The sequence below is a fragment of the Streptomyces sp. NPDC126499 genome (assembly GCF_040302485.1).
Lineage (GTDB): Bacteria > Actinomycetota > Actinomycetes > Streptomycetales > Streptomycetaceae > Streptomyces.
Genome location: NZ_JBEOUO010000001.1, coordinates 334763 through 446102 on the forward strand (window position 1 = coordinate 334763; position 111340 = coordinate 446102).

The window sequence follows — 111340 nt, forward strand, 5'->3', positions numbered from 1 at the left end:
CGGGAGGTCATCGAGGTCCAGCGGGACCTGGTCCGGATCGGTCACCACCGCGGCCCGTCCCCCATGGACATCGTGATCGCGCTGACCGCCGAGCAGCACGGGATGGCCCTCGTCCACGTCGACGACTTCGGCGCCATCGCCAAGGTCCGCCCCGGCATCCCGATGCTCCGGCTCGACACCCTCTGAAGCCTCCCGCCGGCCGCGCTCGCGGCCCGGCGGGCGGCGGCCGGTCAGGCGCGGCAGCGGAGCATCTCCAGGGGCGGGTTGGCGTGGAAGTCGGCCCAGTGGTCGGGGCCGAACGCGCGCAGGCCCGCCTCGGAGACCGTCACCGGGACCCAGGTGAGGTCGCGGAAGCCGGCGGCGCGCAGGGCGTTCTCGTAGACCTCGCGGCGGGGGCGGTGGGCGACGAAGGAGACCGGCGGGTCGAGGAGGGCGGTGAGGCGGACCTTGGGGCCGGTCTCGATCCGCTCGCCGGTGAGCTCGACGCGGAAGCCGTACCGCTCAGGGGTCGGGCCGTCGAAGCGGTAGTCGGGCGACTGGTTGAGGATGAAGAACTCCCCGCCGGGCTTCAGGCTGCGGTGGATGTTGCGGCACATCCGCTCGGTGGTGGCGATGTCCGGCGCGTAGCTGAGCATCTGGACGCCGAGGGCGATGTCGAAGGGCCGCTCGAACGAGCGCAGTTCGGCGACGTCACCCACCTCGTAGGAGACGCCCAGCGGATCTGCTTCCTCCAACTTCCGTGCCACGGCGACCATTTCGCTGGAGATGTCGACGCCGAGCACCTCCGAGGCGCCCCGCCGCCGGAACTCGCGGCTGTAGAAGCCGGTGCCGGAGGCCAGGTCGAGGACCGACCTGCCGGTCACGTCCCCGACCAGGGCCAGGAAGCTCGGCACCACCGCGTACTGCTCCAGCGGCAGTGCCTTGAAGCCCTCGTACGCCTCGCCGATCTCGTCGTACTGCTGCCGTGCGCTGCTCATGTCTCGTCTCCCCGTGCACAGTTGGCGGTCCGGTCGCTTGGCAGTCTTGCCGGAAGCGGGCGCCTCGCCGTACTGGCGGAAGACACAGAGATACGGGACAGGGCTCGGCCTCCTCTACGGGCCTCCCCCCACCAGGCGCACCGCCAGGACCGTGATCAGGGTGCTCGACGCGAGCGCCGTCACGAGGCGGCCGCGCGGGCCGGCGAGGGCGCGGCCGAGGAGGCTGCCACCGGTGGTGAGCAGGAGCTGCCAGCTGGCGGAGGCCAGCAGCGCGGCGAGGACGAAGACCGTGCGCTCGGCGAGGGTCGCGGGGGCGTCGGGGCCGGTGGCGAGGATCAGGGCGGCGAAGTAGATCACCGTCATGGGGTTGAGGATCGTGATGCCCAGGAAGGTGACGTACGCGCGGCCCGGCGTCAGGCCCGTCGCCCCGTCGTCCCGCGAGGCCAGTGCCCCGGCGCGGTAGGTCCGTACGGCGAGCACGCCCGCCCGGACCGCGAGGGCCACCAGGACCACCGCGGACGCCCAGCGCAGCGGGGTCATCACGGGAGTGAGCAGCGGGACGAGGGCGGAGCCGCCCGCGACCGCGAGGAGGGCGTAGGCGCCGTCCGCGGTGGCGACGCCGAGGGCCGCGCCGGCGCCCGTGCGCCAGCCGGTCCTGGCCGTGACGGCCACCAGGTAGGCGCCGACCGCGCCGACCGGGATCGCGATGCCGTAGCCGGCGAGGAGGCCGGCCACCGCCGCGGCGATCACGCGACGGCGGGGGTCGCTCCTGCGGGGGCGCCGGGCTGCTGCTGTCGGTGGTAGGCCGAGCCGTCCTTCGTACGGGCGAGCTGCCCGCCGACGACCAGATAGCGGCGCAGGGCCGGGAAGTCGTCGTGCACGGTCTTCAGGGCCTCGTTGACCTCGCGCTCGGTGTAGGAGCGGGTCGGTTCGAAGAGCGTCGCGGCGAGATGGTCGAGCAGGGCGGCCCGGCGCGCGGGCTTCCGCGGGATCGCCTTGAGGCGCCCGTCGGCCGCGAACAGATCGGCGGTGGTGGTGTTCATGCGGTGAAGCGTGACGGTCCGGGCGGCCGGCCCGCAAAGCATTTACGGGACGGAAACCGGGCCCCCCGGCGGACGTCGGACGGGGGCGCGGGGCCGGAGCGGGTGTCGCCCCCCCGCGGCCGACGCGGGACGGGGGCGCGGGGCCCGCGCGGGTGTCGCCCCCCGTACCGGTGCCGCGCCCCCGCACGGGCCGGGCTAGCGCGTGATCACGTTCACCACTTCCTCGATCCTCGGCGCGATCTGCGGCGTGCCCTCCTCCTGGAAGATCGGCCTCGCCTTCTCCGCGAAGGCCATGAAGTCCGTCTCCGACTCCCAGAAGTCGACGACCCGCCATCCGCCCGACCCGTCGGGCCCCGCCGCGTGCGCGAGGAAGCCCTTCGCGGGCCACCAGTCCGCGCCGGTGATCCGCTCGGTGGTGCGCTCGTAGAGCTCCTGCGTTCCGCCGGGGATCGCGATGGTGACGATGACGGCCATGGTGCTGCTCCTCCACAGGGTGGGGACGGGGGTCCCGACCAGCACACAGCCGTCTCCCCCGCCCCGCACCACCAGGCCGCCCGAACGGGCGGCGACTACCGCCCCAGCCGGTAGCGGATCTTCTTCACCAGCTCCCGCAGGTCCGGCGCCCGCAGCAGGCTGTAGTGGTCGGCGTCGAGCTCCACCGCCGTCGGCGGGCGCTTCGACCAGCCGGTCGCCGTCTCCAGGAAGGAGTAGTCGTCGCCCCGCGCCTTGAAGATCGTGACCGGGCAGGAGACGGTCCGCTCGGTCAGCTCCCGGAAGGTGTAGGTGAACGCGAAGGTCTTCTCCACGATGGCGATGATCCGGGCGACCAGCTCCGGGTCGAGGGCGGGGAACCGTTCCGTCACGTACGCGGCGAAGCCCTCCGCGTCCTTCGCCGGTACGTCCTCCAGGGCGCCCGCGAAGACCGAGTACAGGATCCGGGTGAAGCCCGGGTTGTCGTACGAGGCGCCGCCCGCCGCCGACTCCTCCCGGACCTTCGGGGAGCCCGGCGCGATGAGGAACAGGTGCTCCACCTGTTCGCCCGCCGCCTCCAGGAGGTGCGCCGACTCGAAGGCGACGCGGGCGCCGAAGGAGTAGCCCCACAGGGTGTACGGGCCGGCGGGCTGGCGCCGGCGGATGGCGGCCACGTCGGCGGCGGCCATCTCGCGGATGGTGTCGTACGGGGTCTCGCCCCGGTTGATGCCGTGCGCCTGCACCCCGTAGAAGGGCCGGTCGATGCCGATCTCCTCGGCGAGGAAGCGCAGGTTCATGGTGTAGCCGCCGAGGCCCGGCCAGCAGTAGACCGGCGACCGGTCGCCCTCGGCGTGCAGCCGGACCAGGCGGGAGGCGGGGGTCGCGGCGGCGCCGTCCAGACGGTGGGCCAGCTTCTCGATGGTGGGGCACTCGAAGAGGATCTGGAGCGGAAGCCCCGCACCCCCGGACGCACCCCCCTGACCGGACCCGCCCCCGGACGCCCCGGACGCACCCCCGGAACCGGTCTCGCCCCCGGACCCGCTCCCCGACGCCCCGGACCCCGCGCCGAACTCCCGGTTGATCCTCGTGATCAGCGCGACCGCGATCAGCGAGTTGCCGCCCGACTCGAAGAAGTCGTCCTGCACGGAGACCGCCTCGACCTCCTCGTACTTGAGCGCCGCCGCCCAGATCTCCGCGAGCCGCTGCTCGGTGCGGGTGCGCGGCGGAACGTGCGGGCGGCCGTGCAGACCGGCGTTGACGACGGCGAGGTCGGCCAGCGCCTTGGTGTCGACCTTGCCGTTGGCGGACAGCGGCAGCCGGTCCAGGACCACCACCCGGTTGGGGATCATGTAGTCGGGCAGGTGGTGCGCCAGGTCGTCGCGGATCATCTCCGCGGGGCCCTTCATGTGGACGGTGTCCTCGTACATGCCCTCGCTCAGCCGCTGCTCCTCGCTGACCCGGCCGCCGACGAAGAAGTACGAGGGGCCGGTGGCCCGGCCCGCCGCCGCCAGGATCTCGTCCACGCGGCGGGCGGCCGGCAGCGGGTGGCCGGACATGGAGCTGTAGCCGGACGACATGAACCCGAGCCCGTGGTCGCCGAGCTGGAGCCGCTGGAGCGCCCGGCCCAGGTCGATGTACGCACGCCAGGGCTCCGCCGTCCTGCTGATGACGGTCACGCCGAGGCTCGCCCGCTCGTACACGGCCTGGTTGATCGCGATGACGTGCTTCTTCTCCACCAGGGCGTCCGCGACGCGGACCAACTCCCCGCCCTGGTAGGCGTACTGGCCGGCGGGCAGGTCGGCGATCCGGTCCGGGTGGGACTGCACGTACAGGTCCACCTCGGGACCGTCGGCCGTGTCCTCGTCGTACGGGACCAGCTCGAAGAGCCCCAGGTCCCGCGGTCCCTCCCCGCCGCGCACCGGGCGGATCGCGAGGCCGAGGCCCGGCAGGACCTCCTCGAGCAGGCCCACCATGTGGCCGGTCTCGATCTCCAGGACCTCGCGGATGTTGTTCTTGTAGACGGGTTCGACGGCCTCCCACTTGCCGCGGAAGCCGAAGCGGACCGAGGGCTCGCCGTCCGGCGTTCCCGGCTCCATCAGGTGCAGCCGGTGGTGCACCGGGTGGTAGTAGTACGTGCCGGGCTCCAGGCCCGCGATCCCCCGCACCTCCACGTACAGCTGCGTCGCGTACAGCGCGCCCGGCGACGCGTAGCCGTACTTCGGCAGCAGCCGCTCCTCGCTGAGGAACTGGCCGAACCAGCGCAGGATCTCGCCGAGGTCGGCGGCGGCCAGGGTGCCGATCGCGCGGGAGCCGATGCCCTCGGGGCGGCGGGCGAGCGCGGCGAGGACGTCGGCGCGGGTGACCGGCCCGCCCTCGTAGAAGCGGTAGGTCTTGCGGGCGAAGACGGTACGGCGCATCCGCGCGGAGGGCGTGCGGCCGGGCAGCTCGACGACCGGGCGGCCGGCCAGCTCGCGCGCGTCGAGGGTGCCCGCGTTGGACAGCTGCGCCTTGACCTGGAGCTTGGACTCCTTGGACTGGTGGTGGGCGCCGTGGTTGCCCTGGTCCATCAGGGCGGCTTCCTTCGGGGACAGCTCGACGCAGGCGACCAGGTTCTGGAAGCCGGTGCGGGGCTCGTTCTTGACGATGACGGCGGCCGACTTCACCCAGTCGTGGTTCTCGATGGCGAGCGCGATCTCGTCGAGCTCGACGCGGAAGCCGCGCAGCTTGATCTGGTTGTCGGCGCGGCCCGCGAACTGGACGGTGCCGTCCTCGTTCCAGGTGGCCAGGTCGCCGGTGCGGTAGAGGCGTTCCCCGGTGTCGGTGGTGAGGAAGCGTTCCGCCGTGAGCTCGGGCCGGTCCAGGTACCCCCGCGCGACCTGGACGCCTCCGATGCACAGCTCGCCGTCGCGTATGTGGAAGGTGGTCTCGTACGCCGGTCTGCCGATGGGGATCGCGGCGGGCCCGTCGGCGACGGTGGCGCGGTCCACGGTGTGCGAGGAGGCGTTGATGGTGCACTCGGTGGGGCCGTACAGGTTGACCAGTTCGGCCTCGGGCAGTTCGGCGAGGAGCTGGACGGCCAGGTTGCGGGAGAGGATCTCGCCGCCCGAGTAGACCCGGCGCAGGGTGATGCAGGAGCCGAACCGTTCGGTGTCCAGGAGGGCCTGGAGGAGGGTCGGCACGCACTGGAGCATGGTGGCCCCGTGCCGCCGTACGGTGTCGATCAGGCCCTCGGGGTCGCGGTACACCCCCGGCGGGCCCATGGCGACACGGGCGCCGACGGCCGGGGCGAGGATCTCCCACTGGGCGGCGTCGAAGCTCATCGGGGTCTTCTGGACGACGGTCTGACCGGGGCCGAGGTGGTGCTCGGCCGCCATCCAGCGCATCTGAGCGGCGATCGAGCGGTGCTCGACCATGACGCCCTTGGGTCTGCCGGTGGAGCCCGAGGTGTAGATCACGTACGCGAGCTGGGCGGGGCTCAGCTCGGGGTCGGCGAGGGGCCGTGCGTCGCCTTCGCCGCGCCAGGCGTGCTGCACGGCGTCCTTGAGGGTGACGACGGTGGTGCCGGGCGGGGCGAGCTCGGTGACCCGGGCGCGGAAACGTTCCTGGGTGAAGACGATCCGGGCGCCGCTGTCCTCGATCATGTAGCGGAGGCGCTCCTCCGGGTACTCCGGGGACAGCGGGACGTACGCGCCGCCGGAGAGCACCACCCCCCACGTGCCGATCATCAGTTCGAGTGACGGTTCGACGTGGACGCCGACGCGGTCGTCGGCCGCGACGCCGAGGGTGCGGAGGTAGCCGGCGAGGACGGCGGCGCCCTCGTGGAGTTCGCGGAAGGTGAGGGTGTCGTCCTCGAAGACGACGGCGGTGTCGTCCGGGCGCGCCTGTACCTGGGCGCGCAGCAGTCGGTCCAACGTACTGGGCATGAAGGTCCCCCCTGCGTGAAGTGATGCCTCGAATGAGAAGGGCGGGCCCCGGTCCTGCCAGGACCGGGGCCCGCCGCCGTCCTCAGCGGTAGATGAGGAGTTCCTGCTCCGTCGCACCCGTCAGCTCGTAGCGGGTGCGGACCAGCGGGCGGCCCGAGTAGATGCGGATCAGGGTGGCCGCGTCGCCGTGGAAGCGGGCCGGCGCCCGGCCCTCGATCGCGTTGCCGAGGTCGACCTTCCGGGCCCGGTCCGCGAGCACCCCCACCAGGCGCGGGGTCTCCCGCCTGCGGCTCGTGACCGACAGCAGCGGCAGGGCGAGGTCGAGTGCGTCGCCGCAGTAGGCGCCGGGCTCGCCGAAGGCCTCCCGTACGTCCCCCGCGTGCACCCACTCGCCGAGCGCGACCGCGTCGAGGCGGCCGTCCTCGTGCCCGGCGATGACCGTACCGGCCTCGGTGAGGCCCCGTTCCAGTTCGTCGAGGATCCGGCCGAGCGGCCAGTCCTCGCGTTCGGCCACGTCGGCGGCGTTCGCCTCGGGAAGGAACACGCCCTCCTCCAGGCGCCCCTCGACGATCCTGACGAGCGCCGCCGCGCAGTGGGCGAGCACCTGCCGGGCGGTCCAGCCGGGGCAGGCGGTGCGGAGCTCGTACGCCGCCTCGGGCGTACGGCGCAGCAGCGGCATCAGCAGGTCCCGCTCCGTCTTCAGCAGACGGTCCGGGAGCCACGGGTCGCGTACGTCGTCGTTGAGACAGTCGCTACACATGAGGCCTCAGTAGCGGTAGTGGTCCGGCTTGTACGGGCCTTCGACGGGGACGCCGATGTACTCGGCCTGCTCCGGGCGGAGGGTGGTGAGCTTGACGCCGAGCGCGTCGAGGTGGAGGCGGGCGACCTTCTCGTCGAGGTGCTTGGGGAGGGTGTGCACGCCGACGGGGTACTGGTCGGTCTTGGTGTAGAGCTCGATCTGGGCCAGGGTCTGGTCGGCGAACGAGTTCGACATGACGAAGGACGGGTGGCCGGTCGCGTTGCCGAGGTTGAGCAGGCGGCCCTCGGACAGGACGATGACGGTCTTGCCGTCGGGGAAGGTCCAGGTGTGGACCTGGGGCTTGACCTCGTCCTTGACGATGCCGGGGATGGCGGCGAGGCCGGCCATGTCGATCTCGTTGTCGAAGTGGCCGATGTTCCCGACGATGGCCTGGTGCTTCATCCTGGCGATGTCGGACGCCATGATGATGTCCTTGTTGCCGGTGGTGGTGATGAAGATGTCGGCGGTCTCGATCACCTCGTCGAGGGTGGTGACCTGGTAGCCGTCCATCGCCGCCTGGAGGGCGCAGATGGGGTCGATCTCGGTGACGATGACGCGGGCGCCCTGGCCGCGCAGCGATTCGGCGGAACCCTTGCCGACGTCGCCGTAGCCGCAGACGACGGCCGTCTTGCCGCCGATGAGGGTGTCGGTCGCGCGGTTGATGCCGTCGATGAGGGAGTGGCGGCAGCCGTACTTGTTGTCGAACTTCGACTTGGTGACCGCGTCGTTCACGTTGATGGCGGGGAAGAGGAGCGCGCCGTCGCGGTGCATCTCGTAGAGGCGGTGGACACCGGTGGTGGTCTCCTCGGTCACACCGCGGATGCCGGCGGCGATCGCCGTCCAGTCCAGGGTGGTGGTTTCGAGGAGGCTGCGGACGACGGCGAGTTCCTCGTTGGTGGCTTCGGGGAGGGTGCCGGTCTTCTGGTATTCGACGCCCTTGTGGACGAGGAGGGTGGCGTCACCGCCGTCGTCGAGGATCATGTTGGGTCCGTCGGCGTCGGGCCAGGTCAGGGCCTGCTCGGTGCACCACCAGTACTCCTCCAGCGTCTCGCCCTTCCAGGCGAAGACGGGGATGCCGGCGGCGGCGATGGCGGCGGCGGCGTGGTCCTGGGTGGAGTAGATGTTGCAGGACACCCACCGGACCTGCGCACCCAACGCGACGAGGGTCTCGATGAGGACGGCGGTCTGCACGGTCATGTGGAGGGAGCCGGTGATCCGGGCCCCGGCGAGGGGCTGGGTGGCGGCGTATTCGCGGCGGATCGCCATCAGGCCCGGCATCTCGTGCTCGGCCAGCGTGATCTCCTTGCGGCCGAACTCCGCCAGACCGATGTCGGCGACCTTGAAGTCGGTGAAGGCCGTGGCCGCGGCCGTGGTGTCAGGCATGAACGAAGCTCCTTGACGCTTGGATCGATCGGTGGATTTCGAGAGCCGCCGTGGACTTGTTGAGCGTGATGTAGTGCAGCCCCGGCGCACCCTCGTCGAGCAGCCGCAGCCCCATCGCCGTCGCGTGCTCGACCCCGATCCGGTAGGCGGCGGCCGGATCGTCCTTCGCCGCCTCCAGGCGGTGGGCCAGGTCCTCGGGGAAGGCCGCGTCCGACAGCTCGGCGAACCGGCGGATCTGCCGTACGTCGGTGGCGGGCATGATCTCGGGGATGATCGGGGTGTCGCAGCCCGCCGCGGCGACCCGGTCGCGGAGGCGCAGATAGTCCTCCGGGTCGAAGAACATCTGCGTGATCGCGTAGTCCGCGCCCGCCCGGCACTTGGCGACGAAGTGCCGGATGTCACTGGCCGCGTCCGGCGAACGCGGGTGCCCCTCAGGGAAGGCCGCCACACCGATCCGGAACTCCCCCAACGACCGTACGAGTTCGACCAGTTCGTACGCGTAGGTGAAACCGTCCGGGTGCGGCGACCAGGCTCCCCGGGGGTCGCCCGGCGGGTCGCCGCGCAGGACGAGGACGTCCCGCACGCCGGCGTCCGCGTAGGCGCCGATGATCGCCCGCAGTTCGGCGACCGAGTGGCCGACGGCGGTCAGGTGGGCGACGGGCCGGAGGGTCGTCTCGGTGACGATCCGCTGGGTGACGTCGATGGTGCGGTCCCGGGACGAGCCGCCCGCGCCGTACGTCACGGAGACGAAGTCCGGCGCGAGCGCCTCCACGCGCCGGATCGCGTCCCACAGCGTCTGCTCGCCCTTGTCGGTCTTCGGCGGGAAGAACTCGAAGGAGAAGGTGGGGGCCCCGGGGGCGGGGTGCACGGGCCTGTGGCTCATCGGCGGCCTCCCGCGTTGAAGTAGCTGGCCTCGGGGTGGTGGACGACGAAGGCGTCCGTGGACTGCTCGGGGTGCAGCTGGTACTCCTCCGAGAGCACGACTCCGATCCGCTCGGGCTTGAGGAGTGCGGCGATCTTGGCGCGGTCCTCCAGGTCGGGGCAGGCGGGATAGCCGAGGGAGTAGCGGCAGCCCTGGTACTCGGTCCGCAGCATGCCCTCGATGCCGGCCGGGTCGGATCCCGCGATGCCCCACTCGGCGCGGACCCGGCCGTGCCAGTACTCGGCGAGGGCTTCGGCGAGCTGCACGGACAGACCGTGCAGTTCGAGGTAGTCGCGATAGGCGTCGGCGGCGAACAGCTTCGCCGTCTCCTCCCCGATCCGCGAGCCCACCGTCACGACCTGGAGACCGATCACGTCCACCTCGCCGGAGTCCTCGGGGCGGAAGAAGTCGGCGAGGCAGAGGCGGCGGCCCCGCTGCTGGCGCGGGAAGGTGAAGCGGGTCCGCTCGCCTCCGTCCTCGTCCAGGACGATCAGGTCGTCGCCCTTGGACACGCAAGGGAAGTAGCCGTACACCACGGCCGCTTCCAGGAGGTGGTCCGTCTGCAACCGGTCCAGCCACATGCGCAGACGCGGCCGGCCCTCCGACTCGATGGTCTCCTTGTCCTTCAGACCCCACTGCCCCTTGAACAGGGCGCCCTCGTCCAGCCAGGACGCGTACTCCGCCAGCTGGATCCCCTTGACGACCCTTGTCCCGAGGAACGGCGGCTCCGGTACGGGGTTGTCCACCGCCACGTCGCTACGGCCTGCCGGCTCCCGCTCGCGCACCTCGTCCAACAACGGCGTCTCCCGCTTGGGCACCCGGCGCTGCTTCAGCTCCGGCAGCCTCGCCCCCGGCACCCCCCGCTTCACCGCCATCAACGCGTCCATCAGCCGCAGGCCCTCGAAGGCGTCGCGGGCGTAGCGGACCTCGCCCTGGTAGATCTCGTGGAGATCCTGCTCCACATACGCCCTGGTCAGAGCAGCGCCGCCGAGGATCACCGGATACTTGGCGGCAAGCCCCCGGCCGTTCAGCTCCTCCAGGTTCTCCTTCATGATCACAGTCGACTTGACCAGGAGACCGGACATGCCGATCACGTCGGCGGAGTGCTGTTCCGCTGCTTCCAGGATCGCGGAGACGGGCTGCTTGATCCCGATGTTGACCACGTTGTAGCCGTTGTTGGAGAGGATGATGTCGACGAGGTTCTTGCCGATGTCGTGGACATCGCCCCGGACGGTCGCCAGGACGATCGTTCCCTTGCCCTCGGCGTCCGATTTCTCCATGTGGGGTTCGAGATATGCCACCGCCGTCTTCATGACCTCCGCGGACTGGAGGACGAAGGGCAGCTGCATCTGGCCCGAGCCGAACAGCTCACCCACCGTCTTCATCCCGTCCAGCAGGATCTCGTTGACAATGTCCAGCGCCGGACGCTCCACGAGCGCCGCGTCCAGGTCCGCTTCCAGGCCGTTCTTCTCGCCGTCGATGATCCGCCGCTTCAGCCGCTCCTCCAGCGGCAGCGCGGCCAGCTCCTCCGCCTTGCCCGCCTTCAGCGACTTCGCCGTCGCACCCTCGAAGAGTTCGAGGAGCCGTTGCAGCGGGTCGTACCCCTCCCGCCGGCGGTCGTAGATCAGATCGAGGGCGACCTCGACCTGCTCCGGCTCCAGGCGCGCGATCGGCAGGATCTTCGACGCGTGCACGATCGCCGAATCCAGACCCGCCTTCACACACTCGTCCAGGAACACCGAGTTCAGGACGATCCGCGCGGCCGGGTTCAACCCGAAGGAGATGTTCGACAACCCCAGGGTCGTCTGCACGTCGGGGTGGCGCCGCTTCAGCTCACGGATCGCCTCGATCGTCGCGATACCGTCCTTCCGCGACTCCTCCTGACCCGTACAGATCGTGAAGGTCAGCGTGTCGATCAGGATGTCGGACTCGCGGATGCCCCAGTTCCCCGTCAGATCGGCGATCAGCCGCTCCGCGATCGCGACCTTCGCCTCGACCGTCCGCGCCTGGCCCTCCTCGTCGATCGTCAGGGCCATGAGCGCGGCCCCGTGCTCCTTGGCCAGCGCCGTGACCTTCGCGAACCGCGACTCCGGCCCGTCACCGTCCTCGTAGTTGACCGAGTTGATGACCGCCCGGCCACCCAGCTTCTCCAGACCGGCCCGGATGACCTCCACCTCGGTCGAGTCCAGCACGATCGGCAGCGTCGAGGCGGTCGCGAACCGGCCCGCGAGCTCCGCCATGTCCGCGACACCGTCACGGCCCACATAGTCCACGCACAGGTCCAGCATGTGCGCACCCTCGCGGATCTGGTCCCTCGCCATCTCCACACAGTCGTCCCAGCGGCCCTCCAGCATCGCCTCACGGAACTTCTTCGACCCGTTCGCGTTCGTCCGCTCACCGATCGCCAGGTACGCCGTGTCCTGCCGGAACGGCACATGGCTGTAGAGCGAGGACGCGCCCGGTTCCGCCACCGGCCGCCGGTCGGGGACCGCCGCGCCCCGCACCCGCTCCACGATCTCCCGCAGGTGCTCGGGAGTGGTGCCGCAGCACCCGCCGACGAGGGCGGGGCCGTAGTCGCGTACGAACGCCTCTTGGGCGTCGGCGAGTTCGGCCGGCGACAGCGGGTAGTGCGCGCCGTCGGAGGTGAGCACCGGCAGGCCCGCGTTCGGCATCACCGACAGCGGGATCCGGGCGTGCTTCGACAGATAGCGCAGGTGCTCGGCCATCTCCGCCGGCCCGGTCGCGCAGTTGAGGCCGATCATGTCGATGCCCAGCGGCTCAAGCGCCGTCAGCGCCGCACCGATCTCCGAACCGAGCAGCATCGTGCCCGTCGTCTCCACCGTGACCTGCACGATCAGCGGCAGGTCGTCGGCGCCGCACCAGTCCAGGGCGCGGCGGGCGCCGATGACGGCCGCCTTCGTCTGGAGGAGGTCCTGCGAGGTCTCGATGAGCAGGGCGTCGGCGCCGCCGCGGATCAGGCCCTCGGCGTTCTGCTGGTAGGCGTCACGCAGCGGCTCGTAGGTGACGTGCCCGAGGGTCGGGAGCTTGGTGCCGGGGCCCATGGAGCCCAGCACCCAGCGGGGGCGGCCGTCGGCGGCGGTGTGGGCGTCGGCGACACCGCGGGCGATGCGGGCGCCGGCTTCCGACAGCTCGTAGACGCGGTTCTCGATGCCGTACTCGGCGAGCGCGGCGAGGTTGGCGCCGAAGGTGTTCGTCTCCACGCAGTCCACGCCGACGGAGAAGTAGGCGTCGTGGACGGAGGCGACGATGTCCGGGCGGGTGAGGTTGAGGATCTCGTTGCAGCCCTCGAGGCCGGTGAAGTCGTCCATCGTCGGGTCGGCGGCCTGGAGCATGGTGCCCATCGCCCCGTCGGCCACCACGACCCGGGCGGCGAACTCGTCCCGTAGCGAGCGTCTGGCCTGGCTCACGTCAGCCCCCTCAGATGCGTCAGCAGTTCGGCGGTGCAGCCCATGCCGTAGGTGGTCCTGATCCGGTCCAGGAGCGGCTCCCGGTGCAGCCGGTACTCCTGCGTCCCCACGTAGTCGAGGACGGTCGCGGCGACCGCGCAGCCCAGCTGGGCGGCGCAGCGCTCGGGCACGCCCCACAGCGTCCCGGCGAGGAATCCGGCCCGGAAGGCGTCACCGACGCCGGTCGGGTCGACGACGCCCGCGACGGGGACGGCCGGCACGGCGAGCGGGGTCCGGCCCTCGCCGCGGATGCGGACGCCGGCCTCGCCGTGGGTGGTGATCCAGGTGCCGACGCGGCGCAGCACGTCCGCCTCGGACCAGCCGGTCTTGTCCAGGAGCAGGGCCGTCTCGTACTCGTTGGTGAACAGGAACCGGGCCCCGTCCACCAGGTCCCGCACCTGTCCGCCGTCGAGCCGCGCGAGCTGCTGCGAGGGGTCGGCGGCGAAGGGGATCTGGAGCTCGCGGCAGGTGCGGGTGTGCCGCAGCATGGCCTCGGGGTCGTCCGGGGAGACCAGGACGATGTCGAGGCGGCCGGTCCGGGCGGCGACCTCCCGCAGGTCGATCTCGCGGGCCTCGGTCATCGCACCGGCGTAGAAGGTGGCGATCTGGTTCTGTGCCCGGTCGGTGGTGCAGACGAACCGGGCGGTGTGGAGCGACTCGCTGACGCGCACCGAGTCGGTGTCCACACCGTGGTCCTTCAGCCAGATCCGGTACGGCTCGAAGTCGGCGCCGACCGCGCCCACGAGGACGGGACGCAGGCCGAGCACGCCGAGCCCGAAGGCGATGTTCGCTGCCACTCCGCCGCGCCTGACCTCCAGGTTGTCGGCGAGGAACGACAGGGAGACCCGGTCGAGGCGGTCGGCGATCAGCTGTTCGCTGAACCACCCCGGGAAGGTCATCAGATGGTCGGTCGCGATGGATCCGGTGACAGCGATACGCATGTCGACTCCCTCAGCTCCCTCTGCTTCCTCAGAGGCCCGCGGCCGTCTTCAGGGCCTCGACGCGGTCGGTGCGCTCCCAGGTGAAGTCGGGGAGCTCGCGGCCGAAGTGCCCGTAGGCGGCGGTGGCCGCGTAGATGGGGCGCTTCAGGTCGAGGTCACGGATGATCGCGGCCGGCCGCAGGTCGAAGACCTGGGACACCGCTTCCTGGATCTTCTCGTCCGGCAGGGCGCCCGTGCCGAAGGTCTCGACGAAGAGGCCGACCGGCTCGGCCTTGCCGATGGCGTACGCGACCTGCACCTCGCAGCGCCGGGCGAGCCCGGCCGCGACGACGTTCTTCGCGACCCAGCGCATGGCGTACGCGGCCGAGCGGTCCACCTTGGAGGGGTCCTTGCCGGAGAACGCACCGCCGCCGTGCCGGGCCATGCCGCCGTACGTGTCGATGATGATCTTCCGGCCGGTGAGGCCGGCGTCGCCCATGGGGCCGCCGACCTCGAAGCGGCCGGTCGGGTTGACCAGGAGCCGGTAGCCGTCGGACTCCAGGGTCACGCCCTCCTCGACGAGCTCCTTGAGGACGTGCTCGACGACGTACTCGCGGATGTCGGGCGTCAGCAGGCCCTCGACGGAGATGTCGGCGGCGTGCTGGCTGGAGACGACCACCGTGTCGAGCCGGACCGGCCTGTCGCCGTCGTACTCGATGGTGACCTGCGTCTTTCCGTCCGGGCGCAGGTACGGCACGGTGCCGTTCTTGCGGACCTCGGTGAGCCGGCGCGACAGCCGGTGGGCCAGCGCGATCGGCAGCGGCATCAGCTCGGCGGTGTCGTCACACGCGTAGCCGAACATCAGGCCCTGGTCGCCGGCGCCCTGCGCGGCCAGCTCGTCGCCGGCGCCCTCGACCCGGGACTCGTAGGCGGTGTCGACGCCCTGCGCGATGTCCGGCGACTGGGCGCCGATGGACACCGACACACCGCAGGAGGCGCCGTCGAAGCCCTTCGCGGAGGAGTCGTAGCCGATGTCGAGAACGGCGTCGCGCACCAGCTGGGCTATCGGCGCGTACGCGTTGGTGGTGACCTCGCCGGCGATGTGGACCTGGCCGGTGGTGATCAGCGTCTCGACCGCCACCCGGGAGTGCGGGTCCTGGCTGAGGAGCGCGTCCAGGATGGTGTCGCTGATCCGGTCGGCGATCTTGTCGGGATGGCCCTCGGTCACGGACTCCGAGGTGAACAGGCGGCGGCTCATGCCTGGACCTCCGCCGGGGCCTTGAAGAAGTGCTGCTCGATGGCGCCGAGGGTCCGGATGGAGTCGACCTCCAGGGTCTCCATCTGGATGGCGGTGCCGCTCTCCTGCTCCAGCAGGAAGACGAACTCGACGAAGGACAGCGAGTCGATGAGCCGGTTCTCGATCAGGTCGAGGTCGGGCGCGATGTCGTCACGCTCGGGGTGCCGCTCGAGGATCCAGTTCTTCACCGTCTGCAGGCCGTCGGCCATGATTGCTCTCCTTTTCGCTACTGCTCGATGGGGGTGCTGGATACGGGTGGGGCGGTGGATACGGGTGGGGTGGGGGCGATGATCGGCGCGGCGACCGCGACCGCGTAGTCCACGTCGTGGCTGATGGACACGGTGATCTCGGAGATGCCGGACTCCTGGGCCATCTCGGCCGCCGGTCCGCGCAGCTCGACCAGCGGCCAGCCGCCCTCGGAGCGCCGTACGACGATGTCGGGCCAGGGCAGGAACCTGCCGCGGACGCGTAACGTCTTGAAGGCCGCCTCCTTGGCCGCGATCCGGCCGCACAGGCTCATGACGTCGAGCCCGTCGGCGGTGCGGCAGTCGGCGAGTTCGCCGGGGGTGAGCATCCGCTCGAAGAACTTCTCCCCGTACTGGGCGAGAAGCCTGCGGACACGGTTGACGGACACGATGTCCATGCCGAGGTTCGCCCAGCCCAGGCCGCCCGCCGGCGGGGCGACGGGACGGGCCGGCACGTCAGATCACCGGCCCGGCCGCGCCGCTCGCTCCGGCCCGCAGGCGGGCGTTCGCGTCGAGGACCGCCTGGGTGGCGGCTTCCCACCCGCCGTGCCGGCGGGTGAGCGCCGACAGCCACCGCTCCAGGCCGAAGGCGACACAGCTGGTGAAGGCGGGGCCGCCGGTGGACGCGAGGGTGATGTCGCAGCGGTCGCCGAAGAAGTTCCGGTGCGTGTTGACCGAGGCGATCGCCAGGTCCTCGTACAGGAACTCGTGCTTCACCGGGGTGAGCCGCTGGAGCAGGGCCTTCGAGCCGCCCTTGTCGAAGAACGGGTCACAGGCGGCCTCCTTGCGCAGCGGCAGGTCGAGGGCCTCGGCGAAGGCGTGGATGCGGGCGGTGAAGGCCGCCAGGTGGTTCTCGGCGTGCTCGCGTCCGCCGATCGCGACGATCTCCCGCATGCGGAAGCCGAGCTGGCGCCGCATGCCCTCGTAGTGGGTCTCCTTGCGGAAGCACCAGGAGCAGATCGTGACGAGGGTGTCGTCGGCGACCTGGGTGCCCTGGTGGGTGAGGTAGACGGCGTAGCAGGACGCCGAGGGCAGTCCGAGCGCGGCGGGTTCGAGCGCGGCGGTCGGAAAGCGGCCGGTGTCGGTGTCGAAGGGCGTGGTCGCGCGGCGCTCCAAGTCGAGCGGGGCGGCGACGACGGCCTGGTGGGGGAAGTTGTCGTAGTAGTCGAGCTTGGCCAGGTCGGCGGCCGGGAGCAGCGGGGGCATGGTCATCGGGCGGGCGCCCGCGGCCACTCCCCAGCCCTCGAAGGTGTCGTCGAGGAGCCGCAGCAGGCGGGTCGCCTCCGGGCCGAGCGCGGGCAGGCCCCTGGCGCCGCCGCCGGTGGCGGCCTCGGGTTCCCCGACGCTCGCGGGGGTCGTCACGGTCATGGTCGGTGCACCTCTCGGTGGGAGGTTCCTGGGGACTCAGACGACGGGCAGCGTGTCGTCGGAGAAGATCCCGGTCTTCAGGAAGAAGGACAGCGGCTTGCGGATCGCCTTGCGCTCGTGCGGGCGGCGGCGCTCGTCCGCGACGAGGCTGTTGCGCAGCGCGAGCGGGTCGGGGATGCCGGCGTCGCGGTACACGTGGGGGTTGTAGAGCGAGTTGATGCTGTAGACGACGTACCGCTTGAGGTACGCCTCGACCTCACGGACCCGCTCGGCGCTGACCGCCTGGCACATGCGCTGGTACAGCAGGGAGACCAGCTCGCGCCCGAAGGCGATGTGGCGGGACTCGTCCTGGTGGTGGATGCGGTTGACCTCGCGGATGGTGTGGCACAGGGCGTCGTCCTTGGCCATCCGGGAGTTGTAGTGGTCGACCAGCTCCTCGAAGAACAGGATGCGGGTGAAGACCAGGAAGTTCTCGACCTCGGGCTCCCAGGCGGCGTCGGCGCGCATGGCGGTGGAGCCGTAGATCTTGTTGCCGTAGCGCCGGCAGAACTCCGAGAAGAACCACATGTGTTCGTTCTCCTCGCCGATGAAGTGGTGGAAGAAGTCCGAGGGGACCTCGAAGCCCGGCATGTGGATGCGGCCGACGACCTCGATCAGGAGCTCGCGGATGCCGTGCACGTTGAGGCTGTAGAAGTTGATGGACTCCCACTTCGACAGGCGCTGAAGCGTTTCCTCGCCGAGGGTGTCGTAGTGCTCGGTGCCGTAGACGGTGAGCAGCTCCGGGGTCATCCAGAAACGGTTCTCCTCCAGCGTCTCGGGCCACTGGAAGGTCTGGTACGGGTTGTAGTAGTCCTCGACGGAACGCTCGCTGAGCCGCTCCAGGACTTCCATGAACCGGTCGGTGACCGGCAGCGGGGCGGTGACGCCCATAACGTTGGCTCCTTCTTCTTTGTGGCTCGGTTCACCTCCGGGGCGCTTGAGCCGAGCTCACAGCACCGACCGTGCTCGACCCCTCGTTCCTCGGGGCCTGCGCGCGCTCGGCACCGTTCCCTCGGCGCGCCCCTTCGGCTCACTCGCCCTCAGGGTGGCCGGACAGGCCAGGCGGGCGTGTCAGGGCCGGACTTCGTAGACCGCGTTGACCGGGGTCTCGGTAGCGCGGCGCCAGCGGGTGAAGCCGGCCTCCTCGGCGATGGCGCGGAAGGCCTTCTCGCCGGAGTGGTTGCCGAGCGCGTGCGGGCCGCGCTGGGCGACGGCGACGGGCAGGCACATCACGGCGGACAGGGCCATGAACATGCGGGCGGCCGGGGTCTGGGTGTCGATGTCGGCCGGCGAGACGTTCGACTCGACGAGCATCCAGGTGCCGTCCGCGTCCAGCGACTTGTGGACGTGCTGGGCGGCGGCGACCGGGTCACCCATGTCGTGCAGGGCGTTGAAGAAGCAGACCAGGTCGTAGCCGGAGCCCGGGTAGTCGTCGGCGGAGGCGACGTCGAAGACGACCCGGTCGGACAGACCGGCCTCCTCGGCGAGCTGCCGGGCGAGGGAGATGGCCTCCTCGGAGTAGTCGAAGCCGTACACCGTCGCCTTCGGGAACGCCTTGGCGATCAGCAGCGTGGTGTGCCCGACGCCGCAGCCGACGTCGGCGACGGTGCCGCCGGCGGCCAGCTTGTCGGTGACCTCGTGCAGGGCGGGCAGCCAGTCGGGGACGAGCTTGTGCTCGTACGTCGGCTGGAAGAAGGAGCCCATGCCGGTGTCGAGGGCCGGGTCGTGCTCGGCCCAGCCGACGCCGTCGCCCGTCCGGTACGCCTCGACGAGCAGGTCCTCGGTGGCGTACAGCGCCTTCAGGGCCGTGAAGAAACCGGCGGCGAAGGTGACCGCGGTCGGGTCGGCGAGCACCTCGACGTGGTCGGCGGGCAGGGTGTACGTCAGCGAGCTCGGGTGCCGCTCCACGTACCCCGCGGAGAGCTGGGCGTGCAGCCACTCCTCGATGTACCGCTCGTTGGTGCCGGTCTTCGCGGCGAGCTCGGCGGCGGTGAGCGGGCCGTGCTCGGCGAGGGCCTTGTAGAGGCCGAGGCGCTCGCCGAGGGCGACGGTCAGGCCGCGGACGGCCGCGCCGGCGTCGGTGATGACCTTCTGGTGGAAGTCGTGGGCGCTCATGCGGCCTTCTCCTCCTGGTTGCCGTGGTAGCCGTTCGTGGTCGGGAGCTCGCACGTGAACAGGAAGGAGCGGGGCACGCGCGGGACGGAGCGCGCCGGGACCGGGTAGGGCCAGCGGCCGAAGTCGGCGCCGGGCTCACCGGGCTGCCTGACCTCGCGCACGGTCCAGCCGCACGCGTCGAGCAGCGCCTCGGGCTCCTCGGTGCCGAAGAGCCACGGGTTGCCGTCCTCCTTCAGCGCGTTCAGGAAGGTCCGGGCGAGCGGGTTCTCCAGGGCGGCCTTGGAGATGACGTCGCCGAGCAGCACGGAGCCGGGCGCCGCGTGCGCGGACAGCGTCGAGATGAGGGTCCGTACGGCCTCCTCCGGCAGGAAGAACAGCAGGCCCTCGACCACCCACAGGACGGGCTCGTCGCTCTTCCACCCCGCCTCCTTCAGGGGGCCGGTCCAGTCCTGGGTGAGGTCGACCGGCACGGTGATCCGGGTGCGGCCGGCCGGCTGCGGCTCGTTCGCCAGCATCTCGGCCTTCGCCTCCAGGAGGGCCGGGCGGTCGAGCTCGTAGACGGTGACGCCGTCGGGCCAGGGCAGCCGGAAGAACCGGGTGTCCATGCCGGCGGCGAGGAAGACGACCTGGCGGATGCCGCGCTCCTCCACCGCCTTGACGATGGCGCGGTCCAGGTAGGTGGTGCGGATGGCGAGGAACGGCACGGTGCCGCCGCCGGCGTAGCGCTCGAGCAGCTCGAAGCCGATCTGGTCGGCGACGGTGCGCGCGTAGGGATCGGCGAACAGCCGGTCCTCGCGCTCGGTCTCCAGGGCGCGCGCGGCGGCGGTCCACTGGGCGGTGCGGGATACGGCCTCCACAGGAGGTCCCCCTTCACTGGTGGTTGCGAGAGATTCGGACGGCCGTGCTCAGCGGCACTGGCGACGGGCGGTCGTCAGGCGCTCATGACCGGTTCGGCAGCGCTCTTCGCGGGGCGCGAGCAGCACCCGGCCGGATCCGCGGCCGCGGGCATCGACGACAGATGGCCGGCCTCGGCTCCGGCGGGACGGCGCCGGAAGATGCTGTGCAGGATCATGCTGAACACGGCCGTCCCGTCGGCGGCCACCAGCGTGCAGCGCGGCTTGACGGTGCCGCTGGTGGGGTTGAACGGAGACGGGGTGGCGCCAAGGATCTCCACCCGCGCCCGCAGGACGTCACCGGGGCGTACGGGCCGCAGGTAGCGGACCTCGTCGATGCCGGGCGAGCCCATGCAGGCGCTGTAGGCGAGCAGTCCGTCGACGTAGCGGCGCATGAACATCGCCTGGGTGTGGAAGCCGCTGGCGATCAGCCCGCCGAACTGCGAGTCCTTGGCGAGCTCGGGGTCCGTGTGGAAGGGCTGCGGGTCGAAGCGCTTTCCGAAGTCCAGCACCTCCTCCGTCGTGACGGTGACGGTGCCCAGCTCGTGGACGTCGCCGGGCCGGAAGTCCTCGAAGTAGCGCATCTCGCGCCCCCCTTGACCTAGGAGTGGTCGTTCCCTGGCATCACCCAATCTACGAATCAGTCATTTATTTTGTCAACCCAAAAGAAGGCTTCAGGCGCTTCGAGCGGGGGCTGTTCCTCACCCGAACGGGCCTCAGGCCAGGGCCTGTTCGATGTCGCTCCACAGGTCCTCGACCGCCTCGATCCCGACCGACATCCGCACGAGCCCCGGCGCGATCCCGGCGGCGGCCAGCGCGCCGGCGTCCAGTTCGCGGTGCGAGGTCGACGCCGGGTGGGTCACCAGGGACTCGACGCCGCCGAGCGACAGCGCGAGCCGGGCGACCCGTACGCGCTCGATGAAGGCCCTCCCCGCCTCCCGGCCGCCCGCAAGCTCGAAGGAGAGCAGGCCCCCGCCGCCCGCGAGCACCTTGCGGGCCATGCCGTACGAGGGGTGGCCGGGAAGCATCGGGTAGTGCACGGCCGTGACGTCGGGGCGCGCGGTGAGGCGTTCGGCGAGCACGGCGGCGTTCAGGCAGTGCTCGCGCATCCGCAGCGGCAGGGTGGGGATGCCGCGCAGGGTCAGCCAGGCGGCGAACGGGTCGGCGCAGGCGCCCAGTTCGACGGTGCGCGGCCAGACGGCCCGGCGCAGGTCGTCGTCGGCGAAGACGGCGGCCCCGCCGAGGACGTCGGAGTGGCCGGAGAGGTACTTGGTGGTGGAGTGGACGACGACGTCCGCGCCGAGCTCGATCGGCCGGCACAGCACGGGCGAGGCGAGCGAGTTGTCGACCAGGCTCGTCACCCCGATCCTGCGGGCGGCGGCGAGCAGTCCGGGCAGGTCGGGCACCTGCCCGGTGGGGTTGGCGACGGTCTCCAGGACCAGGAGCCGGGTGGCGGGATGCTGGGCCGCCGCCTCGAACTCGGCCGGGTCGTCGCCGGAGACGTAGGTGACCTGGATGCCGTAGCGGGCGGCGAGGTCGGACAGGACGGCGTAGGTCCCGCCGTACAGGCAGCGCTGGGCCACCACCCGGTCGCCGGGCTTGAGGAGCGCGAGCAGCACCCCGCTGATGGCGCCCATTCCTGAGGCGAAGGCGATGGCCCCGGCGCCGCCCTCCAGGCCGGCGAGGGTCCGCTCCAGGGCGCGGACGGTCGGGTTGCCGCGGCGGCTGTAGACGTACCGCCCGTCGGGCCCGGCCATCGCCTCGGCGAGCTCGTCGGCGGAGTCGAAGGCGAAGGCGGACGACTGCACGAGGGGCACGGACAGCGGCCGGCTGCCGGGGACGGGGGGCTCGTGGGAGACGTGGACGGCGCGGGTGTTCAGGTCCATGGAGGTTTCCTCTCCGAGCGGAAGTAATGGCGGGCGGCGGAAGAACCGCCGCATGAAAGGAGGCGTACGAAAAGGGGGCCGTACGCAGTGGGGGCCGTACGAGAAGGCGTACGGGAAGAGTCCGTACGCGAAGGCGGCCGTACGAGAAGGGGGCCGCCCGATGGCCGGTGAACGGACATCGGGCGGCCCCTGGGAACCGGGGTGACGGGGCCGGTCAGACGGTGACCTTGTCGCCCTGCTGCTCGGCGGCGGGGGCGGGGGCCCCGGCGGCGAGCGCCTTGTCGCTCTTCATGAGCAGGAGGGTGATCACACCGCCGACGGCGGCGATGATCGCGGCGCCGATGAAGGCGGAAGAGAAGCCCTCGGTGAGCTTCGGCAGGTTGCCGAGCTCGGCGGCACCCTGCGACATGGCGACCGCGGTGAGGGCGGCGAGGCCGAGCGCGGAGCCGACGTTGTACGTGGTGTTGACGATGCCGGAGGCCAGGCCGGCCTGCTCCTGCGGGGCACCGGACATCGCGGCGATCATGGCCGGGATGTAGGCGAGGGACATGCCGAGCGCGGCGACGAGCGAGGCCGGCAGGACGTCGACGACGAAGGAGCCGGTGGGCTCGACGGCGGCCAGCCAGACCAGACCGGCGGCGAGGACGAGCAGACCGACGCCGATGAGCGGCTTGGCGCCGACCTTCGCCATGAGCTTGGCGGTGATGGCCGTCATGAAGATCATCAGCAGGCCGGTCATGGGCAGCAGGGCGGCACCGGAGGCGAAGGCGCCGTAGCCGAGGACCTGCTGGAGGTAGAGGTTGAGGAAGTACCACATCGGGATCCAGGCGGCGCCGAGCAGCGTCATGGCCAGGTTGGCGGAGCCGAGGCGCGGGACCCGCCAGACGCTGAGCGGCATGAGGGGCTCGCGGACGGCCTTCTGGATCACGAAGAAGAGGATGATGAGGGCGGCGGCACCGGCCAGCTCCAGGACGGTGGCGGTGGAGCCCCAGCCGACCTCGGGGGCGCGGACGACCGCGAAGACACCGAGGGCGAGACCGGCGGTGACGGCGACGGCGCCGAGGACGTCGACGGAGCCGCGGCGGGACTCGACGTTCGGGAGGAGCTTGGTCGCGGCGAGGGTCGCGATGCCGATCGGGACGTAGATGATGAAGCACCACTGCCAGGCGGCCCACTCGGTGAAGACGCCGCCGAGGAACACGCCCGCGGTGCCGCCGGCCGGGGCCGCGGCGCCGTAGAGCGCCATCGCCTTGCCGAGCTCCTTCGGGTCGTGCATGAAGAGCATCATCAGCAGGGTCATGGCGGAGGGCGCGATGAGCGCACCGCCGACGCCCTGGACGGCGCGGCCGGCGATCTCGACCCAGGCGGTCTGCGCGGCCGCGGCGAGGATCGATCCGGCGATCATGATCGCCCAGCCGGAGACGAAGATCTTGCGGGCTCCGATGAGGTCGGAGAGGCGGCCGCCGAGGAGCAGCAGACCGCCGAAGACGATCACGTAGGCGTTGAAGACCCACTGGAGCTCGCCCTGGGAGAAGCCGAGCTCCTTCTGCATCTCGGGGAGCGCGACTCCGATGATGGAGGTGTCCATGATGACCATGAACTGCGCGGCGGCGAGCACGACAAGTGCCCACCAGCGCCGGGGATTGACGGTTGACATTGCCCTGACCCTTCGCTCGCGGTGACATACCCCTGGGGGGTACCTGCGTGGAGCACCGTAGCATACCCTTGGGGGGTATGTAAGAGTGAGATGAGGGCGCGCGGGAGGCGCGGAGGAAGCAGTGCTTCCGGCCCGCGCGCCGGGCCCGGGCCGGGCAGAATGCCCCTCATGACCGCCGAGCCGAGCACCGTCCGCGACCAGGAACTCCTGACCCGCTGGACCGCCACCCTCCTCGCGGCCCGCGCGGGCCGCGAGGGGCCGGATCCCCTGCCGTACGGCCGCGAGCTCCTGGCCCGCTGGTCGGAGCCGCAGCGCCGCTACCACACGGTCGACCACCTGCGGGCGGTCCTCGACCGCATCGACGAACTGACCGACCAGGGCGGCGAGGGCGGGGAGCTGGAACTGGTCCGGCTGGCCGCGTGGTTCCACGACGCGGTCTACCGGCCGGACCGCTCCGAGAACGAGGAACGCTCGGCCACCCTGGCCGAACGGGCCCTCACCGAGGCCGGCCTCACCCCGCGCGAGGTCACGGAGGTCGCCCGCCTGGTCCGCCTCACCATCACCCACGACCCGGCCCCGGGCGACCTCAACGGCGAGACCCTGTGCGACGCGGACCTGGCGATCCTGGCGAGCGACCCGGGTACCTACGAGGGGTATACGAAGGCGGTCCGCGAGGAGTACGCCTTCGTCCCGGACGACGCGTTCCGCGAGGGCCGGGCGGCCGTCCTCCGCCACCTCCTCGCACTGCCGAGGCTGTTCCGCACTCCGTACGGCGCGGCGGCGTGGGAGGAGAAGGCGCGGGGGAACGTGGAACGGGAGCTGGAGGGGCTGGCGGGATAGGGGGTACTCGGGGCGGGGGTCTGGGCCCTGTCGGGGTGACCGTTTCCGGTGAGCTTCTGGCTCGGCCGCCCTCTCTCCGAGTGTGGCCCCCTGCACCGGCCCCTCAAGGGCGCTCCCTTCGGTCGCGTCGCTGCGCGATGGCCTTCGGCCACCCTTGACCGGCCGGTTCCGGGGTCCTTTTCCCACTCGGAGGGCGGCCGGGGGGCGTGGCCACGCGGGGAGGCGGGATATCCGCTGGGCGCCGTAGGCGCCTGCGGCTGGGTGGGTGGGGGGCTTAGTTCATGGCCGGACTGGGGAATCCAGGCGCCCGCCGTGGGGGTGCGCGGGCGTGGAATGGGGTGCCCAATCCAGGTTCAGCGGCCGGCCGCCGCCGTTCGGCCGGGATTCAAGCCCCGCTGGTCACTCCCGGTGGGTGGGAGGGGCCGGTCGCGGTGCAAACTGCGTCCTCGCGGGCGGGAGTCCGCCTCTGAAGTCACACCAGACACACCCGTCACAGATCGGCCCGCGAGGACGGACTTAGCACCACCGGGACCGCAGACACCCACCCGAGATCACCCCCTGTGTCACAACAGTGCACTCACGTCACCCGACAGCCGGACATCGGCGGCTCCGCCCCACCGGGCGGTGCAAACCCCGCCGCCGAGACAGTCGAAGTGCCTCCGCTGTCACAGGAGTTCACTGCCGTCACACGGCAGCCCGCGAGGGACCACTTTGACCCACCGGGCCACACCGCTGAGCCCCTTCCACCCACCCACAGTGATCAGCGGGGCCTGAATCCCAGCGCAACGACGGCCGCTGGCCGCCGAACCAGGATTGGGCACCCCACTCAACAACCGCGCACCCCCCACCCGCCCCGCCGCAGGCGCCTACGGCGCCCAGCGGATATCCGGGCCCGCCCGCGTGGCCACGCCCCCCGGCCGCCCTCCGAGTGTGAAAAGGCCCCCGCAGCCACCGAGTCAAGGGTGGCCGAAGGCCATCGCGCAGCGACGCGACCGAAGGGAGCGCCCTTGACGCGGTGGCGAAGGGGGCCACACTCGGAGAGAGGGCGGCCGAACCCCACACCCACCAGAAACCCCCACCCCGACAGACCCCAGACCCGCACCCCACCACCCCGCACGCCCCAGGCGCCCGAGCCGAGGGCGCCCGGGCCCCGCCCAACGGCATCCGCGTGGTCGCCGAGTGCTCGCCGGATGATCATCTCGTATCCCGAGATGTTCGCTCCCGGAGGAATGACAGGGGTCACGGGCTGGTTGCCCATGTCATGCCGACGATCAACGCCGAAGCCGCGCCGCCCTCCCCCACCCGTATGCCCCTGGCCGTCTACATCCTCGGCCTGTCCGTCTTCGCGCTCGGCACGAGCGAGTTCATGCTGTCCGGGCTGCTGCCGCCCATCGCCGAGGACATGGGCGTCTCCATCCCCCGCGCGGGCCTGCTCATCTCGGCCTTCGCCATCGGCATGGTGATCGGCGCCCCGCTGCTCGCCGTCGCCACCCTCCGGCTGCCCCGCAAGACCACCCTCATCGCGCTGATCACCGTCTTCGGCCTCGGCCAGGTCGCCGGCGCGCTCGCGCCGAACTACGCCGTGCTCTTCGCCTCGCGCGTGGTGAGCGCCCTGGCCTGCGCCGGGTTCTGGGCCGTCGGCGCGGCCGTCGCCATCGCCATGGTGCCGGTCGGCTCCCGGGCGCGCGCCATGGCCGTCATGATCGGCGGCCTGTCCATCGCCAACGTGCTCGGCGTCCCCGCCGGCGCCTTCCTCGGCGAGCACCTCGGCTGGCGCTCCGCCTTCTGGGCCGTCGGCGTCGCCTCCGCGATCGCCCTCGTCGGCGTGATCACCCGCATCCCGCACATCCCGCTGCCGGAGACCCGGCCCCGCCTCAAGAACGAGCTGGTCATCTACCGCGACCGGCAGGTGCTGCTCTCCGTCCTGATCACCGCCCTCGCCGCCGGCGGCGTCTTCTGCGCCTTCTCCTACCTGGCCCCGCTGCTCACCGACGTCTCCGGCCTCGACGACGGCTGGGTGTCCGGCGTCCTCGCCCTCTTCGGCATCGGCGCCCTCATCGGTACGTACATCGGCGGCCGCGTCGCCGACGCCCACCTCTTCGGTGTCCTCCTCAGCGGCATCACCGCCTCCACCGTCTTCCTCGTGGCGCTCGCCCTGCTGGCCTCCAGCCCCGTCGCCACGATCGCGCTGGCCTTCCTCCTCGGCGTCTCGGCCTTCTACACCGCCCCCGCCCTCAACGCCCGCATGTTCAACGTCGCCGGCGCCGCCCCCACCCTCGCCGGCGCCACCACCACCGCCGCCTTCAACCTCGGCAACACCGGCGGCCCCTGGCTCGGCGGCACCGTCATCGACGCCGACTTCGGCTACGCCTCCCCCGCCTGGGCCGGTGCGGCCATGACCCTGCTCGCCCTCGGCACGGTCGCGGTCTCCCTGCGGTTGACCAGGTCGCGCTCGCGGATCGTGACCAGGTCCTCCGCCACGCAGCCGGAAGAGTCCCGCGTATCGTCTCGCTGACCCTCCGAGTGGAGGGGTACACGTCAACGAGAGAGCAGGGCCCGTGCAGCACCCCGTGCGCTTCCGAACCCTCCGTGCCGCCGCCGTGGCGGCCGGAGCATTCCTCCTCACCCTCGCGGGCGCGGTGACGACCGCCGCGCCCGCCCACGCCGCCTCCGGCGACTTCACGTACGAGGTGACCCGCAACGCCGACACGTACCTCGACGTGCCCGGCACCGCCATCACCTTCGACGCGGCGGCCGGGGAACGCTCGTACCTGTGGTCCCGCTTCTTCTCCACCGAGCCGGTCGACACCCTCTCGGCCGGGGACAACATCGGCAACACCTTCGCCGTCCGCTGCCGCAACGCCGACGGCACGGCCCTGCCCGCCGGCACCGAGGCCGGGGTGTACTGGGCCGCCAACCTGGTGCCCACGATCGAGAGCAGTCTGACCTCCGCCCTGCGCTGGGTGTTCGTCGCGCCCGCGGCCGGCAGCTACACCTGCCGGCTGTCGATCGTCTCGTACTCCTCCATCATCGTGAACGGCCGCACCGTCACCATGCGCGTCCCGGCCGGTGCCGAACTCGCTCGGCAGACCGAACCCGTCTACACCGACCTCTCCCGCTGGACCCTGCTCGCGGGCAGCGGCACGACGGTCGCCCGCGCCACCACCGCCACCACCCTCGGCTACACGGTCACTCCGACCGCCGGCAACCGGCTCTCCCTCTACCAGGACGCGGCCCTCTCGACCTGCGCCGCCGGCTCCTCGATCTGCTCCGGCGGCACCACCGCGTACGACGGCACCGTCGTCGAGACCTGGGTCGAGGCCCAGCCCCGCAACGCCGACGGCTCCCTGTGCGGCGGGCCGATCGCGGGCCCCGTCTCGCGCTGGAACATCACCAACGCCAAGCACCACCAGACCGCGGCGAACACCCTCACCCTGACCACCGCCCAGCTCGGCGGCTGCACCCAGGTCCGTACGACGCTGAAGGTGCGCAACGTCAGCGGCAACCCGGTCAAGATCCACGACGGCTACGCGTCGGGCACGATCGCGGCCACCCACGGCTCGGCGATCACCTACACCGTCTGACGGTCGGTCACCGCGTCCGGGAGGGAGGGCGGACGGTGTGCACGCGCCGACTCGCTCCCTACCGCTCGTGACGCGGCAGGTTCTCCCCCTGCGCCGGCCGGCCACCCGACCAGTCCCCGGACCAGTCCTGGGGCCGGCCCCCCGGCCGGCCCTCCGGCCAGTCCTGGGGCCCCTGGGGCCAGTCCTCGGGCCGGCCCTTCGGCCGGCGCAGGCCCGCCGCCGTCAGGAGGCGGACGATCTCCTTCGAGCCGACCTCGACGGCGCCGGCCGCCACCGCCGAGGCGTAGCGGTCGGACGGGATGTCGTAGTGGTCGCGCTCGAAGGCCCGCGGCGGGCAGCCGATGGCGGCGGCGAAGGCGTGCAGCTCCTCGAAGGAGACGTCGCTGACCAGGTGCGACCACATCCGGCCGTGACCGGGCCAGGTGGGCGGATCGATGTAGAGGGTCACGCCCCGGCCCCCGTCACGTCAGGCCGCCGATGGGCGCCACCCGCACGCCCTGTTTGCCGCAGACCCAGTGCGGGTCGGGGCCCATCTCCGGTTCGACGTCGAGGGCGTGCGGGTCGCCCGAGGAGCAGACCGGGCACAGCGGCCAGCGGCCGTACCGTTCGAGCAGCGCGTCCTGCACGTCCTGGGCAACCAGTCCGGCCACAAAGGCGCGCCCCTCGGGCCACTGCTCCACCCACCACCGGCGGTGGGCGACGGCGTCCTCCACCATCGAGACGACCTCGGCCATGCCGACCTCGCGGGCCGCCAGGTCGGCGAGGATCAGGGCGCGGGCGGCATGAAGGGCCTGCTCCAGAGGGTCGATGTCGTCCATGTTCACATTCTGCGCCCGGGGCCCGTCCGGGACCAGCGGCTCGGGTCTTGACGCCCCCGAGTGCCGAAAATATCTTTCAATCGTGACCAATGAAGTGAAGGAAAGTTTCATCGGCGGGCCGAGCAGACCCGGCGCCCCGGGCACCGCCGCGGCCGGCGGTACGGCGCCCCCCGGCACCGTCGCCGCCCCGACCGGCGGTACGGCGACCCCCGGCACCGGCGCCGCCCCGCCCGCCCCCGCCGCCCTCGCGGCCAAGGTGCGGACCCTCGCGCCCTCCATGACCCGCTCCATGCAGCGGGTCGCCGAGGCCGTCGCCGGAGACCCGGCCGGCTGCGCCGCCCTCACGGTCACCGGCCTCGCCGAACTCACCGGCACCAGCGAGGCGACCGTCGTCCGCACCGCCCGCCTTCTCGGCTACCCCGGCTACCGCGACCTGCGCCTCGCCCTCGCCGGCCTCGCCGCCCAGCAGCAGTCCGGCCGCGCGCCCTCCGTCACCGCCGACATCGCCGTCGACGACCCCGTCGCCGACGTCGTCGCCAAACTCGCCTACGACGAGCAGCAGACCCTCGCCGACACCGCCGCCGGACTCGACACCGTCCAGCTCGGCGCCGCCGTCGCCGCCCTCGCCGGCGCCCGCCGCATCGACATCTACGGCATCGGCGCCTCCGGCCTCGTCGCCCAGGACCTCGCCCAGAAACTGCTCCGCATCGGCCTGATCGCACACGCCCCCAGCGACCCGCACCTGGCCGTCACCAACGCCGTACAGCTCCGCTCCGGCGACGTCGCCATCGCCATCACCCACTCCGGCTCCACCGGCGACGTCATAGAACCGCTCCGCGTCGCCTTCGACCACGGAGCCACCACCGTCGCCGTCACCGGCCGCCCGGACGGCCCGGTGACCCAGTACGCCGACCACGTGCTGACCACCTCCACGGCCCGCGAGAGCGAACTGCGCCCCGCCGCCATGTCCTCCCGCACCAGCCAACTCCTGGTCGTGGACTGCCTGTTCACCTGCGTCACCCAGCGTACGTACGAGACGGCGGCCCCGGCCCTCGCAGCCTCGTACGAAGCCCTCGCGCACCGCCACGCCCCCCGCACCCGCTGAACCACCCAGGAAAGAGCAGCCGCCCGTGCCGACCACGTACTCCGAACTGCGCGCCCAGCTCGCCACGCTCACCACCGAGGCCTTCCGCCCCGAGCTCGCCGAGATCGACCGGCTGCCCACCGCCGAGATCGCCGCGCTCATGAACCAGGAGGACCAGACCGTCCCCACCGCCGTGGCCAAGCAGCTCCCGGCGATCGCCGCCGCCATCGACGCCACCGCCGAACGGATGGCGCGCGGCGGACGGCTCCTCTACCTCGGCGCCGGCACCGCCGGCCGGCTCGGCGTCCTCGACGCCAGCGAATGCCCGCCCACCTTCAACACCGACCCCTCCGAGGTCGTCGGCCTCATCGCGGGCGGCCCCACCGCCATGGTCAAGGCCGCCGAGGGCGCCGAGGACTCCAAGGAGCTCGCCGTGGCCGACCTCACCGCGCTCGGCCTCACCGCCGACGACACCGTCGTCGGCATCTCCGCCTCCGGCCGCACCCCGTACGCCGTCGGCGCCGTCGAACACGCCCGCGCCCTCGGCGCGCTCACCATCGGCCTGTCCTGCAACGCCGACAGCGCGCTCGCCGCGGCCGCCGAACACGGCATCGAGGTCGTGACGGGACCCGAACTGCTCACCGGCTCGACCCGGCTGAAGGCCGGCACGGCCCAGAAGCTCGTCCTCAACATGATCTCGACGATCACCATGATCCGGCTCGGCAAGACCTACGGAAACCTGATGGTCGACGTCCGCGCCTCCAACGACAAGCTCCAGGCCCGCTCCCGCCGGATCGTGGCCCTCGCCACCGGAGCGACGGACGAGCAGATCGAGACCGCGTTGCGCTCCGCCGGCGGAGAGGTGAAGACCGCCATCCTGATGATCCTGGCCGACCTCGACGCCAAGACCGCCGAGCGCCGGCTCCAGGACACCCGGGGCCACCTGCGCGCCGCGCTGCACGCGACCGGCCCCGCCATCCCGTAACCCCTTACGGGTCCCCTCACAGCAAGGCACCACGGCACCATGAGCACAGACGAAGAGAGCAGCACGGACGACAAGAGCAGCACCGCCGAGGACAAGCACCGCGCCGTCGCCGCCGCGATCCTCCCGCTCGTCGGCGGCGCGGGGAACATCGCCTCCGTGGCCCACTGCATGACCCGCCTCCGGCTCGGCCTGCGGGACCGCTCGCTCGTACGGGACGAGGCCCTGCGGGCACTGCCGCCCGTCCTCGGCGTGGTGGAGGACGACACGTACCAGATCGTCCTCGGTCCGGGCGCGGTCGCCCGCGTGACGCCCGAGTTCGAGGCCCTGGTTGCGGCCGCCGCCCCGACGCACACTGCCGAGGAGCTGGCCGCGCGGGGCGCGGCGATCAAGGCCGCCCAGAAGGCCCGGAACGCGACCCCCTTCAAACTCTTCCTGCGCCGGATCGCGAACATCTTCGTCCCGCTGATCCCCGCCCTCATCGGCTGCGGCATCATCGCCGGTCTCAACGGCCTGCTGATCAACCTCGGCCTGCTGCCCGCCGTCACCCCGGCGCTCGCCGCCGTCGCGAGCGGCTTCATGGCCCTGATCGCGGTCTTCGTCGGCTACAACACGGCCAAGGAGTTCGGCGGCACGCCGATCCTCGGCGGCGCCGTCGCCTCCGTCATCGTCTTCGCCGGGGTCGCGAAGGTCGAGGTCTTCGGCCGGCCCCTCTCCCCCGGCCAGGGCGGCGTCCTCGGCGCGCTCGGCGCCGCCGTCCTCGCCGTGTACGTGGAGAAGTGGTGCCGCCGCAAGGTGCCCGAGTCCCTGGACGTCCTGGTCACCCCCACCCTCACCGTGCTCGTCGCCGGCCTGGCCACCGTCTTCGGCCTGATGTACGTGGCCGGCGAGGTCTCCCGCGCCATCGGCGACTTCGCCGACTGGCTGCTCGCGCACGCGGGCGCCGGCGCCGGTCTCGTGCTCGGCGGGCTGTTCCTGCCGCTGGTGATGCTCGGCCTCCACCAGGCCCTCATCCCCCTCCACACCACCCTCATCGAGCAGCAGGACTACACGGTCCTGCTGCCGATCCTCGCGATGGCGGGCGCGGGCCAGGTCGGCGCGGCCATGGCCGTGTACGTGAGGCTGCCCCGCAACGGCTCCCTCCGCCGCACCATCCGCTCCGCCCTCCCGGCCGGCCTCCTCGGCGTCGGCGAACCCCTCATCTACGGCGTCTCCCTGCCCCTGGGCCGCCCCTTCGTCACCGCCTGCGTCGGCGGCGCCTTCGGCGGCGGCTTCGTCGGCCTCTTCAACATGCTGGGCGACAAGGTCGGCTCCACCGCCATCGGCCCCTCCGGCTGGGCCCTCTTCCCGCTCCTCGACGGCAACAAGGGCCTGGGCGAGACGATCGCGATCTACGCGGGCGGGCTGCTGGTCGGTTACGCGGCGGGTTTCCTGGCCACGTACTTCTTCGGCTTCAGCCGGGAGATGATCGAGGAGTTGGACGTGGAGACGGGCACGGAGACGGACGCGGAGACCGGCGCGGAGACGGTCGCGGCCCCGGCGGAGGCGACAGCGACCGGCACCCAGCCACCGCCCCCACACCCGCACCCGCACCCGCACCCGCACCCGCACCCGCACCCTGCCCCAGGTCCCGACCCCGACCCTGACCCCGACCCCGGACCCACCTCCCACCCCGCCAAGGTCTAGCAGCGGCGCGGCGCCCCCGTTTCAGCAGGTCACGTCAACCGCCGGGCGCTCCCCCGTCAGCAGGAAGCGGGTCACCGTCCGGTCGCCGCACGCGTTGCCGTTGCTCAGGTACATGCCGTGGCCGCCGCTGTCGACGGAGACCAGGCGGGCGCGCTCGCCGAGGGCCGCGCGCATCTTCAGGCCGCTGGAGTGCGGGGTGTTGGGGTCGCGGAGGCCCTGGATCATGAGGACATGGGACGGGCCGTCGTCGGTGAGCCGGACCGGCTTCTCGACCGGACCGCCCTTCCAGAAGGAGCAGGGGGTCATGTTCACCGGCATGCCCGCCGTCAGCGGGTGCGCGGCGCGGTCGGCGGCGACCGCCCGCTCGTGGTCGCGGACCGAGCCGCGCCACCTCACGTCGTTGCAGACGACGCCGATGATCACGGCCGCGTCGGGGCCGGGCATGGGGCCGGCCAGCGCCGCCGGCAGGACGGGCGTCGCGGTGGGCGTGCGGGCCTCCTGGACCAGGCGCGCGAAGCCCTCGAAGGAGGTGTCGGAGCCGAGCGCGTTCTGCAGGGCCTGGCGGAGCAGGTTGCCGGTGAGCGGCACGCCCGGCGTGGTCGAGGGCTTGGGCGTACGGTCCAGGCGGGCGGCCAGGCCGAGGACCAGCGGCCGGACGTCCTCGGGACGTTCGGCGAGCCGCAGCCCCGCCTGCGCCCGGTCGGGGTGCGCCGCCCAGGCCGCGAAGTCGGGGAAGCGGTCCTCGACGCCCCGCGCCATGTCCCGCAGCCAGCCCTGCGCCACGGACCGCGGGTCGGGGTCGGCGCTGCTGTCGAGGACGACACGGTCGGTCCGGTGCGGGAACTCCTGCGCGTACCGCGCGGTCACATACGTGCCGTACGAGTTGGCCCACGCCGACACCTTGTCCTCGCCGAGCGCCTGCCGCAGCCGGTCCATGTCCCGGACCTGGTTGGCGGTGGTGAGGCTGCGCAGCTCGGCGCCGCCGTTACGGGCGCAGGCCGCGGCGACCCGCCGGGAACGCTCGACGTTCTCGGTGATCGAGCCGTCGGCGGCCGGCCAGGCCCGCAGGTTCACCAGACGGCGGTCCTCGTCCGCGAGCCCGCAGTCCGCCTTCATGCTGCCGCCGACCCCGCGCGGGTCGAACGCCACCAGGTCGTACGCCCCGCCCAGCTCCCGCACCAGCGCCGCGCCCTTCCCGCTCAGCCTCTGCACGCCCGAACCGCCGGGACCGCCGGGCAGGACGAGGAGGGTGCCGCGCCGTGCGGCCGGGTCGCCGCTGCGGATCCGGGACACGGCCAGCTCGACCTGTCGGCCGCCGGGGTCCGCGTAGTCGAGGGGCACGGAGAGCGTGGCGCACTCCTGGCGGAGCCCGTCGGGGCCGCAGGGCGCCCAGCCCAGTGGGGAGGGGACGGCCGGGGCTGCGGAAGCGGCGGAAGCGGTCGGCGTGGTGGCGAGCCCGGCCGCGACGGCGGCGGAGGCGAGGCCGACCAGAAGGATGTTGCGCAGGTGAGAGGTCATGGGGAAACCTTCGTCGCTCCACGGCGCCTCACCCATCCCGCAGGCAGGCCACTCGGGAGTAGGGCCAACCCCCGCCCCGTACAAGGGAGATCACCACCGCATGACGACGGACACGACCACGGACACGATCAAGGACACGATCAAGGACACGACCCCGCACACGACCGTTGACGCCACAGTCCCCGCCGCCTCCGCCGGCACCTGGATGCTGGGCGACCTGACGGTGAACCGCATCGGCTTCGGCGCGATGCGCCTGCCCCAGACCGGGGAGGCACTGATCGAGAACGCCGTCCCGAGGGACCGGGACCAGGCGATCGCCGTCCTCCGCAAGGCCGTCGCGCTCGGCGTCAATCACATTGATACCGCCGCTTTCTACTTCTCCCCGCTCCGCTCCGCCAACGAGCTCATCAACAGCGCCCTCGCCCCATCCGGCCGCTACCCCGACGACCTCGTCATCGCCACCAAGGTCGGCCCGGCGCGCGACGCGTCCGGCGCCTGGGCCCCGCACGCCAGGACCCCGGAGGCCCTGCGCGGCCAGGTCGAGGAGAACCTGCGCCAGCTGGGCCGCGACCACCTCGACGTCGTCAACCTCCGGGTCCTCGGCACCGACTCGGTCGCCGAACGCTTCGGCGCCCTCGCCGCACTCCGCGAGGCCGGCCTGATCCGCCACCTCGGCCTGTCCAACGTCACGCCCGAGCAACTGGAGGAGGCCCGGCGGATCGCGCCTGTGGTGTGCGTGCAGAACATGTACGGGATCGGCGTACGCCCCGAGTACGCCGAGTTCGTCCGCCGCTGCGGCGAGCTGGGCATCGCGTTCGTGCCGTTCTACGCGATCGCGGCGGCCGGCCGGGAGAACGGCGCCGACGCCACCGCCGAGCCGGCGGAACTCCTCGCCGTCGCCCGCGCCCACGACGCGAGCCCGGCCCAGATCCGCCTCGCCTGGACCCTCCACCAGGGCCCGCACCTGCTGGCGATCCCGGGCACGGGCGACCCGGCCCACCTGGAGGCGAACGTCGCGGCGGGCACGCTGAGGCTGAGCGCGGAGGAGCTGGCGCTGTTGGAGGGAGTGCACCGGGCGGCGGGAGTGTAGGGGTCGGCCGAGGGCCCGGGTTGGTCGTCCGGGAGCTGGACGTCCGGGTGTCCGGGATCTCCGGGTGCCCACCCGTCCCGGTGTGGGGACCTCCGTCTGTCTAGACTCCGCCGCATGACGACCTCGAACCGGGCCCTCGCCGCCGACCTGGCCCCCACTGGGACCCTGCGCGCCTCGATCAACCTCGGTAACCCGGTCCTCGCCCAGGGCACCCCGGACGCCCCGGCCGGTGTCACCGTGGACCTCGCCCGGGAGATCGGGGCCCGCCTCGGCGTGCCCGTGGAGCTGCTGTGCTTCGACGCGGCCCGTAAGTCGTACGAGGCGATGGCGACCGGCCGGGCGGACCTCTGCTTCCTCGCGGTCGATCCGGCCCGCGAGGCGGAGGTCGCCTTCACGGCCCCGTACGTGGTCATCGAGGGCGTGTACGCCGTGCCGCGCGACTCCGCCCTCAGGACCCCGCAGGACGTGGACGCGCCGGGCGTCCGCATCGGCGTGAAGGCGGGCTCGGCGTACGACCTCCATCTCACCCGCACTCTGCGCCACGCGACCCTGGTGCGGGGCGCGGAGGGCGTCGACACCTTCGCCGAGCAGGGCCTGGAGGCGGGCGCGGGCATCCGCCAGCCGATGACGGCGTACGCCGCCGCTCACCCGGAGGTGCGGCTGCTCGACGAGCGGTTCATGGAGATCCGGCAGGCGGTGGGCACGACGGTGGGCCGGTCCGCGGAAACGGTCGCCTTCCTGCGCGCCACGGTGGAGGACCTGAAGGCGAACGGCTCCGTCACGGCGTCCCTCGCCCGCTCGGGCCAGGACCCGGACCTCCTGGCCCCGCCCGCCCCGGCCGGCTGACTGAAAGGCCCTCGCGGGAGCGTCCCGGACCGGCCCTGGCTCAGGGCAACCGGGCGTCCCGGTTGAGCGCGCGGACCCGCGCCCGCAGCACTTCGCCCGGCGGGGCGGGCCGCATGGCGTCGGGCGGACAGTCCCACTCCCTTCCGCCGCCGGGCGGCCGCAACTGCACGCAGGGCCCCTCGTGCCCCATGACCTGCCCGACCCGTCCGTCCCGGGTGTCGATGACGTACTCCCCCGCCTTCACGCCCGCGCCTCCGCGAGCACACTCACGAGCCGCCGGGCGGTGTCGAGGTTGCACCGCCCGAGCTCGACGAGCGGGTACGCGGGTGCCGTGGCCGCCATGGTCAGCGGGTCGACGCCGAGGGAGGGAAGGGTGACGCCGTGGGCGGCGAGTTCGGCCCGGAGTTGGGTGACGACGTCCTGGGCGGTGCGGAGACTGTCGAGCGCGCTCTGCGAGGTGGGCATTTTACCGGCCTTTCCACTCTGTGTATCGATTTCACTTACGGAGAGTGTCGGCGCGGTGCATGCTGGGGAACAGTGGGGCGACCGCAACAACGCGAGGTGTCCGAGCAGGAGTTGATATGGCCGATGCCAGGGAGAAGCCGGAACCGTCGACGTCCCCCAGGGCGATAATCGGCGCGGAACTCCGGCACGCGAGGGAACGCAAGGGCCTGAGCCAGGAGGCACTGGGCGAGCTGGTCTTCGTGAGCGGCTCGTACATCGGCCAGATGGAGGCGGGGACGAGACGCATCCGGCCCCAGATCGCGGTCCAACTGGACGAGGTGTTGGGGACGGACGGCTTCTTCGAGCGCAACTGCACGGCGGCGAACAAGTCGAAGTACCCGGACCACTTCGCGGAGGCGGCAGAGGCGGAAGCCGAGGCGACGACGATCAAGCAGTTCGAGCCGCACCTGATCCCGGGACTGCTCCAGACGCCGGCGTACGCGCGGGAACTGTTCCGGGCGTATCAGCCGACGGCACCGGACGAGGTGATCGATGAACTAGTCGGGGCGCGCCTGGCCCGCGGCCGATTGCTGGACGACCCAACAAAGCCGTTGTTGTGGGTCGTCCTGGGGGAGGCAGTCCTCCGCCACAAGGTGGGCGGACCGGCGGTTATGGCGGAGGCGCTACGACATGTGGTGAGCTTGGCGCACAGGCGCAGGGTGGTCGTGCAGGTGGTCCCGTTCTCAGCGGGAGCACACTCGTCGATGGGCGGCCCGCTCAAGCTCATGACCTTCGAGGACGCCCCTCCGTTGGCGTACTTGCAGGGCCACGGATCAGGCCGCCTGGAGGACGATCCGGCCACCGTGGCGCGCCACAGCCTCACCTACGATCTCCTTTCGGCAACCGCGTTGCCCCCACGCGAGTCCCTGGCTTTGATCGAGTCCGCCATGGAGGATTACGCCCATGAAGACGAACGCTCCTGAGTACGACCTGAGCACAGCCACCTGGTTCAAGTCGAGCTACAGCGCGGGTGATGGCAGCGACTGCGTCGAGGTGGCTACCTGGCGCAAGTCCTCGTACAGCGGCGGCGACGGGGGCAACTGCCTGGAGGTTTCGGACGAGCACCCCGGCATCGTCCCCGTCCGCGACTCGAAGGTCCCGGACGGTGCGAAGCTCGTGTTCCGTACTGCTCCCTGGTCCGTCTTCGTGGACGCCCTGAAGTAGGCGCCGTACGGCCGCCCTCTCTCCGAGAGTCGCACCTTCCGCCGCCGCGTCAAGGGCGCTCCTGCGTCGCGTCGCTGCGCGATTCCGCTTCGCTCCACCCTTGACCCGGCGGCTCCAGGCGCTCAAAAACTCTCGGAGGGCGGCCGGGGGGCGTGGCCACGCGGGGAGACCGGGGAGCGGTCGGGCGCCGTGGGCGCCTGCGGGTTGGTGGGTGGGGGCTTGGTTTGTGGCCGGGTCGGGGGATTCAGTTTCCGGCCGTGGGGGTGCGCGGTCGTTGAATGGGGTGCCCAATCCGGGTTCGGCGGCCGGCGGCCGTCGTGGGGCTGGGATTCAAGCCTCGCTGGTCGCTCCCGGTGGGTGGAAAGAAGCGGTCCGGTGCAAAGTGCGTCCTCGCGGGCGGGAGTTCGCCTCTGAAGTCACACCAGACACATCAGACACAGATCCGCTCGCGAGGACGGAGTTTGCACCACCGGGGACCACATACCCCGCCTGAGCGGGCGGTGGGCGTGCCTCCCACGTCCCAATAGTCCCCTCACGTCACACGGGCAACGACCGTCGGCGACTCCGCCCCGCCAGGCGGTGCAAACCCCGCTGCCGAGACAGTTGAAGTACCTCCACTGTCACAGGAGTTCACTGCCGTCACACCGCAGCCCGCGAGAGGCCACTTTGCACCACCAGGGCAAGCCGGACCATCCCATCCACCCACCCACAGTGACCAGCGGGGCTTGAATCCCGGCCCAAAGGCGGCGGCCGGCCGCTGAGCCGGGATTGGGCACCCCATTCAACGCCTGCGCACCCCACCCACCAACCCGCAGGCGCCTACGGCGCCCAGCGGATATCCGGTCTGCCTGCGTGGCCACGCCCCCGGCCGCCCTCCGAGTGTGTAAAGGACCCCGGAACCGGCCGGTCAAGGGTGGCCGAAGGCCATCGCGCAGCGACGCGACGAAGGAGCGCCCTTGAGGGGCCGGTGAAGGGGGCCACACTCGGAGAGAGGGCGGCCGAACCAGCAGCCCACCCCGAAACCCCCACCCCGAAAACCCAAGACCCCCACCCCCACCACCCCTACCCCAACGGACACCCCGCCCCCACCCGTTCCAACAGCTCGCCCCTCACAGCCGCCAGTTCCTCCATCCGCGCCTCCACGATCCGCAGCTTCTCCTCGAACAAAGCCGAAAGCCGCTCCGCGCTGTCGGGCGCGCCCCGCAGTTCCTCGCCGACCTGCCGGATCTCCGCGAGGGTGAAGCCCAGGGCCTGGGCGGTGCGCACGTACTGGAGCCAGGGGACGGTCTCGGGTGGGAAGTCGCGGTAGCCGTTGGGACGGCGCTCGCCCGTGATCAGGCCGCGTCGTTCGTAGAAGCGGAGGGTGTCGCGGGACATGCCGGTGGCGGCGGCGAGTTCACCGATGAGCATGCTGCTTCCTCTTCTTCTCCCGGGCTTGACCTTCGACCGTAGTCCACTGTTTAGCGTCGCCCACATGCTCACTTCTTCCCCTTCCTACATCCGTCTGGTCCGGGCCAGCGCCTGGTACGACCTCGTCGTCACCGCCGGCTTCATGACCCCGTGGACGTACCGACTGCTGCACGACGCCCTGTCGCTGGGCGACGGCCCCGCCGGTCCTCTGACGGTCCTCTATGCGAACCTCCTCGGCTCCGTCGTGATCGTCTGGGCCCTGCTGCGTGCCCTCCACCCCCTCCCCCTGCACGGCCTTCTCGACGGTGTCGCGCGCGCCCTGTTCGCGAGCTGGCAGGCGTACGCGCTGGCGCACGGCGGGCCGCGGATCCTCTGGGCGTTCCTCGCCGTCGAGGTGGCCTTGGGCGTGCTCCAACTCGCCCCGTGGGCCGGCCGGAAGACCCGGCGAAACCCGTCGGGAAACCTCCTCCACCCCCGCCCCGAAACGCCCTGAGACGGCCCTCGGCGCCCCCTCTCCGCGTCTCCGCCCCGGGGGCCGGAGGGGGGCGGTCGGGTACCCCGCGATCACCCGTCACACGCCCGCCCAGCACCGCCTCAAACCCCGCCTGACCTGGGCTTTCGCCCCCTCCTCCCGTAGCGTTTCCCCTACACGGAAGGGGATCCGCATGGACATCCGCACGGACCGTACGACCCGTACCACCGACGACGTTCTCCACCTCCTCGACGGCCTGTTCACCGCTGACACCGGCAAGTGGGAGAGCTTCTACGAGGACCGCGCCCGGCCCGTCCCCTTCTTCGTCCCGAAGCCCGACGAGAACCTGGCCGCCCACCTCGACCAGGGTCTGATCCCCACCGGCGGGCGCGCCCTGGACCTCGGCTGCGGCCCGGGCCGCAACGCCCTGCACCTCGCCGCGCGCGGCTTCCAGGTCGACGCGGTGGATCTGTCATCGGGCGCGCTGGCGTGGGCGCGGGAGCGGGCCGAGGAGGCACGCCTGGACATCCGGTTCCTCCACGGCGACGTCTTCGCGCTCGACCGGGTGGGGCGACTCGGCGGCGGGAGCGGCCCGTACGACCTGATCTACGACTCCGGCTGCTTCCACCATCTCCCGCCGCACCGCCGCGCCACCTATCTCGCCCTGCTTGCCCGCCATCTCGCTCCCGGCGGCCACTTCGCCCTCACCTGCTTCGCCGCCGGTCCCGACGGCATGGGCTCCGAACTCCCCGACCCGGCCTTCTACCGCGACGCCTCCCTCCACGGCGGCCTCGCCTACTCCGCCGACTCCCTGCGCGTGCTCTTCTCCGACCTGACAGAGGTCGAACTCCGCCGCATGCACGACGAACCGTCCGACTCCCCGCACTTCGGCGAACCGTTCCTCTGGACGGGCCTGTTCCGCCGGCCCCTCGGCTGAGCCGCAGGTCGGCCCCGAGGCTCAAGCGGCGAGATTCGGGCGCTGTTTCTGAGGATGGGGTCGGGGCCTGGGATTCAACCCGCCCGCCCACCCGGCGATTTGACCCTCGGCGACTGACTTGCCACGCAGAGTCATATGCCTCTAGCGTCTCCGGTAAACGAACGACCCCCAGCAGGTGCGCCAACACCTGAAGGGGGTCTGACCACGGTCGAACAGAACTTCGGCCCGTGGCTACCACCGACCGAACTAGAGGCTTCGATCCATGGCTTACGACGAGTCTAGTAACGCTCCCCACCCCCTCGCCAACCCGGGCTACGGAAAGCGCTCGACGCCGTACGAACGTCCGTCCCGTCGTGACGACTTCGTGCACCTCCCGCCCCGCGAGGCCGCCATCGCCGCGTACATCGACCGGCTGCCCGACGGCAGCGACATCTCGGTGAAGACGCTGGCCAAGCACCTGCCGTACGGGCAGTGCGCCCTCCGTACCGCCCTCAACCGCATCCAGCGCGTCGGGCACCTGCGGCGCGGACGCGAGTGCCTCGGCGGAAAATGGATCACCCGAACGTGGTTCTCCCGTACGGCACGTGACGACGCGTGGTGGGCCGCCTTCGAGCGCGGTGACGTGCCCAGGGAGAAGCCACCGCCGACCCGGTCACGCGCCTACATCCTGCTCGCCGCGCTGGGGCGGGAGAACGCCGCGATGTCGCTGTCCCACGCGGACTGCCGCGCCCTGACGCCGCTGGTCGAGGAGTGGTTCGCGCGGGGCGCCGAGGAGCGTGACGTGCTGCGCGCCCTGACCGCCGGGCTGCCGCATCCCGTCCACCACCCGGCCGCGCTCGCCAGGCGCCGGCTGACCGACAAACTGCCCCCGCCGCCCCTCCGTCGCGATCCCCCGCCCCTCCGGCTGCTCGAATGCGCGAAGTGCGGCGCGCCGGGGTACGCGGACCGGCTGCGCGACGGCGAGTGCGGCCCGTGCCGCGGCGATCGCGGCGGGTCCGCCGCCTCGGCCTCGGCCTCCGCCCCGTCCTCGGGCCGCCTCCCCGCGCCGCGCATCCACTTACGCGCGGCGGAGATCCGCCAGGCGCTCGCAAGCATGCGCACATGACCGTGCGGCTCGGCCGACCCCGGGGCGAGGCCCGGAACCGAGGGGCTGACCGACTACACCGACGAACGCCGCCGCTGCGCCACGCAGAACGGATGCCCCGCCGGGTCGAGGAGCACCACGAAGCGCTCCTCGTCCGGCTGGAAGTCCGGCTTCCGGGCGCCCAGGGCGAGGAGCCGGGCCTCCGCCTGCGGCAGGTCGTCGACGTCGAAGTCCAGGTGCAGTTGCTGGGGGACGTCCTGGCCGGGCCAGTCCGGGGCGCGGTAGTCGGCGACGCGCTGGAAGCCGAGGAGGAGGCCGCCGTCGCGCTGGAGGCCGGCGAAGTCGGCGTGGTTCCCGGGGTGCGGCGGCAGGCCGGTGGCCCGGTGGTAGAAGTCGGCGAGGGCCAGGGGGTCGGCGCAGTCGAGGGTGATCGCGGAGAGCTCCATGATCCCCAGGCTAGGAACGTGCGCCCTGCCTCCGCACCGGAATTCAGTTGCCGCCCGGCACGTCCGGGCCCCTACCCTGGCGCCGTGTCCTACACGAAGACCTCCTACGTGTGCCTGCCGTGCCGGGCCTCGTACAAGCAGTCCTACGGTCCCGAGCGCGAGCGGCACTGTCCGCGCTGCGCCCGGGTGATGATCCACGCAGGGTCGGCCTTCCAGCCGCCGCGGCGGCGGGACAAGGACGCCTGGCGGGCGCTGTCCGTGGTCCTGAACGCGGGGATCGGCTTCCACAAGAGCTGCTGCGGCGGCCCCGGCTGGCGGCCCCGCACCCTGCGCGAGGTCAAGGCCCGCACCGCCCACGCCCGTCGCACCGGCGAGCCCGTGGCCCGGGCGCTGCTGCGGTACGAGCTGCCCTGAGGCCCGGGGCCGGGTCACACGCCGCCCGTCACATCGCCCGCAGGTACTCCGCCAGCCGGTCGTACTGCTCCCGCACGCCCGTCTCCATGCCCGCCGCCAGGGCCTGGTCGCGGATCTCCGTCGTCGGCCAGAAGGAGGTGCTGGTCAGGGCGGTGCCCCCGTCGGGGGTTGCGTCGAAGGCGAGGATCACGCGGACCGGTTCGGGGCCCGGCATCTGTTCGAAGGTCTCGGTGTAGACGAGGCGCTCGGCCGGGACGATCTCCTCGTACGTGCCGGAGAAGACGATCTCCTGGCCCTCCGGGGTCCGCTGGCCCCAGCGCCATGTGCCGCCCGGCCGCAGGTCGATCTCGCAGATGGACATCGTGAGCCCCGAGACGCCGTACCACTCGCGCACGTGCTCCGGGCGGGTCCACGCCTCCCACACGCGCTCGACGGGCGCGTCGAAGGTGCGGGTGATGACGAGCTCGCGGTCCGCCGGTGTGGTCAGCAGTGTGATCATGGCGTTCTCCCGCCGGTCAGGTCCGGTCCGCGTCCGGTCCCGGACCCCGGACCTCCCTGCCCCTCCAGGATCGCCCCGCCCCGAGAGCCGGTCCAGTCGTCCTCCTCCGCCACCGGTCCCCATGACGGAAGGGCGGCACCCCTGGTGGGGTGCCGCCCTTCTGCGTTCAGCGATGAACCGCCGATCCTCTCCGAGGATCAGAAGTCCATGTCACCGCCCGGCATGCCGCCGCCGGCCGGCGCGGACGCCTTCTCCGGCTTGTCGGCGATGACGGCCTCGGTGGTGAGGAACAGGGCCGCGATGGAGGACGCGTTCTGCAGGGCGGAACGGGTCACCTTGGCCGGGTCGATGATGCCCTCGGCGATCATGTCGACGTACTCGCCGGTCGCGGCGTTCAGGCCGTGGCCGACGGGCAGGTTGCGCACCTTCTCGACGATGACGCCACCCTCGAGACCACCGTTGACGGCGATCTGCTTGAGCGGGGCCTCCAGGGCCAGCTTGACGATGTTGGCGCCGGTCGCCTCGTCACCCTCGAGGTCGAGCTTCTCGAAGACGGAGGAGGCCTGCAGCAGGGCCACGCCACCACCGGCGACGATGCCCTCCTCGACGGCCGCCTTCGCGTTGCGAACGGCGTCCTCGATGCGGTGCTTGCGCTCCTTGAGCTCAACCTCGGTCGCGGCACCGGCCTTGATGACGGCGACGCCACCGGCGAGCTTCGCCAGGCGCTCCTGGAGCTTCTCGCGGTCGTAGTCCGAGTCCGAGTTCTCGATCTCGGCGCGGATCTGGTTCACGCGACCGGCGACCTGCTCGCTGTCACCGGCACCGTCGACGATGGTGGTCTCGTCCTTGGTGATGACGACCTTGCGGGCGCGGCCCAGCAGGTCGAGGCCCGCGTTCTCCAGCTTGAGGCCGACCTCCTCGGAGATGACCGTGCCGCCGGTGAGGATGGCGATGTCGTTCAGCATGGCCTTGCGACGGTCGCCGAAGCCCGGGGCCTTGACGGCGACGGACTTGAAGGTGCCACGGATCTTGTTGACGACCAGGGTCGACAGGGCCTCGCCCTCGACGTCCTCGGCGATGATCAGCAGCGGCTTGCCCGACTGCATGACCTTCTCGAGGAGCGGGAGCAGGTCCTTGACCGCGGAGACCTTGGAGTTGACGATCAGGATGTACGGGTCGTCCAGGGACGCCTCCATACGCTCCATGTCGGTGGCGAAGTACGCCGAGATGTAGCCCTTGTCGAAGCGCATACCCTCGGTGAGCTCCAGCTCCAGACCGAAGGTCTGGGACTCCTCGACGGTGATGACGCCTTCCTTGCCGACCTTGTCCATGGCCTCGGCGATGAGCTCGCCGATCTGGGTGTCGGCGGCGGAGATGGAGGCCGTGGAAGCGATCTGCTCCTTGGTCTCGACGTCCTTGGCCTGCTCGAGCAGGGCACCGGAGACGGCCTCGACGGCCTTCTCGATGCCGCGCTTGAGGGCCATCGGGTTGGCGCCGGCGGCGACGTTGCGCAGGCCCTCACGGACCAGCGCCTGGGCGAGAACGGTGGCGGTGGTCGTACCGTCGCCGGCGACGTCGTCCGTCTTCTTGGCGACTTCCTTGACCAGCTCGGCGCCGATCTTCTCGTACGGGTCCTCGAGCTCGATCTCCTTGGCGATGGAGACACCATCGTTGGTGATCGTGGGGGCGCCCCACTTCTTCTCGAGGACGACGTTGCGGCCCTTGGGACCGAGGGTGACCTTGACGGCGTCAGCGAGCTGGTTCATGCCGCGCTCGAGACCGCGCCGGGCCTCCTCGTCGAACGCGATGATCTTGGCCATGTGAAGTGGTCCTCCCGGACATGGGGTGGATAACGCTCCTGGACCGCGCCGACGCCCGCGACGGACGGCCCGCTTGCCCCGTGGTTCCTTGCCCCACGTGGCCTGCGACCTCGTCTGCCCGATCCTCGTAAGCACTCTCACCTTCAGAGTGCTAACGCCAATGATTAGCACTCGACCTAGGAGAGTGCAAGCGACTCCCGCAGATCGAGAGCCGGATCAGGGCCGGATCAGGGGCCGGGCCGGGGGCAGGATCAGGGCAGGATCAGGGGCCGGGCCGGGGGCAGGATCAGGGCCGGGTCGGGGGCCGGGCCGGGGGCAGGATCAGGGCCGGATCAGGGGCTGGACCAGGGGCCGGGTCGGCGGAGCCTCCGCGGCAGGTCGTCGGGTCGGGCGGACGCGCGCGAGGGGCCCGCATCCCGGTCAGGATGCGGGCCCCTCGACGGAAGTGCGTCGGTGGCCGATCGCGCCGCGCTCAGACGGCGAGCTTGACCATGTCCGCCTGCGGACCCTTCTGGCCCTGCGAGATCTCGAACTCGACCCGCTGACCCTCTTCGAGGGTGCGGTAGCCGTCCATCTGGATCGCGCTGTAGTGGACGAAAACATCCGCACCACCGTCGACCGCGATGAAGCCGTAGCCCTTCTCCGCGTTGAACCACTTGACGGTGCCCTGAGCCATGCCTAACTCCCCTATTACTGGCCCTTGCGCGGGACCGCACTTCGCGGACCCGGGTCAGACCCTGCGCCGGAACGCGTCGACCGCGGCTGAATGTATCTGCCCAACTGCCCTCTGCAACAGGTCAATCCGACGAGAATTCTGGGCACGCCGGAAAGGCGGATTGCGGAGAATATGTGGAATTCCGGGGCAAGTCGGGCCCGGCAAAGCGCGCAGATGGTGCACAAGGCACGGGCACTTTGGCTGCATCTTGTCGCGCACGGACGCATTCTCATATGCGCCTGGCATGCGCAGCTGAGGGGGCTTCCCCAACTCTACCGCGCTCAACCATGCTGAATTGCCCCTTCCGCTTCTGGCAGCGGAAGGGGCAATTCAGGGAAAGACCGGGAAAGCGGAGACTCAGCAGCCGCCCGCGACGGCCGGGATGATCGACACGCCCGCTCCGTCCGGCGTCGCCGTCTCCAGGCCCTGCTCGAAGCGCACGTCGTCGTCGTTCACGTACACGTTGACGAAGCGGCGCAGCTTGCCCTGGTCGTCCAGGACGCGGGCGGCGATGCCGGTGTGGTTCTTCTCCAGGTCGGCGATGACCTCGGCGAGGGTGGCGCCCTCGGCGGGCACCTCGGCCTGGCCGCCCGTGTAGGTGCGGAGGATGGTGGGGATGCGGACGTTCACGGCCATGTCTTCGTAACCTTTCGGCGCGCTAGGGCGGGTCTCAGTGGGCCAGGCCGGCGTCGCGGAACGCGTCGAGGCTCGGGCGGATGGTGGCGGTCGCCTGGGAGGTGTCGGCCACCGCGTCCAGGGTCTTGAGTCCGTCGCCGGTGTTGAGGACGACGGTGGTGAGCGAGGGGTCGATGAGACCGGCCTCGACGAGCTTCCGGGTCACGCCGACGGTCACGCCGCCCGCGGTCTCGGCGAAGATGCCCTCGGTGCGGGCCAGGACCTTGATCGCGTCCACGACCTGCTCGTCGTTGACGTCCTCCACGGCGCCGCCGGTGCGGCGGGCGATGTCGAGCACGTACGGGCCGTCCGCCGGGTTGCCGATGGCGAGCGACTTGGCGATGGTGTTCGGCTTCTGCGGGCGGACCACGTCGTGGCCGGCCTTGAAGGCGGCGGAGACCGGGGAGCAGCCCTCGGCCTGGGCGCCGAAGATCTTGTACGGCTTGTCCTCGACCAGACCGAGCTTGATCAGCTCCTGCAGACCCTTGTCGATCTTCGTCAGCTGCGAGCCGGAGGCGATCGGGATGACCAGCTGGTCCGGGATGACCCAGCCGAGCTGCTCGCAGATCTCGTACGCCAGCGTCTTCGAGCCCTCGCCGTAGTACGGGCGCAGGTTGACGTTGACGAAGCCCCAGCCCTCGCCGAGCGGGTCGCCGATGAGCTCCGAGCAGAAGCGGTTGACGTCGTCGTAGTTGCCCTCGATGGCGACGAGGTCACCGCCGTAGACACCGGCCATGACGACCTTGCCCTGCTCCAGGTCGTGCGGGATGAACACGCAGGAGCGGAAGCCGGCCCGGGCGGCGGCGGCGCCGACGGCGCCGGCCAGGTTGCCGGTGGAGGAGCAGGAGAGGGTGGTGAAGCCGAAGGCGCGGGCGGCCTCGATGGCCTGGGCGACGACCCGGTCCTTGAAGGAGTGGGTCGGGTTGCCGGAGTCGTCCTTGACGAACAGCTTGCCCGGCTCGACGCCGATCTCGCGGGCCAGGTTGTCGGCCTGGACGAGCTTGGTCCAGCCGGGGTTCAGGTTCGGCTTGTCGGCGACGTCGGCGGGGACGGGCAGCAGCGGGGCGTAGCGCCAGATGTTGGCGGGGCCGGCCTCGATCCGCTTGCGCAGGGCCTCGGGGTCACCGGTGGGCAGGTCGTACGCGACTTCGAGCGGACCGAAACACAGCTCACAGGCGAAGATCGGGCCGAGCGGGAAGGTCTCACCGCATTCGCGGCAGGAGAGTCCGGACGCGGGACCGAGGTCGACCGGGGTCCGGGGGGAAGCGGTGGTTGCAACCGTCTGTACAGCCATGGAGGCGAGGCCCTTTCTCCTCATCTTCCTCATGACGCATTTCGCCACGAGACGGATTTGGCACCTTCCCTAGTCGGGGGCCTCGCGCATATAAGCAGCGCCCGTCAGGGCTCCACCTGGGGTGGTGGCCGGAGACGGGTGGGCGAGACAAACCGACTGGAGGGTTGCCGGGGCTTCAACGGGCCGTATCCCTCTGCCCCTCTGGATGAGCGGTATTCGATTGTGGAACGCGGTCGGCACCCCGACATGCATCGGGCATCCGCGTTGTTCAAGACTGTAACCGAAGCCTTCCGAGGTGGAGACGGTCGTCCGATCCGCGAGATGGAGATCACGTTGCTGGAAGAAGTGGAGCGCTGGCTGGCCCGGCGGTCCTGGTCGGTGGCCGACCGTCCGCTGGAGCGGATCCTCGCCGCCAAGCGGGGGACGAGGGTGAGCGTGGTGCTGCCGGCGCTGAACGAGGAGGCGACGGTCGGCGCGATCGTCTCCGTGATCCGCCGCGAGCTGATGACGGACGCGGTGCCGCTGGTGGACGAGCTGGTGGTGATCGACTCGGGCTCCACGGACCGTACGGCGGAGGTGGCCGCGGCGGCCGGGGCGCGGGTGGTGGCGCGGGACGCGATACTGCCGCGGATACCGGCGGTGCCGGGCAAGGGCGAGGTGCTGTGGCGCTCGCTGATGGCGACCAGCGGGGACGTGGTCTGCTTCGTCGACGCCGACCTGAGGGACTTCTCGGCGGACTTCGTCTCGGGGATCGTCGGCCCGCTGCTCACCGACCCGGACGTGGACTTCGTGAAGGCGATGTACGACCGCCCGCTGGGCGGCACTCCCGGCCAGGGCGGCCGGGTGACGGAGCTGGTGGCCCGGCCGCTGCTCAATCTGCACTGGCCGCAGCTGGCCGGTTTCGTACAGCCGCTCGGCGGCGAGTACGCGGCACGCCGCTCACTGCTCGAACGGCTGCCGTTCCCGGTCGGTTACGGGGTGGAGCTGGGCCTGCTCGTGGACGCGCTGCACACGGTGGGCCTGGACGCGCTCGCACAGGTGGACGTGGGGGTGCGCAAGCACCGGCACCAGGACGGCCAGGCGCTCGGCCGGATGGCGGCGGCGATCTACCGGACGGCGCAGCTGCGGCTCTCCCGCGGTCATCTGGTGCGGCCGCGGCTGACCCAGTTCGAGCGGAGCGACGAGGGCGGTTTCGCGCCCCGTACGTACGCGGTGGACACGGAGGAGCGGCCGCCGATGGCGGAGATCGCGGAGTACGCGCGCCGGCGCGTGGCCTAGCCGTGGCCGGGTGGCGCTCGCCGCGTGGCCGCCACTCCGTGGTCGTGCCCGGGTGACCGCCGCCGCGTGGCCGGCGACGCCTGGCCGCCGCCGACGCCTGGCCGCCGCCGCGTGGCGTAGCACCGAATGATCATCCTTTCTGCCTAGATTTCCGTTTCATGCGGTGGAGACACGGAACGGGAATCCTGCTGGCAGTCCTCGGCCTCGGCGCCGGACCTCTCTTCCTGGCGGGGGCCGCGCCCGCCGCGGCCCTGGACCGGGCACCGACCTTGGCCCTCCACCCGGCCATGGATCTGGCCGCGGCGCGGGATCCTGACAGGCCGGGGCCGGGCCGGACGGCCGAGGAGCGGCTGTGGCTGCTCGGTGGTCTCGGCCTGGCGCTCGCGGCGACCGGCGTGGTGGCCAGGGCGGCCCTGCGGATCCACCGGGAGCCGCCGGGGAACACCGAGCCTGGCTCGAATCCGCACGTTTGAGCGTTTACCGGACGGGCTAGGTTCGCCATATGGCTTCAGTGCTCGTTGCATCGAACCGCGGCCCGGTCTCGTACACCCTGCGGGACGACGGTGGTCTTGACACCCGGCGGGGCGGTGGCGGGCTCGTCTCCGGCCTCAGCGCCGTCTTTTCGGAGGACTCCGCGGGCGACGGCCTGTGGGTGTGCGCGGCCCTCGGCGACGGCGACCGGGAGGCGGTGCGGCGCGGGATCGCCGAGCCGGGCGTGCGGATGCTGGACATCGACCCGGACGTGTACGCCGACGCGTACAACGGCATCGCGAACTCGGTGCTGTGGTTCCTCCACCACCACCTGTACGACATCCCGCGCGAGCCCGTCTTCGACGCGGCCTTCCGGCGCCGCTGGGACTCCTACCGCGCCTACAACCGCGCCTTCGCCGAGGCCCTCGCCGAGGCGGCGGACGAGGGCGCGGCGGTCCTGGTGCAGGACTACCACCTGGCGCTCGTGCCGGGGCAGCTGCGCGCGCTGCGGCCCGACCTGCGGATCGCGCACTTCACCCACACCCCGTGGGCCTCCCCCGCCTATCTGGCGATGCTGCCGGACGACATCCACGAGGAGCTGGTGGAGGGCATGCTCGGGGCGGACGGGATCGGTTTCCACACCACGGCCTGGGCGGAGGCCTTCCGGGCCGACCCGCAGGTCGCGCGCTCGGCCGGCGGCTCCCGGGTGTCGGTCCATCCGCTCGGCGTCGACGGCGACGAGCTGCGGGCGCTGGCCCACCGGCCTGAGGTCGACGAGCGGCTCGCGGCCCTGCGCGCCGAGGTGGGTGACCGGAAGACGATCGTCCGGGTCGACCGGACCGAGCTGTCCAAGAACATCCTGCGCGGCCTGCTCGCCTACCGGGAGCTCCTGACCGACCGCCCCCAGTGGCGCGGCCGGGTCGTCCACCTCGCCTCCGCGTACCCCTCCCGCCAGGACCTGGAGAGCTACCGCTCCTACACGGCGGCGGTGACCGCGCTCGCGGAGCGGATCAACGAGGAGTTCGGCACGGCGGACTGGCAGCCCGTCCTGGTTTCCGTGCAGGACGACTTCACCCGCTCCCTGGCCGCGTACCGGATGGCCGACGTGGCCCTCGTCAACCCGGTCAGGGACGGCATGAACCTGGTCGCCAAGGAGATCCCCGCCGTCTCCGAGGAGGGCTGCGCGCTGGTGCTGTCCCGGGAGGCGGGGGCGTACGAGGAGCTGCGGGCCGACGCGTTGACGGTGAACCCCTTCGACGTGACCGAGACCGCGGAGGCCCTCCACGAGGCCCTCTCGATGCCCGCCCCGGACCGCGCCGAGCGCACCAAGCGGCTCGCGGCGGCGGCCACCGCCCTGCCGCCGCGGCGCTGGTTCCTGGACCAGCTGGAGGCGCTGGGCGGGGCGGTGCGCGCCTAGGAGACGGGGCGCGCTTTCGGAGGGGTCCCCGGTCCTGGGGGCCCGGCCCTCGGGGGCCGGGCCCCGGGGGAGGCCGGGCCCCGGGGGAGGCCGGGCCCATTCCCACGAGGCCGGGCCCCCGAGCGCCGGGGCCGCCCTAGGGAGCCGGGTCCTCGGAAGCCTCGGCCCGTTCCCGCCGCTCGCGGCCCCACGCGGCGAGCGGTTCGAGCGCGTCGTTGAGCCGGATGCCGTCCTTGGTGAGCGCGTACTCGACGCGCGGCGGGACCTCGTCGTACGAGACGCGGTCCACGATGCCGTCCGCCTCCATCTCGCGCAGGTGGGAGGCGAGCACCTTCTCGGTGATGCCCGGCACCATCCTGCGCAGTTCGCCGAAGCGGCGGTGCGGGTACTCGTGGAGCGCCCACAGGATGAGCACCTTCCACTTGCCCCCGATGATGTCCATCGTGGTGTCGATCCCGCAGATGTGCTCCCCGCCGTCGGACCCGGGCCGGTTCAGCGTCGCCATGCTCCCCCTTCCTGAACCTTCCTGAACTTCCTGACCTGCTCGCTCACTTCAGGGTAACCACCCACTTCGAAGTGCGTACTTGAGCGATCAACCGCCCGGCGAGCAGCCTGGTCTCATGAACGAGACGACCTCGCAGACGACCACCACGACCACCCCGGCCCCCTCCTCCAAGACCCCCGTCACCCTCCTCGGTCTCGGCGCCATGGGCACCGCCCTGGCCCGGACCTGGCTCGCCGCCGGCCACCCGCTCACCGTCTGGAACCGCACCCCGGCCCGCGCCGCCGCGCTCGTCGACGAGGGCGCGAAGGCCGCCGCCGACGTGGCCGAGGCGGTCGCCGCGAGCGCCCTCGTCGTGGTCTGCCTCCTGGACGACGCCTCCGTCGGCGAGGCCCTGGCCGATGCCGACCTGACCGGCAAGGACCTGGTCAACCTCACCACCACCACGCCGGCCCAGGCCCGCGACCGTGCCGCGTGGGCCCGCGAGCGGGGCGCCCGCTACCTGGACGGCGGGATCATGGCCGTCCCGCCGATGATCGGCGTCCCCGAGGCCGGCGGTTACGTCTTCTACAGCGGCTCGCGGGAGCTGTTCGAGCGGCACCAGGAGACCCTCGCGGTGCCGGCCGGCACCGTCCACGTCGGCGAGGACGCGGGCTTCGCGGCCCTGCACGACGTGGCGCTGCTCAGCGCGATGTACGGGATGTTCGCCGGGGTCGCGCACGCCTTCGCCCTGATCCGCAAGGAGGACATCGACCCGGTCGCCTTCGCCCCGCTGCTGTCCGGCTGGATCTCCGCCATGGCCGGCTCGTCCGTGCAGCAGACCGCCCGACAGCTGAAGAGCGGCGACTACACCACGGACGTGGTGTCCAACCTGGCGATGCAGGTGGCGGGCACGCCGACCTTCCTGGCCACGGCCGAGCAGCAGGGCGTGAGCCCGGAGCTGATCACTCCGTACTTCGAGCTGATGCGCCGCCGGCTGGCGGAGGGCAGCGGCGAGGAGGACCTGACGGGCGTGGTGGACCTGCTGCTGCGGTGACCGCCGCGCGGCGAAGGCACGTAAATCCGTTCCGTTAATCGGAGACGACCCCTCCTCGCGGGGGGTCGTCCCGTGCCAGACTCTGCGGCGATCGTTCCCCCAGGCGATCCTGCCCCGAGGCCCTGCGGGCCTGGGGAGACCCTCATCCCCCAAACGGCAAGCGGAAGGATCGCGACAGACGTGAAGAAGATTGTCGTGAGCATGACTCTCGGGTCGGCGCTCACCGCACTCCTCGCCGCGGGGCTCACCCCCGCCGCCGCGCAGGAGGCCAGGGACGGCGCTCCGGCCGGTGCCCAGGCGCACCGGAGCGACAACCGCCCGGGACCGCTCACCAAGCAGCGCACCGAGCTGCGCGAGAAGGCGATCGACCTGGTCGCCAAGGGCAAGGCCAAGGCGAACGCCCGCGGGGTCGTCGAGGTCGCGCCCGGCAAGTTCGCGGAGACGAAGACCACCACCGCCGTACGGCAGGAGAAGATCCTCACGATCCTCTCCGAGTTCGGCACGGAGAGCTCCGGCAAGTACGGCACCGTCCCCGGCCCGCTCCACAACGAGATACCCCGGCCCGACCGCAGCGTGGACAACTCCAACGCCTGGACGGCCGACTTCGACAAGGCGTACTACGAGAACCTCTTCAACGGCTCCGGCGAGTCGATGAAAACGTACTTCGAGAAGCTGTCGAACGGCGCCTACTCGGTCACCAACGTGGTCGAGGACTGGGTCAGGGTCCCGTACAACGCCTCCTACTACGGCGACAACGCCGTCGAGGACAACGGCGGTTCGTGGGCGTTCATCCAGGACACCGGCGACGCCTGGTGGAACGCCCAGATCGCGGCCGGCAAGACCCCGGCCGAGATCGACGCGTACCTCGCGCAGTTCGACGTCTGGGACCGCAACGACTGGGACCACGACGGCAACTTCGACGAGGCCGACGGCTACATCGACCACTTCCAGGCCGTGCACGCCGGCATGGGCGAGGACGCCGGCGGCGGCGCGCAGGGCGAGGACGCCATCTGGTCGCACCGCTGGTACGTCAACGGCGACGACTACGGGCTGACCGGCCCCGAGGTCGCCGGCACCCAGAACAAGGCGGGCGGCGCCCGGATCGGCCAGTCGAAGTACTGGCTGGGCGACTACACCACCGAGGGCGAGAACGGCGGACTCGGCGTCTTCTGCCACGAGTTCGGCCACGACCTCGGCCTGCCGGACTACTACGACACGGGCGGCGGCGAGAACTCCACCGCCTTCTGGACCCTGATGAGCTCCGGCTCCTGGCTGGGCCACGGCGCCGCCGCCAACGAGGGCATCGGCACCCACCCGGGCCTGATGGGCGCCGAGGAGAAGCTCTTCCTCGGCTGGCTGGACTACGCCGACGCGCCGCTCGGCGCCACCGGCACGTACACCCTGAACCCGGCGCAGCTCCAGGTCTCCGGCAAGGAGCAGGCCGTCCGCGTCGTGCTCCCGGACAAGGTCGCCAGCACCTCGTACACCACGCCCGTCTCGGGCGGCCACGCCTGGTGGACCGGCTCGGCCGACGGTCTCAACCAGTCCCTCGCCCGCTCCGTCCCGGCCGCCTCCCGCGTCACGGTGAAGGCGAGCGCCTGGTACGAGATCGAGGCGGACTACGACTACCTCTTCGCCGAGTACTCCCTCGACGGCGGGGCGAGCTGGGTCCGCGCCGGTACGGCCGTCGACGGCTCCTCCGCCGGCCGCTGGAGCACCCTGCGGTACGCGTACGACGCGCAGGGCAAGCCCTCGCTCTTCCGCTTCCGCTACCAGACGGACGGCGGCGTGCACTTCGCCGGCGCGTTCCTGGACGACATCACCATCGCCGCCGGCAGCACCACGGTCCTCGCCGACGACGTCGAGCAGGGCGTGAACGGCTGGACGGCGCAGGGCCGCTGGAAGATCTCCACGGGCACGGAGACCGCCAGCTTCCCGCGCTACTACCTGCTGGAGAACCGCGAGTACGTCGGCTCCGACGCGCTCCTCGCGGAGGGCCCGTACCAGTACAGCAAGGGCATCACCGCCCCGGACTGGGTGGAGTTCTTCAGGTACCAGAACGGCATGCTGGTCTGGTACGTGGACCGCTCCTACGACGACAACAACGTCAGCGACCACCCGGGCGGCGGCTCGGCGATGGCGGTCGACGCCCGTCCGACCCCGTTCCGCTACGACGACGGCACCGCCCCCAGCAACCGCCGCCAGCCCTTCGACGCCACCTTCGGCCTGGAGCCCACCGACGCCACCTGCCTCCACAAGGAGGTCCTGGTCGGCAAGGGCGGCAACCAGACCGTCGCCACGAAGGCGGCCTGCGCCCCGTCCGTCCCGGGCCTCCCGGTCTTCGACGACACCGACCCGAACGCCTACTACGACCCGACGGCCCCCCAGGCCAGCGTGAAGGTCGCGGGCCACGGCGTGAAGGTGACCGTCACGGGCGACGCCGGCGACGACCTGACGATCACGGTGACCAACCCGGCCTCCTGACCGTCTCCCACGAACGAGGGGCCCCGGTCCGCAGGGACCGGGGCCCCTTCGTCACGACTGCGCCTGTCCCGTCGTCACGTCTCCCCGCGACGCGTCGCCTCCGCCAGCCCCGCCAGCAGCCCCACCACCGCCGCCGCCCCGGGGACCGTGAGGTCCGCGCGGGCGGCGAGGTCGGGGACGGCCCGGGACTCGGCGGCGGAGCAGACGAGGAGGCCGGGGACGCCGTCGGAGCGGAGTTTCTCGACGGCGGCGTAGGCGGGGATGTCGCCCAGGTCGTCCCCGGCGTAGAGGACGGACTCGGCGCCGGTCTCGCGGACGTAGTCGGCGAGGGCGACGCCCTTGTCCATGCCCGGGGGGCGGAGTTCCAGGACCAGGCGGCCCGGTTCGAGGACCAGGCCGTGGTGGGCGGCGAGGTCGGCGAGGGGGCCCTTCAGGGCCTCGAAGGCGCCCTCGGGGTCGGTCGAGCGGCGGGTGTGGACGGCGACCGCGCGGCCCTTCTCCTCGATCCAGATGCCGGGCCAGGCGCCCACGCGGTCGAGGAAGCCGGGGAGCTCGGCGCGGACCGAGGCGACGCCCGGGTGCGGGGCGGCGGCCCGGACGGTGCCGGTGACCGCGTCCCAGCGCTCGGCGCCGTAGTGGCCGAGCACGACCAGGTGCTCCAGGCCGGGGACGCCGGCGAAGCCCCCGTAACGTACGGCCACTCCGGCGGGGCGGCCGGTGATCACGGCGACGGAGGCCACCCGTGGGGCGAGGGCCGCGAGCGCGGGCACGGCGCCCGGGTGGGCGCGGGCCTGCTCCGGGTCGGCGACGATCTCGGCGAGCGTCCCGTCGAAGTCCAGGGCGACGACGGCCTTCTCGGGCCGCGCCAGGAACGCGGCCAGGCCGTCGCGGCCGGCGGAGGTGGTCGGGTGCGGAAGGCTGCTGACCATGTCCCTGACCCTACCCAGCTACGGGCGTCCTCATCAGCGCCGCCGTGCCTTCTCCGCCCGGACCCGGCGGAGCCGGTTCACGGTGACCGGGTCGTGGGCGAGGGCCCTCGGGTCGTCCAGGAGGGCGTTGAGCAGCTGGTAGTAGCGGGTGGCGGAGAGGCCGAGCTGCTCGCGCACGGCCCGCTCCTTGGCGCCGGGGCCCGGCCAGGAGCGGCGTTCCATGGCGAGGACGGCCCGTTCCCGCTCGCCGAGCTCCCCGAGCGGCCCGCGCCCGCCGCGCTCGCCGACCTCACCGATTTCACTGGTCATACAGACCAACTTATTCCGCGCCGGTCGCTCCGCGCGCCGCGCCCGTCATCCCGCGCGGTCACCCGACGCCCCTCGTCCCGCGCCCGTCATCCCGCGCGGTCGTCCCGCCCCCGACATCCCGCACGGTCATCCGACGCCCCTCGTCCCGCGCCCACTGGTCCCGCGCCCGTCATTCCGCGCTCTCCGCCGCCGTCGCCTGCCGTCCGATCCGGCCGAGGATCTCCGCGGGCTGGGCGCCCGGGGCGACCGCCTTGCCGATGTCCTTCTTGACCGTGCCGCTGACCTGGGCCCATGAGGTCTTGCCGACGGGCGGCAGCTGGGAGTCGGGCAGTGCCTCCAGGAACTCGCGCAGGTCGGCGTGGGCCGGGTCGGACCGCATGGCCTCGGAGGCGGTGACGGTGGCGGGCAGCAGGTCGTTGTCGCCCGCGAACTTCAGGACGTTCCCGTCGCTGAAGACGAAGTCGAGGAAGGCGCCGATCTCCTTGCGGTGGCCGTTCTGCTTGAAGCCCATGATCCAGTCGGCGACGCCCATCGTGGCCCTCGGCCGGCCGTCGGCGCTCGGCAGGGCGATCTTGCCGACCTTCACGCCCTTCTTCGCGGCCTCCTGCATCAGGGACGGGTGGCCGTTGAGCATGCCGACCTCGCCGCGCGCGAAGGCGGCGAAGGCGGCCTTGCGGTCGAGCTTCGCGGGTGCGACGGGACCGGTGAGGCCCTTGGCGACGAGGTTGTCGCGCAGCCAGGTGAAGGTACGGATGTTCGCGTCGGAGTCGATCTTGTAGTGGCCCATGCCGTCGAGGTAGCCGCCGCCACCGCTGAGCAGCCACATCATCGTCTCGGCCTGGGCCTCCTCGGCGCCGAGCGGCAGCGCGAAGGGGTAGCGGACGCCCTTCCGCTTCAGCTTCTCGGCGGCCTCGGCGAGCTCGTCCCAGGTGGTCGGGGCCGCCTCGACGCCGGCCTTGTCGAAGAGCTCCTGGTTGAAGAAGAGCAGCCGGGTGGAGGCGACGAACGGCATGCCGTACTGGGTGTGCTCGTACTCGCCGGCATCGACGAGCGGGCCGAGGAAGTTGGCCTGGACGGGGATGGAGAGCAGCTGGTCGGCGGCGTAGAGCTGGTCGGCGGCCGCGTAGTCGGCGTAGGCGCCGATCTGGGCGAGGTCGGGGGCCTTGCCGGCCTTGACCAGCTCGGCGACCACGCGGTCGACGTCGTTCCAGGACTCGATGCGGACCTGGACCCTCACTCCGGGGTTCTTGGCCTCGAAGGCGGCGACGAGGCCGTCCCAGTACTTCTTGGTGGAGTCGCCGCCGGTCAGGTCGTAGTCGGCGGCCACCAGGCTGAGGGTGACGTCCCCGCCGCCGCCGAGCGTGCCGCAGCCGGAGAGGGCGGCGGTCAGACCGAGTGTGGTGGCCGCCGCGGCCAGTCCAAGAAATCGTCGCCGCTGCACAGCCGTGACCCACCCTTTTGCTCGTCGTCGAGATGTCGGAAGCCGCCAGTTTCTCCCGTATGGGCGCAGGAGGTCTACACCACTTGCATATCGCTTTCGCAACGCGTCGCCCGGCTCGGCCGCCCCTGCGCCGCCGCGCCTCGGCCTTGATTTGTATCCGAGCGCAACAATCCTCCACAGTGGACTAGACCTTTCTGGGGTCAGGCGCGAGACTGTCTGCGTGAGACACGTCATCGCCCTCGATGTGGGCGGCACCGGCATGAAGGCCGCCCTCGTCGGGGCGGACGGCACCCTGCTCCACGAGGCCCGCCGCGCCACCGGCCGCGACCGCGGGCCCGAGGCCGTCGTCGAGACGATCCTCGGTTTCGCCGAGGAGCTGCGCGCCCTCGGCCAGGAGCGGTACGGACAGCCCGCCGCGGCCGCCGGAGTCGCCGTCCCCGGAATCGTCGACGCCACCCACGGCATCGCCGTCTACGCCGCCAACCTCGGCTGGCGCGACGTCCCCCTGCGCGCCCTGCTCAGCGAGCGCCTCGACGGCATCCCCGTCGCCCTCGGCCACGACGTGCGCACCGGCGGCCTCGCCGAGGGCCGGATCGGCGCCGGCCACGGCGCCGACCGCTTCCTCTTCGTCCCGCTCGGCACCGGCATCGCGGGCGCCATCGGCATCGGCAGCGCCATCGAGGCCGGCGCCCACGGCTACGCCGGCGAGATCGGCCACATCGTCGTCCGCCCCGGCGGCACGGAGTGCGGCTGCGGCCAGCGCGGCTGCCTGGAGCGGTACGCCTCCGCCTCCGCCGTCTCCCTCGCCTGGGCCGAGGCCTCCGGCGACCCCGAGGCCGACGCCGCCGACTGCGCCAAGGCCGTGGAGTCCGGCGACCCCCGCGCCGTACGGGTCTGGCAGGACGCCGTCGACGCCCTCGCCGACGGCCTGGTCACCGCACTCACCCTGCTGGACCCCCGCACGCTCATCATCGGTGGCGGTCTCGCCGAGGCGGGGGAAACCTTGTTCACACCCCTTCGGGCCGCCGTGGAGGAGCGCGTCACCTTCCAGAAGCTGCCCGCCATCGTCCCGGCGGCCCTCGGGGACACCGCCGGCTGCCTGGGCGCGGGCCTCCTCGCCTGGGACCTCCTCGCCGCCCCCGCCCACGACGCCGACACCGCCCCCAGCACCGAGCACAGCACCGCGCACGACACCGACACCGCCCCCAGCACCGCGCACGACACCGACACCGGCCCCGCCGACGACGCCACCCACGACGACGCCGACCCGCGCCCCACCGACTCGGAGGTATCCGCCTGATGGCCGTTTCCACAGTTCTCGCCGGGGCCCGCGTGGTGCTGCCGACCGGGATCGTCGAGAACGGACGAGTGATCGTCGAGAACGGCCGCATCGCCGGATCCACCCACGAGGACGCCCCCGCCATCGACCTCACCGGCCACTGGCTCGTGCCCGGCTTCGTCGACATGCACAACCACGGCGGCGGCGGCGCCTCCTTCACCTCCGGCACCGTCGAGGAGATCCTCACCGGCGTCCACACCCACCGGCTGCACGGCACCACCACCGTCGTCGCCTCCTTCGTCACCGGCGACATGCACTTCCTCGCCCAGCGCGCCGGCCTGCTCTCCGAGCTCGCCGAACAGGGCGAGATCGCCGGCATCCACTTCGAGGGCCCGTTCATCTCCCCCTGCCGCAAGGGCGCCCACGACGAGTCGCTGCTGCGCGACCCCGACCCCGCCGAGGTCCGCAAGCTCATCGACGCCGCCCGCGGCCAGGCCCGGATGGTCACCCTCGCCACCGAGCTGCCCGGCGGCATCGACTCCGTACGCCTCCTCGCCGAACACGGCGTGATCGCCGCGATCGGGCACACGGACGCCACGTACGAGCAGACGCGGGCGGCCATCGACGCGGGCGCCACCGTCGCCACCCACCTCTACAACGCGATGCCCGGCCTCGGTCACCGCGCGCCCGGTCCGATCGCCGCCCTCCTGGAGGACGAGCGGATCACCGTCGAGCTCATCAACGACGGCACCCACCTGCACCCGGCCGCCCTGGAGCTGGCCTTCCACCACGCCGGCCCCGAGCGGGTCGCCTTCATCACCGACGCCATGGACGCGGCCGGCTTCGGCGACGGCCGCTACATGCTCGGCACCCTGGAGGTCGAGGTGAAGGACAGCGTGGCCCGGCTCGTCGACGGCGGCTCCATCGCCGGCTCCACCCTGACCCTCGACCGGGCGTTCAAGCGGGCCGTGACCGTCGACCGGCTGCCCGTCGAGTCCGTCGTCCAGGCCATCTCCGCCAACCCGGCGAGACTGCTCGGCGTGTACGACCGGGTGGGCTCCCTGGAGCCCGGCAAGGACGCCGACCTCGTCGTCCTCGACGCGGACTTCGAGCTCAAGGGCGTGATGCGCAAGGGCACCTGGGTGGTTCCGCCCCAAGTGGGCTGATTGCGCCCCTCGTTGCGCACCGGCGGCCGGTCCAGGGTCTGGGCCTGCCGCCGTCTCTTTGGCATGATCAGGGCGCTGAACGGCTGCCGAACGCCGACGGCCACGCCGGTGACACGAGACGACGGGGGGCGGAACGGATGATCCTCACGGTCACCCTCAACACGGCCCTGGACCTGACCTATCACGTCCCCGCCCTCGTCCCGCACGGCTCCCACCGCGTCACCCGGGTCGTCGAACGCCCCGGCGGCAAGGGCCTCAACGTCGCCCGTGTGCTCGGCGCCCTCGGCCACGAGACCGTCGTCACCGGCTTCGCGGGCGGCACGACCGGCGAGACGGTCCGCGCCCTGCTCGCCGCCGGCACCGCCGGGCAGCCGGTCCACGACGCCCTCGTGCCGACCGCCGGCGCCACCCGCCGCACCGTCGCCGTCGTCGACGCCACGAGCGGCGACACCACCCAGCTCAACGAACCGGGCCCCGCCATCACCTCCGACGAATGGGCCGCGTTCACCTCCCGCTTCACCGAACTCCTGGGCACGGCCCGGGCGGTGGCCCTGTGCGGCAGCCTGCCGCCGGGCATCCACGTGGGCGCCTACGCCGAGCTCGTCCGGCTCGCCAGGGCCGCCGGCGTCCCGGTCCTCCTCGACACCAGCGGCGAACCCCTGCGCCGGGGCATCGCCGCCCGCCCCGACGTGATCAAGCCGAACGCCGAGGAGCTGGCCCAGCTCACCGGCTCCCGCGAACCCCACCGCGCCGCCCGCGACGCCCGGCGCCGCGGCGCCCACACGGTGGTCGCCTCCCTCGGCGCCGACGGCCTCCTCGCCGCCACCCCGGACGGGCTGTGGCAGGCGGCCCCGCCCGCGCCGGTGCGGGGCAATCCGACCGGCGCGGGCGACTCGGCCGTCGCCGCCCTGCTCGCCGGCCTCGTCGACGGCGCCGACTGGCCCGACCGCCTGACCCACGCCGTCGCCCTCTCGGCGGCGACGGTCCTCTCCCCGGTGGCCGGCGAGTTCGACGCGGACGCCTACCGGGAGCTGCTTCCGCGCGTCACGGTGCACGCCCCGGCGACAGCGGCATAGAAGAGAACAAGTGCCAGCCTCACCACCAGTGAGGCCGCTCGGTCCCTGATGTGCGTCCGTTTCGGGACCACTGTCGGGCAACAGGCCGCCCTGGCTCCTCGTTTGTCCGGAAAGTAGCTGGTCGCCGACGATTCTCGAACAGACAATCGAATGAATGTTCCAACTTTGACGCGAGAGGTCAGCCATGCTCAAAAAGGTCACTATCGCCGCAGGAGCCACTTTCGGGGCAATCGCCCTGACCGTGGGCACGGCAGGTACTGCTCAGGCAGCGACGTCAGGGACTGTCAGCTGCAGTACGCCGGGGGCCTCCGGCAATTACCAGTACAACAACTACTACGGTCCGGACGCCACGGTATATATCTACTTCAGCCTCACCGACACGGCTTCGGACGGAAACAGCGTGCGCGTCCGCATGCTGTCGAAGGACGTCAATGGCGCCACGACCTACTATCCGTGGCGCGCGAACACCGGTGGCTACAACACCACAAGCAAGTGGCAGACGACCGCCTCGAATAGCCGAGGCCTCTTCGATATCGGCATCCAGGTGGCCCGGATAAACACGAACGGCAGCATTCGAAACATCTGCACGAGCTGGAGCTGACCGACCATAGGAGCCGGATAGGGAACCACCTCACTCCGGCCCCGCCGTTTCACCTCCGTCTAGGGCCTGTTTCAAAAGTGGATCAAAGTGCTGCTTCATCACTCCTGATGTAGCGAAGCGAGCCAGCGTGCATCCTGGAACTCGGCCGGGATTTCGTCCTCCTCCAGGTCGATGCCGCGACGCTCCAGTTCGTCGTAGTAGCGGTCGCGCTGGGATTCGGGGAGGCGCTGACCGCACCACGGGCAGAAGGCGATCCCGCTGATCGCCGTGCCGCCGTCGTGGAAGATCAGCCCGTACTCCTGGAATTTGGGGATGAACAGGACCAGGGCGTCCGGGCACGCGAAGGGGTCGTCGTGCTGGCCGCACCGCCAGTTGACCTGACGGGTCATGGACTCGCAGCAGTGGTCGGTCATGGCCTTGGGCTTTCGTTGATCAGCAGGATGATTGGAAGTAGATCACGGCCTGAGATGATCTTCGGGTGGGCGGAAAGATCTGACGAACGCGCAGTGGGCCAGGCTGGTGCCGTTGTTGCCGGTGGGCAGGAAGCCGGGGCGACCTCCGGTCTGGCCAAAGCGGCAGCTCATTGACGGCATACGGTGGCGGACCCGTACGGGGGCGCCGTGGCGGGACGTGCCCAACCGGTACGGCGAGTGGGACCGTCTACGGGCTGTTCCGTCGCTGGCAGCGCGACGGCACCTGGGCCCGAATCCTCACCGAGCTCCAGGCCCAGGCCGACGCGAAGGGCCTCATCACCTGGGAGGTCAACGTGGACTCCGCGATCTGCCGGGCCCACCAGCACGCCGGGGCGCGCAAAAAGGGGATCTCCAGCGCGAACCGCCCGGCGGAGTCGCCGTCGAGCCGGCTGACCACGGCCTCGGGCGGTCGCGGGGCGGGCTGACCACGAAGATTCATCTCGCGGTGGAGCAGAGGCAGAAGCCCTTGTCGATCGTCGTCACGGCTGGACAGCGCGGCGATAGCCCGCAGTTCGAGCCCGTGCTGGAGAAGATCCGCGTGCCCCGCGTCGGTGCCGGACGCCCGCGCACCCGCCCGGACCGAGTGCGCGCGGACAAGGCCTACGACTCCCGCAAGAACCGCTCCTACCTGCGTAGACGCAAGATCAAGGCGACGATCCCGATCCCCGCGGACCGGGTCCGCAACCGGAAGAAGTTCGGCTCTCACGGTGGTCGGCCGCCCAAGTTCTGCAAGACCGACTACCGCGAGCGCCACGCCGTGGAGTGCGGGATCAACCGCCTCAAGCGCCACCGTGCCGTGGCGACCCGGTACGACAAGCTCGCCGTCCGCTACGAAGCCACCATACTCATCGCAGCCATCAACGAGTGGCTCTGAAGATCACTTCTGAAACTGGCCCTAGCGCTGTCTGACCGCATGCACTAGCTCGTGTGACCGCTCTTCAGTGACACCTGGTCGAGTATCGCCTCACACTGGTCGCCCGACTCGCAGGAGATTTTCAGTGCGTTTTCTCCCTTTTTGAGACTGACGTAGGCGTATGTGCGGGTCCAGCCCTTCTCCCAGTCCCCTTCTGCTGCCTTGGCGAAGTTGGACATATTCAAGGAGCGGGGCTGGCCGCCATTGATGGTCAGCGACGTCTTGGCGTCCTTTCCAGGCACGCTGTACGTGATGTACAGGGTGTACTCGCCGCTTTCGGGCACGTTCACCGACCAGCTCGCGAAGCCGCCCTGACCGTTGAAGGACACGTAAGCCCCGTCCGCGCCCTTCGCACCCTTGATCTCCTTGGCAAGGGTTGCCGAACCGCCCAGCTTCAGCGTCGCCGCGTCCTGCTGCGGCAGCTCGGCCGGGGGCTGCGTGGAGGAGCTGGGGTCGACGGAGGGGGACTCCGAGACCTGGGTGGGCGCGCCCGTCGGCTTACCGCCCCCGCCCGCGTCGTCGGACTCGCCGCCCGAGTTGTTGATCACGGCGGCGGTGATGCCGAGCACGACGACCGCGACGACCGCCACCGCGCCGATCAGCAGCCCCTTGGTGTTGGGGCCGCGGCCGCCGCCGCTTCCGCGCGGGGCGGGCTGCGGCGGGCCGGGACGGTGCTGACCGCCGCCGGGGTACGTCTCCGGGGCCGCGTACTGCGGGTGCGGCTGGCCGTAGCCCTGCTGGCCGTACGGGGCCTGCTGCTGCGGCACGTGCGCCGCCTGGCCGTGGCCGCCGTACTGGCGCTCACCGACCGTGCGGACCTGGTTGTACGAGGTGCGCGGGACGCCCGGCTGCGCCGCCGGACCCGGGTAGCCGTAGCCGCCGCCCTGGGGCGCCCTGGCCCCCGCCGCCTGCCCGTCCGCGTACAGGTAGCCGAACGGATCGTCGTCCTCGGGCGTCTTCGCGCCGTCGTTTCCGGCAGCCATCCGGGTCACTCCTTTTCCCTGCTCGCCAGCCGTCGCCGACCGGCCGAGCCTACCTCGTACGGCCCTGTCAAGGATTCGGCGATGTGTGGACGAGCGGTGAACGAACCGGTCCGCCGGCCCCTATCCGGCCCGTCGGTGCACCTTCGAACGGGACCGCTTCTCGATGTACATCCGCTGGTCGGCGCTGTTCAGGACCTCTTCGACGGTCATGCCGCACTCGGCCCAGCCGATGCCGAAACTCGCCCCGACCCGGACGGCCCGGCCGTCCACCCGGATCGGCGGAATGATCGCGTTCCGCAGCCGGACGGCGAGGTCGGCGGCGTCGGCGGAGCCCAGGCCGTCGGCGAGGACCACGAACTCGTCCCCGCCGAGGCGGGCGACCGTGTCCCCGTCCCGTACGCCCGTGGTCAGCCGGCGGGCGACCTCGATGAGAACGGCGTCCCCGGTGTGGTGCCCGAAGCGGTCGTTGATCGACTTGAAGCCGTCGAGGTCGCAGAAGAGGACGGCGAGCCCCTTGGTGCCGTCGTCGGTCTCGCCGCCGGTGGGAGCGACGGTGTGGACGTGGTGGTCGTACGCCCCGGCGCCGGCGACCGGCGAGAAACCGAAGCCGTGCTCGTGCTCGTGGTCGTACTCGTACTCGTATTCGTACGGCGGTTCGAAGGCGCCGGGGACGGGCGCGGTGCCCGCGGCGGGCGGCTCGGCGGCGGCGAAGGGCCGCTCGCAGAGGCGGGCGGAGAGCCGGGAGCGGAGCTCGGCGCTGTTGGGGAGGCCGGTGAGCGCGTCGTGCGAGGCGCGGTGGGCGAGCTGCAGCTCGTGGCGCTTGCGCTCCTCGATGTCCTCGACGTGGGTGAGGAGGAAGCGGGGGCCGTCGGCGGTGTCGGCGACGACGGAGTTGCGCAGCGAGACCCAGACGTAGGTGCCGTCGCGGCGGCCGAGGCGCAGCTCGGCGCGGCCGCCCTCGGCGGAGGTGCGCAGCAGGGTGCCTATGTCCTCGGGGTGGACGAGGTCGGCGAAGGAGTAGCGCCGCATCACGGAGGCGGGGCGGCCGAGCAGTCGGCAGAGGGCGTCGTTGGTGCGCAGCAGCCGGCCGTGCTGGTCGCCGCCCATCTCGGCGATGGCCATGCCGGAGGGCGCGTACTCGAAGGCCTGCCGGAAGGACTCCTCGCTGGCGCGCAGGGCCTGCTGCTCGCGCTCCAGGCGGACCAGGGCGCGCTGCATGTTGGAGCGCAGGCGGGCGTTGCTGATCGCGATGGCGGCCTGGGAGGCGTACATCTGGAGGGCCTCGCGGCCCCAGGGGCCGGGGTGGCGTCCGTTGCGCGGGCGGTCGACGGAGATCACGCCGAGCAGCTCGCGGCCGGAGCCGGCGGGTCCGCCCGGGCGGGCGGAGCGCACGCCGGGGGCGTACATCGGCGCGTAGAGCCGGTCGTGGGGGTGCCACTCGTCCTCGAAGCGGGGGGCGGGGCCCTCGGTGTGCCACTGGGGCACGTCGTCCTCGAGGAGCACCCAGCCCTCGGTGTGCGGGATGAAGACGAGGTCGCCCCATGCCTCGCCCATGGCGAGGCGGCGGTCCCAGGAGGCGCGGGAGCCGACCCGGCCGGTGATCAGGGCCTCGGCGGCGGGGCTGCCGGCGAAGGCGGCGACGACGAGGTCGCCGTCGGGGCGCACGAGGTTGACGCAGGCCAGCTCATAGTTGAGCCCCGCGACGATGCCGTCGGCGACGGCCTGCAGGGTGTCCGCAAGGCTGCGGGCGGTGTTGAGGTCCGCCACGACCTGATGCAGCTGCCGCAGGGTCGCAAGACGGACATATGGCTCCGACTCGGTCTCCATTGCTCGCTCTCCCCGAGACCTCGACAGCTGACTCCAGGGTTCTCATCGGCTTCATCGGCTTCGTGGTGCACTGTCTCCGCCACTGAATCACAGCGAGCTGTGCACCCGGTACACAGGGTCAACAAATAGTGGTGTCTGTGACTCAAGTCACAAAGTATGGCGAGGGTTTGCGAACCCTGCGTGAACGGTGCGGAACGACGGAGGGAAGCGGGTCCTAGGACCCGCGGGGGAAGCCGGTCTGGTCCCGGCGCCCGATGCGGGGGCCTCCGCGACCGGACTAGCGTGCGAGGGTGCTCCAGAAGACGCTCGCCGCCGAGGCCGCCCTCGCCCTCGGGGCCCCCGACGCCCTCGACCTGGCCATCCCTCATGCTGAGGGGGTGAGCGACGAGGATTTCAAGGCAGCGATGTCCCGCCTGGCCGCGGGCGTGGTGCTGGTGACGGCGCACGACCCGGAGGACGGGCCGCGCGGCGAGGACGTCGGCATGACCGCGACCGCCTTCCTCTCCGTGTCCCTCGACCCGCCGCTGGTCCTGGTCAGCCTGCGCAACGGCTCGCGCATGGACGACCTGCTCGACGAGGTGCCCGTGTGGGCCGTCTCCCTGCTCTCCGAGAGCCAGCGCCACATCGCCGGCCGCTTCGCCATAAAGGGCCGGGTCAGCGACCGGCTGCTGTTCGCGGACGTGCCGTACACCCGCGGCCCGCACAGCGGCGCACCCCTGATCGGCGGAGCGCTCGCCACCCTCGAATGCCGTACGGAGAGCCGGGTCGTCGCCGGCGACCACACGCTCGTCATCGGCCGCGTGCTCGCCACGAACCTGCCCTCGTCGGAGGGCGGCCCGCTCACCTACTTCCGCGGCAAGTACCGCACGCTGGGCTGAGCCCGGACGGGTCCGTGCAGCGCGGGCGCCATGTCCGGCGGGGGGGGCAGGACGCCGTGCCCTGCGGGGGCCGGGCCGGTGGGCCCGCCCGGGTCCCGTGCGGCGGAGGCACGGGCGCAGGGCCGCGGGGCTGTCAGCCCCAGTCGCGGCCCTGGCGGCCGCGCTTGGTCTCCGCGCGCTGCTTCTTCTCCCGCAGCCGGCGCTCGTTGATGCCGCGCGGGATCCTCGTCGGGCGGCGCGGCTTCGGCGGCGGCGCCGTCGCCTCGGCGAGGAGCGCGGCGAGGCGCACGGCGGCGGTCTCGCGGTTGCGCCACTGGGAGCGGTGCTCTGAGGCGCGGACGGTGACCACGCCGTTCACCAGGCGGCCGGCGAGCCGCTCGAGCGCCCGCGCCTTCCACACCTCCGGCAGGGCCTCGGTCGCCGCCAGGTCGAAGCGGAGCTCCACCTGCGAGTCGCTGGTGTTGACGTGCTGGCCGCCCGGCCCGGACGACCGCGAGAAGCGCCAGACGAGCTCGGCCTCGGGCAGCGAGACGGAGCCGCGGATCGGATAGGGACCGGACATGCCTTCCATGTTCCCGGCGGGCCGCCCGTACGTCACCCCGTTTTCGCGGGGGACTGCGGGCGAGGGCGGGGGAACCGCAGCGCTCCTCTCTGCGTTATCCCGTATGCGTTACCCCGTATGCGTCACGGAAGCGACGACACCTCGCAGGACCTGAGAAAGGGACATCCCATGGCTGTAAGCCTCTCCAAGGGCGGCAACGTCTCCCTGACCAAGGAGGCCCCCGGCCTCACCGCCGTCACCGTGGGCCTGGGCTGGGACGTCCGTACGACCACGGGCACCGACTTCGACCTCGACGCGTCCGCCATCGGCGTGGACGCCGCCGGCAAGGTCGTCTCGGACGGTCACTTCGTCTTCTTCAACAACAAGTCCACGCCGGACCAGACCATCGTCCACACCGGTGACAACCGCACCGGCGAGGGCGGCGGCGACGACGAGCAGATCAACGTCAACCTGGCGGGCCTCCCGGCCGGCGTCGACAAGATCGTCTTCCCGGTCTCCATCTACGACGCGGTGAACCGCGGCCAGAACTTCGGCCAGGTCCGCAACGCCTACATCCGCATCGTCAACCAGGCCGGCGGCGCCGAGATCGCCCGCTACGACCTGTCGGAGGACGCGGCCGTCGAGACCGCCATGGTCTTCGGCGAGCTGTACCGCAACGGCGCCGAGTGGAAGTTCCGCGCCGTCGGCCAGGGCTACGCCTCGGGCCTCGAGGGCATCGCCCGCGACTTCGGCGTCAACCTCTGACCCGTACGCGCCCTTTCGACCGCACGGGCCGGGACCGCGGACGTCCCCTGACGTCCGGCTGACGTCCGGCTGACGTCAGCGGACGTCCCCTGGCCCGTACGTGTCCGGGCCCCGGCGCACGGCGCCGGGGTCCGCAGGGGGGGGGCGGGCCGGTCAGTCGGTGGGGCTGCCCGGCCTGTCGTCCCCGTACAGCCACACGTCCCACAGGCCGTCCAGGTCCTCACCGGCCACCGACTCCACGTACCGTGTGAAGTCCTCGGTGCTCGCGGTGCCGTGGCGGTGCTCGGCCGGCCAGCCCGCGAGGATCTCGTAGAAGGTGTCGTCGCCGACCTCCTGCCGGATCCGGTGCAGCACCATCGCGCCCCGCTGGTACACGGGCGTGCCGAACAGGTCCTCGGCGGTGGGCGGTTCGGCCGGCGGGAAGGCCCAGGCGGAGTCCTGCGCGAAGGCCTTCTCGAAGCTCTTCTGCGCCGGGGTGTTCTCGAAGTCCTCCGCGTAGAGCCACTCCGCGTACGTCGCGAAGCCCTCGCTCAGCCAGATGTCCTTCCAGGTCGCGGGCGACACGGAGTCGCCGTACCACTGGTGGGCCAGTTCGTGGACGAGGGTGGAGGTGTCGAAGGAGGCGGCGGAGAACACCGGCCGGGTCTGGGTCTCCAGGGCGTAGCCGATGTCGTCGTCGCGTTCGACGATCACGCCGCTCGCGGCGAAGGGATAGGGCCCGAAGTTCTCGGTCCCCCACTCCAGCAGCTCCGGGAGCCGGCCGCGCAGCACGGCCGTCTCCTCGGCCACGACCGGGTCGACGGCGGTGAGGACCGGCACCTTGCCGAGGGCGGTGGCCGTCGTGGTGTCGAAGCGGCCGATGGCGAGGGTGGCGAGATAGCTCGCCATCGGCTCGGCCGCGTGCCAGACGGAGGTGGTGCGGCCGTCGGCCGTCTTCCGCTCCGAGGTCAGCACACCGTTGGAGACGGCCTTGAGGCCGGCCGGGACGGTGACGGTGAGGTCGTAGGCGGCCTTGTCGGAGGGGTGGTGGTTGCCGGGGAACCAGGCCATGGAGCCGGCCGGCTGGCCGACCGCGAGGGCCCCGTCCTCGGTCCTGAGCCAGCCCTCCTCGGAGCCGTCCGCGTCGGTGACGGTCTCGGGCACGCCGTCGTACGTGACGGTGGCACGGAACTCGGCCCCCTCGTCGATCTCCTCGCGCGGCCGCAGGGTCAGCTCGTTCCCGGCCCGGTTGACCGCGGCGGGCGCCCCGTCGACGGTGGCGCCGCGCACGGTGAGACCGGCGAGTTCCAGGTTGAAGGCGCTGAGGTCCTGGGTGGCCTCGGCGGTGATCTCGGCGCGTCCGTCGAGGCGGCCGGTGTCGGGGTCGTAGGACAGCGTGAGCGCGTAACGGCTCACGTCGTACCCGCCGTTGCCGAGCCGGGGGAAGAGCGGGTCGCGCACGCCGGCGGCGCCCGGGGTGCCCCGTACCCCTCCCCCGGCACCGGAGCCGGTGCAGCCGGCGGCGAGCAGGGCGAGCGAGAGACAGAGGCAGAGGCAGGGGGCCACGGCTCCGGCGCGGACTCGGCTGCGTGTGTTCACCAACCGATCCTAAGCAGACGTACGGGGGCCAGGCGGACGAACGGAACCAGCGGCGCCCGGCGGGGGTCCGGGCGCCGCTGGGCGCGGGGGTGGTGGCGGGGCGTCAGTCGCCGACGGGCCGGCCCCGCCGGCAGGGGCGTCAGTCGTTGAGGGACGCCACGCCCGCCTGGGCGAACTTCTCGTCCAGGTCGCCGGAGGGGGCGCCGGCCACGCCGATGCCGGCGATCGGGCCGCCGTTGGCGGTGACCGGGGCGCCGCCCGCGAGGAAGAGGGTGCCGGGGATGTCCTTCAGGTTCGGGGCCTGGGCGAGGCGGCCGGCGAGGACCGAGGTCGGGGCGTTCCAGGAGACGGCGGTGTACGCCTTCTTCACGGCCGACTCGTAGGACTGCGGGCCGGCGCCGTCACCGCGCAGGGTGACGAGGGTGGTGCCGTTGCGGTCGACGACGGCGACGGAGACCCGCTGGTTCTCCTTCTCGGCGGCCTTCAGGGCGGCCTGCGCGGCCTCGGTCGCGGCCTCGATCGTCAGGTGCGTGGTCTGGCGCAGGTGGTCGCCGTCCGCGTCGGCCTTCTTGGCGACGGCGGCGGCCGGGGCGGCGGGGGCGGCCTGCGGGGCGGTGGCGTTCGCGGAGACGGCGCCGAAGGTGCCGGCGGCGAGGACGACGGCGGCGGTGGTGCCGAGGAGGAACTTCTTCTTCATGGCGGGCTCCAGAATGGGGTCGAGGCGGCGGCGGTGGTGTTCCGTTCGCTCTGCCATCGATCCTCCGCCCGGAACCCGGGCCGTCCGGTCCGCGTTCCGGCTGCCGTCGGCGAGCGGGACGGTGGACGGAGGGGTCAGCCGAACGGTTGATGCCGAGGTGGTCCCCCTGGGCCAGGATGGTTACGTATACCCAGGTCAGTAGTGGTGAGGTGGACGATGGACCGGGATCCGGACGCCCGCTGGCTGGCGCGCGTCATGCACGTCGCCTTCTTCCTGCTCCTCGGGGCGTCCCTGGTCCGCTTCCTGCTGCGCCACCCCTGGGAGGACCGCAGCCCGTGGATCGTGGCGCTCTCCGGCGCGCTCGCCTCCCTCTACCTCCTCGGGCCGGTCCTCGGCACCCGCGCCACGCCCCGCCGGATCGCGTGGCTGTGCACGGTCGTCGCCGTGTGGATGGTCCTGGTGGTGCTCGCGCCGAGCTTCGCCTGGTGCGCGGTGCCGCTGTTCTACACCGGCCTGCGCACCCTCCCGCCGCGCGCCGCGCTCGGACTGGTCGCGCTGCTCACGGTGTTCGTCGTGACCGCGCAGGTGCAGTTGTCGCACGGCGGCTTCGACCCGAACCTGGTGATCGCCCCGCCGGCCGTCGCGGCCATCGCGACCGCCGTCTTCGTGCACGCCGAGCGGCAGGCCGACCGGCAGCGGGCGCTGATCGAGGACCTCATCCGCACGCGCAGGGAGCTGGCCGCGACCGAGCGGCGCGAGGGCACGCTCGCGGAGCGGCAGCGGTTGTCGATGGAGATCCACGACACGCTCGCGCAGGGCCTGTCGAGCCAGCAGATGCTGCTCCAGGCGGCCGACCGCACGTGGGACAGCGACCCTGCGACCGCCCGCCGGCACGTCCGTACGGCCGAGTCGATCGCCGAACGGAACCTGGCCGAGGCCCGCCGCTTCGTCCACGACCTGGCCCCCGCCGACCTCGCCGAGGGCGGCGGCCTGGAGGAGGCGCTGCGCGGGCTCGCCACCCGCGAGTCGGCCGCCTTCCGGGTCGACGGGACGGCGGCGGTGCTGCCGGACCGGGTGCAGTCGGCGCTGCTGCGGATCGCGCAGGGCGCCCTGGCCAACATCCGCGAGCACGCGGGGGCCACCTCGGCGGCGATCACCCTGACCTATCTGGACGACCAGGTCGTCCTGGACGTCGCCGACGACGGGCGCGGCTTCGACCCGGCGGCGACGCGGGACGAGGAAGGCGTACGGGGCCACGGGCTGCCCGCGATGCGGGTGCGGGCCCAGCAGCTCGGCGGCACGCTGACCATCGAGTCCACGCCGGGCGAGGGCACCGTGCTCTCCGCCGCGATCCCCCTGGAGGTACGACCGTGAGCGCGACGCCCGTACGGATCCTGCTGTGCGACGACCACGCCGTGGTCCGGGCCGGGCTGCTCGCCCTGCTGGGCAGCGCGCCCGACATCGAGGTGGTCGGCGAGGCGGGCAGCGGCGAGGAGGCGGTCGCGATGGCCGCCCACCTGCGGCCCGACGTGGTCCTGATGGACCTCCAGCTGGGCGCGGGCATCGACGGCGTCGAGGCCACCCGCCGGATCGCCCCGACCGGGGTGCACGTCCTCGTCCTCACCACGTACGACACGGACGCGGACATCACCCGGGCGATCGAGGCGGGCGCCACCGGCTACCTGCTGAAGGCGGAGCGCCCCGAGGAGCTCTTCGCCGCGATCCACTCCGCCGCCCAGGGCCGCACGACCCTGTCGCCGCCCGTCGCCAGCCGCGTCATGGACCGGATGCGGGGCGCCGCGGGCCCCTCGCTCACCGACCGCGAACGCGACATCCTGGGCCAGCTCGCCCACGGCCTCGGCAACCGCGAGATCGCCCGTGCCCTCTTCATCAGCGAGGCCACGGTCAAGACCCACCTGGGCCGCATCTACGCCAAACTCGGCGTCGACACGCGGGCGGGCGCGGTGGCGGTGGCGAAGGAACAGCGGCTGCTGCCGTAGCGGCGGCAGGCCGACGGGTCCCGCGGCGGGGCGCTGGCGGTCCGGGGCCCGGGGCGGGTGCTGGCGGTCCGGGGCCCGGGGCGGGTGCTGGCGGTCCGGCGCCCGTGCGTCCCGGCCTTGGCGGCGGGGGCGGGGGCGGGGGCGGGCCTGCGGTGCCCGGGCGGGTAGCCCTGGCGGGCCGCCGCGCCGGGCACGGGCCCGGCAGCCCGCGCCCCCGGCCTCCCGGCCGGGGCGGCCCTCCGTCCGGTCTTCACCCGGGCGGTCGGCTCCCCTGCCCGCCTCCCCACCACCCAAGCCCCACGCTGCTACCCTGCGTTGCCATTTCAGCGCAGTGCGTCATGTTCTCGCGGGAGCGCATGTGAAGATCACCATCGTCGGCGGCGGGCCCGGGGGCCTGTACTTCTCGATCCTGATGAAGCGCCAGGACCCGTCCCACGAGGTCACCGTGTACGAACGGAACCCGGCCGGCGCCACGTACGGCTGGGGCGTCACGTACTGGGCGGGGCTCCTCGACAAGCTGCGCGCCGGAGATCCGGAGTCGGCCGAGGCGATCGCCGCCGCCTCGGTGACCTGGACCGACGGCGTGGCGATCGTCCGCGACCAACGGACCGTGCACCGGGGCGACGCGGGCTTCGGCATCGGGCGGCGCCGGATGCTGGCGCTGCTCGCCGACCGGGCCCGGGAGCTCGGCGTACGGGTCGAGTACGAGCACCCCGTCGGCGGCCCCGGCGCCCCCGAGCTCGTCGGCCGCGACCTCGTCGTCGCCGCCGACGGGGTGAACAGCGTGCTGCGCGAGGCGCACCCGGACCGCTTCGGCACCGAGGTCACCAGCGGCCGCAACCACTACGTCTGGCTCGGCACGACCAAGGTCTTCGACTCCTTCAGCTTCGCCTTCAAGGAGACCGAGCACGGCTGGATCTGGTGCTACGCCTACGGCTTCAGCGGCGAGCGGTCGACCTGCGTGGTCGAGTGCGGGCCGGACACGTGGACGGGCCTCGGGCTCGACCGCATGAACGAGGCCGACAGCCTCCGGCTGCTGGAAAAGCTCTTCGCGGACCTCCTCGACGGCGAGCCCCTGATCGGCCGAGGCGGTGAACAGGCCGACGCCGGCACCCCCGCCCAGTGGCTCACCTTCCGCACCCTGACCAACCGGACCTGGCACCACGGCAACCTGGTCCTCCTCGGCGACGCCGCCCACACCACCCACTACTCCATCGGCGCCGGCACCACCCTGGCCCTGGAGGACGCCCTGGTCCTCGCCGCCGCCCTGCGCGACCCGTCGACACCGCTGGACGCGGCCCTCACCGCGTACGGCCGCCGGCGCCGCTCCGAACTCGTCTCGTCGCAGAGTGCGGCCCGCTACAGCGCCCAGTGGTACGAGAACCTGCCCCGTTACATGCGCCTGGAGCCGGCGCGGATGTTCGCCCTGCTCGGCCAGCGGCACTCGCCGCTGCTCCCGCACATCCCGCCGCAGCTCTACTACCGGCTCGACCGCGCCGCCGAGCAGCTGGAGTCCCTGCGCCGCCTCAAGCGCTGGCTGGGCCCGCGCCTGGTCCGCGCCGCCCACCGGGCGTGACCGGCGCGTGACCGGCGCCTGACGGGGGCGTGAGGGGGCGTGACAGGCTGCCCGGCGGGCGCGTGACGGGCTGCCCGGCGGGACCGGCAGGGCCGGCCCGCCCGGCATGACACCATCAGTGCGTGCTCGACATCGGCTACTCCCTCTCCCGCCGCTTCCCCGACCCCCCGCAGACCGACTACCGCCGCGCGGACGTCCGCGCGCTGCGGCACGACCTGTTCTGCGGTGACGTGTACCTCGCGGACACCGAGAAGGACCGGGAGGTGTCCACAGCCTGGGGATGGGTGCCGGTGCTCGACTTCGCCTGGGCGCTGTGCGACATCGTCGAGCAGCTCGACCGCGACCCGCGCGGCAGCCGTGCCTCCCGGCCCCAGTACGCCGAGCTCGACTTCACCGAGTCCTCCGACCGCATGCTGTTCGAGCGCCGCTTCGGCTGGGTCGACGTCGAGGCCGACTGGATGCCGGGCGACGAGCCGCCGCTCACCTTCAACCACGCCGAACTGCGCCGCGAGGCCCGCGACTTCCTGCACGACCTGATCGCCGACCTCACCGACATGCACGAGGGCCTCGCGGACAACCCGGTGGTGTGGGACCTCCAGGCCCGCTTCCCCCGGGTGCCGTAAGCGCCCCCGCGCGCCGGCTCCCGTACGGCCCGGTCCTCCCCCCGCGCGCCGGCTCCCGTACGGCCCGGCCCTCCCCCCATTCCCGACCGCGCCGGCTCCCGTACGGCCCGGCCCTCCCCCCGCGCCCCCGACCGCGCCGCGATGTCACGAACGAGCCCGCCCCGTCCGTCCCCCTCGTGAAACCCCGACACGAGGAGCCGGAGACATGCGCAAGATCACGATCGTCGGCGGCGGATTCGCCGGACTCACCGCGGCCGTCACCGCCGCCGAGGCGGGTGCCGAGGTCACCCTGTACGAGGCCCACCAGACCCTCGGCGGCCGGGCCCGGACGGCCGCCGGCCCGTACCTGACCAACGAGGGCCCGCACGCCCTCTACAACGGCGGCCCGCACTGGACCTGGCTGAAGCAGCGCGGCCTGCTCGGCCCGCTCGCCCCGCTCCCGCCCCTTGAGGCCGCGAGGCTGCGCTTCCACCACCGGGGCGCCCTGCGCCGCGTCCCGCCGCTCGGCTTCCTGCGCCAGGCCCTCCGCAGCGCCGACCGGGCGCCGGTGGACCTGGACTTCCGGACCTGGGCCGGCCGGCTCGCGGGCCCCGACGCGGCCCGCGCCGCCGCCGCGTACAGCGGGGTCGCGCTCTTCCACCACGACCCGGGCGCACTCTCGGCCCGCTTCGTCCAGGAGCGGCTGCACCGGGCCGCGAAGGTCCCGCCGGAGGCCCACTTCGTCAAGGGCGGCTGGGGGCGGCTGATCGACCGGATGGCGGCGCGCGCCCGGGAGCTGGGCGCCCGGATCGAGACCTCGGCGCGGATCGACGGCCTCGACGACCTGCCGCTCGCCGACGGCCCGGTGATCGTCTCGACCTCCCTGCCGGCCGCCGCCCGGCTCCTCGGCGACCCGTCGCTGACCTGGGAGTCCGGCCGTACGGTCCTGTTCGACCTGGCGCTGCGGACCCGCAGGGGCGACCCGTTCGCGATCTCGGACCTGGACGCGCCCGGCTGGGTCGAGCGGTTCACGACCCAGGACCCCGGCCTCGCCCCGGCCGGCGAGCAGCTGATCCAGGCGCAGTTGCCGATCGGCCCCGGCGAGTCGCGGGCGGACGGCGTCGCCCACGCGGAGCGGCTGCTCGACCTGGGCTTCCGGGGCTGGCGGGACCGTACGGTGTGGCGCCGTGCGGCCGTCTGCCACGGGCGTACGGGGGCGGTCGACCGGCCCGGCACCACCTGGCGCGACCGGCCGGCGATCGACCGGGGCGACGGGATCTACCTGGTGGGTGACCAGGTCGCGGCGCCGGGCGTGCTGGCGGAGGTGTCGTTCACGAGCGCGGTGGAGGCGGTGTCGCTGGCGCTGCGCGAGCGGGCCCTTGACCTCAAGTCTGCTTGAGGTTGGAGGCTGGGCTCCGCCGCACCACCGCACCACCGCACGCCGAGCGCACAGCCGACACCAGCCACCAGGGAGCCCACCATGCACGCCATCCGCCTCCACGCCTTCGGCCCCGCCGAGAACCTCCTCTACGAGGAGACCGCCGACCCGGTCCCGGGCCCCGGCCAGGTCCGCATCAAGGTGGCGGCGGCCGGCGTGCACCTCCTCGACACGGTGCTCCGCCAGGGCGGGACCGGCCCGTTCCCCGCGCCCGCCGAACTGCCCACCGTCCCCGGCCGCGAGGTCGCCGGCACGGTGGACGCCCTCGGCGAGGGCACCGACCCGGCCTGGCTCGGCAAGCGGGTCGTCGCCCACCTGGGCATGGCGCCCGGGGGCTACGCCGAACTCGCCGTCACCGACGCCGCCCGCCTGCACGCCCTGCCCGACCACCTCGGCGAGGCGGAGGCCGTCGCCATGATCGGCACCGGCCGCACCACCCTCGGCATCCTGCAGTTCACCGAGCTCGGCCCCGACTCGGTCGCGATCGTCCCGGCCGCGGCGGGCGGCATCGGCACCCTCCTCGTGCAGTACGCGAAGAACGCCGGCGCCACCGTCATCGGCCTGGCGGGCGGCCCGGAGAAGGCCGCCCGGGTGGCGGAGAACGGCGCGGACCTCGCCGTCGACTACAAGGAGCCGACCTGGCCGGAGCAGGTCCGCGCCTACCTCGGAGACCGCCGGGCGACGATCGTCTTCGACTCGGTGGGCGGCGACACGGCCCGCGCCGCCGTCGACCTCCTCGGCAAGGGCGGGCAGCACCTCGTCTTCGGCTGGTCCAGCGGCACGGAACTCACCCTCACCGAAGAGGAGCAGGCCGCCCGCGGCATCACCTCGGAGTCCGTCCTCGGCCCCGTGATGCTCCAGAAGGCCGGCGGGGACGTCCGCAACCTGGAACTGGCCGCCCTCGCCGCCGCGACCGACGGCACCCTCCGCCCCGCGGTGCAGCCCTTCCCCCTCGCCGAGGCGGCCGCGGCCCACCGCGCCCTGGAGACCAGGGGCACGATGGGCAAGGTGGTCCTGATCCCCTGAGGCATCAGGACCTTGAGCGTCGTCAGACGCCCAGCACGTCCCAGGAGTGCCCCTTGAACTCCTTCAGGAAGTCGGGGTGGTCCTCCCACATCCGGGCGACGGAGCGCAGCACGTCCCAGTTGTGCTCCAGCGCCTGGTCCACCACCTGCCGCAGCTCCGGCGCCGACTCCCGCTTCTCCACCAGCCCGTTCACGGCCGACGCCGCCTGCACCGTGTACCGCAGCGCCCGCAGCGCCCGCGAGGTGTCGTCCATCCCGAACCCGTGGTCACTGCCGTTCTCGGGGTCGAAGAGCGGCGTGAGCCGCGCCTCGATGAAAGCGGTGATCCGCTCGAACCGCTGCTGAATGTCCATGTCCATGCCCCCTTCCTACCGTCTCGCCGAGCCTCCCGCCGAACCGGCCGCAGGTCTACGCCGTCGCCCCCGGCTCCTTCAGCCCCGCGTCCGTCGCCCAGACGCCGCAGGTTCCGCACCACCGATTCGCGAATATTCGAGAATCACGGCGGACAGGACGCAACGGCGGTTCCATCCTGGAGACGGCCCGACTGGGTCATCGGGGTGAGAGGGGAACGACGTTGGCAAGGCGACTTCGCTTCATCGGTACCAACTCCGGCAACGATGGCTGCCCGACGCTCTACGAAGACCTGGACACGGGTGAGGTACTGGTCCAGGGAGACGCTGTCACCGATCCGGACGACGTGGCCCAACTCCGCAATGTCAAGCCCGGGGAGGGATTCGTGGTGGTCCCCCGCGCGCTCCTTGCCGACTTCGCGCCGAGGGATGTGAACCGGGTACCGGCGATGATCGGCTTCGAGGAGTTCGGCGGCATGTTCCGCACCTTCGAACACACCGCTTGGCGGTTGGAGACGCGCCGCCGGTACGCGTCGGACGAGGAGACGGAGACGTACAGCCGGTTCGCCCGGGGCGAGGATGCCGGATGGGACCTGAGCGACCCCTGGTGCGTGGCCCGGCGCGAACAGTCCGCTCTCGGCAAGCGGTTCGAGCGCGTACGCATCATGGACAATCCACCGACCCTGGGGCAGCGGTACCTCCTGGACAACGCCCGTCGCAACAGCGCCGTGGGAGAGAACATCCGGAACCTGTGGCGGAGCGACGCCGAGCGGCTGAAGCTCCCTGAAGAGGACTTCTGGCTGTTCGACTCGCGCGTGATCGCGCGACTTCACTTCGACGAAGACGACGACATGACCGGCATCGAACTCGTCACGGACCCCGTGGAGGTCCTGCGCGCCTGCCAGGTCCGAGACGCCGCCTGGCACCATGCCGTCCCGTACGACCGGTTCACGGGCCAGGTACCTTCCGGCGAGTGAGTACGGACTTCCAGCAGGCCCGGGTGGCCCTCGGCGCGCGGCTCCGTGAGCTGCGCGCCGCTCGTGGTTTCACGGGGCGGGAACTCGCGGCGGTGCTGCACTGGCCGCAGTCCAAGGTCAGCAAACTGGAGACTGGGCGCCAGACCGCCACGGCCGACGACCTCCGGGCGTGGGCACAGGCCACAGGGCGTCCGGAGGCTGCCGATGAACTGATCACCCGCCTGCGGATGCTGGAGTCCCGATCCCGCTCCTGGCGGCGCCAGCTTGCCGCCGGGCACAAGCCCGTCCAGGACGCTCTCACCGCTGAGTACGAGCGATCCCGAACGTTCCGGGCCTGGCAGGGCTCCTTGGTCGTCGGGATGCTCCAGACACCCGACTACGCCCGCCACGTGTTCAGCCAGTACGCCGACCTCCACCAGTCCGTCCGGGATGTGGAGGAGGCTGTACGAGCCCGAGTGAGACGCCAGGAAATGCTCTACGAGCCGGGGAAGACCTTCCACGTCATCATGTGGGAAGCCGCTCTCCACGCCCTGGTCTGCCCACCGCCGGTACTGGCTGCCCAACTCGACCGGCTCATGGGTGTGCTGGGTCTCGACACCGTCACCCTGGGCATCGTCCCGCTGGGCGCCCCCCTCAAGCTCCCGCCGGCCAACGCGTTCTGGCTGTACGACGACCGCTTGGCCATCGCCGAGGACTGGCACGCGGAGCTGTGGCTGGACGACTCCACGACCGTCGGCGTGTACCAGCGGGTCTGGCAGACACTCGCTGAATCCGCCGTCTACGGGGCGGAAGCCCATCGCGTGATCACACGCGCCCGGCGGGCACTCGGCCTCAGCTGAGAATCATCCGGAAGAAGCCCCGACGGCGCTCGAATCAAGGTGAATCAGGGCCGCCAAGCGGCACCCGGGGCTCATACCGTCCCGGTGTGGACCGAGGCATTCGGAGCGCTTGAGGGGACGGTGAGGCATGAACGAGGAGTGGAAACCGACCACCAGTCGGTACGCGGTGGACCGTAACGGAACGCTGGGTCGGGTGGACCGCCGGTACGAGGGGAGCGTGTACCTGCGTCCGCCGGGCGGAGGCCGAGAGTGGGCGGTCCCACCGGAGGAACTGCGGGAACCGACCCCTGAGGAGCTTGTCCAGGCCCGCTTGTTCGCCACCCCGGTGTCGGGCCGGGCACGTCCGAGCCGACACGGCTCGGCTTGGCGGGCCAACACCGAGAGGAGCACGGATGGGTTGGGGAACGGGTAAGGGCGGAAGCGGAGGCAACGGCCAGCACTCCGGGGGGAAGGACCCGGGCACGTCCAAGCCGTCGAGCGACACGGCCAAGCCGAAGGACCCGCCGAAGCACAAGAAGGACTAGCCCACGTGACGACAAGGGATCTCGCAGCGTCCGGACAGATCGCCATGCGCGATCTGTTCGGCGCGGTGAACAACGACCTGGACGCCCCGCTGGGGCCTGAGTGGGAGCGCGCGGCCTGGGCGGTCCCCCGCCACCGGTTCCTCCCGGATCGCATCTACCTGGGGGAGGACCTGGAACCGTGCAGCCGCGCGGAGGCACCGGAGACGTGGTTGCGGGCCGCCTACTCCAACGACTCCGTGGTGACCCAGATCAACGATGGGGAGAACCCCGGCGACGGGGAGCGGTGGGCATCGTCTTCCGCGTCGGCCCCCAGCATCGTGTTCCGCATGCTCGACATGCTGGAACTGGCCGACGGACACCGGATTCTGGAGATCGGGACCGGAACGGGGTGGAACGCGGGTCTGCTCGCTCACCGCCTGGGCCCGGAGAACGTGACCACGGTGGAGGTGGACCCGGTCCTGGCGTCGGACGCGGAGATGCGTCTACGGAAGGTGGGCCTGGAGCCGGCGGTGATCTCCGGGGATGGCGCCCGGGGTCACTCGTCCTCCGCACCGTACGACCGGGTGGAGGCCACGTGCTCCGTACGGTCGGTGCCCAGGGCATGGGTGGACCAGACCCGGCCCGGTGGGATCGTGCTCACGCCGTGGGAGACGCCCTGGCTGTGCTACGGCCTGTTGCGCCTGAAGGTGGGCGTCCAGGGCGACGCGTCGGGCCGGTTCTCTCCGCACTCCGCGTTCATGCTCATGCGGAACCAGCGCAGGGACTTGCGGATCTACCGGGACGTGGTCCACGACGGCCATCAGCCGGATGAGTATCGGACCACGCTCTCCCCCTGGGCTGTCACCGGAGTCGACTGGGCCGCCCAGTTCGCCATGGGCCTCCAGCTCCGTGACGTGTGGTGGACCTGGCACGACAACCCGGGCGTGGACGGGGTGGAGTCCAGGTTGTGGGTCGCGACGACCGACGCCACGTCCTGGGCGGCCGTGGACTGGGACGGGAAGTCGGACGACCGGTTCACCGTGTGGCAGCACGGCCCCCGACGCCTATGGAACGAGGTGGAGGCGGCGCACACCTGGTGGACCCACGCCGGCCGCCCCGGGCCGGAGCGGTTCGGACTGAGCACCGCCCCCGGCACCCGTGAGTGGGTCTGGCTGGACACGCCGGACCGGCCGCTCCCGACTACCGGCTGACCGCACCATGACCGGCCCCGGTAGCCCGCTTCCCTCGTGGCGGGTGGCCGGGGCCACCACCACGCCCGCCCCCTGGTGCCGGGGTGGGCGCTCGTCCGTAGCGGGGTCAGAACCCCGTGACGCCCTACGCGGCCGTCCCCAGCCTGTGGAGAGCGTCGTCCGTCAGCCGGTACACCGTCCACTCGTCCTGCGGGCGGGCGCCCAGCGACTCGTAGAAGGCGATCGAGGGGGCGTTCCAATTGAGGACGGACCACTCCAGGCGCTCGTAGCCGCGCTCCACGCAGATGCGGGCGAGTTCGGCGAGCAGGGCCTTGCCGTGGCCGCCGCCGCGGAGGGCGGGGCGGACGTAGAGGTCCTCCAGGTAGATGCCGTGGACTCCGCGCCAGGTGGAGAAGTTGAGGAACCACAGGGCGAAGCCCGCCACCTCGCCGTCGGCGGTCTCGGCGAGGTGGGCGTAGGCGGCGGGCCGTTCGCCGAAGAGGGCCTCGTGGAGCTGCTCGGGGGTCGCGCGGGCCTCGTGGAGGGCCTTCTCGTAGTCGGCGAGCTCGCGGATCATCTGGTGGATGACGGGGACGTCGGCAGGCGTGGCAGTACGGATCATGGGGCCAGACTGCCCCGGATCAGCCCCGCCTGGCCAGTAGGTTCCGCGCGATGGACACCTGGTCCCGGTCGAGCGCCGGCTCGCCGTCCGCGACGTCCCACAGGCCGTTCTGCAGCACCCGGCCGAGGGTCCAGGCCAGGGCCCGCCCGCGGTCCAGGCCCAGGTGCTCGGTGAGCAGGTCGAAGCGCCACAGGACCTCCGCCGGATCCGGAACACCGCCCTCGGCCCCCTCCTCGTCCCACAGGTCGGTGAGCGCCGGGAGCAGTTCAAAACCCGGGTCGCCGGCCAGCGGCTTCGGGTCGATGGCCAGCCAGGGCTCCCGCTCGGAGGCCAGGATGTTGTCGTAGTGCAGGTCCCAGTGCAGCAGCCGGTCGCCCGGCTCGCCCATGACCTCCCGTACCGCCGCCGCGCAGTCCCGCAGCAGCGCCGCGTCCTCGGTCCCGAGCCGGGCCGCGGCCGCCGGGGTCGCCGCGACCATCTCCGCCGCGATGTCACCGAGCCGCCGCAGTCCGGGCGGCGCCGGGACCGCCACCAGCCGGCCCAGCAGACCGGCCAGGATCCGCACCGCCTCCCGGGAGTCCCCCAGCGTCGACAGGTGCCGGGTCTCGTCCGCCCGCTCGAGGAGCATCGTCCCCGTACCCGGGTCGTGCTCCAGGAGCCGTACCGCCCCCGCGCCGTCCCAGGTCCGCAGCGCGACCGGCTCCCCCTCCGACTCCTCGTCCAGGAGCTGGAGCTTGAGCGCGGCGGGGACACCGTCCCGCGTCACGGGCAGCACCAGCGAGACCACCCCGTGCAGGGACGGCCCGGTCACCCGCAGCCCCCACCGGTCGAGGAACTCCTCCGCCCGTCCCGGCAGCGCAGCGACAAACGCCCGCCCCGCCTCACCGTTGTACTTCGCCTGCGACGCCGCCAGTTCCGCCGGAATCTCGATCACCCGACCGACCCTAACGGGCGCCTCCCCCGGTAACCTCCCGCCCACGGATCCGGAAGAGGGATACACATGAGCAGCACGGTCAACGGCGGCATCTCGTTCTGGTACGCGCAGGAGGGCGCCGCCCCGCCCCGCGAACCGCTGCCCGGCGACCGCACCGCCGACGTCTGCATCGTCGGCGGCGGCTACACCGGCCTGTGGACCGCCTACTACCTCAAGAAGGCCGTCCCCTTCCTCGACATCACCATCCTCGAGGCCGCCTTCTGCGGTTACGGCGCCTCCGGCCGCAACGGCGGCTGGCTCTACAACGGCATCGCCGGCCGCGACCGCTACGCCCGACTGCACGGCCACGAGGCCGCCGTACGGCTCCAGCACGCCATGAACGACACCGTCACCGAGGTCATCGACGTCTGCGCCGCCGAGGGCATCGACGCCGACATCCACCGCGGCGGCGTCCTGGAGATCGCCCACTCCCCCGCCCAGCTCGCCCGCCTCAAGGACTTCCACGCCGTCGAGCTCGCCTTCGGCGAGAAGGACCGCGAACTGTACGGCGCCCGCGAGACCGCCGAACGCATCCGCGTCACCGGCGCCGTCGGCTCCACCTGGACCCCGCATGGCGCCCGCCTCCACCCGGTCAAGCTCGTCAAGGGCCTCGCCGCCGCCGTCGAGGCGCTCGGCGTCACCATCCACGAGTCGACCCCGGTCACCGAGATCCGCCCGAAGCACGCCGTCACCCCGTACGGAACGGTCCGCGCGCCCTACGTACTGCGCTGCACCGAGGGCTTCACCGCCTCGCTCGCCGGCCAGCGCCGCACCTGGCTCCCGATGAACTCCTCCATGATCGCCACCGAGCCGCTGACCGACGCCCAGTGGGAGTCCATCGGCTGGGAGGGCCTGGAGACCCTCGGCGACATGGCCCACGCCTACATGTACGCCCAGCGCACCGCCGACGGCCGCATCGCGCTCGGCGGCCGCGGCGTCCCGTACCGCTACGGCTCCAGGACCGACAACGACGGCCGCACCCAGCCGCAGACCGTCGCCGCCCTGCGCGAGATCCTGGTCCGTTTCTTCCCGCAGCTGGCGGGCGTCGGCATCGCCCACGCCTGGTCCGGCGTCCTCGGCGTGCCGCGCGACTGGTGCGCCACCGTCACCCTCGACCGTTCCACCGGACTCGGCTGGGCGGGCGGTTACGTCGGCTCCGGCGTCGCCACCACCAATCTCGCCGCCCGCACCCTGCGCGACCTCATCCAGCAGGACTCCGGCCAGTCCGGCCCCACCGACCTGACCACCCTGCCCTGGGTGGGCCACAAGGTCCGCAAGTGGGAGCCCGAACCGCTGCGCTGGCTCGGCGTCCAGACCATGTACGCGGCCTTCCGCGGCGCCGACCGCCGCGAATCCACGGCCCGCACGACCGCCACCGACCGGGTGGCGGTCCTGGCCAACCGCCTCAGCGGCCGGTGACGGTCCCGCCTGACCGGCGTGGGGGCGTTCAGACGCCGGTCAGGCCGCGGATCGCCGTCAGGGCCCACTCCTGGGCCGCCACCGTCGTCCCGGCCGCCGCGCCCATCGCGACCGGGGTGAGCGCTCCCCGGAGCATGGCGAGGGCCCGCCGGAGCCGGCCCGGCTCGGGCGCGTCGGGGCCCCCGATCGCCGCCAGGACCTCCGCGGCCGCCGCCTCGGTGTCCTCCTGCTCCGGGGCGGGCAGGCCCGCCGCGGGCAACTGGGCGAGCAGCTCCCTGACCCGCTCGGCCAGTTCCTCGTAGCCGGGGGCGACGGCAGCGGCCGTGTTGTTCTGCTGGTTCTGGGTGACGTTCTCGTTGCCCCAGGCGAACTGCCCCTGGGACACCGGCCCGTGGAACACGGGACCGTCGGAGCGCGCGCCGTTCGCGCCGTTCGTCCCGTTCGCGCCGTTCCTTTCATTCGCCGCGTCGTTCGGATCGTTCACGCCGTTCCGCGGATCGTTCATGCGGGGTTACCGTCCTCGCTCGTCGATGTCTCGGCCTGTGTCGATGTCTCTGTCTGCGCCGGGGTGTGCGTCCGCTGGTTCTGGGTGACGTTCTCGTTGCCCCAGGCGAACTGCGCCTGGGACACCGGCCCGTGGATCACCGGCCCGTGGTACTGGTGGACGACGGTCGGCGGGCGCTCCGGTTCGGCGGGCCGCTCGATCACCCGCAGCGACGTCCGCAGGTTCACCACGTCCACGAGGCCGTTGCCGACCACCGCCACGCCGCGCGTCCCGGTCACCGCGCAGTCCGCGAACCGGCCGGCCGCCGTGCCCAGGAAGCCCGCGCCCGCGGTCGCGCAGTCGACGAACTCGCTGTCCGCCACGTCGAGCCGCGCCGAGTCCTGCGCCAGCAGCCCCAGCGCCTCCGAACCGGTCACGGTGAGGTTCCGCGCGACCAGCCTTCCCTTGCCCATGGCCAGCGCGCCGCTCGTACCGGCCGCCTTCACCTCGCAGTCGTACACGAAGAGCTGGGACTCCTCGCAGGAGCCGAAGCCCACCGTCCCGCGCTCCGCCGTCACCTGGCGCAGCGTGACCCGGGACTGGCCGAGCGCCTCGACGGCCGACAGGGAGAAGTCGCGGAACAGCGCGCCCTGGACGTCGGCGGTGGTGCCGCCGTCCCCGCGGGTCTCCAGGTGCGTCGGGCAGCGCTCCACGCGCACGTCCTCGAAGACGGCCTTGCCGCCGTCGTACGCGCGCAGGGCGACGCTCGTCAGGTCCGCCACCCGGATCCCGGCGAAGCGGCCCCGGGCGCCGCTGACGGCGATCCCGACGTTGCCGCGCGTGATGCGGCAGCCGTGGACCTCGGGGGCGCCGCCGCCGAACACGAACACCGCGACGTTCCCCGCCCCGACGACCTCGCAGTCCTCGAACCGGCCCCGGCCGCCCGCCCCAACGTTGATCCCGGTGTCCCGGCAGTCGAGGAACGCGCAGCCCCGCACCACCGGGTCGGAGCCGCTCACGACGGCGATGCCGTGCTCGCAGCCGGTGACGCGGGTGCGGTCGACGGAGCCGCCGGACTGCTCGATGTACGCGATGCCCTCCCCGTGCGCGGCGTCGATCACGCAGTCCGCGACGGTGAGCTCCGCCTGCGCGTCCGCCATCAGGGCCGCCCTGCCCGTGCCGGTCAGCACGCAGCCGGTGACGTGGGCGCGGGCGCCGCTGACGCGGATGCCGTGGATCCGGCTGTTCTCGAAGCGGCTGCCCAGGACCGTGACGTGGGCGCCCTCGATCGCCGCGAGCGCGTTGTCGGCGGCGTCGCCGAACCGGCAGCGCTCGACGAGCCCGCCGGCCCCGGCCAGCAGCACGCGGCCGTGCCGGAACACACCGTCCCGCAGCGTCACCGTGGTGCCGGGCATCGCGTGCACGGCGACACCACCGGGCGCCCGCACCTCGGTGTGCTCCAGCGTGAGCGTGCCCGCGTGGCAGCGCACCACGTCCGCGTCCCGGCCGGCCAGCACCAGGCCGTGGACCCGGACGGCCCCGCCGGCGTCCAGGACGCCACCACGCGGCTGCACCACCTCGACGGTGCCCGCGCCGCCCGCCGCGACCAGCTGGACCTCGCCCCGGACCGTGAGGTGCTCCTCGTACCGTCCCGGCGCGATCTCGATCAGCGCCGCCCGGCCGCGCCTGGCGGCCGCCGCGAGCGCGGAGGCGATGTCGGGGTGGGCCCGCCGCCCGCCGTGCGGTGCCACCAGATACCTCGCGACCACTCCCGTACCCCCTCACAGGACCGCCCACGCCCCCGACGGCGAAGGCCCCGCCGCCCACACGGACGACAGGGCCTCGGACCTGGTGCTTCACAGAGCCCCCTGTCGGGTTCGAACCGACGACCCCCGCTTTACAAGAGCGGTGCTCTGGCCAGCTGAGCTAAGGAGGCAGCGAGTGCAGTGTAACGAACGACCGCGCGCCGGCGGTCGGAAATCTCACGTCCTCCGGACTGCTGACAGAACGGGCGGCGGCAGGTAGCGTCACCCGGAGTTCACCCAGGTGGACTACACCACATCCTTCCTTTACTCGGATCGTCCGGCACGTTCCTGCCGGTGAAGGGACACATCACCATGGCTTCCGTCACCTACGACAAGGCGACCCTGGTCTACCCGGGCGCCGAAAAGCCCTCCGTCAACGAGCTGGAGATCGAGATCGCCGACGGCGAGTTCCTCGTCCTCGTCGGCCCCTCCGGCTGTGGCAAGTCGACCTCGCTGCGCATGCTGGCCGGCCTGGAGGACGTCACCTCCGGGGCCATCCGCATCGGCGACCGCGACGTCACGCACCTGCCGCCCAAGGACCGGGACATCGCCATGGTGTTCCAGAACTACGCGCTCTACCCGCACATGACCGTCGCCGACAACATGGGCTTCGCCCTGAAGATCGCCGGCGTCAACAAGAGCGAGATCCGCGCGAAGGTCGAGGAGGCCGCGAAGATCCTCGACCTCACCGAGTACCTGGACCGCAAGCCGAAGGCACTCTCCGGCGGTCAGCGCCAGCGTGTCGCCATGGGCCGGGCCATCGTGCGTGAGCCGCAGGTCTTCCTCATGGACGAGCCGCTGTCGAACCTCGACGCCAAGCTGCGCGTCTCCACCCGTACGCAGATCGCGAGCCTCCAGCGCCGCCTCGGCATCACCACCGTCTACGTGACGCACGACCAGACCGAGGCGCTCACCATGGGCGACCGGGTCGCGGTCCTCAAGGACGGTCTGCTCCAGCAGGTCGACACCCCGCGCAACATGTACGACAAGCCCGCCAACCTCTTCGTCGCCGGCTTCATCGGCTCCCCGGCCATGAACCTGATCGAGGTCCCGATCACCGACGGCGGCGTGAAGTTCGGCGCGAGCATCGTCCCGGTCTCCCGCGAGGCCATCGCCGCCGCGTCCGCCAAGGGCGACACCACCGTGACGGTCGGCGTCCGCCCCGAGCACTTCGACGTGTCGGGCCCGACGAGCAAGGACGGCCTCGCCGTCACCGTGAACGTGGTCGAGGAGCTGGGCTCCGACGGCTTCGTGTACGGCTCCACCCGCGTCGGCGGCGAGGACAAGGACCTCGTGGTCCGCGTCGGCGGCCGTGAGGTCCCGGCCAAGGGCTCCACGCTGCACGTCGTCCCGCGCTCCGCCGAGCTGCACGTCTTCTCGACCTCGACCGGCGAGCGCCTCTCCGGCTGACGCGTACCGCGGCACACCGTCCGGCTCCGTTCCCGCTTGCGGGGGCGGGGCCGTTCGCGTACAGGAGGCATGAAACACCGAGTCGGCGAAAACCCCGGCAGAACTGGGCATTCACGCCCACGACCCCTCCCCGGCGTCAACACGGGATTCGAAAAGCCGCCTCGAACCATCCCCCGCGAGAGTGACTAAATGTCGCCATATCACTACCGCCCGCTACGCTCGCCTGCGTGACTCACACTGCCCGCCGAATCGGCCGCTCTCTCGCCCTCGTCCTGCCCGTCGTCCTGGTGCTCTCGGGAACGCTCGCGGTGTCCGCCGTTCCGTGGGCCGGCCAGAGCTCCGGGACCCAGATGCTGACCGCGTCGTCCACGGATGTCTCGGTCCGGGCCAAGTCCCGCGCACCGCAGGATATTCTGCGCGACCAGCTCCTCGCGGAGCTTCAGGAGAAGGACCCCGGCACGGCCCTCACCCACCTCCAGCGCGAGGTGGAGAACCGGCCGTCGCTCGCCAAGCACTGCATGTCCATCGCGAAGGCGCTCGGCGCCGCCGCCGTCCGCCACTACGGTCCGACGCGCGCCCAGTCCTACTCGCGTCCGGTGTGCGACACCTCCTTCGCCTACGGCGTCCTGCACGCCGCCGGCTGAGCGGGGCGAGCGCCACCGGTAGGCCCGCCGTACAGCGCATATCGTTCCCGGTATGCATACCTCCCCGACGCAGGCCGTGATCCTGGCGGGCGGCCAGGGCTCGCGACTGCGCCCGTACACCGACGACCGCCCCAAGCCGATGGTCGAGATCCCGGGCACCGGGACCCCGATCATCGGCCATCAGCTGTCCTGGCTCGCCTCGGAGGGCGTGACCCACGCCGTCGTCTCCTGCGGTCATCTCGCGGAGGTGCTCCAGGAGTGGCTGGACACCGCCGAGCTGCCGCTCAAGGTGACCACGGTCGTCGAGTCGGAGCCGCTGGGCCGCGGCGGCGGCCTCAAGTACGCGGCCGCGCACCTGCCCGAGCCAGGACAGCCCTGGTACGCCACCAACGGTGACATCTGGACCCGCTTCTCGCTGCGGGAGATGGCCGACTTCCACGCCGAGCGCGACGCCGCCGCCACCCTGGCGCTGGCCCGGCCGCGGATCCCGTGGGGTGCCGTCGAGACCGACGCCTTCGGCCACATCACCGACTTCATCGAGTCACCGCCGTCCCCGTACCTCATCAACGCGGGCGTGTACGTCTTCTCCGCGGCCTTCACCGATCTGCTGCCGGACCGCGGCGACCACGAGCGCACCACCTTCCCCCGGCTCGCCCGGGAGCGGCGGCTCGCCGGCTTCCCGCTGCCGCAGGGGGCCTACTGGCGGGCCATCGACACGGCGAAGGACCTCACCGAGGCGGCGAAGGAGCTCGCCGCGCACGCCTGAGCGGCGCGGCCGGGACGGCGGACGTGCGAAGGGGCGGCACCACCGGTCCGGTGGTGCCGCCCCTTCGCGTACGTGGTCCGGCGGTGCCGCCCCTGCGTCCGTCCGTCCGGCGGTCCCGCTCCTTCGCGTACGTGGTCCGGTGGTGCCGCCCCTTCCTACGCCCCGCGCCTCGCCGTCCCGCCAGGGCCACGGCCGTCACGGCGGTCACGGCGAGGGCGGAGCCGGCGAAGAGAGGAGGACGGCGCCCCAGGCGTGCGAGGGGCCCCGGGCGTCCACCTGGACACCCGGGGCCCTCGGCACTCGGCCCTCGGCCGGGCCGCTCAGCCCAGCAGGCCGCCGATCGGGTTGCGCGCCCCGCCCGACGTCGAGCCGCCGTCCGACGAACCGCTGCTGCTCCCGCTCGTCGGCGTCCCGCTCGTACCGCCCGAGGTCGAGTCGGAGCTGGAGGAGGACGGAGCCGTCGTACGGGTCTGGCTCGGGCTGCGCGTCCCGCTGGTCGCGCTCGGGCTGCGCTGCTCGCTGCGCCGGGTCTCCCGCGCGGACTCCTTCGGCGCGGCCTCCTCGTCCTTCTCGCGCTCGCCGCTCGCCCCGGTCGTCGCCGACGGCTTCGGGGTCTTCGGGGCCTTGCGGGACGGGCCGGTCGCACCCGGCTCCTCGGGCAGCGGCTGCCCGGGCAGGTGGTTGACCGGGTCGTCGTTCGGCCCCGGCACCGTGACCATCTCGGTGGAGCGCACCGCGCCGCCGAGCATCGAACCGACGAGCAGCGTGAGTCCGACGACCACCGCCGCGACGACCGTGCCGCGCCGCAGCACCCGGCGGCGCAGGTCCCACAGCTCGGCGCGCGGCCCGAGGCGCCGCCAGGCCTCGCCGGCGAGCCGGCCGTCGATCGAGTACACCGGGGCGCCCGCGATGATCAGCGGTGACCAGGCGGCCAGGTAGATGATGTCCGGCGCGTCGTAGACCGGCACGGTCTTCCAGCTCACGGTGAGGATCAGCGCGGCCGAGAGCAGCGCGCCGACGACGGCCGCCACCCGCTGCCACAGGCCGAGGACCGTGAGGACGCCGACGACGACCTGGAGGAAGGCGACGGTGAGTCCGGCGCCCACCGGGTGCTGGAGGGCGAAGTCGCGCAGCGGCTCGGCGAGCGCCCAGGGGTGCAGCGAGTTGAGCCACTTGACCATGGAGCCGCGCTCGCCGCCGTCGAAGTAGACGGGGTCGCAGAGCTTGCCCATGCCCGCGTAGATGGAGATGAAGCCGAGGAAGACGCGCAGCGGCAGCAGCACCACGCCGAGGTTCATCCGGCGGCCCGGGTAGTAGGCGTGCTTGACCGGGTCGGCGCCGTGCCGGTGCGGGGAGCGGGCGTCGGCGTCGGCACCCTGGCCGTACGCGTCGGCCTCGGGCTCCATCTCGTACAGATCGTCGTACGCCCCCTCCGCGCGCCGCATCGGCGGCAGCAGCGGGGTGGCCGGCGCGGCGGGCACCACCGGTGTCGGCATGGTGTCGTCGATGCGCGGGATGGTCTGGGTGGTCGGCTCCAGGGTGGCGACGCCCGGGGCGGACGACTCGCGGACGGCCTGGAGGAGGCCGGTGGCGCCGGGGGAGGACTTCCCGGTCCACACGACGGGCCTGCGACGGGCCGCGCCGGTCCCGGTCGCGCCGGCGACGGCACCGACACCTGCGGCGCCCGCGAGGGCGGCGATCCGGGGGTTCGCGGCGAACTTCGGCTGTTGGGCCGGCGCGAGCCGCACACGGAAGCTGGCGTGGTTCACGATCACCTGGGCGGGATCGGAATCCACCTTGACCATGCTCAGCGCGGGCTGATCGTCGAACCCCGGCCGGGGCGTTCTGGTGTCCACACTCATCTAACCGAGTGACGCGCGGTTAGGACACTGCCTTGACGGGCCCCAAATGTCGGAGGCCCGTCAAGATCACGGCCGGGACGCCTCCCCCGTTCGGGTCAACCTCTACGGGAGAGCCGGGCAGCCCGTACGGGCAGAGTGGATCAGCCCGTACGGGAGGGACGGATCAGCCCGTACGGGGAGAGTGGATCAGCCCGTACGGGATCGATGGATCAGCCCGTACGGGAGAGACGGGTCAGGCCATGCGGCGGCGGGCCGCCTCGTAGAGCACGACACCCGCGGCGACACCCGCGTTCAGCGACTCGGCGCCGCCCGGCATCGGGATGCGGACCAGGAAGTCGCAGGTCTCGCCGACCAGGCGGGACAGGCCCTTGCCCTCGGAGCCGACCACGATGACGACCGGGCCGGCCAGCGCCTCCAGCTCGTGGACCTCGGTGTCGCCGTCGGCGGAGAGGCCGACGACCGTGAGCCCCGCCTTCTGGTACTGCTCCAGGCACCGGGTCAGGTTGGTGGCCCGGGCCACGGGCGTACGGGCGGCGGTGCCGGCCGAGGTCTTCCAGGCACCGGCGGTCATGCCGGCCGCGCGCCGCTCGGGCACGACCACGCCGTGGCCGCCGAAGGCCGAGACGGAACGGACGACGGCGCCGAGGTTGCGCGGGTCGGTGACGCCGTCGAGGGCGACGATCAGCGGGTCCTCGTGGTCGTCGAAGGCCGCCTCGGCGAGGTCCTCGGGGTGCGCGTACTCGTACGGCGGGACCTGGAGGACGAGGCCCTGGTGGTTGAGCCCGTTCGTCATCCGGTCCAGCTCGGGGCGCGGCGCCTCCATGATGTTGATGTTGCCGCGGCCGGTGGCGAGGTTCAGGGCCTCGCGCACGCGCTCGTCGTTGTCGATGAACTGCTGGACGTAGAGCGTGGTGGCGGGCACGCCGTCGCGCAGCGCCTCGAAGACCGGGTTGCGGCCGACGACCATCTCCGACTGGCCCTTGCCGCCGCGGCGGGCCACGGGCTTGCGCTTGGCCGTGTTCCGGGCCATCGCGTTGGCGACGCGATAGGCCTTGTGGCCCTTGCGGTTTTCCGCCTTGGGCGTCGGGCCCTTGCCCTCGAGGGAGCGGCGCCGCTTGCCACCGCTGCCGACCGTCGCGCCCTTCTTGTTGGACGTGCGGCGGTTCCTGCGCTGGCTGTTCCCGGCCATGACTACCTGTTTCCTCTACTGCGTGAGCGAGGCCCGTGAGCCTCTGAGTGAAGCCTGTAAGTGAAGTGTGCCGCCCGGGGGCCCGGACGGCACATTCCACAGCGGTCTAGCGGTTGCCCAGCGTCCAGCGGGGCCCGTCGGGGCCGTCCTCGATGACGAGGCCCGAGCGGTTGAGCTGGTCGCGGATGGCGTCGGCGGTCGCCCAGTCCTTGCGCCCGCGGGCGGACTCGCGCTGCTCGAGCACGAGCCGTACGAGGGTGTCGACGACGCCGTGGAGCTCCTCGCCGCGGTCGCTCTCCTCGGCCCAGTGGGGGTCCAGCGGGTCGAGGCCGAGGACCCCGAGCATGGCCCGCACCTCGGCGAGGCGGGCGACGGCCTCGTCCTTGTCGTCGGCGGCGAGCGCGCTGTTGCCCTGGCGGACGGTGGTGTGGATGATCGCCAGCGCGTGCGGGACGCCCAGGTCGTCGTCCATGGCCTCGGCGAAGGCCGGCGGCACCTCGGCGGCGGGGGCGACGGGCGACCCGGCCTTCTCGGTGGCGCGCTGGACGAAGCCCTCGATACGGGCGAAGGCCGCCTCCGCCTCGCGCAGGGACTCCTCGCTGTACTCGATCATGGAGCGGTAGTGCGGGGTGCCGAGGTAGTAGCGCAGGACGATCGGGCGCCAGTTCTTCACCATCTCGGAGACGAGGACGCTGTTGCCGAGCGACTTCGACATCTTCTCGCCGCTCATGGTGACCCAGGCGTTGTGCACCCAGTACTGGGCGAAGTCGTCGCCGAAGGCCTTGGCCTGGGCGATCTCGTTCTCGTGGTGCGGGAAGATCAGGTCGAGGCCACCGCCGTGGATGTCGAAGGCGGAGCCCAGGTACTTGTGGGCCATCGCCGAGCACTCCAGGTGCCAGCCGGGACGGCCACGGCCCCACGGGGTCTCCCAGTCGGGCTCGCCCGGCTTGGTGGCCTTCCACATGGCGAAGTCGCGCGGGTCGCGCTTGCCGGAGACGCCCTCGTCGGGCTGGCGCAGGTCGTCGATGTCCTGGTTGGACAGCGACAGGTAGCCGGGGAAGGACCGCACGTCGAAGTAGACGCTGCCGTCGGCCTCGTAGGCGTGCCCGCGCTCGATGAGGCCGCGCATCATCTCGACCATCTCGGTGACGTGACCGGTGGCACGCGGCTCGTAGGTCGGCGGCAGGCAGCCGAGGGCGTGGTAGCCGTCGTTGAAGGCCCGCTCGTTCTCGTACCCGATGGACCACCAGGGGCGCCCCTGGTCGGACGCCTTGGCGATGATCTTGTCGTCGATGTCGGTGACGTTGCGGATGAACGTGACGTCGTAGCCGCGGTACGCGAACCAGCGGCGCATGATGTCGAAGTTCAGGCCCGACCGGATGTGCCCGATGTGCGGGGCGGCCTGCACGGTCGCGCCACAGAGGTAGATCGAGACACAGCCCGGCTTGATCGGGGTGAAGTCACGGATCTGCCGGGCGCTGGTGTCGTACAGGCGAATGGTCACGGGACCAGGGTAGTGGGCGGGCGGCAGTGCGCTGCGACGGATTCCGGGTCGGGGGGCGACTTTTTCGGGGCGGACGCCGTCGGACGGCCCCGGGCCGGCGTGCGGGGGCCTCACAGGCGCCCGCCCGGGACCGGGCCTCACGGGTGGCCGCCCGGGACCGGGCCTCACGGGTGGCCGCCCGGGACCGGGCCTCGCAGCCGACCGGGCCACGCAGCCGACCGCCCGGGACCGGGCCTCGCAGCCGACCGCCCGGAGGAACCCCCGCGCCCGCCCGGACCAGCGGGGTGCCGCCGCCGGCCCCCGCCCTACGCGCCGACCGGTTCGCGGGCGTCGCTCCCGTGGGGCTTCCGGCGGGTGGCCCGGATCAGCAGCGTCCCGGCCAGCGCGGCTGCCGCGATGAGCGTCGCGAAGGCCGTGGAGGACGTGACGACGCCGGTGGCGTCGGCGGCGTAGCCGGTGAGGATGGGCAGGACGCCCGCGAACAGGTAGCCGCCGGCGCTGAGGGCGGCGTTGGCCTCCGCGAGGCGGGGCGGGGGCACCTCCGTGGCGAGCCGGGTGAAGCCTCCGTACTGGCTCAAGCCCTGGCCGGCGCCCGCGAGGACGGCGGCGCAGCTCAGCACGGCGAGGGACCGGGAGTGGACCGCTGCGGCCGTGCCGAGCATGGCGAGACCGGTGACGACGCCCGCGACGGCGAGGACGCGGCCCGTCGGCACCTTCTTGGCGAGGAACTGGACGGCGGTGGACGCGCCGAACATCAGGAAGCCGATGCCGCCGGTGACGAGACGGTTGGTGGTGTGCAGGAGCGAGCCGAGCAGGGTGGGCCCGAGGGCGAGCAGCAGGGACGTCCCCGTCATGCCGGGGGCGTAGGCCATGAGGCTGGTGACCAGGCCGCGCCGGTTGGCCGGGGGCACGGAGGGCAGGCGCAGCCGTCCGGGGCCGGCGGGGCGGTCCTCACCGGGCGCGGACCGGGGCGGGAGCCGGTGGACGACCGCCGCCGCGGACAGGAGCAGACCGCCTTCCAGCACGAAGGCGGTGACGGTGGGCGCGCCGAGGTACTGGGAGACGGCGCCGCCCACCAGCGGACCCGCCGCGAGTCCCGTGCCGATGGCGACGGACGCGGCGAGGGACGCCTGCGTGCGGCGCCCGGGGCCGCCGACGTGGACGACGGCGGCCGTGCCGGCGGAGAGGACGGCGCCGACGGCCACCCCGGTGAGCAGCCGCGCGGTGATCAGGGTGAGCACGTGGCTCGCCGTCATGAACAGGACGCAGGAGACGAGGGCGGCCGCCAGGGCGGGGGTGAGGACGCGGCGGGCGCCGTAGCGGTCGGCCAGGGCCCCGGTGAAGGGGAGGGCCAGGAGCAGGCCGCCGATGTAGGCGGCGAAGACGACGGTCGTGGTGCCGGTGGAGTAGCCGATGCGGTGCTGCCACAGGCCGAGCAGCGGGGTCGGGATGTTGGACAGCATGAACACGGCCGTGATCGGCCATGCCGCTGCCCAGACATCCCGGGACCGCCGGGGTGCGCGCGTCACAGCTCGCGCAGGAGCGGGAGCAGTTCGTCCGCCGTGCGCTTGACCGCGGTGCGGTAGCCGGCTTCCGTCAGCTCGTTCGTGGGCAGGCGCAGGATCAGGTGGCGGGCGCCGTTCCTGACGTACTGCCCCAGCCAGTCGGCGACCTCGTCGGGCGTGCCGCCGAAGATGCCCTGGGTGGTGCGCATCGTGGTGAGGGGCAGCCCGTAGTAGGCCTGGAAGTAGGACCAGAGGGTGTCCTCGGCCTGCTGCCGGGTGCGGTCGACGGCGACGGAGAGGTAGACGGCGCCGGTGACGGCCCCGTCCGGCCGGCCGGCTTCCCGGCGCGCCGCCTCGACCTGGCTCCAGCCTTCGGCGTACTTCTCGGGCGTGGTGGAGGTGGGCATCCAGCCGTCGAAGCGGTGTCCCGCCCGTGCCAGCATCTTGGGGCCGGAGTGGGCGATCCACAGCGGCGGTCCCTGCGGCTGGTGCGGTACGGGCAGCAGCGCGGCGTCCTTCAGCTGGTAGTGCCGTCCCTCGTACGTGACGGGGTCGCCCTTCGCCGCCCACAACGCCTGGCAGATCTCGACGGTCTCGCGCATCCGCCCGAATCGGGTGGCGAAGTCGAGCCCGTAGTTGCCGAACTCGCGTTCCGTGGCCGGTGAGGCGAACCCGGATCCGATGCCCGCGATCAGCCGGCCGGCCGACATCCGGTCGAGGCAGGCGAGTTCGTGGGCGAGGTGGACGGGTGGGCGCAGCGGCATGAGGACGGCTGTGCCGAGCTGGATGCGTTCGGTGGCGGTGGCGGCCGCGGTGAGGGCGAGCAGCGGGTTCATCCGGGAGCGGGCGAGGGGGGACTCACCGGCCCACACGGAGTCGAAGCCGCTCTCCTCGGCGAGGGCCGCGATGGAGGCGAGGTTCCTCGGGTAGGGCCCGTCGTCGATGACGGACTCGCGTCCGGGCAGGACGATGCCCACCTTCAGGCCGGTCACAGGTCCCACCCCTGCCCGGGGACGATGCCCTCGATCTCGACGAGGAGGTCGTCGCGGCAGACGGCGACGTTGAGGTACTTCACCTCAACGCCAGCACCAAGCGCTTCTTCACAGACTTCACGTACTGCCGGAATGTCGTCGTCATGTCGCACGTATGCCTTGATCAGTCGGAGGTCCTTGAGGACGTGGTCGGCGTCGACGCCCTGGGGTGCCAGGTTGTCGCGCGAGATGAGGTGGGCGATGTTGTCGAGCGTCTGGCGGGTCTGGCGGCGCACGTCGCCCTTGTGGACGGTCTCGTGGCCGAGGATGGACGCGGTGCCGGAGACGTAGAGGGTGTCGTCCAGGAGGGTGGCCCGGGCGAAGCTGGGCGGCTTCGGGCCGTACTGGTCGGGATAGTGGTACGCGGCCGTCTGGTGGCTGTTCTCCAGGTGGCGGGGCACTCCCGCACGGCTGGCGAGCAGGGCGAAGGCGATGCCGCGGCCCTGGGTGCCGATGCCGGTGGCGGCGGGCAGCTGTGCGGTGCCCTCACCGAGGTGGGTCCGGAAGGCCTGCGCCCGGCCCTGGACGAAGTCCTGGTAGACCTCCATGCCCTCGGCGTTGGTGCCGATGATGTCGCCGACGAAGTTCCACATCCGGAAGATGTGGCCGTAGTCGAGGTGGCTCGCGAGCGCGAAGGCCTTCTCGTACAGGGCCCGGACCGGCGGTGTGTAGACGTCCTGCTCCGGCAGGAGCCCGGCGATGAACAGGTGGTGGCCGTCGTGGGCGTACGCGAGGTCGTCGCGCAGGGCCCAGCGGGGACTGGCGTCGACGGTCCACACCTCGCGGAACGGTTCGCCGGTGCCGGTGACGGCCATGGGCACGGTCAGGTCGGGGTTGCCGTGGTCGGTCAGGGCGAGGCGGGCGGTGTCGCCGTAGGTGACGCTGGCCAGGACGTGCCGGCCCGGTTCGGTGCGGGGTATCTCGGTGGCGGGGGTGAAGTGGGCACGGATGCTCACGTCAGCAGCCTCCGTCCACGCTGCAGGCGGCACCGTGGACCGCGGCCTCTTCCTCCCTCGCGGCGTGGGCGTCGAGGATCGCCTTGCGCAGCTGGGGAACGCTGGGGACGCCCTCGATGCGGGTGTCGCCGACGAGGAGGGTGGGCACGGACTGGATGCGGTGGGCGGCGGCCTCGCGCAGGGCGTCCTGGTGAGCGGCGCTGTACGTGCCGTCGTCGAGGGCCTTGCGCAGCGCCTGGCCGTCCAGGCCGATCTCCTCCGCGAGCCGGACGAGGACGTCCGGCTGTCCGAGGTCCTGGTCCTCCTGGAAGAAGGCGCGGAACATGCGGGCGGTGTACTCGGTGCCCTTGCCCTGTTCGGCGGCGTACTGGTAGCCCTCGAACGCGAGCCGCGTGTAGGGCTGCGGGGAGACGGTGGGCAGCGTGATGTCGACGCCCATGCGGCGGGCCATGGGGTAGACGGCGCGCTGCCAGATGGCGGGCAGGTACGCGTCCTCGGGGCGCAGGGTGGGGTGCGGGTGGGGCCGCAGTTCGAAGGGCTTCCACTCGATCTCGACGTCGACGCCGAGGCCGTCGACCGCCTCTTCCAGGGGCCCTTCCGCCAGCATGCAGAAGGGGCAGACGTAGTCGGACCAGATCCGGATCTTCACCGGGTCGGTCTTCGCCGGGTCGGTCTTCGCCCGGTCGTTCGTAGCGTGGTCGTTCGTAGCGTGGTCGTTCTCGGCGTGGTCGGTCGTCGCCTGGCCGGTTAACGCCTGGTCGTTCGTGGCGTGGTCGTTCATCGCCTGGTCACCCGTCACTCGGTCGGTCGCCGCCGGGGCGTTCGCTGCCCGGTCGCTGGTCGCCTGGTCGCTCGTTGCCTGGTCGCTCACCGCAGCCCGCTCTTCCGGCTCGTCAGGAACTCCTGGAACGGCACTTCGTGGCCCTCGACCGGGGCGTGCGTGACCTTGAGCGGCCATGCGGTGGGGTCGGTGGAGAAGATGGTGTACGAGCCGGCGTAGTCGAAGCCGTAGGCGGCCGCGGTCCTGCGGTCGGCCGCGTACACGATGTGCTCGACGTTGTAGTAGAGGGCGGCCATGTAGCACAGCGCGCAGGGCTCGCCGGAGGCGATGAGGGTGGATCCCGCGGCGCCGAACCGGCCGGCCCTGCGCGTCGCCTCGCGCAGGGCGACGACCTCGGCGTGGGCAAGGGGGTCGTTGTCCTCGGCGACGCGGTTGAAACCGGTGCCCAGGACGCGGCCGTCGCGTACGACGATTCCGGAGAAGGGGATGCCGCCCTCGGCGACGTGCTGTCGGCTGATCCTGACCGCTTCCTCCACGTGGGGGGTGAGCTGGTCGAGTGAGTCAAGAGGCATGGCGGGGTGGTCCTTGGGAGACGGAGGGGCGGTTCGGCGGAGGTACCGGGCGGGCCGCGCACGGGGAGCGGCCCGTCGTCCTCGCCGAGAGCTGCCCGGGGGTGCTGGGTGTGCTCAGACGCCGGCGCTCTGGGCGGCCTGCGGCCGCTCCACGGCTGCCTGCGTGTCGTCCGCGCCGCTCGTCTTGTCGGCGAGCTTCAGCCAGACGACGCCGCCGATGATGACGGCGAGCCACACCGACTGGACGAGGTTCAGCTTCTCGTCGAAGAAGACGGGGCCGAGCGCCGCGGCTCCGACGGCGCCGATGCCGGCCCAGACGGCGTAGCCGGTGCCGACGTCGATGGTCTTGAGGGCGACGCTCAGCGCCCACAGGGTCAGCAGGAAGAAGACGACGGCGACGAGCGACCAGGTCAGCTGGGTGAAGCCGTGGCTGCCGCCGACGGAGAGCGCGTAGCCGATCTCGAACGCGCCGGCGAGGAGGAGCATGAGCCAGGCGTTGGCCGCGGAGCTGTTGTTCGAGGACATGAGCGGAGGTTCCTTTCGGTAAGGCGTGGATGCCTGGGAGGGGGAGGAGTTGAGGGCGCGGGGCGCGCAGGCCCGGGGGGCGCGGGGCGCACGGACCTGAGGAGGGGGAGGCGCGCAGGCGCGGGACGGGGCTTGCCGGGCGGCCGGGTACGGCCGCGGATCAGGCGGCGCCGCTGAGCTGGAGGCCGACGACGCCGGCGATGACGACCACGATGCCCAGGGCCTTCTGCCAGTTGAGCTTCTGGCCGAACAGCAGGGCGCCGAGGAGGGTGATGCCGACGCCGGAGACCGAGGTCCACAGGGCGTAACCGACGCCGACGTTGAACGTCAGCAGGGCCCGGCTGAGGAAGTAGGTGCCGAGGGCTCCGCTGATCAGCGTGATCGCGGTCCACTTGCGGTTCTTGAAGCCTTCGGCCTTGCCTGCGGCGAGTGCGACGCCGATCTCGAAGACGACGGCGATGGCGAGGTAGAGCCACTCCATGAGAGGGATCCCTTCGGTGTCATTGCTTGTACATGCAAGAAGATGATGCCCGACTTCCCCTGAGGGCGCAATCGGGGGGACGCCAGGAGCTTGCATGAGCATGTACTCTGCTGTCAAACAGCCACTCCCGTGAGGACGCACCTATGGCAACTTCACCCCACGCGACCCAGCGCAACTCCGACCACGCCGTGTGGAACCGCGTGCTCGCGCTCCACGCGCACGTAGAACGCGAGCTGACGGTGGCCCTGCAGCGACGGCACGCGATCGGCCTCTCGGAGTTCCGCTCCCTGGAGCACCTGCACCGCTCCGAGACCAGCGAGCTGCGCATGCAGGACCTGGCCGACAAGGTGGGCCTCGGCCAGTCGTCGGTGACCCGGCTGGTGGGCCGGCTGGAGTCGGCGGGATTCGCCTTCAAGGACCTGTGCCCCTCGGACAAGCGGGGCGTCTACGCGGTCATCACCGACGAGGGCCGGCAGCGCTACGAGGCCGCGCGCGCCACCTACGCGGAGGTCCTGTCCTCCGCGCTGAACACCTTCGCCGCCGACCCCGAGCTCGGTCCGACGGTCCGGGCGCTGCGCACGCCCATGGACTGACGAGAACCGCCTCCCGCACCGTCTCCCGACGCCCCGCGGAGCACGCCACGGCACGCCGCGGCGTGCCATGACGCGCCCACCACACCCGATATCGCCCCAGCACGGCCCCGCGACGCGGTGCAGCCGCCCGGACCCCGGTGACATTCCGGTTCCGGTCGGCTGCACCGCGTCGCGGCCGTTTCCGGCTCCACGCGCGGATTCCACATCGGAAATCCTTGCTTGATCAAGCAATGGCGAATGCACTGGATCACACCCACTTCACCAAGTAAGTGCTTGACCAAGCATGTACTTCGCCGGATACCTTCTTGCTCGACACCGCAAGATTCGAACAGCCGAGCGACTCCTGTTGTCGCGGCTGAGCCGACCGCAAGGAATCCGCCGTGCCATCGCCTCGCCTGGCCGAGACCGTCGCCGTCCACGGTCACCACCGGCCCCACAGCATCGCCCTCCACTTCCACGACCAGGCCGTCACCTACGGCCGACTGCACGACCTGACCCAGAGCCTGCGCGGCCAACTGCACCGCCTCGGTCTTCCGGCCGGCAGCACCGTGTGCGTGCCGGCCCACAAGACGCCGCAGACCATCGCGCTGCTGCTCGCGGTCTTCCACGAGGGCCACATCGCCCTCGCCCCCTCCCCCGACCTCGGCAGCGCCGCCCGCGAGCGGATCGCCCGCCAGGCACGGGTCCGCCACCTGCTGACCGTCGACGCCGACGGAGTGCTCGACGCGACGCCCGTGACGCCCGACGAGGACGAGGCCACGGGATTCGCGACGCCGGACCCGGAGCGGACGCGCCTGCTGCTGACCACCTCCGGCTCGACCGGCACCCCCAAGATCGTCCCGATCGAGGCCGCCGGCTTCGACGCCTTCGCCGACTGGGCCGTCGACGAGTTCGCCCTGACACCGGGCGAGACGGCACTCTCGTACGCGCCCCTCAACTTCGACCTCGCCCTGCTGGACGTGTGGACGTTCCTGCGCCTCGGCGCGTCCGTGGTGCTGGTCGACAAGGAACGCGCCACCGACGCCGCGCACCTGGCCTCGCTCGCCGCCGGGCACGGACTCACCTTCGTCCAGGGCGTGCCGATGATGTACCGGCTGCTCCTCGAGGGCAGTGCGGGCGACCGCGAAGCCGGTGCCGGCGGCACCTTCGACACCGTGCGCCACGCCGTCTTCACCGGCGACCGGCTCCCGGCCGACCTGCTGGCCCCGATCGCGTCGGCGTTCCCCACCGCCGCCTTCCACAACGTGTTCGGCTGCACGGAGACCAACGACTCCTTCATCCACCGCGTCGACCCCGCGGCGACCGGGCCGATGCCCATCGGCCTCCCGGTCCGCGGCACCGACGCCCTCGTCCTGGACGCGGACGGACAGCGGGTGGAGGGCGCGGGCACCGGTGAACTGCTGGTGGCCACGCCGTTCCAGACCGCCGGCTATCTGCGCGAGGAGCTGAACGAGTCCGCCTTCACCCGCATCGACGGCCGCGACTTCTACCGGACCGGCGACATCGTCACCCGCGACGCCGACGGCCTGTACTTCCTCGAAGGCCGCGCGGACTGGCACGTCAAGGTCAGGGGGGTGCGCACGAACCTCCAGGAGGTGGAGAGCGTGCTCGCGTCCCACCCCGACGTCGCCGAGGCCGTCGTCGTACCGCTGCCCGACCCGCAGGCCGGTGTCCGGCTGCACGCCCACGTCACCCGCCGGCCGGGCACCGGACTGACCAGCCTGCGCCTGCGCACCCACTCGGGCCGGCACCTGCCCCGCCACGCCATACCGGCCTCCGTACACCTCACCGACGCACCACTGCCCCGCACCTCGACGGGCAAACCCGACCGCAACCTCATCAAGCAGAACCGTATGAAGGAGATCGACGCATGAGCACCACGGACATCGCCGGTGAGATCCGCGCCTACGTCGTGGGCCAGTTCCTCGCCGGGGAGGACACCTCGGACCTGACCGGGGACTACGACCTGATCGACTCCGGCGTCATCGACAGCCTGGGCCTGGTGCGCCTGCTCTCGCACCTCACGCAGGCCTTCGACATCGCCGTCGACGACATCGAGTTCACGCCGGACGACTTCCGCACCCTCGACTCCATCACCGCCCTGGTCGAGGCGCACGCCCCGGCGCGGGTCGCCTGACCTCCGCCGTACCCCACCCCCCACCAGGTGCCGAGCGCCGCACGCCCGGCACCAGCGCACCACCGCACCACCGCGCACCACGCGCCACCGCACCACCAGTACCCCTCAACAACGAAGGAGAACCGGAAATGTTCGTTCGCAGCCTCGATGACGTCGCTCCTGTCGAGTGGGGCAACGGCCTGAGCACCCGGCTGCTGACCAAGTCCGACGGCATGGGCTTCGCCGTCTGCGACACGATCGTGCGCCAGGGCACCACCAGCGCCCTGCAGTACCGCAACCACCTGGAGGCCTGCTACTGCATCGGCGGCTCCGGCGAGGTCGTGGAGAAGGACGGCACCCGCCACAAGATCCTGCCCGGCACCATATACGTCCTCAACGAGCACGATCCGCACTACCTCGTGGCCTCCGACTACGAGGACCTGCACCTGGTGTCGATCTTCAACCCGCCGATCGTCGGCGACGAGAAGCACACCCTCTCCGAGGACGGCTTCTCGCAGTACTGAGCCGCCCAGCCCGGGCCGGCCCGCTTCCCTCCCCCCTTGTGGGCCGGCCCGGGCCCGGGCCCATCACCCGACCACCGCCGACCTAGGACCCGCCTTGACCGACGACCTCTTCCATCTCACCGCCCCGTGGGCCCAGCAGCTGAACGCGGACACCCGCGAGCTGGACGCGGCGGGCGCCTTCCCCCACGACAAGTGGAAGGTCCTGCAGGAGACCGGTCTCCTGCGCACGCACTTCGACCCGGAGTTCGGCGGCGCCGGCCACGGCGTGACGGCGACCATGCGGGCTCTGGAGGGCCTGGGGTACGTCTCCCACGACGCCGGCCTGTCCTTCTCCGCCTCGACCCAGATCGTCTCCGTGGGCGTGCCGCTGCAGCGCTTCGGCAGCCAGGAGCTGAAGGAGCGCCACCTGCCGAGGATCATGTCCGGTGAGGCGATCACCGCGCACGCGATCACGGAGGAATCCGGCGGCTCGGACGCGATGAACCTGGCCGCGACCGCCCGCCGCGACGGTGACCACTACGTGGTCAGCGGCGGCAAGATGTTCATCACGAACGCCCCCGTCGCCGACCTGTTCCTGCTGTACGTGCGCACCGGCAAGCCGGGCCCCTTCGGCCTGACCACCCTGCTCGTCGAGGCCGGCACGCCGGGTCTGACCGCGGGCCCCTCGATGGACAAGATCGGCCTGCGCACCAGCCCGGTCGGCACGCTCACCTTCGACGAGCTGCGGGTCCCCGTCAGTCAGCGGGTCGGGCAGGAGGGCACCGGATTCCTCGTCCTGGACCACGTGATGAAGCGGGAGGTCCTCTTCGGCTTCTCCATCACCCTGGGCGAGATGACGCGGCGCCTGGAGCAGACCATCGCCTACGCCAGGGAACGCCACCAGTTCGGGCAGCCCATCGGCTCCTACCAGGCCGTCTCCCACAAGATCGCCGACATGAAGATGCGGGTCGAGACGGCCCGCAAGTGGCTCGCCGACACCGGCGCGAAGGTCGAGGCCGGCCAGGACGCCGCGCTCGACCTGGCGGCCACCAAGACGATCGTGTCCGAGGCCAACGTGCAGACCGCGCTGGACGCGGTGCAGATCCACGGCGGCCGCGGCGTGCTCACCGAACACGGCATCGAACGCGACCTGCGCAACTCGATCGCCGGAACGATCTACTCGGGCACCTCCGAGATCCAGCGCAACCGCATCGCCACGCTTCTCGGTCTCTGACCGACCGGCCCCCGGCCGAGCCCTCGACCGACAGGAAACCCGCATGACCTACCAGCTGGAACGACTCACCCGGCCCACCGAGTTCCTCGACTACGAGACCGACGCGGTGCAGGCCTTCATCGACCACGCCGTCAAGGACCGCTCCGCGGACCGGACGACCAACGCCATCGAGCTGTACTACGCGGTGCGCGACGACGTCTTCTACGAGGTGTACGGCGCCCCCCTCTCCCGGGAGGGCCTGAGGGCCTCGACGACCGCCACCTCCAAGGAAGGGTTCTGCCTGCACAAGTCCGCCCTCTACGCGGCCTGCGTGCGCGCCCTCGGCATCCCCTCCCGGCTCGTCTACGGCGACGTGCGCAACCACCTCGCCTCGCCGCGGCTGCTGAAGCACATCGGCGGCGACGTGTTCTTCCACGGCCTCACCCAGGTCTACCTGAACGGCCGGTGGGTCAAGGCCACGCCGGTGTTCAACAAGATGCTCTGCAAGCTCTACGGCATGGAGGCGCTGGAGTTCGACGGCGTCAGCGACAGCCTCTACCACCCCTTCGCCGAGGGCGGCGGCTCCATGGAGTTCCTCACGGACCACGGCTCCTTCGACGACGTCCCGTACGACTTCGTCATGTCCAACATGCGTACCAAGCACCCCCGCTTCCTCGACGCCGACGGCAACGGCACCGTCCGCGGCGGCAGCCTGGCCGAAGAGTCCGCACTCACCCGGTAGGAGATCCCGACATGACCGACACGACCGCACCCACCGACGGTTGGGACGCCTCGACCCGGATCGGCGTCGTCGTGCCGCACGCCGACGTCGGCCCGGAGGCCGAGCTGCAGGCCATCGCCCCCGCCTCCGTGTCCGTCCACGGCTCGCGCATCCACTTCGCGGCGATGCGCGCCGGCGGCGAGATGGACGAGAAGATCCCGCACGACCCCGTCCGGGCCTTCGTCGAGCCGCCCTACCTCGACCAGGCGGTGGAACTGCTCGCCGCCTCCCCGCTGCACGCCCTCACCCTCGGCTTCACCTCCTCCAGCTACGTCCTGAAGGCGGAGGGCGAGCGGGAGCTGTACGAGCGGCTGCGGCCGGTCACCCGCAACCTGCCGATCACCGGCACCACCAAGGCCGCCCGGGCCGCGTTCGACGCGCTGGGCGCGCGCAGGATCGCGGTGGTCAACCCGCCGTGGTTCGACGACAAGCTCTCCGGCCAGGGCGCCGACTACTTCCGCGAGTTCGGCTTCGACGTCGTCCACCACGGCCCGTGCGGACTGCCCTCCGACCAGAAGGCCATCACGCCGGACAACCTGTCCGCGTGGATCCGCACCACGGTCGCCGAGCACCGTCCGGACGCCGTTCTCGTCGCCGGCAACGGCATCCGCGCGGTGGGCACCATCAAGCCGCTCGAAGCCGAGCTCGGCTTCCACGTGATCACCGCGAACCAGGTGATCCTGTGGCACGCCCTGCACCTGGCCGGCGCCGCCGACACCGCCCTCGGCATCAGCGACTACGGTCACCTGTTCAGCACCCAGCCGAAGGGCGAGGACGCGTGAGCCTGCTGGACGCGACCGGCTACGAAGCGGTCTTCGCGACGCCCGAGGGCGACACCTACCGCATCCCGCTGGTGTGCTGGCGCGAGGACGAGGACCGGGTGTACGGCATGGTCCTGGTCAAGGGACAGCTGCGGTGCGCGGACCGGGTGCGGCACTTCCTGAGATACGGCGCCCGGACCGCGGACGGGCCGGACGACGAGGCCGGCACGCCCGGCACCGCGCCGCACGCCGCCACCCTGGCCCCGGCACTCGGCTGACCGGGGCCCGAAGCGGGACGAGGGGCCCGTGGCCCACCGAGCTGGTGGGTCACGGGCCCCTCGCGCATGGACCTGCCTACGCCGACAGCAGGTCCACGGACCGGTCGAAGTCACGCTCCCGCGCCCAGTCGCCGGGCATGCCGAGCGCGCCGTACCCGGCGGCGGCGGTCGAGAGCCGGCTGTAGGCGAAGGCGGCCGAGACCAGCGTCATGTGGTGGTGCCAGCCGGGGAACGACCGGCCCTCGAAGTCCCGCAGGCCGAAGCCGCGTTCGAGCCGGTCGACGGTCTCGCCGGCCGCCGCCGTCCGGTCCGCGTACCGCATGAGCTCACCGACCGGCCGGTCCACGATGTTGGTGAGCCACAGCCGGCCGAGGCCGTTGGCCCGGGTGCCGGGCCCGGCGAACAGCCGGAACGGCTGCGGTCGCTGCTCGTCCCGCGTGAACGGGAGCTGCACCAGCTGGTTGCGGACCAGGCCCCGTACCGCCCGCTCCGGACCGCTCGGAGCGTCCAGCATCCGGACCGCGGCCCGCGGCTGGGAACGGACGGGCCGGGCGGCGGTGAAGGGCGCGAGCGGCAGGCCGTCGGGGACGGCGACGACGAAGTCGCGCCGGGCCCGGATCAGGCCGTGCAGCAGCGGACGCGCGTCCAGGTAGCCGTCGACGTCGACGACCACCGGGACCGGCTCGTGCCGCGAGGGCCCCACCAGCAGCTCGATCAGGTCGAGGACGTGGCGCTCCGGCCGGGCGACCGCCTCGTCGGGGACGCGGGCGCGCTCCCGCAGGTCGCCCCGCGCCCACGACTCGGGCAGCAGCAGGCTCCAGCCGAGCGGGAAGTCGCCGGCGTCCGTCGACATGAACAGGGCGGTGCCCACCTGACAGTTGACGGTGCGTCCGGTGTGCGGGACGAAGCGGCGGTGCACGCCGCACGACTTGTCCCCCCGCTTGGGCAGGACGACCGGGGCGATCGTCCAGGCCCGGGGCCGCACCCGGCCCTCGGCCCAGTGCCGCAAGCGGTCACAGACGGGCGCCCAGTCCCACGGGCTCTCGTTGATGAACTGGTGCAGCGCCTGTGACGCCGTCGGCGAGTCGCTCGCCGCCGCGGCGAGGCGGCGCATCGACTTCTTTCCCGGTGTGGTGAGCAGGCCCAGCACATAGGCGTGGGCCCACCTGCGCTGGTCGATCCTGCGCAGGTGTCCGAAGAGCTGGTCAGTGAACCGGTCGACGGAATCCGCTCCCGCGTATCCGACTGTCCCCCTCATGCCTTCTCCCTCTCTCGGTGCGTCAGCTCCGTGTGGGTTGCGCATCACAATAAAGAGAATGACCACTATTTTCTTCTGAGGGAGGACTTTTCGGCCGCGACTTCGGCAACTTCCCGGGCGACCGGAAGCCCGGCTCCACCGGCGCCGCACCCGGGCAGGACGGAGCGACCGCGCGCCCTCGGGGCGCGGTTCGGTCGGCACGGATCGTGAGGGCGAGGGCCCGCTCAGGGCAGGACTCGCACCGGCTCGGCGAGGGATCGGCACCGGCTCACGGCAGGACCCGCACCGGCTCGGCGAGGGATCGCCGCCCGCTCAGGACAGGACCCCCACCGGCTCGGCGAGGAATCGGCACCCGCTCAGGGCAGGACCCCCACCGGCTCGGCGAGGGATCGGCGCTCGCTCAGGACGGGACCCGCGCCGGCTCGGCAAGCAATCGGCACCGGCTGATGGCCCGATCGATGCGGCTCGCCGCAGGAAAGGCCGGATCGATGCGGCTCGCGGCCGGATCAGGTCGGATCGGGCCGGCTTCAGGCGTGGAGGACCGCGGCGAACCGCCGCCACAGGCGGCCCAGTTCCTGCCGGACGGACTCCGCCGAGCGGCCGGCCCGCATCCGGGCCCCCGCGCCGGACAGCAGGTAGTCGATCAGCAGCCGGACGTCGGCGGCGACCGCGTCGTCCGCCCCGCCCGCCCGGGCCCGCTCCAGAGCGTGCTCGAGGGCGGGACGCCAGGCCTCCTCCCAGGAGGCGCACTCGTCGGGGCACTCGTCCAGGAGGCGTACGGCCGCGCGGGCGTGGACGTCCTGCTCCAGGAGGCCGGCGAGGACCTGCGTGAGCCGCTCGGCGGCTCCCATGCCCGGGTCGGTGATCCGCTCCACTTCGCTCACCGCCGCACGGACGGCCTCGACACCGGCGTCGGCGACGGCGCGGGCGAGCTCCTCCTTGGACAGGAAGTGGAAGGTGAGCGCACCCGAGGTCACACCGGCGGCGGTGGAGATGCGCGCCACGGTGGCGCCGGCGTAGCCGAGCCGGGCGAACTCGCCCGCGGCGGCGGTGATCAGTGCCGACCGGGTCAGCCGTGCCCGTACCTGCCTCACCACGACGGCACGTCCCGGTACGGGGCGGCAGGTCCGGCCGGCCGGGTGCCCCCGGGACCTCGTACGAGCTCCACAGCTCCTCCCGCACTCCTCAGGCCGGCTCACGTCACGACCCCTCAACGGTACCGGGCGTTCCGGTGAACATTGATCCGTCTTCCGGTCGCGGGAACGGCTTTGGCATGTTGCCCGCGACCGGATCCCTCACGCCGCCGCGCGGACGGCACCACCCCTCCGGTCCAGGTGAGCGCGGTACCAGGGCGCCGCCGCCGCGAGGCGGGCCAGCGGGCCGGGGCCCGCGGTGGCGCCGGTCGCGATCCAGATGCCGTCGCTGCGGTACCAGTGGTCACCGGCCAGCAGCGCGAACTGACGCTCGCTCACGCCACCCGGGCCGCCGCGCAGCCGTTCCAGGCACTCCTGCCAGGACCAGTCCGCCAGCGCGGCGGGCAGGATGCCGAGTTCGGACAGCCTGGCCATCAGGTCCCCGTTGCGCACGGGCGTGGGGTGACTGGCGTGGTGGACGCCCGCGGGCGCCGGGTCCGGGGCCAGCACGAGCGCCGTGATCAGCCGGGCGAGGTCGTTCGCGTCGACCATGGACAGCAGCCCGCGGCCGCCGTCCCAGCGGGCGGGCACCAAGGCGAGCAGGTCGGCGAGCGCGGGCACCACCCACCGGTCGCCCGCCCCGGTGACCAGGCCCGGTCGCAGTACCGTGCCGCCGGCGGCGAGCACCGCCTCCTCCCCCGCCAGCCGGGACCGGCTGGCCGGGGAGACCGGGGCGGGCGTGACCTCGTTCTCGGTGATGCCCCGGTGCGGGCCCGCACCGTAGACGGCCGCCGTGGACAGGTGGACGATGCGGCGCACGCCGGCGCGCTCGGCCTCGGCGACGAGCGCCGCGGTGCCGTGGTGGTTGACCGCGTCGCAGGCGGCCTCGTCGCCCACGACCAGGGCGGCCAGGTGCACGAGGACGTCGACGCCTCGGGTGAGCCCGCGCAACGACTCCGGACGGGACAGGTCGGCGCGGCGCCAGGCGACCCCGGGAACGCTCGCCGAGCGCCCCGCGACCACCACGTCCAGGCCGTGACCCGCGCGGCCGGCCTCGAGCAGCCGGCGCAGCACCTTCGAGCCGATGAAGCCGGTGGCCCCGGTCACCAGGACGGTGGTCATCGTGCGCCTCCCTCGCCGTCGACGGTGATGTCCAGCCGGTCGATGACGTCGGCCGGAGCCAGTCCGGGCAGCAGGCACCGCCACAGGTTCGCGATGCGCCGGGGCAGGTCAGCCCGGCCGCTGGCGAGCTGCGACATGATCTGCGCGCCGGTGAAGGCGGCGACCAGCGTGGAGGCGAAGATGCCGGCGTCGGCCTCCGGCAGGAGCTCACCGCGGCCCCGCGCCTCCTCGAGGTCCTGCTCGAACCGCTCGGCCCACCACTCGTAGATCGAGTACTCCTGCAGCCCGGCCTCGCTCTGTTCCACCGCGAGCCGGACACCGGCGCGCAGCAGGGTGTTCCGCTGGAGTTCGCGGGCGAGGTACAAGGTCAGGTCGATGAGCCGTTGCAGTCCCGCCTCGCCCTCGGGAAAGTCCAGGTCGGCGGCCTGCTCCTGGATGACGGCGCGGGCCAGGCCCTCCTTGGAGCGGAAGTGGAAGTAGACCGCGCCGGTCGTCACCCCGGCCCGGTCGATGATCTTGGTGATGCTGGCCCCGGGATAACCGACCTCGTCGAACACCTCCGCCGCCGCGCGCAGGAGCACCTCCCGTGTGCGCACCGCTCGCTCCTGCATGACCCGAGACATCTGGCTCATCCCCCTCTCTCAATAAAAAAGAATCATCACTATGATAAATTCAACGCCCGCCAAGCACTAGTCAGGGCGCATCAGTTGAGTCAGTAGGGGAGAACTGGCATGTCACAGCTGCACCTTGCGCACGACCGGACAGACGGAGCACGCGGAGTCCCGACACTCGTCGCCCAGAAGCACACGCACAAGACGAACCCCGACGAGGTCCTGCTCACCGACTGGCAGCGGACCGGTGAGCACTCCTTCGTCGTGCGGGCCAAGTGGCCGAGAACGCACGACTTCTACACCACCCAGCACGGGCTCCATGACCCGCTGCTGCTGAGCGAGACGGTGCGGCAGGCGCTGCCGCTGCTCTCGCACGTCGCGTACGAGACGCCGATGGGCCACCAGCTGCTGTGGCACGACTTCCGCTGGGAGCTCGACCCCATGGGGCTGTTAGTCGCGGAGCGGGAGACCGAGCTCGCGCTGCACATCACGTGTTCGGAGGTGAAGTACCGCCGGGGGAGGGCGGTATCCATGCTCCTGGACGCGCTGGTGTACCGGGCCGGCCGGCCGCTCGCGCGCGCCCGCACCCGGTTCGCCATCCAGGACCGCGCCATCTACGAGCGCCTGCGCGGCCAGTACGCCGACATCGACCTGGCCAACGCCCGGGCGCTGCCGCCCGCACCGCCGCTGCCCGCGCCCCTCGTGGGACGCACCCGCGCCGCGGACGTCGCCCTCTCGCCCACCGGCCGCCCGCACCGGTGGCTGCTGCGGGTGGACACCACCCACCCCATCCTGTTCGACCACCGGGTCGACCACGTGCCCGGCATGCTGCTGCTCGAGGCCGGCCGCCAGGCGGCGCAGGCCGTCGCGTCACCACGGCCCAGCCTGGTCGTCGGCATGGACACCGCCTTCATCCGGTACGCCGAACTCGACGCGCCCTGCCGGATCCACGCCCACCGCTACACCGCCGACGAGGCCGGGCGGCGGCGCGTGCTGGTCACCGCCCACCAGCACGACGTCGAGATCTTCACCAACATCGTCACCCTGGTCGGCGCGCCCCTGGCCTGAGTCGCGCGCACCCCGCCGGGCGCGGTACGACGGGCTCGGCACGACGGGCCCGGGCCCAGGGTCCGGCGGGCCACGTGGTCAAGGACCATCCCCGGCCGACCGGGGAGATCCGCGCCGGCGGGCCGCCGTGATCGACCGGGCGAGGCGGACGCGCGGGTGAGGCCGTCGCCGCCGAGCGTGTGGACGGAGGTGACGGCCTTCACGCACGCCTCGGCGGCGGCGTACGTCGCCGTGATCGCCGCCTCGCGCGGTCGTCGGCGCGCCCGGGACGGGGCACCGGCGCACCAGGCCGGCCACGCGGCCGACCAGGGCGCCGGTGCGTTCCCGGCCGGCGCCGGCCCTGTCATCGCGGCGCTACGGCGCCGTCACCCGGTACACCAGCGCCGTCGCCAGCGCCGCCAGGCCCTCCGCGCGGCCGGTGAGGCCGAGGCCGTCGGTGGTGGTGCCGGACACGGAGACGGGAGCGCCGGCCGCCTCGCTGAGGACCTTCTGGGCCTCGTCGCGGCGCTTGCCGATCTTGGGGCGGACGCCGACGACCTGGACGGCGATGTTGCCGATCTCGTAGCCCTCGGCGCGGACGATACGGGCGGCCTCGGCGAGCAGGGTGGTGCCGGAGGCGCCGGACCACTCGGGCCGTGAGGTGCCGAAGTGGGCGCCGAGGTCGCCGATGCCGGCGGCGGAGAACAGCGCGTCGCAGGCGGCGTGGGCGGCGACGTCACCGTCGGAGTGCCCGGCGAGCCCGTACTCCTCGCCTTCCCACAGGAGGCCGGCGCACCACAGCTCGCGGCCCTTCTCGAAGGCGTGGACGTCGGTGCCGATGCCCGTGCGGGGCAGCAGCGGGGGGAGGTCAGAAGCCATCGTTGGCCCTCCTGCGGGCGAGTACGGCCTCGGCGAGGACGAGGTCGAGCGGGCGGGTCACCTTGAACGCCTCCTCGTGGCCGGG

At 72.1% G+C, this 111340-nt stretch carries 111 protein-coding genes, 1 tRNA gene, 3 pseudogenes and 1 riboswitch (2 of these 116 cut by a window edge); of the genes and pseudogenes, 50 read left to right on the forward strand and 65 right to left on the reverse strand.

The features are described from left to right. Positions 1-186, forward strand: partial view of a PIN domain nuclease gene (locus tag ABTZ91_RS01655; RefSeq protein ID WP_352075073.1) — the 3' portion only. The gene continues 216 nt to the left of window position 1, outside the view; the window shows 186 of its 402 coding nt (coding positions 217-402); its start codon lies off the left edge, out of view; its stop codon occupies positions 184-186. A gap of 44 nt (positions 187-230) precedes the next feature. On the opposite strand, the gene ABTZ91_RS01660 is transcribed toward ABTZ91_RS01655, so the two are convergent. From ABTZ91_RS01660 to ABTZ91_RS01755, 20 genes are all read right to left on the reverse strand, one after another. Beyond that, positions 231-977 carry a class I SAM-dependent methyltransferase gene (locus tag ABTZ91_RS01660; RefSeq protein WP_352075074.1) on the reverse strand — a complete coding sequence of 249 codons (747 nt, stop codon included), beginning with the start codon at positions 975-977 and terminating at the stop codon, positions 231-233. A gap of 114 nt (positions 978-1091) precedes the next feature. Further along, on the reverse strand, positions 1092-1727 hold the full coding sequence (locus ABTZ91_RS01665; protein WP_352075075.1) for a LysE family transporter: 636 nt from the start codon (positions 1725-1727) through the stop codon (positions 1092-1094). Then, positions 1724-2020, reverse strand: a complete 297-nt coding sequence (locus ABTZ91_RS01670) for a DUF2087 domain-containing protein (RefSeq protein WP_352075076.1) — start codon at positions 2018-2020, stop codon at positions 1724-1726. Before ABTZ91_RS01670 ends, ABTZ91_RS01665 begins: the two co-directional genes overlap by 4 nt. 195 nt (positions 2021-2215) lie before the next feature. After that, positions 2216-2494, reverse strand: coding sequence for a hypothetical protein (locus tag ABTZ91_RS01675; RefSeq protein ID WP_352075077.1), 279 nt, complete (start codon positions 2492-2494; stop codon positions 2216-2218). 95 nt (positions 2495-2589) lie between these two features. Then, positions 2590-6414 (reverse strand): amino acid adenylation domain-containing protein, encoded by a 3825-nt coding sequence (locus tag ABTZ91_RS01680; RefSeq protein WP_352075078.1) that lies wholly within the window; start codon positions 6412-6414, stop codon positions 2590-2592. A gap of 82 nt (positions 6415-6496) precedes the next feature. After that, positions 6497-7174, reverse strand: coding sequence for a maleylpyruvate isomerase family mycothiol-dependent enzyme (locus tag ABTZ91_RS01685; protein ID WP_352075079.1), 678 nt, complete (start codon positions 7172-7174; stop codon positions 6497-6499). A gap of 6 nt (positions 7175-7180) precedes the next feature. Beyond that, positions 7181-8596 carry an adenosylhomocysteinase gene (gene ahcY, locus ABTZ91_RS01690; protein ID WP_352075080.1) on the reverse strand — a complete coding sequence of 472 codons (1416 nt, stop codon included), beginning with the start codon at positions 8594-8596 and terminating at the stop codon, positions 7181-7183. After that, positions 8589-9479, reverse strand: coding sequence for a methylenetetrahydrofolate reductase [NAD(P)H] (metF, locus tag ABTZ91_RS01695; protein WP_352075081.1), 891 nt, complete (start codon positions 9477-9479; stop codon positions 8589-8591). Before metF ends, ahcY begins: the two co-directional genes overlap by 8 nt. Beyond that, positions 9476-12946 carry a methionine synthase gene (metH, locus tag ABTZ91_RS01700; protein ID WP_352075082.1) on the reverse strand — a complete coding sequence of 1157 codons (3471 nt, stop codon included), beginning with the start codon at positions 12944-12946 and terminating at the stop codon, positions 9476-9478. Before metH ends, metF begins: the two co-directional genes overlap by 4 nt. Next, complete coding sequence (locus tag ABTZ91_RS01705) at positions 12943-13926, reverse strand: carbohydrate kinase family protein (RefSeq protein WP_352075083.1); 984 nt, start codon at positions 13924-13926, stop codon at positions 12943-12945. The genes metH and ABTZ91_RS01705 overlap by 4 nt, the downstream gene beginning before the upstream one ends. Positions 13927-13954: 28 nt before the next feature. Next, the gene (gene metK / locus ABTZ91_RS01710; protein ID WP_352075084.1) at positions 13955-15163 is read right to left on the reverse strand and encodes a methionine adenosyltransferase; all 1209 of its coding nucleotides are present in this window, start codon (positions 15161-15163) and stop codon (positions 13955-13957) included. Further along, positions 15160-15411, reverse strand: coding sequence for an acyl carrier protein (locus ABTZ91_RS01715; RefSeq protein WP_345486570.1), 252 nt, complete (start codon positions 15409-15411; stop codon positions 15160-15162). The genes metK and ABTZ91_RS01715 overlap by 4 nt, the downstream gene beginning before the upstream one ends. 17 nt (positions 15412-15428) lie before the next feature. Further along, positions 15429-15902 carry a holo-ACP synthase gene (gene acpS, locus ABTZ91_RS01720; RefSeq protein ID WP_352075085.1) on the reverse strand — a complete coding sequence of 158 codons (474 nt, stop codon included), beginning with the start codon at positions 15900-15902 and terminating at the stop codon, positions 15429-15431. Between the two features lies 1 nt (position 15903). Beyond that, the gene (locus ABTZ91_RS01725) at positions 15904-16815 is read right to left on the reverse strand and encodes a hypothetical protein (RefSeq protein WP_352075086.1); all 912 of its coding nucleotides are present in this window, start codon (positions 16813-16815) and stop codon (positions 15904-15906) included. Between the two features lie 36 nt (positions 16816-16851). Next, on the reverse strand, positions 16852-17745 hold the full coding sequence (locus tag ABTZ91_RS01730) for a diiron oxygenase (protein ID WP_352075087.1): 894 nt from the start codon (positions 17743-17745) through the stop codon (positions 16852-16854). Between the two features lie 180 nt (positions 17746-17925). Further along, the gene (locus ABTZ91_RS01735) at positions 17926-18969 is read right to left on the reverse strand and encodes a class I SAM-dependent methyltransferase (RefSeq protein ID WP_352075088.1); all 1044 of its coding nucleotides are present in this window, start codon (positions 18967-18969) and stop codon (positions 17926-17928) included. Further along, positions 18966-19826: an SAM-dependent methyltransferase gene (locus ABTZ91_RS01740; protein WP_352075089.1), complete on the reverse strand. Its 861-nt coding sequence runs from the start codon at positions 19824-19826 to the stop codon at positions 18966-18968. The genes ABTZ91_RS01735 and ABTZ91_RS01740 overlap by 4 nt, the downstream gene beginning before the upstream one ends. 74 nt (positions 19827-19900) lie before the next feature. After that, positions 19901-20446, reverse strand: a complete 546-nt coding sequence (locus ABTZ91_RS01745; protein WP_352075090.1) for a MaoC family dehydratase — start codon at positions 20444-20446, stop codon at positions 19901-19903. Positions 20447-20578: 132 nt separating this feature from the next. Continuing rightward, the gene (locus ABTZ91_RS01750) at positions 20579-21748 is read right to left on the reverse strand and encodes an aminotransferase class I/II-fold pyridoxal phosphate-dependent enzyme (protein ID WP_352075091.1); all 1170 of its coding nucleotides are present in this window, start codon (positions 21746-21748) and stop codon (positions 20579-20581) included. A 214-nt stretch (positions 21749-21962) separates the two neighbouring features. Next, complete coding sequence (locus ABTZ91_RS01755; protein WP_352075092.1) at positions 21963-23405, reverse strand: MFS transporter; 1443 nt, start codon at positions 23403-23405, stop codon at positions 21963-21965. 168 nt (positions 23406-23573) lie between these two features. On the opposite strand from ABTZ91_RS01755, the gene ABTZ91_RS01760 reads away from it, so the two are divergent. The 3 genes from ABTZ91_RS01760 to ABTZ91_RS01770 all read left to right on the forward strand — a co-directional run bounded on the left by ABTZ91_RS01760 (position 23574) and on the right by ABTZ91_RS01770 (position 27829). Then, positions 23574-24245, forward strand: a complete 672-nt coding sequence (locus ABTZ91_RS01760; RefSeq protein WP_352075093.1) for a hypothetical protein — start codon at positions 23574-23576, stop codon at positions 24243-24245. Positions 24246-25551: 1306 nt separating this feature from the next. Further along, entirely contained in the window at positions 25552-26760 is a 1209-nt protein-coding gene (locus ABTZ91_RS01765) for a Cmx/CmrA family chloramphenicol efflux MFS transporter (RefSeq protein ID WP_352075285.1), read from the forward strand. Between the two features lie 43 nt (positions 26761-26803). After that, complete coding sequence (locus tag ABTZ91_RS01770; protein WP_352075094.1) at positions 26804-27829, forward strand: hypothetical protein; 1026 nt, start codon at positions 26804-26806, stop codon at positions 27827-27829. Between the two features lie 187 nt (positions 27830-28016). Here ABTZ91_RS01770 and ABTZ91_RS01775 read toward each other — a convergent pair. Together ABTZ91_RS01775 and ABTZ91_RS01780 are read right to left on the reverse strand one after the other, a co-directional pair. Continuing rightward, positions 28017-28277, reverse strand: a pseudogene (locus ABTZ91_RS01775) (DUF4031 domain-containing protein); the annotation flags it as partial. 13 nt (positions 28278-28290) lie between these two features. Beyond that, positions 28291-28647 carry a hypothetical protein gene (locus ABTZ91_RS01780; RefSeq protein WP_352075095.1) on the reverse strand — a complete coding sequence of 119 codons (357 nt, stop codon included), beginning with the start codon at positions 28645-28647 and terminating at the stop codon, positions 28291-28293. An 82-nt stretch (positions 28648-28729) separates the two neighbouring features. Here ABTZ91_RS01780 and ABTZ91_RS01785 point away from each other — a divergent pair, with 82 nt between their 5' ends. Genes ABTZ91_RS01785 through ABTZ91_RS01795 form a run of 3 tightly spaced genes read left to right on the forward strand, consistent with a single transcriptional unit; the run spans position 28730 to position 32399 of the window. Then, positions 28730-29752, forward strand: coding sequence for a MurR/RpiR family transcriptional regulator (locus tag ABTZ91_RS01785; protein WP_407077877.1), 1023 nt, complete (start codon positions 28730-28732; stop codon positions 29750-29752). A 25-nt stretch (positions 29753-29777) separates the two neighbouring features. After that, a complete protein-coding gene (gene murQ / locus ABTZ91_RS01790; RefSeq protein WP_352075096.1) occupies positions 29778-30716 on the forward strand; it encodes an N-acetylmuramic acid 6-phosphate etherase in 939 nt (312 codons plus the stop codon). Positions 30717-30755: 39 nt separating this feature from the next. Then, a complete protein-coding gene (locus tag ABTZ91_RS01795) occupies positions 30756-32399 on the forward strand; it encodes a PTS transporter subunit EIIC (protein WP_352075097.1) in 1644 nt (547 codons plus the stop codon). Positions 32400-32420: 21 nt separating this feature from the next. Here ABTZ91_RS01795 and ABTZ91_RS01800 read toward each other — a convergent pair whose 3' ends face one another. Continuing rightward, a complete protein-coding gene (locus ABTZ91_RS01800; RefSeq protein WP_352075098.1) occupies positions 32421-33917 on the reverse strand; it encodes an alpha/beta hydrolase in 1497 nt (498 codons plus the stop codon). A gap of 205 nt (positions 33918-34122) precedes the next feature. Here ABTZ91_RS01800 and ABTZ91_RS01805 point away from each other — a divergent pair, with 205 nt between their 5' ends. Next, entirely contained in the window at positions 34123-35007 is an 885-nt protein-coding gene (locus ABTZ91_RS01805) for an aldo/keto reductase (protein ID WP_352075287.1), read from the forward strand. Between the two features lie 114 nt (positions 35008-35121). Then, positions 35122-35853, forward strand: a complete 732-nt coding sequence (locus tag ABTZ91_RS01810) for a transporter substrate-binding domain-containing protein (protein WP_352075099.1) — start codon at positions 35122-35124, stop codon at positions 35851-35853. A gap of 40 nt (positions 35854-35893) precedes the next feature. Here the strand turns inward: ABTZ91_RS01810 and ABTZ91_RS01815 are convergent, their stop codons facing one another. Together ABTZ91_RS01815 and ABTZ91_RS01820 are read right to left on the reverse strand one after the other, a co-directional pair. Further along, positions 35894-36097, reverse strand: coding sequence for a hypothetical protein (locus tag ABTZ91_RS01815; RefSeq protein WP_352075294.1), 204 nt, complete (start codon positions 36095-36097; stop codon positions 35894-35896). After that, positions 36094-36318: a hypothetical protein gene (locus ABTZ91_RS01820; RefSeq protein WP_352075100.1), complete on the reverse strand. Its 225-nt coding sequence runs from the start codon at positions 36316-36318 to the stop codon at positions 36094-36096. Before ABTZ91_RS01820 ends, ABTZ91_RS01815 begins: the two co-directional genes overlap by 4 nt. 116 nt (positions 36319-36434) lie before the next feature. Here ABTZ91_RS01820 and ABTZ91_RS01825 point away from each other — a divergent pair, with 116 nt between their 5' ends. Both ABTZ91_RS01825 and ABTZ91_RS01830 read left to right on the forward strand, forming a co-directional pair. Beyond that, the gene (locus ABTZ91_RS01825; protein WP_352075101.1) at positions 36435-37280 is read left to right on the forward strand and encodes a helix-turn-helix transcriptional regulator; all 846 of its coding nucleotides are present in this window, start codon (positions 36435-36437) and stop codon (positions 37278-37280) included. Further along, complete coding sequence (locus ABTZ91_RS01830; protein ID WP_352075102.1) at positions 37261-37521, forward strand: DUF397 domain-containing protein; 261 nt, start codon at positions 37261-37263, stop codon at positions 37519-37521. The genes ABTZ91_RS01825 and ABTZ91_RS01830 overlap by 20 nt, the downstream gene beginning before the upstream one ends. Positions 37522-38583: 1062 nt before the next feature. Here the strand turns inward: ABTZ91_RS01830 and ABTZ91_RS01835 are convergent. Beyond that, positions 38584-38931, reverse strand: coding sequence for a MerR family transcriptional regulator (locus tag ABTZ91_RS01835; protein ID WP_352075103.1), 348 nt, complete (start codon positions 38929-38931; stop codon positions 38584-38586). Positions 38932-38995: 64 nt separating this feature from the next. Between ABTZ91_RS01835 and ABTZ91_RS01840 the strand changes: the two genes are divergently transcribed. The 3 genes from ABTZ91_RS01840 (at position 38996) to ABTZ91_RS01850 (ending at position 41445) form a co-directional block, all read left to right on the forward strand. Further along, a complete protein-coding gene (locus tag ABTZ91_RS01840) occupies positions 38996-39424 on the forward strand; it encodes a hypothetical protein (RefSeq protein ID WP_352075104.1) in 429 nt (142 codons plus the stop codon). Positions 39425-39596: 172 nt separating this feature from the next. Then, entirely contained in the window at positions 39597-40340 is a 744-nt protein-coding gene (locus tag ABTZ91_RS01845; RefSeq protein WP_352075105.1) for a class I SAM-dependent methyltransferase, read from the forward strand. Between the two features lie 262 nt (positions 40341-40602). Next, the gene (locus ABTZ91_RS01850; protein ID WP_352075106.1) at positions 40603-41445 is read left to right on the forward strand and encodes a hypothetical protein; all 843 of its coding nucleotides are present in this window, start codon (positions 40603-40605) and stop codon (positions 41443-41445) included. Positions 41446-41498: 53 nt separating this feature from the next. Here the strand turns inward: ABTZ91_RS01850 and ABTZ91_RS01855 are convergent, their stop codons facing one another. Beyond that, positions 41499-41870: a VOC family protein gene (locus tag ABTZ91_RS01855; protein ID WP_352075107.1), complete on the reverse strand. Its 372-nt coding sequence runs from the start codon at positions 41868-41870 to the stop codon at positions 41499-41501. 84 nt (positions 41871-41954) lie between these two features. Here ABTZ91_RS01855 and ABTZ91_RS01860 point away from each other — a divergent pair, with 84 nt between their 5' ends. Continuing rightward, positions 41955-42284, forward strand: a complete 330-nt coding sequence (locus ABTZ91_RS01860) for a deoxyxylulose-5-phosphate synthase (RefSeq protein ID WP_352075108.1) — start codon at positions 41955-41957, stop codon at positions 42282-42284. 28 nt (positions 42285-42312) lie between these two features. On the opposite strand, the gene ABTZ91_RS01865 is transcribed toward ABTZ91_RS01860, so the two are convergent. From ABTZ91_RS01865 to thrC, 5 genes are all read right to left on the reverse strand, one after another. Continuing rightward, complete coding sequence (locus tag ABTZ91_RS01865; protein ID WP_352075109.1) at positions 42313-42783, reverse strand: SRPBCC family protein; 471 nt, start codon at positions 42781-42783, stop codon at positions 42313-42315. A gap of 197 nt (positions 42784-42980) precedes the next feature. Beyond that, positions 42981-44603 carry a chaperonin GroEL gene (groL, locus tag ABTZ91_RS01870; RefSeq protein WP_352075110.1) on the reverse strand — a complete coding sequence of 541 codons (1623 nt, stop codon included), beginning with the start codon at positions 44601-44603 and terminating at the stop codon, positions 42981-42983. A gap of 472 nt (positions 44604-45075) precedes the next feature. After that, complete coding sequence (locus ABTZ91_RS01875) at positions 45076-45279, reverse strand: cold-shock protein (protein ID WP_005315736.1); 204 nt, start codon at positions 45277-45279, stop codon at positions 45076-45078. Between the two features lie 396 nt (positions 45280-45675). Next, complete coding sequence (locus ABTZ91_RS01880; protein ID WP_128985002.1) at positions 45676-45954, reverse strand: MoaD/ThiS family protein; 279 nt, start codon at positions 45952-45954, stop codon at positions 45676-45678. 34 nt (positions 45955-45988) lie between these two features. Further along, positions 45989-47311 carry a threonine synthase gene (gene thrC / locus ABTZ91_RS01885; protein WP_352075111.1) on the reverse strand — a complete coding sequence of 441 codons (1323 nt, stop codon included), beginning with the start codon at positions 47309-47311 and terminating at the stop codon, positions 45989-45991. Next, positions 47305-47499: riboswitch (SAM riboswitch) on the reverse strand. It overlaps the preceding gene by 7 nt. Positions 47500-47620: 121 nt before the next feature. Between thrC and ABTZ91_RS01890 the strand changes: the two genes are divergently transcribed. The 3 genes from ABTZ91_RS01890 (at position 47621) to ABTZ91_RS01900 (ending at position 50453) form a co-directional block, all read left to right on the forward strand. Then, positions 47621-48565 carry a glucosyl-3-phosphoglycerate synthase gene (locus ABTZ91_RS01890; RefSeq protein ID WP_352075288.1) on the forward strand — a complete coding sequence of 315 codons (945 nt, stop codon included), beginning with the start codon at positions 47621-47623 and terminating at the stop codon, positions 48563-48565. A 158-nt stretch (positions 48566-48723) separates the two neighbouring features. After that, entirely contained in the window at positions 48724-49038 is a 315-nt protein-coding gene (locus ABTZ91_RS01895; RefSeq protein ID WP_352075112.1) for a hypothetical protein, read from the forward strand. 29 nt (positions 49039-49067) lie between these two features. Then, positions 49068-50453: a trehalose-6-phosphate synthase gene (locus ABTZ91_RS01900; RefSeq protein WP_352075113.1), complete on the forward strand. Its 1386-nt coding sequence runs from the start codon at positions 49068-49070 to the stop codon at positions 50451-50453. Positions 50454-50589: 136 nt separating this feature from the next. Here ABTZ91_RS01900 and ABTZ91_RS01905 read toward each other — a convergent pair whose 3' ends face one another. Continuing rightward, positions 50590-50958 (reverse strand): helix-turn-helix domain-containing protein, encoded by a 369-nt coding sequence (locus ABTZ91_RS01905; protein ID WP_352075114.1) that lies wholly within the window; start codon positions 50956-50958, stop codon positions 50590-50592. Positions 50959-51073: 115 nt separating this feature from the next. Between ABTZ91_RS01905 and ABTZ91_RS01910 the strand changes: the two genes are divergently transcribed. Together ABTZ91_RS01910 and ABTZ91_RS01915 are read left to right on the forward strand one after the other, a co-directional pair. Beyond that, positions 51074-51991, forward strand: coding sequence for an NAD(P)-binding domain-containing protein (locus ABTZ91_RS01910; RefSeq protein WP_352075115.1), 918 nt, complete (start codon positions 51074-51076; stop codon positions 51989-51991). A 201-nt stretch (positions 51992-52192) separates the two neighbouring features. Beyond that, positions 52193-54475 (forward strand): immune inhibitor A domain-containing protein, encoded by a 2283-nt coding sequence (locus tag ABTZ91_RS01915; protein WP_352075289.1) that lies wholly within the window; start codon positions 52193-52195, stop codon positions 54473-54475. A gap of 74 nt (positions 54476-54549) precedes the next feature. Here ABTZ91_RS01915 and otsB read toward each other — a convergent pair whose 3' ends face one another. The 3 genes from otsB to ABTZ91_RS01930 form a co-directional block, all read right to left on the reverse strand. After that, positions 54550-55404, reverse strand: coding sequence for a trehalose-phosphatase (gene otsB / locus ABTZ91_RS01920; RefSeq protein WP_352075116.1), 855 nt, complete (start codon positions 55402-55404; stop codon positions 54550-54552). Positions 55405-55437: 33 nt separating this feature from the next. Further along, on the reverse strand, positions 55438-55713 hold the full coding sequence (locus ABTZ91_RS01925; RefSeq protein ID WP_352075117.1) for a DUF3263 domain-containing protein: 276 nt from the start codon (positions 55711-55713) through the stop codon (positions 55438-55440). 169 nt (positions 55714-55882) lie between these two features. Beyond that, complete coding sequence (locus ABTZ91_RS01930; RefSeq protein WP_352075118.1) at positions 55883-57154, reverse strand: extracellular solute-binding protein; 1272 nt, start codon at positions 57152-57154, stop codon at positions 55883-55885. 220 nt (positions 57155-57374) lie between these two features. Here ABTZ91_RS01930 and ABTZ91_RS01935 point away from each other — a divergent pair, with 220 nt between their 5' ends. The 4 genes from ABTZ91_RS01935 to ABTZ91_RS01950 all read left to right on the forward strand — a co-directional run bounded on the left by ABTZ91_RS01935 (position 57375) and on the right by ABTZ91_RS01950 (position 61276). Further along, positions 57375-58454: an ROK family protein gene (locus tag ABTZ91_RS01935; protein ID WP_352075119.1), complete on the forward strand. Its 1080-nt coding sequence runs from the start codon at positions 57375-57377 to the stop codon at positions 58452-58454. Beyond that, positions 58454-59599, forward strand: coding sequence for an N-acetylglucosamine-6-phosphate deacetylase (nagA, locus tag ABTZ91_RS01940; RefSeq protein WP_352075120.1), 1146 nt, complete (start codon positions 58454-58456; stop codon positions 59597-59599). Before ABTZ91_RS01935 ends, nagA begins: the two co-directional genes overlap by 1 nt. Positions 59600-59736: 137 nt before the next feature. Further along, positions 59737-60675 (forward strand): 1-phosphofructokinase family hexose kinase, encoded by a 939-nt coding sequence (locus ABTZ91_RS01945; RefSeq protein ID WP_352075121.1) that lies wholly within the window; start codon positions 59737-59739, stop codon positions 60673-60675. Positions 60676-60859: 184 nt separating this feature from the next. Further along, positions 60860-61276, forward strand: a complete 417-nt coding sequence (locus ABTZ91_RS01950; protein ID WP_352075122.1) for a hypothetical protein — start codon at positions 60860-60862, stop codon at positions 61274-61276. Positions 61277-61374: 98 nt separating this feature from the next. Here ABTZ91_RS01950 and ABTZ91_RS01955 read toward each other — a convergent pair whose 3' ends face one another. Then, complete coding sequence (locus tag ABTZ91_RS01955; RefSeq protein ID WP_352075123.1) at positions 61375-61689, reverse strand: DUF6980 family protein; 315 nt, start codon at positions 61687-61689, stop codon at positions 61375-61377. 79 nt (positions 61690-61768) lie between these two features. Here ABTZ91_RS01955 and ABTZ91_RS01960 point away from each other — a divergent pair. Continuing rightward, a pseudogene (locus ABTZ91_RS01960) lies at positions 61769-62623 on the forward strand (IS5 family transposase). A 44-nt stretch (positions 62624-62667) separates the two neighbouring features. Here ABTZ91_RS01960 and ABTZ91_RS01965 read toward each other — a convergent pair. Both ABTZ91_RS01965 and cdgB read right to left on the reverse strand, forming a co-directional pair. Then, positions 62668-63645, reverse strand: coding sequence for a CBM35 domain-containing protein (locus ABTZ91_RS01965; RefSeq protein WP_352075124.1), 978 nt, complete (start codon positions 63643-63645; stop codon positions 62668-62670). A 120-nt stretch (positions 63646-63765) separates the two neighbouring features. Continuing rightward, positions 63766-65472 (reverse strand): diguanylate cyclase CdgB, encoded by a 1707-nt coding sequence (cdgB, locus tag ABTZ91_RS01970; RefSeq protein WP_352075125.1) that lies wholly within the window; start codon positions 65470-65472, stop codon positions 63766-63768. A 290-nt stretch (positions 65473-65762) separates the two neighbouring features. Between cdgB and ABTZ91_RS01975 the strand changes: the two genes are divergently transcribed. Next, positions 65763-66350 (forward strand): flavin reductase family protein, encoded by a 588-nt coding sequence (locus tag ABTZ91_RS01975; protein WP_407077878.1) that lies wholly within the window; start codon positions 65763-65765, stop codon positions 66348-66350. Between the two features lie 133 nt (positions 66351-66483). Here ABTZ91_RS01975 and arfB read toward each other — a convergent pair whose 3' ends face one another. Next, positions 66484-66921: an alternative ribosome rescue aminoacyl-tRNA hydrolase ArfB gene (gene arfB, locus ABTZ91_RS01980; RefSeq protein WP_352075126.1), complete on the reverse strand. Its 438-nt coding sequence runs from the start codon at positions 66919-66921 to the stop codon at positions 66484-66486. A gap of 159 nt (positions 66922-67080) precedes the next feature. Here arfB and ABTZ91_RS01985 point away from each other — a divergent pair, with 159 nt between their 5' ends. Next, a complete protein-coding gene (locus ABTZ91_RS01985; protein ID WP_352075127.1) occupies positions 67081-67656 on the forward strand; it encodes a TerD family protein in 576 nt (191 codons plus the stop codon). Positions 67657-67809: 153 nt separating this feature from the next. Here the strand turns inward: ABTZ91_RS01985 and ABTZ91_RS01990 are convergent, their stop codons facing one another. Further along, on the reverse strand, positions 67810-69234 hold the full coding sequence (locus ABTZ91_RS01990; protein ID WP_352075128.1) for a M1 family metallopeptidase: 1425 nt from the start codon (positions 69232-69234) through the stop codon (positions 67810-67812). Between the two features lie 139 nt (positions 69235-69373). Beyond that, positions 69374-69931, reverse strand: coding sequence for a heme-binding protein (locus tag ABTZ91_RS01995; RefSeq protein ID WP_352075291.1), 558 nt, complete (start codon positions 69929-69931; stop codon positions 69374-69376). Positions 69932-70147: 216 nt separating this feature from the next. Between ABTZ91_RS01995 and ABTZ91_RS02000 the strand changes: the two genes are divergently transcribed. The 6 genes from ABTZ91_RS02000 to ABTZ91_RS02025 all read left to right on the forward strand — a co-directional run bounded on the left by ABTZ91_RS02000 (position 70148) and on the right by ABTZ91_RS02025 (position 76573). Next, positions 70148-71305, forward strand: coding sequence for a sensor histidine kinase (locus ABTZ91_RS02000; protein ID WP_352075129.1), 1158 nt, complete (start codon positions 70148-70150; stop codon positions 71303-71305). Next, the gene (locus tag ABTZ91_RS02005; protein WP_352075130.1) at positions 71302-71931 is read left to right on the forward strand and encodes a response regulator transcription factor; all 630 of its coding nucleotides are present in this window, start codon (positions 71302-71304) and stop codon (positions 71929-71931) included. Before ABTZ91_RS02000 ends, ABTZ91_RS02005 begins: the two co-directional genes overlap by 4 nt. A gap of 358 nt (positions 71932-72289) precedes the next feature. Then, positions 72290-73507 (forward strand): FAD-dependent monooxygenase, encoded by a 1218-nt coding sequence (locus ABTZ91_RS02010; RefSeq protein ID WP_352075131.1) that lies wholly within the window; start codon positions 72290-72292, stop codon positions 73505-73507. 122 nt (positions 73508-73629) lie between these two features. Next, entirely contained in the window at positions 73630-74130 is a 501-nt protein-coding gene (locus ABTZ91_RS02015; protein ID WP_352075132.1) for a hypothetical protein, read from the forward strand. 205 nt (positions 74131-74335) lie between these two features. Next, positions 74336-75508: an FAD-dependent oxidoreductase gene (locus ABTZ91_RS02020; protein WP_352075133.1), complete on the forward strand. Its 1173-nt coding sequence runs from the start codon at positions 74336-74338 to the stop codon at positions 75506-75508. A gap of 81 nt (positions 75509-75589) precedes the next feature. After that, a complete protein-coding gene (locus ABTZ91_RS02025) occupies positions 75590-76573 on the forward strand; it encodes a zinc-binding dehydrogenase (RefSeq protein WP_352075134.1) in 984 nt (327 codons plus the stop codon). Between the two features lie 22 nt (positions 76574-76595). Here the strand turns inward: ABTZ91_RS02025 and ABTZ91_RS02030 are convergent, their stop codons facing one another. Beyond that, complete coding sequence (locus ABTZ91_RS02030; RefSeq protein WP_345486614.1) at positions 76596-76931, reverse strand: hypothetical protein; 336 nt, start codon at positions 76929-76931, stop codon at positions 76596-76598. Between the two features lie 215 nt (positions 76932-77146). Between ABTZ91_RS02030 and ABTZ91_RS02035 the strand changes: the two genes are divergently transcribed. The 4 genes from ABTZ91_RS02035 (at position 77147) to ABTZ91_RS02050 (ending at position 80452) form a co-directional block, all read left to right on the forward strand. Continuing rightward, positions 77147-77899 carry a DUF6879 family protein gene (locus tag ABTZ91_RS02035; RefSeq protein WP_352075135.1) on the forward strand — a complete coding sequence of 251 codons (753 nt, stop codon included), beginning with the start codon at positions 77147-77149 and terminating at the stop codon, positions 77897-77899. Then, complete coding sequence (locus ABTZ91_RS02040; protein ID WP_352075136.1) at positions 77896-78738, forward strand: helix-turn-helix transcriptional regulator; 843 nt, start codon at positions 77896-77898, stop codon at positions 78736-78738. Before ABTZ91_RS02035 ends, ABTZ91_RS02040 begins: the two co-directional genes overlap by 4 nt. A 392-nt stretch (positions 78739-79130) precedes the next feature. Continuing rightward, positions 79131-79262 carry a hypothetical protein gene (locus ABTZ91_RS02045; RefSeq protein ID WP_257135201.1) on the forward strand — a complete coding sequence of 44 codons (132 nt, stop codon included), beginning with the start codon at positions 79131-79133 and terminating at the stop codon, positions 79260-79262. A 5-nt stretch (positions 79263-79267) separates the two neighbouring features. Beyond that, positions 79268-80452 (forward strand): methyltransferase, encoded by a 1185-nt coding sequence (locus ABTZ91_RS02050; protein WP_352075137.1) that lies wholly within the window; start codon positions 79268-79270, stop codon positions 80450-80452. A gap of 124 nt (positions 80453-80576) precedes the next feature. Here ABTZ91_RS02050 and ABTZ91_RS02055 read toward each other — a convergent pair whose 3' ends face one another. After that, on the reverse strand, positions 80577-81053 hold the full coding sequence (locus tag ABTZ91_RS02055) for a GNAT family N-acetyltransferase (protein ID WP_352075138.1): 477 nt from the start codon (positions 81051-81053) through the stop codon (positions 80577-80579). Positions 81054-81072: 19 nt separating this feature from the next. Continuing rightward, positions 81073-81987, reverse strand: coding sequence for an aminoglycoside phosphotransferase family protein (locus tag ABTZ91_RS02060; protein WP_352075139.1), 915 nt, complete (start codon positions 81985-81987; stop codon positions 81073-81075). 66 nt (positions 81988-82053) lie between these two features. On the opposite strand from ABTZ91_RS02060, the gene ABTZ91_RS02065 reads away from it, so the two are divergent. After that, positions 82054-83445: an FAD-dependent oxidoreductase gene (locus ABTZ91_RS02065; RefSeq protein ID WP_352075140.1), complete on the forward strand. Its 1392-nt coding sequence runs from the start codon at positions 82054-82056 to the stop codon at positions 83443-83445. A 28-nt stretch (positions 83446-83473) separates the two neighbouring features. Here ABTZ91_RS02065 and ABTZ91_RS02070 read toward each other — a convergent pair whose 3' ends face one another. From ABTZ91_RS02070 to ABTZ91_RS02080, 3 genes are all read right to left on the reverse strand, one after another. Further along, positions 83474-83950, reverse strand: a complete 477-nt coding sequence (locus tag ABTZ91_RS02070; protein ID WP_352075141.1) for a hypothetical protein — start codon at positions 83948-83950, stop codon at positions 83474-83476. After that, on the reverse strand, positions 83947-85698 hold the full coding sequence (locus ABTZ91_RS02075) for a right-handed parallel beta-helix repeat-containing protein (protein WP_352075142.1): 1752 nt from the start codon (positions 85696-85698) through the stop codon (positions 83947-83949). Before ABTZ91_RS02075 ends, ABTZ91_RS02070 begins: the two co-directional genes overlap by 4 nt. Positions 85699-85791: 93 nt before the next feature. Further along, positions 85792-85865: transfer RNA gene (locus ABTZ91_RS02080), tRNA-Thr, on the reverse strand. A 181-nt stretch (positions 85866-86046) separates the two neighbouring features. Here ABTZ91_RS02080 and ABTZ91_RS02085 point away from each other — a divergent pair. The 3 genes from ABTZ91_RS02085 to ABTZ91_RS02095 all read left to right on the forward strand — a co-directional run bounded on the left by ABTZ91_RS02085 (position 86047) and on the right by ABTZ91_RS02095 (position 88554). After that, positions 86047-87144, forward strand: a complete 1098-nt coding sequence (locus ABTZ91_RS02085) for a sn-glycerol-3-phosphate ABC transporter ATP-binding protein UgpC (RefSeq protein ID WP_352075143.1) — start codon at positions 86047-86049, stop codon at positions 87142-87144. A 227-nt stretch (positions 87145-87371) separates the two neighbouring features. After that, positions 87372-87788 (forward strand): hypothetical protein, encoded by a 417-nt coding sequence (locus ABTZ91_RS02090; RefSeq protein WP_352075144.1) that lies wholly within the window; start codon positions 87372-87374, stop codon positions 87786-87788. A 52-nt stretch (positions 87789-87840) separates the two neighbouring features. Then, on the forward strand, positions 87841-88554 hold the full coding sequence (locus ABTZ91_RS02095) for a nucleotidyltransferase family protein (protein ID WP_352075145.1): 714 nt from the start codon (positions 87841-87843) through the stop codon (positions 88552-88554). 320 nt (positions 88555-88874) lie between these two features. Here ABTZ91_RS02095 and ABTZ91_RS02100 read toward each other — a convergent pair whose 3' ends face one another. The 10 genes from ABTZ91_RS02100 to ABTZ91_RS02145 form a co-directional block, all read right to left on the reverse strand. Further along, positions 88875-90416 (reverse strand): DoxX family membrane protein, encoded by a 1542-nt coding sequence (locus tag ABTZ91_RS02100; RefSeq protein WP_352075146.1) that lies wholly within the window; start codon positions 90414-90416, stop codon positions 88875-88877. Positions 90417-90648: 232 nt separating this feature from the next. Beyond that, on the reverse strand, positions 90649-91605 hold the full coding sequence (gene rlmB / locus ABTZ91_RS02105; RefSeq protein WP_352075147.1) for a 23S rRNA (guanosine(2251)-2'-O)-methyltransferase RlmB: 957 nt from the start codon (positions 91603-91605) through the stop codon (positions 90649-90651). Positions 91606-91711: 106 nt separating this feature from the next. Continuing rightward, the gene (cysS, locus tag ABTZ91_RS02110) at positions 91712-93109 is read right to left on the reverse strand and encodes a cysteine--tRNA ligase (protein WP_352075148.1); all 1398 of its coding nucleotides are present in this window, start codon (positions 93107-93109) and stop codon (positions 91712-91714) included. A 305-nt stretch (positions 93110-93414) separates the two neighbouring features. Next, on the reverse strand, positions 93415-94572 hold the full coding sequence (locus tag ABTZ91_RS02115) for an MFS transporter (RefSeq protein ID WP_352075149.1): 1158 nt from the start codon (positions 94570-94572) through the stop codon (positions 93415-93417). Positions 94573-94634: 62 nt separating this feature from the next. Further along, the gene (locus ABTZ91_RS02120; protein WP_352075150.1) at positions 94635-95606 is read right to left on the reverse strand and encodes an LLM class flavin-dependent oxidoreductase; all 972 of its coding nucleotides are present in this window, start codon (positions 95604-95606) and stop codon (positions 94635-94637) included. Next, the gene (locus ABTZ91_RS02125) at positions 95603-96601 is read right to left on the reverse strand and encodes an FkbO/Hyg5 family chorismatase (RefSeq protein WP_352075151.1); all 999 of its coding nucleotides are present in this window, start codon (positions 96599-96601) and stop codon (positions 95603-95605) included. Before ABTZ91_RS02125 ends, ABTZ91_RS02120 begins: the two co-directional genes overlap by 4 nt. Position 96602: 1 nt before the next feature. Then, complete coding sequence (locus ABTZ91_RS02130; RefSeq protein ID WP_352075152.1) at positions 96603-97472, reverse strand: DsbA family oxidoreductase; 870 nt, start codon at positions 97470-97472, stop codon at positions 96603-96605. Beyond that, positions 97469-97954, reverse strand: a complete 486-nt coding sequence (locus ABTZ91_RS02135) for a nucleoside deaminase (RefSeq protein WP_352075153.1) — start codon at positions 97952-97954, stop codon at positions 97469-97471. Before ABTZ91_RS02135 ends, ABTZ91_RS02130 begins: the two co-directional genes overlap by 4 nt. A 114-nt stretch (positions 97955-98068) precedes the next feature. Next, positions 98069-98479: a multidrug efflux SMR transporter gene (locus ABTZ91_RS02140; protein WP_352075154.1), complete on the reverse strand. Its 411-nt coding sequence runs from the start codon at positions 98477-98479 to the stop codon at positions 98069-98071. Positions 98480-98639: 160 nt separating this feature from the next. After that, positions 98640-98960, reverse strand: coding sequence for an SMR family transporter (locus ABTZ91_RS02145; protein ID WP_352075155.1), 321 nt, complete (start codon positions 98958-98960; stop codon positions 98640-98642). A gap of 143 nt (positions 98961-99103) precedes the next feature. Between ABTZ91_RS02145 and ABTZ91_RS02150 the strand changes: the two genes are divergently transcribed. The 8 genes from ABTZ91_RS02150 (at position 99104) to ABTZ91_RS02185 (ending at position 105205) form a co-directional block, all read left to right on the forward strand. After that, positions 99104-99553, forward strand: coding sequence for a MarR family transcriptional regulator (locus tag ABTZ91_RS02150; RefSeq protein ID WP_352075156.1), 450 nt, complete (start codon positions 99104-99106; stop codon positions 99551-99553). A gap of 380 nt (positions 99554-99933) precedes the next feature. Further along, positions 99934-101427: an AMP-binding protein gene (locus ABTZ91_RS02155; protein WP_352075157.1), complete on the forward strand. Its 1494-nt coding sequence runs from the start codon at positions 99934-99936 to the stop codon at positions 101425-101427. Then, a complete protein-coding gene (locus tag ABTZ91_RS02160; protein WP_352075158.1) occupies positions 101424-101690 on the forward strand; it encodes an acyl carrier protein in 267 nt (88 codons plus the stop codon). Before ABTZ91_RS02155 ends, ABTZ91_RS02160 begins: the two co-directional genes overlap by 4 nt. Positions 101691-101818: 128 nt before the next feature. Continuing rightward, complete coding sequence (locus ABTZ91_RS02165; protein WP_352075159.1) at positions 101819-102193, forward strand: ectoine synthase; 375 nt, start codon at positions 101819-101821, stop codon at positions 102191-102193. Between the two features lie 94 nt (positions 102194-102287). Then, positions 102288-103406 (forward strand): acyl-CoA dehydrogenase family protein, encoded by a 1119-nt coding sequence (locus ABTZ91_RS02170; protein WP_352075160.1) that lies wholly within the window; start codon positions 102288-102290, stop codon positions 103404-103406. Positions 103407-103449: 43 nt separating this feature from the next. Continuing rightward, on the forward strand, positions 103450-104127 hold the full coding sequence (locus tag ABTZ91_RS02175; protein WP_352075161.1) for a transglutaminase family protein: 678 nt from the start codon (positions 103450-103452) through the stop codon (positions 104125-104127). 11 nt (positions 104128-104138) lie between these two features. Beyond that, a complete protein-coding gene (locus ABTZ91_RS02180; protein WP_352075162.1) occupies positions 104139-104948 on the forward strand; it encodes a maleate cis-trans isomerase in 810 nt (269 codons plus the stop codon). Further along, positions 104945-105205, forward strand: a complete 261-nt coding sequence (locus ABTZ91_RS02185; protein ID WP_352075163.1) for a DUF6253 family protein — start codon at positions 104945-104947, stop codon at positions 105203-105205. Before ABTZ91_RS02180 ends, ABTZ91_RS02185 begins: the two co-directional genes overlap by 4 nt. 76 nt (positions 105206-105281) lie before the next feature. Here the strand turns inward: ABTZ91_RS02185 and ABTZ91_RS02190 are convergent, their stop codons facing one another. The 4 genes from ABTZ91_RS02190 to ABTZ91_RS02205 all read right to left on the reverse strand — a co-directional run bounded on the left by ABTZ91_RS02190 (position 105282) and on the right by ABTZ91_RS02205 (position 109314). Further along, entirely contained in the window at positions 105282-106463 is a 1182-nt protein-coding gene (locus ABTZ91_RS02190) for a transposase (protein ID WP_352075164.1), read from the reverse strand. A 527-nt stretch (positions 106464-106990) separates the two neighbouring features. Beyond that, on the reverse strand, positions 106991-107560 hold the full coding sequence (locus tag ABTZ91_RS02195; protein WP_352075165.1) for a TetR family transcriptional regulator: 570 nt from the start codon (positions 107558-107560) through the stop codon (positions 106991-106993). Positions 107561-107758: 198 nt separating this feature from the next. Then, positions 107759-108718 (reverse strand): NAD-dependent epimerase/dehydratase family protein, encoded by a 960-nt coding sequence (locus ABTZ91_RS02200; protein WP_352075166.1) that lies wholly within the window; start codon positions 108716-108718, stop codon positions 107759-107761. Next, positions 108715-109314 carry a ScbR family autoregulator-binding transcription factor gene (locus ABTZ91_RS02205; protein ID WP_352075167.1) on the reverse strand — a complete coding sequence of 200 codons (600 nt, stop codon included), beginning with the start codon at positions 109312-109314 and terminating at the stop codon, positions 108715-108717. The genes ABTZ91_RS02200 and ABTZ91_RS02205 overlap by 4 nt, the downstream gene beginning before the upstream one ends. A gap of 135 nt (positions 109315-109449) precedes the next feature. Between ABTZ91_RS02205 and ABTZ91_RS02210 the strand changes: the two genes are divergently transcribed. Next, positions 109450-110397, forward strand: coding sequence for a ScbA/BarX family gamma-butyrolactone biosynthesis protein (locus ABTZ91_RS02210; protein WP_352075168.1), 948 nt, complete (start codon positions 109450-109452; stop codon positions 110395-110397). 53 nt (positions 110398-110450) lie between these two features. Here the strand turns inward: ABTZ91_RS02210 and ABTZ91_RS34115 are convergent. The 3 genes and pseudogenes from ABTZ91_RS34115 to ispD all read right to left on the reverse strand — a co-directional run. After that, positions 110451-110642, reverse strand: a pseudogene (locus ABTZ91_RS34115) (acyl-CoA dehydrogenase); the annotation flags it as partial. A 109-nt stretch (positions 110643-110751) separates the two neighbouring features. Then, entirely contained in the window at positions 110752-111255 is a 504-nt protein-coding gene (ispF, locus tag ABTZ91_RS02215; protein ID WP_352075169.1) for a 2-C-methyl-D-erythritol 2,4-cyclodiphosphate synthase, read from the reverse strand. Next, positions 111245-111340, reverse strand: the 3' portion of a protein-coding gene (gene ispD / locus ABTZ91_RS02220; protein ID WP_352075170.1) for a 2-C-methyl-D-erythritol 4-phosphate cytidylyltransferase. It continues 654 nt past the right edge of the window; only the last 96 of its 750 coding nucleotides appear in the window; its start codon lies beyond the right edge, outside the window; its stop codon occupies positions 111245-111247. The genes ispF and ispD overlap by 11 nt, the downstream gene beginning before the upstream one ends.

Bases quoted from the DNA above. Each gene is read 5' to 3' on its own strand.
- ABTZ91_RS01660 (WP_352075074.1), bottom strand. From the start codon at position 977: ATGAGCAGCGCACGGCAGCAGTACGACGAGATCGGCGAGGCGTACGAG.
- ABTZ91_RS01670 (WP_352075076.1), bottom strand. From the start codon at position 2,020: ATGAACACCACCACCGCCGATCTGTTCGCGGCCGACGGGCGCCTCAAG.
- ABTZ91_RS01675 (WP_352075077.1), bottom strand. From the start codon at position 2,494: ATGGCCGTCATCGTCACCATCGCGATCCCCGGCGGAACGCAGGAGCTC.
- ABTZ91_RS01680 (WP_352075078.1), bottom strand. From the start codon at position 6,414: ATGCCCAGTACGTTGGACCGACTGCTGCGCGCCCAGGTACAGGCGCGC.
- ABTZ91_RS01685 (WP_352075079.1), bottom strand. From the start codon at position 7,174: ATGTGTAGCGACTGTCTCAACGACGACGTACGCGACCCGTGGCTCCCG.
- ahcY (WP_352075080.1), bottom strand. From the start codon at position 8,596: ATGCCTGACACCACGGCCGCGGCCACGGCCTTCACCGACTTCAAGGTC.
- metF (WP_352075081.1), bottom strand. From the start codon at position 9,479: ATGAGCCACAGGCCCGTGCACCCCGCCCCCGGGGCCCCCACCTTCTCC.
- ABTZ91_RS01705 (WP_352075083.1), bottom strand. From the start codon at position 13,926: ATGCGTATCGCTGTCACCGGATCCATCGCGACCGACCATCTGATGACC.
- metK (WP_352075084.1), bottom strand. From the start codon at position 15,163: ATGAGCCGCCGCCTGTTCACCTCGGAGTCCGTGACCGAGGGCCATCCC.
- ABTZ91_RS01715 (WP_345486570.1), bottom strand. From the start codon at position 15,411: ATGGCCGACGGCCTGCAGACGGTGAAGAACTGGATCCTCGAGCGGCAC.
- ABTZ91_RS01725 (WP_352075086.1), bottom strand. From the start codon at position 16,815: ATGACCGTGACGACCCCCGCGAGCGTCGGGGAACCCGAGGCCGCCACC.
- ABTZ91_RS01730 (WP_352075087.1), bottom strand. From the start codon at position 17,745: ATGGGCGTCACCGCCCCGCTGCCGGTCACCGACCGGTTCATGGAAGTC.
- ABTZ91_RS01735 (WP_352075088.1), bottom strand. From the start codon at position 18,969: ATGAGCGCCCACGACTTCCACCAGAAGGTCATCACCGACGCCGGCGCG.
- ABTZ91_RS01745 (WP_352075090.1), bottom strand. From the start codon at position 20,446: ATGCGCTACTTCGAGGACTTCCGGCCCGGCGACGTCCACGAGCTGGGC.
- ABTZ91_RS01750 (WP_352075091.1), bottom strand. From the start codon at position 21,748: ATGGACCTGAACACCCGCGCCGTCCACGTCTCCCACGAGCCCCCCGTC.
- ABTZ91_RS01755 (WP_352075092.1), bottom strand. From the start codon at position 23,405: ATGTCAACCGTCAATCCCCGGCGCTGGTGGGCACTTGTCGTGCTCGCC.
- ABTZ91_RS01760 (WP_352075093.1), top strand. From the start codon at position 23,574: ATGACCGCCGAGCCGAGCACCGTCCGCGACCAGGAACTCCTGACCCGC.
- ABTZ91_RS01765 (WP_352075285.1), top strand. From the start codon at position 25,552: ATGCCCCTGGCCGTCTACATCCTCGGCCTGTCCGTCTTCGCGCTCGGC.
- ABTZ91_RS01780 (WP_352075095.1), bottom strand. From the start codon at position 28,647: ATGGACGACATCGACCCTCTGGAGCAGGCCCTTCATGCCGCCCGCGCC.
- ABTZ91_RS01795 (WP_352075097.1), top strand. From the start codon at position 30,756: ATGAGCACAGACGAAGAGAGCAGCACGGACGACAAGAGCAGCACCGCC.
- ABTZ91_RS01800 (WP_352075098.1), bottom strand. From the start codon at position 33,917: ATGACCTCTCACCTGCGCAACATCCTTCTGGTCGGCCTCGCCTCCGCC.
- ABTZ91_RS01805 (WP_352075287.1), top strand. From the start codon at position 34,123: ATGCTGGGCGACCTGACGGTGAACCGCATCGGCTTCGGCGCGATGCGC.
- ABTZ91_RS01810 (WP_352075099.1), top strand. From the start codon at position 35,122: ATGACGACCTCGAACCGGGCCCTCGCCGCCGACCTGGCCCCCACTGGG.
- ABTZ91_RS01820 (WP_352075100.1), bottom strand. From the start codon at position 36,318: ATGCCCACCTCGCAGAGCGCGCTCGACAGTCTCCGCACCGCCCAGGAC.
- ABTZ91_RS01825 (WP_352075101.1), top strand. From the start codon at position 36,435: ATGGCCGATGCCAGGGAGAAGCCGGAACCGTCGACGTCCCCCAGGGCG.
- ABTZ91_RS01830 (WP_352075102.1), top strand. From the start codon at position 37,261: ATGAAGACGAACGCTCCTGAGTACGACCTGAGCACAGCCACCTGGTTC.
- ABTZ91_RS01835 (WP_352075103.1), bottom strand. From the start codon at position 38,931: ATGCTCATCGGTGAACTCGCCGCCGCCACCGGCATGTCCCGCGACACC.
- ABTZ91_RS01840 (WP_352075104.1), top strand. From the start codon at position 38,996: ATGCTCACTTCTTCCCCTTCCTACATCCGTCTGGTCCGGGCCAGCGCC.
- ABTZ91_RS01845 (WP_352075105.1), top strand. From the start codon at position 39,597: ATGGACATCCGCACGGACCGTACGACCCGTACCACCGACGACGTTCTC.
- ABTZ91_RS01850 (WP_352075106.1), top strand. From the start codon at position 40,603: ATGGCTTACGACGAGTCTAGTAACGCTCCCCACCCCCTCGCCAACCCG.
- ABTZ91_RS01855 (WP_352075107.1), bottom strand. From the start codon at position 41,870: ATGGAGCTCTCCGCGATCACCCTCGACTGCGCCGACCCCCTGGCCCTC.
- ABTZ91_RS01865 (WP_352075109.1), bottom strand. From the start codon at position 42,783: ATGATCACACTGCTGACCACACCGGCGGACCGCGAGCTCGTCATCACC.
- groL (WP_352075110.1), bottom strand. From the start codon at position 44,603: ATGGCCAAGATCATCGCGTTCGACGAGGAGGCCCGGCGCGGTCTCGAG.
- ABTZ91_RS01875 (WP_005315736.1), bottom strand. From the start codon at position 45,279: ATGGCTCAGGGCACCGTCAAGTGGTTCAACGCGGAGAAGGGCTACGGC.
- ABTZ91_RS01880 (WP_128985002.1), bottom strand. From the start codon at position 45,954: ATGGCCGTGAACGTCCGCATCCCCACCATCCTCCGCACCTACACGGGC.
- thrC (WP_352075111.1), bottom strand. From the start codon at position 47,311: ATGAGGAGAAAGGGCCTCGCCTCCATGGCTGTACAGACGGTTGCAACC.
- ABTZ91_RS01895 (WP_352075112.1), top strand. From the start codon at position 48,724: ATGCGGTGGAGACACGGAACGGGAATCCTGCTGGCAGTCCTCGGCCTC.
- ABTZ91_RS01900 (WP_352075113.1), top strand. From the start codon at position 49,068: ATGGCTTCAGTGCTCGTTGCATCGAACCGCGGCCCGGTCTCGTACACC.
- ABTZ91_RS01905 (WP_352075114.1), bottom strand. From the start codon at position 50,958: ATGGCGACGCTGAACCGGCCCGGGTCCGACGGCGGGGAGCACATCTGC.
- ABTZ91_RS01910 (WP_352075115.1), top strand. From the start codon at position 51,074: ATGAACGAGACGACCTCGCAGACGACCACCACGACCACCCCGGCCCCC.
- ABTZ91_RS01915 (WP_352075289.1), top strand. From the start codon at position 52,193: ATGACTCTCGGGTCGGCGCTCACCGCACTCCTCGCCGCGGGGCTCACC.
- otsB (WP_352075116.1), bottom strand. From the start codon at position 55,404: ATGGTCAGCAGCCTTCCGCACCCGACCACCTCCGCCGGCCGCGACGGC.
- ABTZ91_RS01925 (WP_352075117.1), bottom strand. From the start codon at position 55,713: ATGACCAGTGAAATCGGTGAGGTCGGCGAGCGCGGCGGGCGCGGGCCG.
- nagA (WP_352075120.1), top strand. From the start codon at position 58,454: ATGGCCGTTTCCACAGTTCTCGCCGGGGCCCGCGTGGTGCTGCCGACC.
- ABTZ91_RS01945 (WP_352075121.1), top strand. From the start codon at position 59,737: ATGATCCTCACGGTCACCCTCAACACGGCCCTGGACCTGACCTATCAC.
- ABTZ91_RS01950 (WP_352075122.1), top strand. From the start codon at position 60,860: ATGCTCAAAAAGGTCACTATCGCCGCAGGAGCCACTTTCGGGGCAATC.
- ABTZ91_RS01955 (WP_352075123.1), bottom strand. From the start codon at position 61,689: ATGACCGACCACTGCTGCGAGTCCATGACCCGTCAGGTCAACTGGCGG.
- ABTZ91_RS01965 (WP_352075124.1), bottom strand. From the start codon at position 63,645: ATGGCTGCCGGAAACGACGGCGCGAAGACGCCCGAGGACGACGATCCG.
- cdgB (WP_352075125.1), bottom strand. From the start codon at position 65,472: ATGGAGACCGAGTCGGAGCCATATGTCCGTCTTGCGACCCTGCGGCAG.
- arfB (WP_352075126.1), bottom strand. From the start codon at position 66,921: ATGGAAGGCATGTCCGGTCCCTATCCGATCCGCGGCTCCGTCTCGCTG.
- ABTZ91_RS01985 (WP_352075127.1), top strand. From the start codon at position 67,081: ATGGCTGTAAGCCTCTCCAAGGGCGGCAACGTCTCCCTGACCAAGGAG.
- ABTZ91_RS01995 (WP_352075291.1), bottom strand. From the start codon at position 69,931: ATGAAGAAGAAGTTCCTCCTCGGCACCACCGCCGCCGTCGTCCTCGCC.
- ABTZ91_RS02000 (WP_352075129.1), top strand. From the start codon at position 70,148: ATGGACCGGGATCCGGACGCCCGCTGGCTGGCGCGCGTCATGCACGTC.
- ABTZ91_RS02020 (WP_352075133.1), top strand. From the start codon at position 74,336: ATGCGCAAGATCACGATCGTCGGCGGCGGATTCGCCGGACTCACCGCG.
- ABTZ91_RS02025 (WP_352075134.1), top strand. From the start codon at position 75,590: ATGCACGCCATCCGCCTCCACGCCTTCGGCCCCGCCGAGAACCTCCTC.
- ABTZ91_RS02030 (WP_345486614.1), bottom strand. From the start codon at position 76,931: ATGGACATGGACATTCAGCAGCGGTTCGAGCGGATCACCGCTTTCATC.
- ABTZ91_RS02045 (WP_257135201.1), top strand. From the start codon at position 79,131: ATGGGTTGGGGAACGGGTAAGGGCGGAAGCGGAGGCAACGGCCAGCAC.
- ABTZ91_RS02055 (WP_352075138.1), bottom strand. From the start codon at position 81,053: ATGATCCGTACTGCCACGCCTGCCGACGTCCCCGTCATCCACCAGATG.
- ABTZ91_RS02065 (WP_352075140.1), top strand. From the start codon at position 82,054: ATGAGCAGCACGGTCAACGGCGGCATCTCGTTCTGGTACGCGCAGGAG.
- ABTZ91_RS02070 (WP_352075141.1), bottom strand. From the start codon at position 83,950: ATGAACGATCCGCGGAACGGCGTGAACGATCCGAACGACGCGGCGAAT.
- ABTZ91_RS02085 (WP_352075143.1), top strand. From the start codon at position 86,047: ATGGCTTCCGTCACCTACGACAAGGCGACCCTGGTCTACCCGGGCGCC.
- ABTZ91_RS02095 (WP_352075145.1), top strand. From the start codon at position 87,841: ATGCATACCTCCCCGACGCAGGCCGTGATCCTGGCGGGCGGCCAGGGC.
- ABTZ91_RS02100 (WP_352075146.1), bottom strand. From the start codon at position 90,416: ATGAGTGTGGACACCAGAACGCCCCGGCCGGGGTTCGACGATCAGCCC.
- rlmB (WP_352075147.1), bottom strand. From the start codon at position 91,605: ATGGCCGGGAACAGCCAGCGCAGGAACCGCCGCACGTCCAACAAGAAG.
- ABTZ91_RS02115 (WP_352075149.1), bottom strand. From the start codon at position 94,572: ATGCTGTCCAACATCCCGACCCCGCTGCTCGGCCTGTGGCAGCACCGC.
- ABTZ91_RS02135 (WP_352075153.1), bottom strand. From the start codon at position 97,954: ATGCCTCTTGACTCACTCGACCAGCTCACCCCCCACGTGGAGGAAGCG.
- ABTZ91_RS02140 (WP_352075154.1), bottom strand. From the start codon at position 98,479: ATGTCCTCGAACAACAGCTCCGCGGCCAACGCCTGGCTCATGCTCCTC.
- ABTZ91_RS02145 (WP_352075155.1), bottom strand. From the start codon at position 98,960: ATGGAGTGGCTCTACCTCGCCATCGCCGTCGTCTTCGAGATCGGCGTC.
- ABTZ91_RS02150 (WP_352075156.1), top strand. From the start codon at position 99,104: ATGGCAACTTCACCCCACGCGACCCAGCGCAACTCCGACCACGCCGTG.
- ABTZ91_RS02160 (WP_352075158.1), top strand. From the start codon at position 101,424: ATGAGCACCACGGACATCGCCGGTGAGATCCGCGCCTACGTCGTGGGC.
- ABTZ91_RS02165 (WP_352075159.1), top strand. From the start codon at position 101,819: ATGTTCGTTCGCAGCCTCGATGACGTCGCTCCTGTCGAGTGGGGCAAC.
- ABTZ91_RS02175 (WP_352075161.1), top strand. From the start codon at position 103,450: ATGACCTACCAGCTGGAACGACTCACCCGGCCCACCGAGTTCCTCGAC.
- ABTZ91_RS02180 (WP_352075162.1), top strand. From the start codon at position 104,139: ATGACCGACACGACCGCACCCACCGACGGTTGGGACGCCTCGACCCGG.
- ABTZ91_RS02190 (WP_352075164.1), bottom strand. From the start codon at position 106,463: ATGAGGGGGACAGTCGGATACGCGGGAGCGGATTCCGTCGACCGGTTC.
- ABTZ91_RS02200 (WP_352075166.1), bottom strand. From the start codon at position 108,718: ATGACCACCGTCCTGGTGACCGGGGCCACCGGCTTCATCGGCTCGAAG.
- ABTZ91_RS02210 (WP_352075168.1), top strand. From the start codon at position 109,450: ATGTCACAGCTGCACCTTGCGCACGACCGGACAGACGGAGCACGCGGA.
- ispF (WP_352075169.1), bottom strand. From the start codon at position 111,255: ATGGCTTCTGACCTCCCCCCGCTGCTGCCCCGCACGGGCATCGGCACC.